The 114,878-nt window shown below is 67.2% G+C and carries 101 protein-coding genes (2 of these 101 only partly in view); 45 read left to right on the top strand and 56 right to left on the bottom strand.

Annotated features, from left to right (window positions below):
• Positions 1–1,279, top strand: the 3' portion of a protein-coding gene (locus tag HL653_RS09650; protein WP_253717815.1) for a phosphoenolpyruvate carboxykinase (GTP). 593 nt of this gene lie to the left of the window's left edge; the window shows 1,279 of its 1,872 coding nt (coding positions 594–1,872); its start codon lies beyond the left edge, outside the window; it ends in the stop codon at positions 1,277–1,279.
• 338 nt (positions 1,280–1,617) lie between these two features.
• Here HL653_RS09650 and HL653_RS09655 read toward each other — a convergent pair whose 3' ends face one another.
• The gene (locus HL653_RS09655) at positions 1,618–2,016 is read right to left on the bottom strand and encodes a hypothetical protein (RefSeq protein ID WP_171744344.1); all 399 of its coding nucleotides are present in this window, start codon (positions 2,014–2,016) and stop codon (positions 1,618–1,620) included.
• Positions 2,017–2,296: 280 nt separating this feature from the next.
• Between HL653_RS09655 and HL653_RS09660 the strand changes: the two genes are divergently transcribed.
• The gene (locus tag HL653_RS09660; protein ID WP_171744345.1) at positions 2,297–2,545 is read left to right on the top strand and encodes a hypothetical protein; all 249 of its coding nucleotides are present in this window, start codon (positions 2,297–2,299) and stop codon (positions 2,543–2,545) included.
• On the opposite strand, the gene HL653_RS09665 is transcribed toward HL653_RS09660, so the two are convergent.
• From HL653_RS09665 to HL653_RS09690, 6 genes are all read right to left on the bottom strand, one after another.
• Positions 2,487–3,584 carry a sensor histidine kinase gene (locus HL653_RS09665; protein ID WP_171744346.1) on the bottom strand — a complete coding sequence of 366 codons (1,098 nt, stop codon included), beginning with the start codon at positions 3,582–3,584 and terminating at the stop codon, positions 2,487–2,489. The two genes, HL653_RS09660 and HL653_RS09665, sit on opposite strands and share 59 nt — an antisense overlap.
• Positions 3,585–3,813: 229 nt before the next feature.
• Entirely contained in the window at positions 3,814–4,542 is a 729-nt protein-coding gene (locus HL653_RS09670) for a tetratricopeptide repeat protein (RefSeq protein WP_171744347.1), read from the bottom strand.
• A 45-nt stretch (positions 4,543–4,587) separates the two neighbouring features.
• Complete coding sequence (locus HL653_RS09675; protein ID WP_171744348.1) at positions 4,588–7,080, bottom strand: TonB-dependent siderophore receptor; 2,493 nt, start codon at positions 7,078–7,080, stop codon at positions 4,588–4,590.
• Positions 7,081–7,470: 390 nt separating this feature from the next.
• Positions 7,471–8,469, bottom strand: coding sequence for a sensor histidine kinase (locus tag HL653_RS09680; RefSeq protein WP_171744349.1), 999 nt, complete (start codon positions 8,467–8,469; stop codon positions 7,471–7,473).
• A gap of 167 nt (positions 8,470–8,636) precedes the next feature.
• The gene (locus HL653_RS09685; protein ID WP_171744350.1) at positions 8,637–9,014 is read right to left on the bottom strand and encodes a DUF1244 domain-containing protein; all 378 of its coding nucleotides are present in this window, start codon (positions 9,012–9,014) and stop codon (positions 8,637–8,639) included.
• A 259-nt stretch (positions 9,015–9,273) separates the two neighbouring features.
• A complete protein-coding gene (locus HL653_RS09690; protein WP_171744351.1) occupies positions 9,274–10,311 on the bottom strand; it encodes a glycerophosphodiester phosphodiesterase in 1,038 nt (345 codons plus the stop codon).
• A 202-nt stretch (positions 10,312–10,513) separates the two neighbouring features.
• Between HL653_RS09690 and HL653_RS09695 the strand changes: the two genes are divergently transcribed.
• Entirely contained in the window at positions 10,514–13,069 is a 2,556-nt protein-coding gene (locus tag HL653_RS09695) for a TonB-dependent receptor (RefSeq protein WP_171744352.1), read from the top strand.
• Positions 13,070–13,296: 227 nt separating this feature from the next.
• On the opposite strand, the gene HL653_RS09700 is transcribed toward HL653_RS09695, so the two are convergent.
• Positions 13,297–14,139: a PhzF family phenazine biosynthesis protein gene (locus tag HL653_RS09700; protein WP_171744353.1), complete on the bottom strand. Its 843-nt coding sequence runs from the start codon at positions 14,137–14,139 to the stop codon at positions 13,297–13,299.
• The gene (locus HL653_RS09705; RefSeq protein WP_171744354.1) at positions 14,129–14,476 is read right to left on the bottom strand and encodes a UrcA family protein; all 348 of its coding nucleotides are present in this window, start codon (positions 14,474–14,476) and stop codon (positions 14,129–14,131) included. The genes HL653_RS09700 and HL653_RS09705 overlap by 11 nt, the downstream gene beginning before the upstream one ends.
• A 103-nt stretch (positions 14,477–14,579) precedes the next feature.
• On the opposite strand from HL653_RS09705, the gene HL653_RS09710 reads away from it, so the two are divergent.
• On the top strand, positions 14,580–15,965 hold the full coding sequence (locus HL653_RS09710; RefSeq protein ID WP_171744355.1) for a PLP-dependent aminotransferase family protein: 1,386 nt from the start codon (positions 14,580–14,582) through the stop codon (positions 15,963–15,965).
• Positions 15,966–16,053: 88 nt separating this feature from the next.
• Here HL653_RS09710 and HL653_RS09715 read toward each other — a convergent pair whose 3' ends face one another.
• From HL653_RS09715 to ligK, 5 genes are all read right to left on the bottom strand, one after another.
• The gene (locus HL653_RS09715) at positions 16,054–16,338 is read right to left on the bottom strand and encodes a hypothetical protein (protein WP_171744356.1); all 285 of its coding nucleotides are present in this window, start codon (positions 16,336–16,338) and stop codon (positions 16,054–16,056) included.
• 73 nt (positions 16,339–16,411) lie between these two features.
• Positions 16,412–17,494: an NF038122 family metalloprotease gene (locus tag HL653_RS23955; protein ID WP_216599967.1), complete on the bottom strand. Its 1,083-nt coding sequence runs from the start codon at positions 17,492–17,494 to the stop codon at positions 16,412–16,414.
• Positions 17,495–17,814: 320 nt separating this feature from the next.
• A complete protein-coding gene (locus tag HL653_RS09725; RefSeq protein WP_171744357.1) occupies positions 17,815–18,711 on the bottom strand; it encodes an amidohydrolase in 897 nt (298 codons plus the stop codon).
• Entirely contained in the window at positions 18,708–19,760 is a 1,053-nt protein-coding gene (locus HL653_RS09730; protein ID WP_253717821.1) for a 4-oxalomesaconate tautomerase, read from the bottom strand. The genes HL653_RS09725 and HL653_RS09730 overlap by 4 nt, the downstream gene beginning before the upstream one ends.
• 138 nt (positions 19,761–19,898) lie before the next feature.
• A complete protein-coding gene (ligK, locus tag HL653_RS09735) occupies positions 19,899–20,573 on the bottom strand; it encodes a 4-carboxy-4-hydroxy-2-oxoadipate aldolase/oxaloacetate decarboxylase (protein WP_171744358.1) in 675 nt (224 codons plus the stop codon).
• A gap of 114 nt (positions 20,574–20,687) precedes the next feature.
• Here ligK and HL653_RS09740 point away from each other — a divergent pair, with 114 nt between their 5' ends.
• The 9 genes from HL653_RS09740 (at position 20,688) to HL653_RS09780 (ending at position 29,803) form a co-directional block, all read left to right on the top strand.
• Positions 20,688–21,902, top strand: coding sequence for a LysR family transcriptional regulator (locus HL653_RS09740; RefSeq protein ID WP_171744359.1), 1,215 nt, complete (start codon positions 20,688–20,690; stop codon positions 21,900–21,902).
• Between the two features lie 54 nt (positions 21,903–21,956).
• Positions 21,957–22,832 carry an NAD(P)-dependent oxidoreductase gene (locus HL653_RS09745; protein ID WP_171744360.1) on the top strand — a complete coding sequence of 292 codons (876 nt, stop codon included), beginning with the start codon at positions 21,957–21,959 and terminating at the stop codon, positions 22,830–22,832.
• Entirely contained in the window at positions 22,829–23,854 is a 1,026-nt protein-coding gene (locus HL653_RS09750; RefSeq protein WP_171744361.1) for an amidohydrolase family protein, read from the top strand. The genes HL653_RS09745 and HL653_RS09750 overlap by 4 nt, the downstream gene beginning before the upstream one ends.
• A gap of 29 nt (positions 23,855–23,883) precedes the next feature.
• Positions 23,884–24,939, top strand: coding sequence for an aromatic ring-hydroxylating dioxygenase subunit alpha (locus HL653_RS09755; protein WP_171744362.1), 1,056 nt, complete (start codon positions 23,884–23,886; stop codon positions 24,937–24,939).
• Positions 24,936–25,361: a protocatechuate 4,5-dioxygenase subunit alpha gene (gene ligA / locus HL653_RS09760; protein WP_171744363.1), complete on the top strand. Its 426-nt coding sequence runs from the start codon at positions 24,936–24,938 to the stop codon at positions 25,359–25,361. The genes HL653_RS09755 and ligA overlap by 4 nt, the downstream gene beginning before the upstream one ends.
• 2 nt (positions 25,362–25,363) lie before the next feature.
• Positions 25,364–26,269 (top strand): class III extradiol dioxygenase subunit beta, encoded by a 906-nt coding sequence (locus HL653_RS09765; RefSeq protein ID WP_171744364.1) that lies wholly within the window; start codon positions 25,364–25,366, stop codon positions 26,267–26,269.
• A 145-nt stretch (positions 26,270–26,414) separates the two neighbouring features.
• Positions 26,415–27,356, top strand: a complete 942-nt coding sequence (locus HL653_RS09770) for a Gfo/Idh/MocA family oxidoreductase (protein ID WP_171746879.1) — start codon at positions 26,415–26,417, stop codon at positions 27,354–27,356.
• A gap of 131 nt (positions 27,357–27,487) precedes the next feature.
• Positions 27,488–28,657 carry a 4-hydroxybenzoate 3-monooxygenase gene (pobA, locus tag HL653_RS09775; protein WP_171746880.1) on the top strand — a complete coding sequence of 390 codons (1,170 nt, stop codon included), beginning with the start codon at positions 27,488–27,490 and terminating at the stop codon, positions 28,655–28,657.
• 138 nt (positions 28,658–28,795) lie between these two features.
• Positions 28,796–29,803 carry an aldo/keto reductase gene (locus HL653_RS09780; RefSeq protein ID WP_171744365.1) on the top strand — a complete coding sequence of 336 codons (1,008 nt, stop codon included), beginning with the start codon at positions 28,796–28,798 and terminating at the stop codon, positions 29,801–29,803.
• 143 nt (positions 29,804–29,946) lie between these two features.
• Here HL653_RS09780 and HL653_RS09785 read toward each other — a convergent pair whose 3' ends face one another.
• The 12 genes from HL653_RS09785 to HL653_RS09840 form a co-directional block, all read right to left on the bottom strand.
• A complete protein-coding gene (locus HL653_RS09785) occupies positions 29,947–32,061 on the bottom strand; it encodes an acetate--CoA ligase family protein (RefSeq protein WP_171744366.1) in 2,115 nt (704 codons plus the stop codon).
• A 10-nt stretch (positions 32,062–32,071) separates the two neighbouring features.
• Complete coding sequence (locus HL653_RS09790) at positions 32,072–32,908, bottom strand: p-hydroxycinnamoyl CoA hydratase/lyase (RefSeq protein WP_171744367.1); 837 nt, start codon at positions 32,906–32,908, stop codon at positions 32,072–32,074.
• Positions 32,909–32,930: 22 nt separating this feature from the next.
• A complete protein-coding gene (locus tag HL653_RS09795) occupies positions 32,931–33,449 on the bottom strand; it encodes a DUF3237 domain-containing protein (protein ID WP_171744368.1) in 519 nt (172 codons plus the stop codon).
• Positions 33,450–33,470: 21 nt separating this feature from the next.
• Complete coding sequence (locus HL653_RS09800) at positions 33,471–34,913, bottom strand: aldehyde dehydrogenase (protein WP_253717823.1); 1,443 nt, start codon at positions 34,911–34,913, stop codon at positions 33,471–33,473.
• Positions 34,914–34,980: 67 nt separating this feature from the next.
• On the bottom strand, positions 34,981–35,454 hold the full coding sequence (locus HL653_RS09805) for a MarR family winged helix-turn-helix transcriptional regulator (RefSeq protein ID WP_171744369.1): 474 nt from the start codon (positions 35,452–35,454) through the stop codon (positions 34,981–34,983).
• A gap of 28 nt (positions 35,455–35,482) precedes the next feature.
• Positions 35,483–36,799, bottom strand: coding sequence for an MFS transporter (locus HL653_RS09810; protein ID WP_171744370.1), 1,317 nt, complete (start codon positions 36,797–36,799; stop codon positions 35,483–35,485).
• 218 nt (positions 36,800–37,017) lie between these two features.
• A complete protein-coding gene (locus tag HL653_RS09815) occupies positions 37,018–38,424 on the bottom strand; it encodes a CpsD/CapB family tyrosine-protein kinase (RefSeq protein WP_171744371.1) in 1,407 nt (468 codons plus the stop codon).
• 170 nt (positions 38,425–38,594) lie between these two features.
• On the bottom strand, positions 38,595–38,849 hold the full coding sequence (locus HL653_RS09820) for a hypothetical protein (RefSeq protein ID WP_171744372.1): 255 nt from the start codon (positions 38,847–38,849) through the stop codon (positions 38,595–38,597).
• Positions 38,850–38,901: 52 nt separating this feature from the next.
• Positions 38,902–43,053 carry a translocation/assembly module TamB domain-containing protein gene (locus tag HL653_RS09825; protein ID WP_171744373.1) on the bottom strand — a complete coding sequence of 1,384 codons (4,152 nt, stop codon included), beginning with the start codon at positions 43,051–43,053 and terminating at the stop codon, positions 38,902–38,904.
• Positions 43,053–45,089 carry an autotransporter assembly complex family protein gene (locus HL653_RS09830; protein ID WP_253717825.1) on the bottom strand — a complete coding sequence of 679 codons (2,037 nt, stop codon included), beginning with the start codon at positions 45,087–45,089 and terminating at the stop codon, positions 43,053–43,055. Before HL653_RS09830 ends, HL653_RS09825 begins: the two co-directional genes overlap by 1 nt.
• A gap of 113 nt (positions 45,090–45,202) precedes the next feature.
• Positions 45,203–45,970, bottom strand: a complete 768-nt coding sequence (locus tag HL653_RS09835; RefSeq protein WP_253717827.1) for a sulfite exporter TauE/SafE family protein — start codon at positions 45,968–45,970, stop codon at positions 45,203–45,205.
• Positions 45,971–46,154: 184 nt separating this feature from the next.
• Positions 46,155–46,625, bottom strand: a complete 471-nt coding sequence (locus HL653_RS09840; RefSeq protein ID WP_171744376.1) for a YaiI/YqxD family protein — start codon at positions 46,623–46,625, stop codon at positions 46,155–46,157.
• 143 nt (positions 46,626–46,768) lie between these two features.
• On the opposite strand from HL653_RS09840, the gene HL653_RS09845 reads away from it, so the two are divergent.
• From HL653_RS09845 to bla, 3 genes are all read left to right on the top strand, one after another.
• Positions 46,769–47,266 carry an NUDIX domain-containing protein gene (locus HL653_RS09845; RefSeq protein ID WP_171744377.1) on the top strand — a complete coding sequence of 166 codons (498 nt, stop codon included), beginning with the start codon at positions 46,769–46,771 and terminating at the stop codon, positions 47,264–47,266.
• Between the two features lie 80 nt (positions 47,267–47,346).
• Positions 47,347–48,882: a M20/M25/M40 family metallo-hydrolase gene (locus HL653_RS09850; RefSeq protein ID WP_216599968.1), complete on the top strand. Its 1,536-nt coding sequence runs from the start codon at positions 47,347–47,349 to the stop codon at positions 48,880–48,882.
• A 58-nt stretch (positions 48,883–48,940) separates the two neighbouring features.
• Positions 48,941–49,801 (top strand): subclass B3 metallo-beta-lactamase, encoded by an 861-nt coding sequence (bla, locus tag HL653_RS09855; protein ID WP_171744378.1) that lies wholly within the window; start codon positions 48,941–48,943, stop codon positions 49,799–49,801.
• A 36-nt stretch (positions 49,802–49,837) separates the two neighbouring features.
• On the opposite strand, the gene HL653_RS09860 is transcribed toward bla, so the two are convergent.
• The 8 genes from HL653_RS09860 to HL653_RS09895 form a co-directional block, all read right to left on the bottom strand.
• Complete coding sequence (locus HL653_RS09860) at positions 49,838–50,500, bottom strand: tetratricopeptide repeat protein (RefSeq protein WP_171744379.1); 663 nt, start codon at positions 50,498–50,500, stop codon at positions 49,838–49,840.
• Positions 50,501–50,655: 155 nt separating this feature from the next.
• Positions 50,656–51,123, bottom strand: coding sequence for an Hsp20 family protein (locus HL653_RS09865; protein WP_171744380.1), 468 nt, complete (start codon positions 51,121–51,123; stop codon positions 50,656–50,658).
• 303 nt (positions 51,124–51,426) lie between these two features.
• Positions 51,427–53,265 carry a DUF885 family protein gene (locus HL653_RS09870; protein WP_253717830.1) on the bottom strand — a complete coding sequence of 613 codons (1,839 nt, stop codon included), beginning with the start codon at positions 53,263–53,265 and terminating at the stop codon, positions 51,427–51,429.
• A gap of 31 nt (positions 53,266–53,296) precedes the next feature.
• Entirely contained in the window at positions 53,297–54,625 is a 1,329-nt protein-coding gene (locus tag HL653_RS09875; protein ID WP_171744381.1) for an APC family permease, read from the bottom strand.
• Between the two features lie 154 nt (positions 54,626–54,779).
• Positions 54,780–55,175, bottom strand: a complete 396-nt coding sequence (locus HL653_RS09880) for a MerR family DNA-binding transcriptional regulator (RefSeq protein WP_171744382.1) — start codon at positions 55,173–55,175, stop codon at positions 54,780–54,782.
• On the bottom strand, positions 55,172–56,833 hold the full coding sequence (locus tag HL653_RS09885) for a long-chain fatty acid--CoA ligase (RefSeq protein ID WP_253718025.1): 1,662 nt from the start codon (positions 56,831–56,833) through the stop codon (positions 55,172–55,174). Before HL653_RS09885 ends, HL653_RS09880 begins: the two co-directional genes overlap by 4 nt.
• Before the next feature lie 26 nt (positions 56,834–56,859).
• A complete protein-coding gene (locus HL653_RS09890) occupies positions 56,860–58,161 on the bottom strand; it encodes an OmpP1/FadL family transporter (protein WP_253717832.1) in 1,302 nt (433 codons plus the stop codon).
• A 29-nt stretch (positions 58,162–58,190) separates the two neighbouring features.
• Positions 58,191–58,595: a DUF2147 domain-containing protein gene (locus tag HL653_RS09895; protein ID WP_171744385.1), complete on the bottom strand. Its 405-nt coding sequence runs from the start codon at positions 58,593–58,595 to the stop codon at positions 58,191–58,193.
• 175 nt (positions 58,596–58,770) lie between these two features.
• On the opposite strand from HL653_RS09895, the gene HL653_RS09900 reads away from it, so the two are divergent.
• From HL653_RS09900 to fsa, 5 genes are all read left to right on the top strand, one after another.
• Positions 58,771–59,907: a thiolase family protein gene (locus HL653_RS09900; protein ID WP_171744386.1), complete on the top strand. Its 1,137-nt coding sequence runs from the start codon at positions 58,771–58,773 to the stop codon at positions 59,905–59,907.
• Positions 59,904–62,207 (top strand): 3-hydroxyacyl-CoA dehydrogenase/enoyl-CoA hydratase family protein, encoded by a 2,304-nt coding sequence (locus HL653_RS09905; RefSeq protein ID WP_171744387.1) that lies wholly within the window; start codon positions 59,904–59,906, stop codon positions 62,205–62,207. Before HL653_RS09900 ends, HL653_RS09905 begins: the two co-directional genes overlap by 4 nt.
• Positions 62,208–62,320: 113 nt before the next feature.
• A complete protein-coding gene (locus tag HL653_RS09910; RefSeq protein WP_171744388.1) occupies positions 62,321–64,114 on the top strand; it encodes an acyl-CoA dehydrogenase C-terminal domain-containing protein in 1,794 nt (597 codons plus the stop codon).
• Positions 64,115–64,356: 242 nt separating this feature from the next.
• Positions 64,357–65,703 (top strand): glutathione-disulfide reductase, encoded by a 1,347-nt coding sequence (gene gorA, locus HL653_RS09915; protein WP_171744389.1) that lies wholly within the window; start codon positions 64,357–64,359, stop codon positions 65,701–65,703.
• A gap of 71 nt (positions 65,704–65,774) precedes the next feature.
• Complete coding sequence (fsa, locus tag HL653_RS09920) at positions 65,775–66,428, top strand: fructose-6-phosphate aldolase (RefSeq protein ID WP_171744390.1); 654 nt, start codon at positions 65,775–65,777, stop codon at positions 66,426–66,428.
• A gap of 112 nt (positions 66,429–66,540) precedes the next feature.
• Here the strand turns inward: fsa and dcd are convergent, their stop codons facing one another.
• Genes dcd through HL653_RS09935 form a run of 4 tightly spaced genes read right to left on the bottom strand, consistent with a single transcriptional unit; the run spans position 66,541 to position 69,193 of the window.
• Positions 66,541–67,044 (bottom strand): dCTP deaminase, encoded by a 504-nt coding sequence (gene dcd / locus HL653_RS09925; RefSeq protein WP_253717834.1) that lies wholly within the window; start codon positions 67,042–67,044, stop codon positions 66,541–66,543.
• Positions 66,971–68,200 carry a hypothetical protein gene (locus HL653_RS24160; RefSeq protein ID WP_253717836.1) on the bottom strand — a complete coding sequence of 410 codons (1,230 nt, stop codon included), beginning with the start codon at positions 68,198–68,200 and terminating at the stop codon, positions 66,971–66,973. The genes dcd and HL653_RS24160 overlap by 74 nt, the downstream gene beginning before the upstream one ends.
• 26 nt (positions 68,201–68,226) lie before the next feature.
• Complete coding sequence (locus HL653_RS09930) at positions 68,227–68,703, bottom strand: cytidine deaminase (RefSeq protein WP_171744392.1); 477 nt, start codon at positions 68,701–68,703, stop codon at positions 68,227–68,229.
• 7 nt (positions 68,704–68,710) lie between these two features.
• Entirely contained in the window at positions 68,711–69,193 is a 483-nt protein-coding gene (locus tag HL653_RS09935) for a UPF0262 family protein (protein WP_171744393.1), read from the bottom strand.
• 143 nt (positions 69,194–69,336) lie between these two features.
• Here HL653_RS09935 and HL653_RS09940 point away from each other — a divergent pair, with 143 nt between their 5' ends.
• Positions 69,337–70,857, top strand: a complete 1,521-nt coding sequence (locus HL653_RS09940) for a replicative DNA helicase (protein ID WP_171744394.1) — start codon at positions 69,337–69,339, stop codon at positions 70,855–70,857.
• 194 nt (positions 70,858–71,051) lie between these two features.
• Here HL653_RS09940 and HL653_RS09945 read toward each other — a convergent pair whose 3' ends face one another.
• The 7 genes from HL653_RS09945 to HL653_RS09975 form a co-directional block, all read right to left on the bottom strand.
• Positions 71,052–71,360: a hypothetical protein gene (locus tag HL653_RS09945; RefSeq protein ID WP_171744395.1), complete on the bottom strand. Its 309-nt coding sequence runs from the start codon at positions 71,358–71,360 to the stop codon at positions 71,052–71,054.
• Between the two features lie 165 nt (positions 71,361–71,525).
• A complete protein-coding gene (locus HL653_RS09950; RefSeq protein WP_171744396.1) occupies positions 71,526–72,332 on the bottom strand; it encodes a phosphoadenylyl-sulfate reductase in 807 nt (268 codons plus the stop codon).
• Positions 72,325–72,747, bottom strand: coding sequence for a DUF934 domain-containing protein (locus tag HL653_RS09955; RefSeq protein ID WP_253717838.1), 423 nt, complete (start codon positions 72,745–72,747; stop codon positions 72,325–72,327). The genes HL653_RS09950 and HL653_RS09955 overlap by 8 nt, the downstream gene beginning before the upstream one ends.
• A 132-nt stretch (positions 72,748–72,879) precedes the next feature.
• Positions 72,880–74,514, bottom strand: coding sequence for a nitrite/sulfite reductase (locus HL653_RS09960; protein ID WP_171744397.1), 1,635 nt, complete (start codon positions 74,512–74,514; stop codon positions 72,880–72,882).
• On the bottom strand, positions 74,515–74,799 hold the full coding sequence (locus HL653_RS09965; RefSeq protein WP_171744398.1) for a DUF2849 domain-containing protein: 285 nt from the start codon (positions 74,797–74,799) through the stop codon (positions 74,515–74,517). It abuts the gene before it with no gap.
• Positions 74,796–75,587 (bottom strand): uroporphyrinogen-III C-methyltransferase, encoded by a 792-nt coding sequence (cobA, locus tag HL653_RS09970; protein ID WP_171744399.1) that lies wholly within the window; start codon positions 75,585–75,587, stop codon positions 74,796–74,798. The genes HL653_RS09965 and cobA overlap by 4 nt, the downstream gene beginning before the upstream one ends.
• Positions 75,588–75,867: 280 nt before the next feature.
• A complete protein-coding gene (locus HL653_RS09975) occupies positions 75,868–78,483 on the bottom strand; it encodes an EAL domain-containing protein (RefSeq protein ID WP_253717839.1) in 2,616 nt (871 codons plus the stop codon).
• 44 nt (positions 78,484–78,527) lie between these two features.
• Here HL653_RS09975 and HL653_RS09980 point away from each other — a divergent pair, with 44 nt between their 5' ends.
• Entirely contained in the window at positions 78,528–78,809 is a 282-nt protein-coding gene (locus tag HL653_RS09980) for a hypothetical protein (protein WP_171744400.1), read from the top strand.
• Between the two features lie 95 nt (positions 78,810–78,904).
• On the opposite strand, the gene HL653_RS09985 is transcribed toward HL653_RS09980, so the two are convergent.
• Positions 78,905–80,311 (bottom strand): protein adenylyltransferase SelO family protein, encoded by a 1,407-nt coding sequence (locus HL653_RS09985; RefSeq protein WP_171746886.1) that lies wholly within the window; start codon positions 80,309–80,311, stop codon positions 78,905–78,907.
• Positions 80,312–80,383: 72 nt separating this feature from the next.
• On the opposite strand from HL653_RS09985, the gene HL653_RS09990 reads away from it, so the two are divergent.
• The 3 genes from HL653_RS09990 to HL653_RS10000 all read left to right on the top strand — a co-directional run bounded on the left by HL653_RS09990 (position 80,384) and on the right by HL653_RS10000 (position 83,677).
• Complete coding sequence (locus HL653_RS09990; protein WP_171746887.1) at positions 80,384–81,247, top strand: alpha/beta fold hydrolase; 864 nt, start codon at positions 80,384–80,386, stop codon at positions 81,245–81,247.
• 147 nt (positions 81,248–81,394) lie between these two features.
• On the top strand, positions 81,395–82,798 hold the full coding sequence (locus tag HL653_RS09995) for a nitronate monooxygenase family protein (RefSeq protein ID WP_171744401.1): 1,404 nt from the start codon (positions 81,395–81,397) through the stop codon (positions 82,796–82,798).
• Positions 82,799–82,984: 186 nt separating this feature from the next.
• Positions 82,985–83,677, top strand: a complete 693-nt coding sequence (locus HL653_RS10000) for a glutamine amidotransferase (protein WP_171744402.1) — start codon at positions 82,985–82,987, stop codon at positions 83,675–83,677.
• Positions 83,678–84,144: 467 nt separating this feature from the next.
• On the opposite strand, the gene HL653_RS10005 is transcribed toward HL653_RS10000, so the two are convergent.
• Both HL653_RS10005 and HL653_RS10010 read right to left on the bottom strand, forming a co-directional pair.
• A complete protein-coding gene (locus HL653_RS10005) occupies positions 84,145–85,155 on the bottom strand; it encodes a D-glycerate dehydrogenase (RefSeq protein WP_171744403.1) in 1,011 nt (336 codons plus the stop codon).
• A gap of 32 nt (positions 85,156–85,187) precedes the next feature.
• The gene (locus HL653_RS10010) at positions 85,188–86,444 is read right to left on the bottom strand and encodes an MFS transporter (protein ID WP_171744404.1); all 1,257 of its coding nucleotides are present in this window, start codon (positions 86,442–86,444) and stop codon (positions 85,188–85,190) included.
• Positions 86,445–86,781: 337 nt separating this feature from the next.
• Between HL653_RS10010 and HL653_RS10015 the strand changes: the two genes are divergently transcribed.
• The 5 genes from HL653_RS10015 to HL653_RS10035 all read left to right on the top strand — a co-directional run bounded on the left by HL653_RS10015 (position 86,782) and on the right by HL653_RS10035 (position 92,363).
• The gene (locus HL653_RS10015) at positions 86,782–87,597 is read left to right on the top strand and encodes a ferredoxin--NADP reductase (RefSeq protein WP_171744405.1); all 816 of its coding nucleotides are present in this window, start codon (positions 86,782–86,784) and stop codon (positions 87,595–87,597) included.
• Between the two features lie 220 nt (positions 87,598–87,817).
• Complete coding sequence (locus HL653_RS10020; protein ID WP_253717840.1) at positions 87,818–88,861, top strand: GDSL-type esterase/lipase family protein; 1,044 nt, start codon at positions 87,818–87,820, stop codon at positions 88,859–88,861.
• A gap of 5 nt (positions 88,862–88,866) precedes the next feature.
• A complete protein-coding gene (locus HL653_RS10025; RefSeq protein WP_171746888.1) occupies positions 88,867–90,315 on the top strand; it encodes an SGNH/GDSL hydrolase family protein in 1,449 nt (482 codons plus the stop codon).
• 146 nt (positions 90,316–90,461) lie between these two features.
• On the top strand, positions 90,462–91,901 hold the full coding sequence (locus HL653_RS10030) for an MBOAT family protein (protein WP_171744407.1): 1,440 nt from the start codon (positions 90,462–90,464) through the stop codon (positions 91,899–91,901).
• Between the two features lie 138 nt (positions 91,902–92,039).
• Positions 92,040–92,363 (top strand): hypothetical protein, encoded by a 324-nt coding sequence (locus tag HL653_RS10035; protein WP_171744408.1) that lies wholly within the window; start codon positions 92,040–92,042, stop codon positions 92,361–92,363.
• Positions 92,364–92,365: 2 nt separating this feature from the next.
• Here HL653_RS10035 and HL653_RS10040 read toward each other — a convergent pair whose 3' ends face one another.
• Positions 92,366–92,989 carry a LysE family translocator gene (locus HL653_RS10040; protein ID WP_171744409.1) on the bottom strand — a complete coding sequence of 208 codons (624 nt, stop codon included), beginning with the start codon at positions 92,987–92,989 and terminating at the stop codon, positions 92,366–92,368.
• A gap of 203 nt (positions 92,990–93,192) precedes the next feature.
• Between HL653_RS10040 and nadA the strand changes: the two genes are divergently transcribed.
• From nadA to HL653_RS10070, 6 genes are all read left to right on the top strand, one after another.
• The gene (gene nadA / locus HL653_RS10045) at positions 93,193–94,197 is read left to right on the top strand and encodes a quinolinate synthase NadA (protein WP_253717841.1); all 1,005 of its coding nucleotides are present in this window, start codon (positions 93,193–93,195) and stop codon (positions 94,195–94,197) included.
• 7 nt (positions 94,198–94,204) lie between these two features.
• Positions 94,205–95,563 carry a S9 family peptidase gene (locus HL653_RS10050; protein WP_171744411.1) on the top strand — a complete coding sequence of 453 codons (1,359 nt, stop codon included), beginning with the start codon at positions 94,205–94,207 and terminating at the stop codon, positions 95,561–95,563.
• Positions 95,564–95,613: 50 nt separating this feature from the next.
• Positions 95,614–96,396 (top strand): carboxylating nicotinate-nucleotide diphosphorylase, encoded by a 783-nt coding sequence (gene nadC / locus HL653_RS10055; RefSeq protein ID WP_253718026.1) that lies wholly within the window; start codon positions 95,614–95,616, stop codon positions 96,394–96,396.
• Between the two features lie 212 nt (positions 96,397–96,608).
• The gene (locus HL653_RS10060) at positions 96,609–97,031 is read left to right on the top strand and encodes a hypothetical protein (protein ID WP_171744413.1); all 423 of its coding nucleotides are present in this window, start codon (positions 96,609–96,611) and stop codon (positions 97,029–97,031) included.
• 13 nt (positions 97,032–97,044) lie between these two features.
• A complete protein-coding gene (locus HL653_RS10065; RefSeq protein ID WP_171744414.1) occupies positions 97,045–97,755 on the top strand; it encodes a ribonuclease T in 711 nt (236 codons plus the stop codon).
• 70 nt (positions 97,756–97,825) lie between these two features.
• Positions 97,826–98,839: a CorA family divalent cation transporter gene (locus HL653_RS10070; protein WP_171744415.1), complete on the top strand. Its 1,014-nt coding sequence runs from the start codon at positions 97,826–97,828 to the stop codon at positions 98,837–98,839.
• A gap of 186 nt (positions 98,840–99,025) precedes the next feature.
• Here the strand turns inward: HL653_RS10070 and HL653_RS10075 are convergent, their stop codons facing one another.
• The 3 genes from HL653_RS10075 to HL653_RS10085 are packed head-to-tail and all read right to left on the bottom strand — an operon-like array spanning position 99,026 to position 100,398.
• Positions 99,026–99,403 (bottom strand): hypothetical protein, encoded by a 378-nt coding sequence (locus HL653_RS10075; RefSeq protein WP_171744416.1) that lies wholly within the window; start codon positions 99,401–99,403, stop codon positions 99,026–99,028.
• Positions 99,400–100,176 (bottom strand): phosphoribosylaminoimidazolesuccinocarboxamide synthase, encoded by a 777-nt coding sequence (gene purC, locus HL653_RS10080; protein ID WP_171744417.1) that lies wholly within the window; start codon positions 100,174–100,176, stop codon positions 99,400–99,402. Before purC ends, HL653_RS10075 begins: the two co-directional genes overlap by 4 nt.
• Complete coding sequence (locus HL653_RS10085) at positions 100,177–100,398, bottom strand: hypothetical protein (protein ID WP_171742667.1); 222 nt, start codon at positions 100,396–100,398, stop codon at positions 100,177–100,179.
• Between HL653_RS10085 and HL653_RS10090 the strand changes: the two genes are divergently transcribed.
• Positions 100,388–102,010: a M28 family metallopeptidase gene (locus HL653_RS10090; RefSeq protein WP_253717842.1), complete on the top strand. Its 1,623-nt coding sequence runs from the start codon at positions 100,388–100,390 to the stop codon at positions 102,008–102,010. The two genes, HL653_RS10085 and HL653_RS10090, sit on opposite strands and share 11 nt — an antisense overlap.
• 130 nt (positions 102,011–102,140) lie before the next feature.
• Here the strand turns inward: HL653_RS10090 and HL653_RS10095 are convergent, their stop codons facing one another.
• Together HL653_RS10095 and HL653_RS10100 are read right to left on the bottom strand one after the other, a co-directional pair.
• The gene (locus HL653_RS10095) at positions 102,141–104,210 is read right to left on the bottom strand and encodes a S46 family peptidase (protein ID WP_171744418.1); all 2,070 of its coding nucleotides are present in this window, start codon (positions 104,208–104,210) and stop codon (positions 102,141–102,143) included.
• Between the two features lie 68 nt (positions 104,211–104,278).
• Positions 104,279–104,443, bottom strand: coding sequence for a hypothetical protein (locus tag HL653_RS10100; protein ID WP_171744419.1), 165 nt, complete (start codon positions 104,441–104,443; stop codon positions 104,279–104,281).
• 272 nt (positions 104,444–104,715) lie between these two features.
• On the opposite strand from HL653_RS10100, the gene HL653_RS10105 reads away from it, so the two are divergent.
• Positions 104,716–105,645: a LysR substrate-binding domain-containing protein gene (locus HL653_RS10105; RefSeq protein WP_171744420.1), complete on the top strand. Its 930-nt coding sequence runs from the start codon at positions 104,716–104,718 to the stop codon at positions 105,643–105,645.
• Here the strand turns inward: HL653_RS10105 and HL653_RS10110 are convergent.
• On the bottom strand, positions 105,642–106,472 hold the full coding sequence (locus tag HL653_RS10110; protein WP_171744421.1) for a hypothetical protein: 831 nt from the start codon (positions 106,470–106,472) through the stop codon (positions 105,642–105,644). The two genes, HL653_RS10105 and HL653_RS10110, sit on opposite strands and share 4 nt — an antisense overlap.
• Positions 106,473–106,522: 50 nt before the next feature.
• Positions 106,523–108,289 (bottom strand): retroviral-like aspartic protease family protein, encoded by a 1,767-nt coding sequence (locus HL653_RS10115; RefSeq protein ID WP_253717843.1) that lies wholly within the window; start codon positions 108,287–108,289, stop codon positions 106,523–106,525.
• Between the two features lie 130 nt (positions 108,290–108,419).
• Between HL653_RS10115 and HL653_RS24165 the strand changes: the two genes are divergently transcribed.
• The 6 genes from HL653_RS24165 to HL653_RS10140 all read left to right on the top strand — a co-directional run.
• Positions 108,420–108,887 carry a hypothetical protein gene (locus HL653_RS24165; protein WP_253717844.1) on the top strand — a complete coding sequence of 156 codons (468 nt, stop codon included), beginning with the start codon at positions 108,420–108,422 and terminating at the stop codon, positions 108,885–108,887.
• A 92-nt stretch (positions 108,888–108,979) separates the two neighbouring features.
• Positions 108,980–109,117 (top strand): hypothetical protein, encoded by a 138-nt coding sequence (locus HL653_RS24170; protein WP_253717845.1) that lies wholly within the window; start codon positions 108,980–108,982, stop codon positions 109,115–109,117.
• Positions 109,118–109,160: 43 nt separating this feature from the next.
• Positions 109,161–109,760 (top strand): TIGR02466 family protein, encoded by a 600-nt coding sequence (locus HL653_RS10125; RefSeq protein ID WP_171744422.1) that lies wholly within the window; start codon positions 109,161–109,163, stop codon positions 109,758–109,760.
• Between the two features lie 6 nt (positions 109,761–109,766).
• Positions 109,767–110,912: an MFS transporter gene (locus tag HL653_RS10130; RefSeq protein WP_171744423.1), complete on the top strand. Its 1,146-nt coding sequence runs from the start codon at positions 109,767–109,769 to the stop codon at positions 110,910–110,912.
• 283 nt (positions 110,913–111,195) lie between these two features.
• Entirely contained in the window at positions 111,196–113,502 is a 2,307-nt protein-coding gene (gene parC / locus HL653_RS10135) for a DNA topoisomerase IV subunit A (RefSeq protein ID WP_171744424.1), read from the top strand.
• A 41-nt stretch (positions 113,503–113,543) separates the two neighbouring features.
• A protein-coding gene (locus HL653_RS10140; protein WP_253717853.1) for a bifunctional diguanylate cyclase/phosphodiesterase crosses the window boundary here: on the top strand, positions 113,544–114,878 show its 5' portion. 387 nt of this gene lie beyond the right edge of the window; the window shows 1,335 of its 1,722 coding nt (coding positions 1–1,335); the start codon lies at positions 113,544–113,546; the stop codon falls past the right edge of the window.

Genomic DNA, 114,878 nt, shown 5'->3' on the forward strand with positions numbered 1-114,878 from the left:
CGCCTGGCCGTCCAACGACGAGAAGTGGATCGTCCATTATCCGGAGACGCGCGAAATCTGGTCCTACGGATCGGGCTATGGCGGCAATGCCCTGCTCGGCAAGAAATGCGTCGCGCTCCGCATCGCGAGTGCGATGGCGCGCGACGACGGCTGGCTCGCCGAACACATGCTGATCCTGAAGCTGACCAGCCCGGAAGGCCTCAGCCACTATATTGCAGCTGCGTTCCCCAGCGCCTGTGGCAAGACCAATCTGGCCATGCTGGAGCCCACCATCCCCGGCTGGAAGGCCGAGACGGTGGGCGACGATATCGCTTGGATGCGCTTCGGCAAGGATGGTCGCCTCTATGCGATCAACCCGGAAGCGGGCTTCTTCGGCGTGGCGCCGGGCACCGGCCCGTCCACGAACAAGAATGCGATCGATACGCTCCACGGCAATTGCATCTTCACGAACACCGCGCTGACGGCGGATGGCGACGTGTGGTGGGAAGGCCTCACCAAGACGCCGCCCGAAGGCCTGACCGACTGGACCGGCCAGCCTTATGATCCGGCCAGCGGCAAGCCGGCGGCGCATCCCAATGCGCGCTTCGCCGTGCCTGCCGCGCAATGCCCGGCCATTGCCAGCGAGTGGGATTCGCCCGAAGGCGTGCCGATCTCGGCGATCCTGTTCGGTGGGCGTCGCGCGAGCGCGGTGCCGCTGGTGACGGAAGCGCTCGATTGGGATCATGGCGTGTACATGGCCGCGAACATCGCCTCTGAAGGCACGGCGGCGGCCGAGAACAAGGTGGGAGAACTGCGCCGCGATCCCTTCGCGATGCTGCCTTTCTGCGGCTATCACATGGCCGATTATTTCAGCCATTGGGTGCGGATCGGCGCCTCGGCCGCGTCCGATCCGGGCGCGCTGCCCAAGCTGTTCCTCGTGAACTGGTTCCGCAAGGACAAGGACGGCAAGTTCGTGTGGCCGGGCTTCGGCGACAATGCGCGCGTGCTGAAATGGATCGCCGAGCGGATCGAGGGCAAGGCGGATGCCGAGGCCACGCCGATCGGCCTGCTGCCCACCGAAGGCTCGCTGGATCTGTCGGGTCTGTCGCTCACGGACGATCAGCTGGCGACCCTGCTGTCGGTGGATACCGAGATCTGGGCGGACGAGGCCGCGCGCAACCGCGCCTATTTCGACAGCTTCGGCGATCGGCTGCCGCCTGCGCTGCGACGCCAGCAGGCGGCGCTGGAGGAGCGGATCGCGGAAGCCGCCGATGCGGGCAAGGTGGCGGAGCCGGCCTGAGAGCGAAGCGGTGGAGCCGGTCTGAGAATCGGGACCGGCCCCGACCCGTCCGTGCTGAATCTGTCGAAGCGTTGGCGAGCGGTGTCGTATTCGCGACACGTCCTTCGACAGGCTCGGAGCGAACGGAAAATGGGAGGCACCTGGGGCCCCTTAGGTCAGCCTTTCAGCTGAAGAGGTCCCCCGGGTGGTATTCCGGCTCGAACGGAGAAGGGCTCGGCGCCGATGGTGCCGGGCCCTTTCGCGCGGGGGCGTGGCGAGGCGCAGGGCAGGCCGTTCGTCAGGGCCGCATGCGGAACGCGCGCTGGGGGAGGCGGGCGACGAGGCCCGCGATCCGCGCGTCAGCCCAGTGCCAGCGTGATCGCTTCGTGCAAGGCGGCGGCGCTCAGGCCACCGGCGCGCAGCTCTTCGCCCAGATCGTGGACGCGGCGATCGTCACGGCGCATCATCGCAGCGAACAGGCGGAGCTTTTCCAGCCGGTCGTCCGCCAGCGGCATCACCCCTCTGATGCCCACGAAGCCGGCCAGCGCGGCCATCAGCCTGCGCCCGGCGCGCCCGCCCACCAGGCCCGCGTCCCAGCCGAAGCGGAAAGCGTCGTCGCGGCCGATCTCGACCGCCTGACGCTCGGCCGTCGTCAGCCCGGCTTCGTGCGCGACCAATCGCAGATGCGCGCGCGTCGTCCCTGCGGACTGCGGATCATTGGCGGGAAGACGCGACGGGACGGGAGCTGGAACGGCCATGATGTCATTGCTCGTTGCGCCGATTCCGGCATGGAATCAACGGGGCGCCTCTACAGTTCGCCGCATCGCAGCGCGCGTCATGCTCTGCCAACGTGCCGTCTCCTGCGACGAACATGTCGCGCGCGACCAACGATGCGCATCCGGGGACGAGCCCGTGCCGCTCGGGTTCGCCGCTCGGGAGGCCGCGCTTGCAGCATGATGCGCGCGCTGCGCCGCCGCCCGGGCGATCACCGCCGGGCAATGCCGGGGTGGGGCCGTGGCAGGCGGTGAAGGAGGTGGAATGGACCCGACGAGACGTGCCGGCGGCAGGAAGCGGATGCAGAACTGGAGCCGGAACCAGCAGGCGATCACGCCGGAGCGGCGGACGATGATCGCGACGATGATGTTCGCGGCGCCGCTTGCGGGCCTGCTGGCGGCGGTGGCCGCGCTCTATGCGGACAGCGGCCTGCTCGGCATCCTCGTCGCCGCGCTCAGCTTCGTGCTGCTCTCGGTCGTGATGGTGCCGCCACCGGGGGGAGCGGCAGGCTGACCGTGGCGACATAGCCGTCCGGACCGCGCTCCGTGGTGAGCGAGGCGGCATCGCCATAGCGCGCGGCAAGGCGCTGGCCGATATTCTCCGCGCCGATGCCGAAACCGGGCGGGGTGGCGGCCAGCGGATCCGCGCGCGCATCGTCGCACACGCATATGCACAGCCGATCCTCCACCGCCTCCGCGATCACGCGCACCATGACCGGCCGGATCGATCGCGCCACGCCATATTTGACCGCATTCTCCACCAGCGGCTGAAGGATGTAATTGGGCACGGCGATGCGCGCGAGCGGGGCCGGGCAATGCAGATCGACGGCCATGCGATCGCCGAAGCGCACCGCCTCGATATCCAGGTAGGTTTCGGCGGTGGCGAATTCCTCTTCCAGCGGAACGAGGCCGCTGGGATCGGCTTCCAGCGACTGGCGCAGGAATTCGGCGAGCCGCTCGATCATCTCCTCCGCATCGTCATAGCGGCGCGTGACGATCAGGCTCGAGATGGAATTGAGCGTGTTGAACACGAAATGGGGATTGAGCTGGAGGCGCAGCGCCACCGTCCTCGCCTCCGCCATCGCCGCCTCCGCACGGGCGAGATCGAGCCTCTGTTCGGACGAGCGGCGCGCCTCCACCACGAACACCAGCAGTGCCGCATTCGCCATGCTGAGATAGACGTGGTTGAGGAAATTGGAGGCGAAGCGCGTCCGCATCAGATCGACATAAGCGAGATCGAGCGCGGGGATCACGCCCAGCATCCGGTTCTCGACGAGGTTGATCAGCGACTGGACGAAGGCGACCACCAGCACGCAGGCGGCCAGAACGGCCGAGCGCCGCACGACCGGCCAGCCCGCCGTGGCCAGCGCCAGCGGATAGAGCGTCTGCGCGACGAGCGCGATCAGCAGGATGGCGAGCAGGTCGAGGGGAAGATCGTCGATGAAGCCGGTGCGGCCGGCGATCAGCTCCGACACGCAATAGCTGCCGTAGACGAACAGGAACCAGATGGCGAAGGTCAGCACCAGCGCCTGCCGGAAACCCGTCCCTGTCATTGGCCCCTCCTTCCCCAAGACCTCATTGACCAGCCCGGGGATGCAGGCAAGCGGGGTGTGCGGTTTGGGAGGTTCCGGGATCGATCGAGAGCGGATTCTCATCCTCCCCCGCTAGGGGAGGTGGCGCCGAAGGCGACGGAGGGGGAGGTCAGCGGACGGCCCGCTTCCGCCCCCTCCGTCAGGCTAAAGCCTGACACCTCCCCCTGGCGGGGGAGGATGAGAGGGGTCGTCAGACGAAGCTATTCCGCACGAGCGCGCAGGAAAGGCCGGGCTGGTTTGTGCGCAGCCAGTCGCGCGCCTTGGCCATGAAGGCGGGGGTGGCGGTTTCGGGGATGCGGTCGAGCCACAGGACCGCGCCTGCGATATCGCCCCGATCGAGCAGCATGCGGGCATGGTTGAACATGCCGCGGAAATCGCCGGCCTCGGCCGAGCGGACATAGTGATCGGCGGCCAGGCCCATGTCGCGATCGACCACCCAGCCGTCCTCGTAATAATTGCCGATGATGTTGATCGATTTGGCGTGGCCCATCGCCGCCGCCTTGCGGAACAGATCGAGCGCTCCGGCACGATCCTCCGGCACGCCATTGCCCAGCGCCATCAGGCTGGCGAGATTGTACAGGCCCCAGTCCAGCCCGCGATCGGCGGCCGCCTTGTACCAGAGCGCGGCCGCCGCCTTGTCGATCGCGACGCCCTTGCCATGCTCGCAGCAGCGGCCGATCATGTTCATGGCCATGGCATCGCCGCCTTGCGCGGCCTTGTGGAACCACTCCAGCGCCTCGCGCGGATCGGCGGCCATGCCCTTGCCGTCCAGCGCGGCCTCGCCCAGCATCAGTTGCGCCTCGACCGATCCGGCCTCTGCGGCCACGCGCAGCACCGCCACCAGTCGTTCGGGCGAACCGGACACGGCCTGGCGCAGCGCGTCCGGATCCATCGCGTTGAGTTCGTCGAGCGTCATCATGTCTTCCCGTGCCGGGCCACCCCGAAAGGACGGCCCGGTTCCGGATCAGTAGCGCAGGTTGACCGTGCCGAGCACGGTGCGGCCCGCCGCCTGATTGGCGTAATGGGCGGCATAGGCCTTGTCGTAATAGCGCTTGTCGGTGAGGTTGTTCACGTTCAGCTGCAGGCCGATCCGGTCGGTCAGCTGATAGCTGGCGTTGGCATCGAAGCGCCAATAGGCCTGCACCATGCGGGCGAGCGGCTTGGTGATCGACAGCACGCCGGTATTCGACAGGACGCGCGTGTCCGAATAGCCGCCATAGACCTTCGCCATATAGATCGCACCGCCGCCCAGCGTGAACTTGGGCGTGATCTTGTAGTTGGTGAAGGTCGTGAAGCTGTGCTTCGGGGTGTTCGGGAACTGCTTGCCGGTGTTCACCGAGGGCGCGAAGGCGACGGCGCCGGTGGTGGTGTTCGTGGTGGTGGTGATGCCGCCATCCGCGATCTTCGAGTCCATGTAGGTGTAGCCGCCGAAGATGTTCCACTCGGGCGTGATGTTGCCGTTGAAGCCGATCTCGACGCCCTTGATCTTGCGCTTGCCGATATAGGCGACGAGGCCGTTCTCGACGGTGGTGCGGGCGTTGCTGGTGTCGGTCTTGAACAGGGCGCCGGTCAGCGAGAGATTGCCGTCGAACAGATTGGCCTTGGCGCCGACCTCATAGGACTTGGTCTTCTCCACCTTCAGCGCATCGGTCGCGGCCTGCGTGGTGGTGGCGATCGCGTTGCCGTCCTGGCCCTGCGCGAGGAACGAACCCGGCGGCGTGGCGGAGCTGGAGGTCGAGACATAGACGCTCGTATCGGGCGTCGGCTTTACGATCAGGCCGGCCTGATAGGTCCACAGATCGTCCTCGCGGCCGAACGTGGTGCGTGCCGTGCTGGGCGCTGCCGTCACCGCGATGCCGGGGCTCACGCTCGTCTTGTAGTGATCGTAGCGGCCGCCGATGTTCAGCAGCAGCCAATCGGTGAAGGTCACCGTGTCGAAGAAGGACGCGGCCTTCGTGCTGGTGTCGGTGATCGTCCAGGTTTGCGGCAGGCTGCGCTGGATCGAGGCGAGGCCGGTGGTCGTGTCCGTGGCGTAGCTGACCCACGGATCGGACGGATTGGGCGTATCGATCGTGGTGCAATTGTAGCGCGCGATCATCGCCGGGGTGCAGCGCGGGGTGCTCGTGGAGCCGCTGGCGATCACGGCGCCGGTGCCGGCGTCCGCCACATAGGTGCCGTTCTGCGCCTTTTCGTAGCTGATCTCGGCCGATGCGGTGAAGCTGTGCTTGATGCCGGCCGTCTCGAACGTGCCATAGACGTCGCTCTGGTTGATCAGGCCTTCGGCCTCGCTCCAGCGCGTGTTCGTGCGGCGCCACACATAGCCGCCCGCCGTCGCCGGCGATGCCGCATTGGTGCCATAGACGTTGCCCTGCTGGTCGTCCGGCTGGGTCCAGACATAGCCCTGCGTGCTGCGGCCGTAGCGCGAGGTGTTGCGGATCTTGATGTTGTTGCCGAAGTCATGCTCGAACCGCAGCGTCGCGTTGTTCACGTTGGTCTTGCGGAAATCGCGATCCTTCAGGCCGTAAAAGGCGCCCTGCGGCACGCTCACCTGGCGGCCGCCGATCGTGGTGAAGTTCCGTGCCGGGCTCGTTTCGGTGATCCCGTTCGGAACGTTGGCGGCGGTGAAGAGATAGGGGATGCCGGAGTCCGGCAGTTCGTTCGTCTCGAGATGATAGAAAGAGAGGGTCGCGCTGGTCGGCCCGTTCAGGCCCAGCTTCACCGAAGGCTCGACGCCCCAGCGCTTCTGCCAGATGGCGTCGCGGCCGGCGACGTCCTGATCATGCCACATGCCCGCGATGCGGACGCCGACGAAATCGTTGAGCGGCTGGTTCACGTCGACCGTGATGCGCTTGTAATTGGCATTGCCGCCGGTGAGCGAGGCGCTCGCGGAGCGCGTCGCGGTCGGCATCTTGCTGACGAGGTTCAGCGAGCCGCCGGCGCTGCCGCGCCCGCCGACCACGCTGTCCGCGCCCTTCACCACCTCGATCTGCTCGACCGCGAACACTTCGCGGGTCTGCGCGCCGATGTCGCGCACGCCATCCAGATAGGTGCTGGCCTGGCTGTCAAAGCCACGGATGAACGGGCGGTCACCCAGCGGATTGCCGCCTTCGCCCGCGCCCATCGTGATGCCGGGCACGGTGCGGAGCGCTTCCTGCAGCGTGGCCGAGGCGGTGTCATGGATCACCTGCGCGGGGATCACGGTGACGGTGCGCGGCGTGTTGATCAGCGGCGCGGTATATTTGGGGTTGCTGGCGCTCTCCGTCTTGTAGCTGCCCTCGGTGATCGCCGTATCGGTGACGGTCACGCCCTCCAGTTCCGTGCCCTTCTCCGGCGTCGCGGGGGGCGCCGCCTGCGCCAGCAAAGGCGCCGCGAGGCCGATGCTGCCCACGCAGGAGAGGGCGAGGAAGCCCTGCGTCTGGCGCGATGCGCTGGAGCGGCGGCGGTCGGAGATGGTCATTCGCAAACCCCTTTATGTGATTTGGCGGCGCTAATGCGAATGACTCGCATGAATGGCAAGGGGTAATGCGACGCGCTCGCAAAAAAGATGGGAGTCCGCAGTGGAGATGAGGCTTGTCGGCCACAGAAATTACGGGATCGAATTATATTGCAATGTTGCAACTGTTGGTGGGCGATGAAGCCCGCTAAGCCAGCATGGGCAGCGCCCATGACTCTCTCGTCATGCGCTGTTATCGCGTGATGATCGCGCTATTCGGCAAATATATCGCAAGAGTGCGATGCGCCCATCCAGTAACCGTGACAGATGTGTGGCAGTTGTCGTGCGATTTCTGCCCGTTCATTTCGAAATGGTGGCTGACCCTTATCTGCAGGGTTTCGGCCAGGGCGATGTTCAGCCGGTGGTCGCCTCGTAAAGATCCACGCGCGCACGGCAGCCGGGGGCCAGATCCTCACGCGTGAGCGAGCCGCCTTTCTGCTGGGCGAGCATGCGGACGAGCCGCGATCCGAGGCCGGGGGAGGAATCGGGCGGACAACCGATCCCGTCATCCTCGACATCGATGACGAGTCGCTGGCCGGCCTCCGCCGTGATCGAGACGCGTACCGTGCCGGCCGCCCCGCCGGGAAAGGCATATTTGAGGGAATTGGTGACGAGTTCGTTGACGATCAGGCCGACGGTGATCGCGGTGGAACTGGCGACCATCATCGTCGCGCACTCCACCTCCACCTCGATCAGCCGCACGCCGCGCAGCAACTCGCCCAGGCCCGCGCACAGCTGTTCGACATAGCCGGCCAGCTCCAGCCGCACGCCGTCGGCGAAATTGCCCCGCAGCCGATCCTGCGCCGACGCCACCAGCATCACGCGCGCATGCGCCTGATCCAGCGCCTCCTTCACGGCATTTTCGGAGGCGGCGTTCCGCTGCAGCACGATCGCCGCGCCGATGATCGCCAGATCGTTCTTCGTGCGATGCGCCAGTTCCTCAAGCAGCAGGCTCTTGGCGCGTTCGGCCTGATCGAGGCGGCGCACGGTGCGGCGCAGCGCCTCCGTCACGGCGGACATGGTGATGCCGATGATCAGGAAGATCAGCACGGGGAGCCATGGCACCCCGCCGCCGAGGATCGAGCGGCCCGGCACCATGAAGAAATTCCAGGCGATCAGCGCGCTGGCGATCGTGGCGACATAGCCCGCGCCGCGATCGAACAGCAGCGCGCAGACGAACACCGCCGGCACGAACAGCAGCACCGGATAGCCGACGAGCGCTGCGCCCAGCAGATAGCGGATGAGGGCTGCCGCGGCGACGATCACGGCCACGCCCGCATAACTGGCAATGATCGGCAGGCGGCGACGGGGAAGCACGCGAAGCACGATCGCTTCGGTCAGGTTTCCCGGCATCAAGTTCCTTTCACCCCGCGCGTCGGCGGATCATCGCCTCATTCGATACGGGGGCGCAACCCATCCGGGGTATGGCCGCGACGGCCCGGTCCAAATTCGCCTCCAATATGGGGGCTGGTGGAGGACCGGCGTCCGATCGCCGCGTCGGGCGATCGGGGCGAATGTGTTCAGCGGCGGCCGCCCGGTTCGCTATAGGACGGCGGATCGCTGGCGGGGAAACTTTCGTCGAGCGCTTCGTCCAGAGCCTCGTCCAGCCGGTTGCGCGCGACGCTTTCTTCCATGCGTGCGAGTTGCTCCGGGGTCGCCTCGGTCTGATGCCGCGCCTTCCACTCGGCCTGCGGCATGCCGTAAACCGCCTCGCGTGCATCGTCCTTGGCCACGGCACCGCCGCTCGCCTCGGTGATCCAGTCGGCCAGGCAATTGCGGCAGAAGCCGCCCGTTCCCATCAGATCGACATTCTGAACGTCGGTCCGCTGGCGAAGGTGGCGCACCAGCCTGCGAAAGGCGGTGGCGGCGACCTCATCGGAAATATCTTCGATCCGCATGGCAATCTCCCGATCCCCGATGTGGCGATGGCGTGCGGCCAAGTCCAGTCGGGTTGGTGGGGAAGGAGCGTGGGATGCGCCGCGATAGTCCGCTCCGTCGCGCCTGACCCGTTCGTTCTGAGCTTGTCGAAGCACGGGCTTCAGACTCCACGCTTGCAGCACGTTCTTCGACAAGCTCAGAACGAACGGGAGTTGGGGGTCTCAAAACTGTCCCGTCGGGATCTCCGGATCGGCGGATGTCCCGCGCCCGGCGCGGGCCTCAGCGCGGGAGCGCCGCCACCGCCTCGGCCGGGAATTCGCTGAACAGGCCGTCGACGCCGAGATCGTAGAACATCTTATATTCGGCGGCCGCATCGCCATGATCGGCGGGGGACGCGCCCTTGCGCAGTTCGAGCGGCAGGAAGTAATTTTCGGAGCGGAAGGTCCAGGCATGGACGATCAGCCCGGCCGCATGGGCATCGGCGATCAGCGTCGTCGGCGGCAGCGAGCGGCCCTCGGCATCGCGCGGCACGATCAGCGGCTTTTCGGCGCCGACCGCCTGCGCATAGGTGGCGATCGTCTTGAGCCCGGCGGGCGTCACCATCTGGGCGTAAGTGAGGCCGGGCACATCGGGCGGGCCTTCCGCGCTGGCGACGAGCTGGACGAGCTTCAGCTTCGTCATCCCATGCAGCGCCTTCAGATTGTTCACCTCGAAGGACTGGATGATGATCGGATCGGTGCGCTTGGTGTAGCCCGCCTTGGCGAGCGCGGCGATCAGCGGGCGCTCCATCGCCAGGTGCAGCGACTGGAAATAGGTGCCGTGCTTGATCTCGGGATAGATGCCGACGCGGCGGCCCGTCGCCTTGTCCTGCGCGGCCACGAAGGCGAGGATCTCGTCCAGCGTGGGGATTTCGAACTTGCCGTCATAGGCGGCGGCATTGGCCGGGCGCAGCTGCGGCATCCGCGCGCGCGCGCGCAGCGTCTTGATCTCGGCCAGCGTGAAATCCTCGGTGAACCAGCCAGTGATCGGGTGGCCGTCGATCGTCTTGGTCGTCTTGCGCGCGGCGAATTCGAGGTGCGAGGCGACGTCGGTGGTGCCCGAAATCTCATTTTCGTGGCGGGCGACCATATGGCCGTCCTTCGTCATCACCAGATCGGGTTCGATAAAGTCGGCGCCCTCGGAAATGGCGACGCGATAGGCCTCCAACGTATGCTCGGGCCGCTCGCCTGATGCGCCGCGGTGCGCGATCACCACCGGGCGCTCATGCGTCAGGGTCGGGGCCGGGGTCGCGGCCAGCAGCAGGGCGAGGGTGATCACATCGGGTCTCCGTTACTTCTTTGTCACAACCGCCCGGCCGGACGGCCCATCGGCTAGAGTGTGTCCGCGACGCTTCAGTGACAGCGAATTAGAACGAATTCGGCCATTTCATGAAACTGTAACAAATGAGTCGCCGAAGCTCCATCAGCCCGATCCTATCCGCCCCGAGCAACGTCCGCTGCGGACATAAAAGGGGTAGGCCATGTCGATCGTTCGAACTTCGCTTTTCGCGTTGATGGTAGGGTGCGCCGCGGGCGCCCATGCGGCAACCCCGGCGGATGCGCCTGCGGCCGATGTGGCGGCTCCGGCCGCCGAAGAAGGCGATGCGGGCGCGATCCTCGTCACCGCCAAGGCGACCCGCTCCGCGACCGCGATCCCGTCGGCCGAGATCCAGAAGATCCTGCCCGGCATCTCGCCGCTGAAAGCGATCCAGACGCTGCCGGGCGTGCTCTACATCACGGCCGATCCGTGGGGCTATAACGAGCAGAACGCGCAGATCTTCATCCATGGTTTCGCCGCCAACCAGCTCGGCTACACGATGGACGGCATTCCGCTGGGCGACCAGAGCTACGGCAATTATAACGGCCTCTCGCCGCAGCGCGCCGTGATCTCGGAAAATGTCGGCCGCGTCGTGGTGGCGACGGGCGCGGGCGATCTGGCGACCGCCTCGAACAGCAATCTGGGTGGTACGGTCGAAACCTTCTCGTCCAACCCGCAGGACGAATTCGGCGTGCAGGCCGCGCAGACGCTGGGCAGCTACAGCACGTCCCGCACCTATGCCCGCATCGACAGCGGCAATTTCGGCGGCGGCAACAAGGCCTATATCTCGGCCTCGCGCCAGCATGCCCGTGCGTGGGACTTCAACGGCAAGCAGGGCGGCTATCAGGCCAACGCAAAGTTCGTCCACGACGACAGCTGGGGCAAGCTGACGGCCTATTTCGACTATAACGACATGACCCAGCCGAACGAGGACGCGACCGTCTTCTTCAAGCCTTCGGCCGGCGGCACGGCGACGGCGGTTCAGCTCTACACGCCCTACAGCAAGCCCTTCTTCTACCCGAATTTCGCAGCCTATCAGTCGCCTTATCTGAGCGCGGCGGGCAATTCGCCCGCAGCGGAAGGCAGCAATTACCGCAACTATTATTCGGACGCGCAGCGCACCGATTATCTCGGTTACGTCCGCCTCGACACCAAGCTGGCCGACAATATCAGCTGGTCCACCACCGGCTACTATCACCACAATGATGGCGCCGGCGTCGTCGCGGGGCCGCTCGGCCAGTCGATCACGACCGCCCAGCCCTATCTCGATCCGGCCTATGCGACGCTGCCGAGCAATTGCCGCTTCGCGGCCAATGCGAACGGCGTGCGCCCGGCCGCCTGCACCGCGCTCACGGCGGCCCAGGCGACGGCGGCGGGCGCCGCGCTGGTCGCTGCGACCGGCGGATCGGGCCTGATCACGCGCACCACCGAATATCGCATCGATCGCGAGGGCGTGATCTCCGCGATGAATGTCGATCTGGGGCGGCACAAGATCGAGTTCGGCGGCTGGTTCGAGCATAACAGCACGACCCAGTGGCGCCGTTGGTATGCCGTGCCCGTCAACAATCTGAGCCTGAGCACGCCCTACGTCCGCCCGCGCGACGTGATGACGCCGCTGTTCACGCAATATCAGGGCGATGCCAGCATCAACCAGCTGCAGCTCCACCTGCAGGACAGCTGGCAGGTGTTCGACAAGCTGCTGTTCCAAGCGGGCTTCAAGACCAGCGCGCAGTGGGCGGACGGCAAATATCCGGTCCAGCCCGTGGTCGGCTCGCTCGGCGGCACGACCGCGCTGCCGCAGGGCAAGATCAACACGCTGAAGTGGTTCCTGCCCGCCGTCGGCGCGAGCTACGACTTCAACGGGCATGAGCAGCTCTATTTCAACGTCCAGAAGAATCTGCGCCAGTACTCGGCCTATCTGGCGGGTGGTGGCGGCCCCTGGTTCACGGGCAGCCAGGCGGCGTTCGATGCGTTTGCCGATCAGGGCAAGCCGGAGAGCAGCTGGACCTATGAAGTGGGCGTCCGCACCAACCGCACGTTCGACAACGGCATCTCGCTGAACGCGCAGGTCAATTACTATCATGTCGACTTCAGCAACCGCCTGCTCGCCATTCCGACCAATCCGGGCGGCATTGCCGGCAGCGGCATCACCGGCGGCACTTCGACGCTGGTGAACGTGGGCGACGTGAAGACGGACGGCGTGGATGCGGCCTTCACGGTGCGCGTCGGCAGCCACTTCTCGCTGTACAATGCGGTCTCGTACAATCTCTCCAAATATCAGAGCGATTATACGTCGACGGCGAGCGGCATCGGCGCGGCCAGCGACACCTGCATCGGCGGCTTCCTCGTCACGGGCGGCATCGTGCCGACCTGCGGCAAGCAGCTTCCGGGCACGCCGAAGTGGATGAACAAGACGGTCGCGACCGTCTCGGCCGGCATCTTCGAGCTGCAAGGCATCGGCGATTTCGTGGGCCGCCGCTTCAGCACCTATTCGAACGATGCGAGCGTGCCGTCCTACTTCATGATCTCGGGCCGGATCGGCGCGCGCCTGCCGGAGGGCACGCTGCCGCTGAAGAAGATGGAGCTGTCGCTCAACGTGACGAACCTGACGAAGAAGAAGGGCTGGTCGACCGTGTCGGTCGGTTCGGCCACGAACAGCTGGTCGGCCTATCCGATCGCACCGCGCCAGTGGTTCGTGACGCTCTCGGCTGCCTACTGAGATCGTCGAGTTGCAGCGCGGTGCCCCGGGGGCGCCGCGCCGCAGCGAACGAAAAAGCCGGGGGATGGAGCGATCCGTCCCTCGGCTTTTTCGTTCAGTCCCGTTTGCTTTTACTTCCTTCGTTCGCACTGAGCTTGTCGAAGTGCCGTTCTGCCTTTGCTTCGCGTCCGAAGAAAGCAGGACGGTGCTTCGACAAGCTCAGCACGAACGGGTTTGAGGGAGCGAGTTCAGATCGCGATGGCGCCGCTGGCCATCGTGACGGTGTTGCCGCCGATCCAGACCTGTCCGTCCGCATCCCGCGAGGCATGGATGCGCGCGCTGCGGCCGAGGCGGGTGCCTTGTGCCGCGATGTAAGCGCCCGATGCCCGGCCGCTGGTGAACAGCCATTGGGCGAGGGAGGCGTTGAGGCTCCCCGTCGCGGGATCCTCGATCAGCCCGCCCTGCGCATCGCTGAAGAGGGCGCGCACCTCGAACGCCGCATCCCGGCCGGGCGCGTGCGGGCCCACGAGCCCGATCGCGACGGGTTTGTCGCTGTGGCGCACCGGCTCCACCGCCAGCACCTCCTCCGCCGAGCCGAGCAGGAGGGCGATCCAGCCGGGTCCGTTATCGACCCAGTTGGCATCGACCACCGCATCGCGCGCGATCCCCATCTGCGCGCAGGCGGCGTCCAGGTCCTCCGTCGTGGGCGTCCCGCTCCGGCGGAGCGGCGGTGCCGCGAAAGCGAGCCTGTCGCCCGCGCGCGCGATCCGCACCAGCCCCGCGCCGCACTCCTGCACCACGGCATCCGCCGCTCGCGGCTGTCCGCCGGCCTCCAGCCACGCATGGCAACTGCCCAGCGTAGGATGGCCGGCGAAGGGCAGTTCATGCGCGAGCGTGAAGATCCGCACGCGATAGTCGGCCTCCGCCGCGATCGGCGGGAGCAGGAAGGCCGTCTCGGAGAGATTCAGCCAGCGGGTGATGCGCTGCATCTCCTCGGTCGAGAGGTCGGCGGCGGCGGTGATCACCGCGAGCGGATTGCCGCTCCACGGCCCACTGCCGAAGACGTCGACCAGCCGGAACTTACAGCGCATGCTTCGCATCCCCCGCCGCTCTTTCGGCATAGACCTGATGCAGCAGCGGGCTGTCCACCTGCGACACGGCATCGGCCATCGTCTCGCGCCAGCAGGCGGAATCGCGGGTCGCCTGCTTCACTTCGCGCAGGCTGAAGCCCGATGCGCCGCACGCCTCCGTCACCGCGCGATCGATGCGCGAGAGCGTCCGCCGCGCGGCGGCGGGGGTGGCGGGGTGACGGTCGATATGATCGAGCCGGATCGCCACGCGATCCGCGCCCGTGACGGGCGTCTGGGTCGCGGCGGGGGCGGCGAGCAGCGTCAGCAGCGAGGTGGCGATCAGCGTCCGGTGAGTCATGGTCTTTCTCCTTGCGACGGGGCCCATGCGCCGAAGGGGCTGGTGCGAACAGGGACGGAGCAGTACGATTGGAAAGAACTGTACTGGCGGATGAACAGGTACAATGGCGACGATCGAGGGCGCGGACACGCGGACGGGCAGGGTGATGGAGGCGATCCGCGACCGAATCGAGCGGCGCTCGCTCACGCCCGGCGCGCGCCTGCCCTCGGTGCGGGCGATGGCCGATTCGAGCGGTTTCTCGAAATCGACCGTGGTGGAGGCCTATGCCCGGCTGGCGGCCGAAGGCGTGATCCGGCCGCGCTCGGGATCGGGCTTCTATGTGGCGGCGCCGCTCGCGCCGCTCGCGCTCGACCGGCTGGGGGCGGAGGTGGATCGCGAGGTCGATCCGCTGTGGATGTTGCGCCAGTCGCTGGCGACACGGCCGGGCGCGATCATGGCCGGATGCGGCTGGCTGCCGGACGACTGGCTGCCGGGCGAGGCGCTGCGCCGGGCGATGCGCGCCGCCGCCCGCGCGGACGAGCCGATCACCGCTTACGCCTCGGCCAAGGGGCCGGAGCCGCTGCGCGCCCTGCTTGCGCGGCGGCTGGCGGATCAGGGCGTGGAAGCCTCGCCCGACCAGATCCTGCTCACCGACAGCGGATCGCATGCGGTGGACCTTGTCTGTCGTTTCCTGCTCTCACCGGGCGATACGGTGCTGGTCGACGATCCCTGCTATTTCAACTTCCTCGCGTTGCTGCGCGCGCACCGGGCCAAGGTGATCGGCGTGCCGATGACGCCACACGGGCCCGACATGGCGGCCTTCGCGGCGGCGGTGGCCGAGCACGGCCCGCGCCTCTACCTCACCAATTCGGCCGTCCATAACCCGACCGGCGCGATCCTCTCCGCGCCGACCGCGCACCGCCTGCTGAAACTGGCCGAGGCGAACGACCTCGTCATCATCGAGGACGATATCTTCGCGGATTTCGAACATGAGACGGCCCCGCGCCTCGCCGCCTTCGACGGACTGGAGCGCGTGATCCGCGTGGGCAGCTTCTCCAAATCGGTGTCGGCGGCGGTGCGCTGCGGGCATATCGCGGCCAGGCCCGAATGGATCGAGGGGCTGGCGGATCTGCGCATCGCCACCTCCATGTCGGGCAATCCGCTCTCGGCCAATCTGCTGCACGCGGTGCTGACCGACAGTAGCCACCGCCGCCACATGGAAAGCGTGCGCGCGCGCCTCGCCCGCGTGACCGCGCAGACGCTGACGCAGTTACGCCGGGTAGGGATCGAGCCGTGGCACGATCCGGCGGCGGGTCTGTTCGTCTGGGCGCGCCTGCCCGAGGGGATGGATGCCACCGCGCTCGCGCGAAAGGCGCTGGCCGAGAATATCGTGCTGGCCCCCGGCAACGTCTTTTCAGCGGAAGGACGCTGGGGCGATCATCTGCGCTTCAACGTGGCGATGAGCGAGGATCCGCGCATCTTCGATTTCCTGGCGCGGGCCTGCCGCTGATCGTGCGGCGGCGGGAGGCCGCGGTGGCCGGCGAAAGGCAAGGATCCCGCCTGGGCGAAATCGGCCGGGCGGGTGACTGACGGAAGCGTCAGCTCTCCGGGAAGGTATGAATCAGGGCATCGCCCTGCGCGCTGCATTTCCGGGCATGGAGCAACGTGTCGCGATAGGCCATGCGCTCGCCGGCGTGGGAGCCGGGGCGGAAGCGGCCATACAGTTCGTAGAAGGAGCGGGCGCTCCGGATGCGGGCCTGATCGTCCGGCAGGCGTTCGGGGCAGACGATCGCGGCGGCAAGCTCCCGCTTCTGCGCCGGGGCGAGGCCTGTTCCGGGCGCGGCGGCCGCAACCAGCGCGGCGGATATGACGAAGGCGATCATGGTCTTCTCCGCAAGGCAGCGACGATTATGGAAGAAGGAGGCTGCGGGCCGAAGTCCGCAGCCTCCCTTGTTGTCAGGCGAACCGAACCTTCGTGCGAACCTTGGCATCGCGGCGGCGCAGGCCGGCGCCGACGAAGCCGAAGCCGACGATCATCATCGCCCAGGTCGACGATTCCGGAACCGCGCTCTGCGCGTTCAGGTAATTGGTCAGGATCTGCGAGGTCGTCATCTTGTAGTCGAGATTCTGCAGGATATCGAGATTGAGGTTCCAGCCCATCGCATCCATGATCGCGAGATCCTGCGCGGTGACGATGCCTTCCTGGCAGATGCCGCCGGTCGGATCGAGAATGCCGACCTGCGGCTCGGTCAGGATCGTGCAGCTCACGCCGTCATGGATACGGCCGCCCTCGCGCCAGTGCGAGGTCTGGAAGCCGTCCGGGCCGGCCGAGAAACCGGCATTGCCCATGAATTCGGTCGCACCGCCGTCGATCGAGAAATAGGGATCGCCGCCCCAGGTGGTGTCCCACACGCCGTTCTTGTAGCGGAACATGTCCGTATTGCTCGGGGTCGAATTGTTGGTCGTATTCTGGCCGACCGCGCTGGTGAAGCCGAGCGCATGGCCCATTTCATGCACCGCGACACTGATGAAGTCCGACGACGCCGTCTGGAAACCATCGCGCGTATCGAAGTCGAACGCGCGGGCGCTGTTGAACGTGATCGTCGCGTCATTGGCGGTGGCCGACCCGGTGTAGAGGCCCAGCGCCTTTTGCAGCGAGGTGTTCAACCGGACATTGGCGGTCGTGATGTTCGGAAGATTGGCGACCACCGATGCATCGAGCGCCGTGGTGGCATCGTTGGTCAGAGCCGTCTTCCACGAAGAGGTCGACTTGGTGCCGGAGGAGCTGGACGCCTGGCCGAGCGTGGTCGGCGCAAATCCAACGGAGGTAAATCCGACACGGAAATTCAGGGTCACATCATCGGTCAGGACCGATTCCCAGTAATCGGCGGCCGCCCGGAAGCCGATATAAGCCGCGGTGCCTTGTTCGACGCCGCCAGTATTGACGAGATTGATCGTCAATGCATCCGCGTTGGTCGCAACAGCCGTACTCACCAGCGCAGCCGACATCATGCCGAGAAAACGGCTCATCTTCTTCATGGTTGGACCTTCCCTGTTCGAGCCGAGCGGCTCCCCCGACTCGAAGGGGTAATGGTTACAATTTTATTCATCAAGTATTAACTTATCTGACGAATTGCCGGCCATCCCGCCTGGAAACATTCCAGACATGGGGCATGCGTGATTCCGGCGCAGGCGCGAGGAGATTTGCGGATATCTGCCGATTCATCGCCCTGTCGGGCGGATTGTCGCGCCGCTATTGGGCGGAATTGGCTGGGTCAGCGTTGCAAAAAAATGACAAAACCGGGGAGCCGGGAGCGCGTCATTCAGGAAGTGGGCGGAACCGCAGGCCCCGCCGGACCTCAATCGGCCCAGTAAAGACGCATGGGATTGTCGACGAGCAGCTTGCGCTGCAATTCGTCCGTCACGGCGATGCGCGGGATGATGTCGACGAGGCCGCCATCGTCGGGAATGCGCGTCTCCATATTGGGGTGCGGCCAGTCCGTGCCCCACAGGATCCGATCGGGATAGGTTTCCACCAGCGGGCGCACGGCGGCGACGAAATCGTCATAGGGCTCGCCCGCCGGATCGAGCCGGTCGGGGCAGGTGACCTTCACCCAGATATCGTCGCGGCTGTCGAGCAGCGCGCGGAACGCCGTCATGTCCGCGCCGTCGGGGCCCTGCGTCACGTCCGGCCGGCCCATATGATCGATCACGACGGGCACCGGGATGGCGGCGATGAAGGGCTTCATCTCTTCGAGGATGTCCGCCTCGAAATAGATGACGACGTGCCAGTCGAGCCGCTGGATGCGCTGCGCGACGGCGAGGAACTTGTCCTTGGGCGCGTCGTCGACGAGGCGCTTCAGGAAATTGAAGCGGATGCCGCGAATGCCGCCGGCGTGGAGCGCGTCCAGATCCTCGTCCGAGATGGCGGGATCGACCACGGCGACGCCGCGCGCGAGGCCGCCCGATTTCGCGATCCCGTTCAGCGTCGCCGCATTGTCCGTGCCGTGGCAGCTGGCCTGCACGATCACGTTGCGCGAAAAACCCAGCCGATCGCGCAGCGCGAACAGCATGTCGGGCGTCGCATCCTGCGGCTGATATTTGGCCTTGGGGCTGAACGGGAAATCGGCGGCGGGGCCGAAGACGTGGCAATGCGCGTCCACCGCGCCGGCGGGCGGCACGTAAGCGGGCTTCGAGGGCGTGAGCGTCCAGCTGCGGACGCGGCCTGCGGAATCCACGACGTCGTCGGTGTTCATGCGAAGATCACTCCGTCCATCAGTTTGCGCGCGGTGCGGAGGAGGGCGGCGGTCGCCACCTGCCCCTGATCGTCCAGCGTGAGGACGCAACTCATCTCGCCGGTGGGATGCTCGACCGACAAGGTATTGGTGGTGCCTTCGGGGATCGCGGCGACCTCGGCGGCGGGCGAGCCCTCGACCAGGCAGGCGGTGGCGACGCTGACCGCGCCCAGCACGCCGATCGTGGCGTGGGCACGGTGCGGGATGAAGCTGCGCACCGTCACCGCGCCACCGTTTGCGGGCGGGGCGACCAGCATCATCTTGGGCACGGACTTGTCCTTCACGTCGCCCAGATTCATCATCGGGCCGGCCTTCAGCCGGATCGCCTCGATCCGCGTCTTCAGCGCGGTCCAGCTGTCCAGCGTGTCGCGATCCTCATAGCCGGTCGCGCCGACCGCCTCGGCCTTGAACACGACGCACGGCATGCCGTTGTCGATCAGGGTGCAGGCGACGCCCTCGATCATGTCCACCGCATTGCCGGTGGGGAGCAGGGCGCCGCAGGAAGAACCGGCGGTGTCGCGAAATTCGAGCGGGATGGGCGCGTGCGTGCCGGGCACGCCGTCGATCGCGGCCGTGCCCTCATAGGTGGGGATGCCGCCCGGCGTCCGGCAGGTGGCGACGGCGACCTGGCCGGTATTGACCATGAAGATCGCCACCCTGGTTTCGTCACCCGTCGCGGGAACCAGCCCGCGCTCAATCGCGAAAGGGCCGACGCCCGCCAGCATGTTCCCGCAATTCTGCGCATCGGTGACGATCGCCTGATCGACGAACACCTGCAGGAACAGATACTCGACATCGACGCCGTCGCGATCGGACTGGGAGACGACCGCGACCTTGGAGGTCAGCGGATCGGCGCCGCCCATCCCGTCGATCTGGCGCGGATCGGGCGAGCCCATCGCGGCAAGCAGGAAGGCGTCACGCGCGGCGATGTCGGCGGGGAGGTCGGAGGCGAGGAAGAAGCCGCCCTTCGAGGTGCCGCCCCGCATCCACATGCAGGGAATGCCGGTCATCGAAATTCCTCCCCATCGTAGATGGGGAGGGGGGGCGCTCGCAGAGCGGTGGAGGGGCAATGCGCGATGGTCGGGATTTTCCCCTCCACCATGCTGCGCATGGTCCCCCTCCCCATGCTGTGCATGGGGAGGAAAGGCTTATTCATAGACCAGCCCCATCTCTTCCAGCTTCGGGCGCATATTGTAGATATCGAGGCCCAGTTCGCCCGCCGCGAGGCGCACGCGCTTGGCCTCTTCCAGCGCCTCGCGCGCCTGCGCCTTCTTCAGCACCTCGGCCGCGTCGGCGCGCTTCACCACGCACACGCCGTCATCGTCGGCCACGATCACGTCGCCCGCCTCGATCGCGGCATTGGCGCACACGATCGGCACGTTGACCGAGCCCAGCACCGCCTTGACCGTGCCCTGCGCGTAGACCGCGCGCGACCAGACCGGGAAGTTCATCTGCGTGAGATCGCGCACGTCGCGCACGCCCGCATCGATGATGAGGCCGCGACAGCCGCGCGCCTGTGCCGAGGTGGCGAGCAGATCGCCGAAATAGCCGTCGAAGCAGGGCGAGGTAGGGGCGAGGACGAGGATGTCGGACGGCTTCAGCTGCTCGATCGCGACATGCACCATCCAATTGTCGCCGGGGGGCGCCGAGATGGTGACGGCGGACCCCGCGATGCGCGCGCCGGGATAGATGGGGCGCATATAGGGAGCGAGCAGGCCGATGCGCCCCTGCGCCTCGTGGACGGTGGCGACGCCGGCATGGGCGAGGCCGTCGATCACGTCGGCGTCGGCGCGCTGGATGTTCTGGACGACACGTCCCGCCATTCTCACTCTCCTCGAGATGCGGCTTTCAAGCTTTGGCGTGGGGCTTGGCGCGCGAGGCTCGCAGGCTCCAATCACAATTGGACCAGCCTCATAAGATTTTGCTAAGTCAGGATCGTGTCGCTCGCGCCCTTCGATCTCAATCTGCGCCATCTGCGCGCGCTGGCGGCGATCGTCGCGCAGGGCAGCATGAGCGCGGCGGCGCAGGCGGTGAGCCTGTCGCAACCGGCGCTGACGCAGGGGCTCGCCAAGATCGAGCGGCAATTGGGCACGCCCCTGTTCGATCGCCGGGCCGATGGCGTGCGGCCGACCGAGGCGGGGCTGCTGATGGCGGAGCGGGCGAGCGCGGCACTCGATCATCTGGCGGAGGCGACGCGGAGCGGCCTGCGCGGGGGCGGGCGGGGTTTCGCGCGGCCGGACCTGCTGATGACGGCGACGCAGCTTCACGCCTTTCTCAGCCTGGTGGAGGCGGGCAGCTTCGCGGGCGCGGCGGTGCGCACCGGCATCACCCAGCCCGCTTTGCACCGGGCGGTGCGCGATCTGGAGCAATTGGGCGGCGTGCCTCTGGCCGAGCGGTCGGGGCGGGGACTGGTGGTGACGGCGGCGGGGCGCAAGCTGGCGCGCGGCGTGCGCCTCGCGGCCACCGAGATCGCGGCGGCGATCGGCGAGATTTCGCCCGATCCGGGGGTCGGCAGCCGGATCACGATCGGCGCGATGCCGCTCTCGCGCGCCCTGCTGCTGCCGCGCGTGATCGCGGCCTTGGTGCGCGTGGAGCCGCGCGCGGCGATCGACATACGCGAAGGATCGTGGCGCGAACTGGTCGATCCGCTGCGCGACGGCGCGATCGATCTGATGGTGGGCGCGCTCCGCGATCCGCCGCCGGCCGGGTTGGATCAGGAGGCCCTGTTCGAGGATCGGCTGGTCGTGGTCGGGCGCGCGGGGCATCCACTGGGGGAAATGCGGCAGCCCACTCTGGCCGATTATGCGCGCTATGGCTGGATCATCGGCCATGCCGAAACGCCGCTGCGCCAGCATTGGCATGATCTGTTCGCGGGCCATCCCGCGCCACCCGCGCCGATCGAGTGCGGATCGGTGATGGTGATCCGGGGCGTACTGCGCGAGAGCGATCTGCTCACCTTGCTGTCGCCCGAGCAGGTGGCGATGGAGGTGGAGAGCGGCGTGCTGGCCCAGATCGGCCCGCCTCTGCCGCGCGGACAGCGCGCGATCGGCATCACGACGCGCACGGGGTGGCGGCCCACCCTCGTCCAGCAGCGCTTTCTCGCTCTGCTGCGGGAGGCTGGCGACGTGACCAGACTTCAGGAAAGCGAATAGCTCGACCGCTTTCCGATTGGCGGCGCGCGCGGCCTGTGCCTAGCCCTTGGCCTCATGGAGAGAGCAGACCTGCATTTCGTCGGGTTCGGCGAGGCGGCGCAGGCGTTCGCGCAGACTATGCCCGTCACGTTCGGCGCCTATGATCGCAAGACCGACGGCCCGGCAACGCGCACGGCCAAGCGCGCCGATTATGCGCGGCTCGGCGCGATCCCGCGTGACACCAATGCCGATGCGGTTGGCGCGACGCCCTTGATCCTCTCGCTGGTGACGGCCGATCAGGCGCTGCCCGCCGCGCGGGAAAGCGCGGACTGGATCGCGCCGGGCACGCTCTATTGCGACATGAATTCGGTCGCGCCCGATACCAAGCGCGCCGCCGCCGCGCTGATCGAGGCGGCGGGCGGGCGCTATGTGGATGTCGCGGTGATGGCGCCGGTTTACCCGGCGCAGCGCGCCGTGCCCCTGCTGGTGAGCGGCCCCCATGCGGAGGCGGGCGATGCGGCGCTGCGCGCGGCCGGCTTCACGAAGACGCGCATCCTGCCCGGCGGGATCGGCGCCGCCTCCGCCACCAAGATGATCCGATCGGTGATGGTGAAGGGGCTGGAGGCGCTCACCGCCGAATGCGTGCTGGCCGCGCACCGCGCCGACCTGACGGACGAGGTGTTCGCCGCGCTCAATGCGAGCTGGCCCGGCACGGACTGGCTGGAGAAGGCCGATTACAATCTCGAACGGATGATGGTCCACGGCATCCGCCGCGCCGAGGAGATGGAGGAGGTCGTCAAGACGCTCGACGGCCTCGGCACCGGCTCCGCGATGACGCGCGGCACGGTGGAGCGCCAGCGCGCGATCGGCGCGATGGGTTTGACGGGAGAGGGATCGCTCGACGCGAAGATCGCGGCGATCCTGCAGGAAAAACAGGAAAAAGCCGCATGACTCTGATCATCGACTGCCACGGCCATTACACCGTCCTGCCCAAGGGGCACGATGCCTGGCGCGAGGAGCAGAAGGCGGCGTTCAAGGCCGGCACCACCCCGCCGCCTTATCCGGATATTTCGGACGACGAGATCCGCCAGACGATCGAGGCCAACCAGCTGCGCCTGATCCAGGAGCGCGGCGCCGATCTGACGATCTTCTCGCCCCGCGCCTCGGCCATGGCGCCGCATGTGGGCGACGAGGCGGTCGCCAAGGAATGGGCGATCCGCTGCAACGATCTGATCGCGCGCGTGGTGGGGCTTTTCCCGGAAACGTTCGTGGGCGTCTGCATGCTGCCGCAGAGCCCCAAGGCGGACATGACCCATTCGATCGCGGAGCTGGAGCGCTGCGTGACCGAGCTCGGCTTCATCGGCTGCAATCTCAATCCCGATCCGGGCGGCGGCCATTTCACCCATCCGCCGCTGACGGACCGTTACTGGTATCCCTTCTACGAGAAGATGGTCGAGCTGGACGTGCCGGCGATGATCCACGTCTCGGGCAGCTGCAATCCCGCGATGCACGCCACGGGCGGTTATTATATCGCCGCCGACACGATCGCCTTCATGCAATTGCTGGAGGGCGATCTGTTCAAGGATTTCCCGACTTTGCGCTTCATCATCCCGCATGGCGGCGGCGCCGTGCCCTATCATTGGGGCCGCTATCGCGGGCTGGCGGACATGCTGAAGAAGCCGGATCTGGCCACGCACCTGATGAACAACGTGTTCTTCGATACCTGCGTCTATCATCAGCCGGGGATCGATCTGCTGGCCGACGTGATCGAAAACAAGAATATCCTGTTCGGATCGGAGATGGTGGGCGCGGTGCGCGGCATCGATCCCACCACCGGCTTCTATTTCGACGACACCAAGCGGTACGTCGATGCGCTGGATGTGAGCGCCGAGGAGAAGCACGCCATCTTCGAGGGCAATGCGCGGCGCGTCTTCCCCCGCCTCGACGCGAAGCTGAAGGCACGGGGTCTTTAAAGCGCCGGCGAGTGAGGAGAAAAAACACCATGTCGAGTTGGATGACCAACCGCTGGTATGTCGCGGCCTGGGATGCCGAGGTGGATCGCACGCCGCTCGCGCGCACGATCTGCGGCGTGCCGATCGTGCTGTATCGCACGCTGGACCGCCGCGTGATCGCGATGCGCGATGCTTGCCCGCACCGGCTGCTGCCGCTCTCGATGGGGATCCGCGAAGGCGACAGCCTGCGCTGCCGTTATCACGGCCTGAAGCTGGGGCCGGACGGCGTGGCGGATGAGATGCCGCTCAAGACTGAAAAGCTCAACAAGGCGATCTGCGTGGAGACCTATGCGGTCGCCGAGAAGCATCGCTTCGTATGGCTGTGGGTGGGCGAGAAAACCAACGCCGATCCGGCCTTGATCCCCGATTTCTGGCCCTGCTCCACCGAAGGCTGGACCTTCGACGGCGGCTATGACCGCGTCGGCTGCGACTATCGCCTGCTGATCGACAATCTGATGGACCTGACGCACGAAACGCACGTCCATTCGGGCTCGATCGGCCAGCCCGAACTGATGCACGCCCCGATCGAGACGGCCAGCGACGGCGAGGCGGTGACGGTCAGTCGCTGGATGCCGGGCGTCGATGCGCCACCCTTCTGGCGCGGGGCGCTGAAGAAGGACGGGCCGGTCGATCGCTGGCAGGTGTGTCATTTCGTGGCGCCTTCATCGGTGATCATCGATGTCGGCGTGGCGCCGGTCGGCGCGGGCGCGACGCTCGCGGATCATGACGTGCAGGGCGTGCGCGGCTTCGTGATCGACAGCATGACGCCGGAGAGCGAGACGAGCTGCCACTATTTCTGGGGCATGGCCCGCAATTTCGATGTGGCCGACATGGGCTTCACCGCGCGCTTCAAGCGCCAGCAATCGGGCGTGTTCAACGAGGATATCGAGATCCTCGAAGCGCAGCAGCGCTCGATCCTCGCCAATCCCGATCTGAAGCTGCGTGCTTATGCGATCGACAGTGGCGGCGTGCGTGCGCGCCGCGTGATCGAGAAGGATATCAGGGGCGGCCCCGGCGCGCCCTCCAGGGAGAGCATCGCCGCATGACACAGGATTGTAAGCCACCGGAGATCGACATCCACGCCTATCTGGCGGAGTTTGACGACATACCGGGCACGCGCGTCTTCACGGCGAAGCGCGCGCGGGCGGGCTATCATCTCAACCAGTTCGCGATGAGCCTGATGAAGGCCGAAAATCGCGAGCGCTGGAAGGCGGACGAGCGCGCCTATCTCGACGAATGGAAGCTTACACCCGAGCAGAAGCAGGCCGTGCTGGACCGCGATTATACGCGGCTGCTGGATCTGGGCGGGAACATCTATTTCCTGTCCAAGATCTTCTCGACCGACGGCAAGAGCTTTCTGCAGGCCGTCAGCACGATGAGCGGCATGAGCCTGGAAGATTATGCGGCGATGATGATCGCCGGTGGCCGCTCGCCCGAGGGCGTGCGCTCGATCAAGGGGAAATATTGATCATGGCCCGCATCACCGCAGGGGTCGCCTCCAGCCATATTCCCGCGCTGGGGGTCGCCTCCGATCTCGACAAGACCGCCGAGGACTATTGGCGCCCCGCCTTCGCCGGATACGAATGGACGAAGGAATGGGAGAAGCAGGCCAGGCCCGACGTGATCGTGCTGGTCTATAACGACCATGCCTCCGCCTTCGACATGAAGATCATCCCGACCTTCGCGATCGGCTGCGCGGAGGAATTCCAGCCTGCCGACGAAGGCTGGGGGCCGCGCGCCGTGCCGGTGGTGAAGGGGCATCCCGATCTCGCCTGGCATATCGCGCAGAGCTGCATCCTCGACGAATTCGACATGACGATCATCAACGAGATGGACGTGGATCACGGGCTGACCGTGCCGCTCTCCATGATGTTCGGGAAGCCTGCGGAATGGCCGTGCCGGGTGATCCCGCTCGCCGTGAACGTCGTCACCTATCCGCCGCCGTCGGGCAATCGCTGCTGGGCGCTGGGCGAGGCGATCGCGCGCGCGGTGGCGAGCTATGACGAGGATCTGAACGTGCAGATCTGGGGCACGGGCGGCATGAGCCACCAGCTTCAGGGCGAGCGCGCGGGGCTGATCAACAAGGAGTGGGACAATCGCTTTCTCGACGGCATGGTCGGGTCGAGCGATGCGCTCCGCCGCATCCCGCACATCGAATATCTGCGCGAGACCGGATCCGAGGGGATCGAGATGGTCATGTGGCTCATCATGCGCGGCGCATTGGGCAAGGAGACCCGGATGCTCCACCGCCATTATCATGTGCCCGCCAGCAATACGGCGGTGGGCCATATCGTGCTGGAGCCGGTGGACGGCAGCGTGCCGCCGAGCGACGCGATCGAGGCCAATAGCGCGGCGGCGCAACAGCTGATCGCGTGACGTATTTCTCCCCTCCCGCATGCGGGAGGGGGCGGGGGTGGGCAGTCCACCTCCACTGCAAGACTGTCGGCCGGGGCGCTCGCCTCGCCCGGCACAGGCCCACCCGCAGCCCCTCCCGCACGCGGGAGGGGAGGAGAACATGACGATGAAAATTGCCCTCGCCGGTGCCGGCGCTTTTGGTGAAAAGCATCTCGATGCGCTGAAGCTGATCGACGATGTCGAGGTGATCTCGGTCGTCGGTCGCGAGATCGAGCCGACCAAAGCGGTCGCCGCCAAATATGGCATCGGCCATGCCTGCACCGATCTGGCCGAGGCGCTGGCGCAGCCCGGTCTCGACGCCGTGATCCTCGCGACCCCCACGCAGATGCACGCCGCCCAGGCGATCCAGTGCATGGAAGCGGGCAAGCATGTCGAGGTCGAGATCCCGCTCTGCGACAATCTGGCGGATGGCGAGCGCGTGCTGGAGCTGCAGAAGCGGACCGGCCTCGTCTGCATGGTCGGCCATACGCGCCGCTTCAATCCCAGCCACCAATATATCCACAACAAGATCGTGGCGGGCGACATCGCCGTCCAGCAGATGGACGTGCAGACCTATTTCTTTCGCCGGAAGAACATCAACGCCAAGGGCGAGGCGCGCAGCTGGACCGATCATCTGCTGTGGCATCACGCCGCGCACACGGTCGATCTGTTCGCCTATCAGGCGGGCCCGATCGTGGAGGCGCATGCGCTGCAGGGTCCGATCCATCCCGAACTCGGCATCGCGATGGACATGTCGATCCAGCTCAAGGCCGAAAGCGGCGCGATCTGCACGCTCTCGCTGTCGTTCAACAACGATGGCCCGCTGGGCACCTTCTTCCGTTACATCTGCGACAACGGCACCTGGATCGCGCGCTACGACGATCTGGTGACGGGCAAGGAAGAGCCGGTCGACCTGACCGGCGTGACCGTCTCCAACAACGGCATCGAATTGCAGGACCGCGAATTCATTGCAGCGATCCGCGAAGGGCGCGAGCCGAACAGCAGCGTCGCCAAGGTGATGCCTTGCTATCGCGTGCTGGCCGATCTGGAAAAGCAGCTGACGAAATAAGGGGTTCGGCCCGCCAGCGGGCGTGAGAAAAGGCCCATCGCCTCAGCCGGGGCGATGGGCTTTTTCATGCGGGCTCCATTGCAGGGCAGTCGGATTATGTTATGAAGAATAACATAATAGAGGAGAGAATGGTGACCCGTCAGGTTGCGATCATCGGGGCCGGTCCGTCCGGCCTGCTGCTCGGTCATTTGCTCAAGGCGGCCGGGATCGACGTCGTCATCATCGAGCGTCAGGCGCAGGCTTATGTCGAGGCGCGCATCCGCGCGGGCGTGCTGGAGACCGTGACCACCGATCTGATGCGCCGGCTCGGCATCGATGCGCGCATGAACGCCGATGGCCTGATCGAGGACGGCTTCAACCTCGCCAGCGGCGACCAGCTGATCCGCATCGACATCAAGCGGCTGACCGGCCGCCACGTGACCGTTTACGGCCAGACCGAGCTGACGCGCGACCTGTTCGCCGCCGCGCAGGAGCGCGGGCTGGAAGCGATCTGCGAGGCCAGCGATCTGGCGATCCACGATGCCGAGGGTGCGCCCTTCGTGACCTTCGTGCGGGGCGGCGCGATCCAGCGGATCGACGCGCAGTTCGTGATCGGCTGCGATGGCTTCCACGGTCCCTCGCGCCGCCTGATCGCGGACGCCGGCGGGGCGAAATCGTTCGAGCGGGAATATCCGTTCGGCTGGCTCGGCATCCTCGCCGATGTGCCGCCCTGCCACCCGGAGCTGATCTACGCGAACACGGACGACGGCTTCGCGCTCGCCTCGATGCGCTCGCCCACGCGCAGCCGCTATTATGTGCAGGTGCCCCTCACCGAGACATTGGAGAACTGGCCCGAGGACCGGCTGTGGGATGAGCTGGCGAGGCGCTTCGATCCGATCTGCGATTTCGGCGTGACGCGCGGGCCCGCGCTGGAAATGTCGATCGCGCCGCTGCGTTCGTTCGTGTTCGAGACGATGCGACACGGGCGGCTGTTTCTGGCGGGTGACGCGGCGCATATCGTGCCGCCGACGGGCGCCAAGGGGCTGAACCTTGCCGCGTCCGATGTCGCCTATCTCTCCGATGCCTTGGTCGATTATTTCCGCTCGGGCAGCGAGGAAGGGCTGATCGGCTATGAGAGAAAGGCGCTTTCGCGCATCTGGAAGGCGGAGCGCTTCAGCTGGTATCTCACCAAGCTGATGCACCGGTTCCCCGAGGATGGCCCGTTCGAGCATCGCATGCAGGCGGCCGAACTGGATTATGTCGCCCAGTCCGAAACGATGCAGACCGTGATCGCGGAGAATTATGTCGGCCTGCCGCTTTAGGCTGGCCGCCCATCTGAATCCGTTTGCTTCGAGCGAAGGTTCGAGCCTGTCGAGAACCGACGTCGAGAAGGGTTCTCGACAAGCTCGAACCAAACGGGGTGATTTCGTGTCGCCCTTACCTGCTCTAAAGGCCACGGCATGACTCTCCCCTCCCGCAACATCGGCCCGTTCGAGGTCTCCGCCGTCAGCCTCGGCTGCATGAATCTCAGCCACGCTTATGGCGGCTATCCGACCGAGGAGGAGGCGGTGCGCCTGCTCAATCGCGCGCTCGATCTGGGCGTGACGATGCTGGATACCGCCGCGCTCTATGGCGATGGCGAGAATGAGAAGCTCGTCGGCCGGGCGGTGATGCACCGCCGCTCCGAATTCACGCTCGCCAGCAAATGCGTGCTGGGCATGTTCGATGGCAAGCGCGGGCTGGACGGCCGGCCCGAGGCGATCGCGGCCACGCTGGAGGGCGCGCTCCAGCGGCTCGGCACCGATCATATCGATCTCTATTATCTCCACCGTCTCGACGCGAACGTGCCGATCGAGGAGTCGGTCGGCGCGCTGGTTCGCGCGAAGGACGCGGGCAAGATCGGCGCGATCGGCATCAGCGAGATGTCGGCGGCCACCTTGCGCCGCGCGCATGCGGTGCATCCGATCGCGGCGATCCAGAATGAATATTCGCCCGCCGTCCGCAACGTGGAGATGGGGGTGCTGGCGGCGTGCCGCGAACTGGGCACGGCGATGGTCGCCTTCTCGCCCGTCGTGCGCGGGCTGCTGGCCGGCGCGGTCCGATCGGCCGATTACGGGCCGGGCGATATACGGCGCGCGATGCCGCGCTTCGTGGAGCCGCAGCTGTCCGAAAATCTGAAGCTGGTCGATGCGTTCGATCGGATCGCGGCCGAGGCGGGGCTGACTCCGGCGCAACTCGCGATCGGCTGGGTGATCGCGCAGGACCCGACTGTGATCGCGCTGCCGGGCACGAAGAATATCGCGCATCTGGAAGAGGATGTGGCGACGCTGACGAAGCCGATCCCGCAGGATGCGATCGAGGTGGTGACGGCTCTGTTCCCGTACAATGCGATGAAGGGGCCGCGTTATGCGGCGCTGATGCAGTCGCAGGTGGATACGGAAACGTTGCCGGACGAAGAGCTGGCCTGAGCTTTTCTCAATCCCCACCCGTCATGCTGAACTTGGTTCAGCATCCATGACCCGACGATAGCGACCGGCCGTTGGCCGAGAGGGCGGGCGATGGACCCTGAAACGAGTTCAGGGTGACGGGTAGTGGGAGTGAGGCGGGGGCTTCACTCCGCCAAAATCAGCGCATCCAGCGCAACCGCGCCCTGGCCCTTGGGATAGACCACCACCGGGTTGAGATCGATCTCGCGGATGCCGGGCGTGCCCTCCAGCAGGCGGCCGAGATTGGCGATCAGATCGGCCACGGCGTCCACATCCAGCGCTGGGGAACCGCGCCAGCCGTCGAGCAGCGCGCCGCTCTTCAGCGCGCGCAGCTCCGCCACGATCTCGTCGTGCGAGAGACCGGGTGGCAGCAGGCGCACGTCCTGCAGGATCTCCGCCTGCACGCCGCCGAAGCCGACGAGGATCACAGGCCCCCAATCGGGATCGTTGCGCGCACCCACGATCAGTTCCAGCCCACGCGCGCCCATCGCCTCGATCAGCCCGCCGTCGAGCAGGATGGCCGCATCATAGGCCTTCACATTGGCGAACAGGCGTTCCCACGCCGCCTCCAGCGCATCATCGTCGGCGATGTTGAGGATCACGCCGCCCGCGTCGCTCTTGTGGCTCAATGCCTGCGCCTGCGCCTTGAGCACGACGGGATAGCCGAGCCCGGCCGCCACGCGCCTGGCCTCCGCCACGTCGGCCGCGAAACCACCGCGCGGGAAGGGGATGCCGATCGGGGCGAGCAGGTCCTTCGCGCGATATTCGGGGATCACGCCGCCGTGGGGCAGCGTGGCTGCGATCGGCGCGGCGGTCGCGGCATCCGAAGCCGCCTTCGCCGACGACAATTTCGCGATCGCGCGGAAGGCACGGTCGGGCGAGGGAAAGTAAGCGACATCCATCTCGCGCAGCGCCGCCAGATAAGCGGGCGGCACGGGTGCGCCATCGTCCAGCCCGGCGAAGATGATCGGCTTGTCCGCATCCAGCGCGCGCAGCGTTTCGATGATCGGCTCGAACTTCAGGCGGGCCGTCATCTCGTCGGTCTGGATAATGGCCAGCACCACGCTGCCATAAGCGGGATCGGCCAGCAGCGGAATCAAGGTCCGGCGATAGAGATCGGGATCGACCAGAGACTGCGCGGTCAGGTCCATCGGATTGCTGATGCCGATGAAGTCGGGCACCGCCGCGCGCAGCGCCGCCGCCGTTTCGTCAGCAGGGGCGGGGAGGGGCAGAGCGAGGTTCTCGCACAGATCCAGCGTCAGCGCCTTGAACGCGCCGGATTCGGCCAGCACGGCGGTACCGGACGCCATCCGCCCCGCGCGGATCGCGAGATCCAGCACGTCGCCCAGTTCCTCGATACTGTCGACCAGCACGACGCCCGCGCGCGTCACCAAAGTCTTCATCACCTGCCAGTCGCCGGCCATCGCGCCGGTATGCGTGGCGGCGGATTCGCGCGCGGCGCTGGATTTTCCGGGATGGAGCAGCACGATCTGTTTGCCCGCCGCGCCCGCCCGCTCGGCCAGCGCGAGGAAGCGTTTCGGGCTGCGGAACTGCTCGACGATCATGCCGATCGCCCGCGTCTGCGGCTCGTCCAGCAGATAAGCGAGATAATCCTCGACCCCGCTCGCCGCCTCGTTGCCGGTGGAAACGGAGATGGAGATGCCCAGATCCTTGGCCATCAGCACCGTGCCCAGCACCACCGCCATCGCGCCCGATTGGGAGACGATGCCGACGCCGGGGCCGGCGAGCCTTTGCGCGGGCGTCTCGACGAAGGTGAGCGGCACACCGTCGAGATAATTGACGAGGCCCAGGCAGTTCGGCCCCAGCACGACCATGCCATGCGCGGCGGCGATGCGGGCCACTTCGGCCTGCGCCGCCATGCCTTCCTCGCCACCCTCGGCGAAACCGGCCGAGAAGATCACGGCCGCGCCCACGCCGCGCGCCGCCAGCTCCCGGATCGCGCCGAGGACGGCCGCGCCGGGGATGGCCAGCACGGCCGCGTCCACGCCTTCGGGCAGTTCCGCGATCGCGCCCAGCGCCTGCCGGCTGCCGATCACCGGCCGCTTGGGATTGATCAGGTGGATGTCCCCGGCGAAGCCGTGCCGCTCCAGATTGCGCAGCACGCTGTTGCCGAGCGCGCCCGGCTTTTCGGACGCCCCGACGATGACGACGGAGCGGGCCTTCAGCAGGCGATCGAGCGAGCGCGCCTGCGGCGGCGCGAGAGTGTCGGCGGCGGCCATGATCGCGTCCTCAGGCCTTCTGCTTGGAGAGATCATAGGCGCCAAGACCCGGCTTGTAGGTCTTGTCGTCGATGAACTGCTTGATGCCTTCCTTGCGGCCCTCATTGTCGTAGCTGTTGGCCGCTTCCTGCGCGCGGATCAGATAATCCTCGGCATTGTCGTAGCTCATCTCGCGGACGCGCCGGATGGCGTCCTTGGTGGCCTTCAGCGCGACCGGATTCTTGGTGAGCAGCTTCTGCGCGACCGCGCTCACGCGATCCTTCAGCTCCGCCAGCGGCACGGCTTCGTTGACGAAGCCCCATTCCACCGCCGTCTTGCCGTCGATATTCTCGCCCATCAGCGAATGATACATGGCGCGGCGGAACGAGGTGAGTTCGGTCGCCACCTTGGCGGCGCCGCCGCCGGGCAGGATGCCCCAGTTGATTTCGGACAGGCCGAACTGGGCATCCTCCGCCGCGAAGGCGAGGTCGCAGGCGAAGAGCGGGCCATAGCCGCCGCCGAAGCACCAGCCATTGACCATCGCGATCGTCGGCTTCTGATACCAGCGCAGGCGCCGCCACCAGCCATAGCTTTCGCGCTGGGCGCCGCGCGTCCCGCCCAGCCCCTTGGCCTCGGTCTCGCGGAAATATTCCTTCAGATCCATCCCCGCCGTCCAGGCCGAGCCTTCGCCGGTGAGGACGAGGACGCCGACGTCGTCGCGAAACTCCAGCTCGTCCAGCACCTGCATCATGCGGCGGTTGAGGCGCGGGCTCATCGCGTTGCGCTTGTCGGGACGGTTGAGCTTCACCCACGCCACGCGATCGATGACCTCGAAGGCGACGGTATCGAGTTCGGTCTGGTCGGTCATGCGGGACTCCTTCGGAAGTAGGTCAGTCGACGGAGAAGACGTCGATCTGGACGGTGTCGGGATTGCGGATGCCGCGCGCGACGAACACGGTGCGGCGCAGCCAGTCATGGGGTCCGTCCGCCACGCTCATGCGTGGGGTGGTGCGGAAATAATAAGCGTCGGGGCCGACCGGCTCGCCGCGCGCCAGCTTCGCGGACACGTCGGGCGAGGCGACGCGGACGCCGGGATTGAGGATGTCGATCACGGTGCCGTCGCGGGCCTTCAGCGTGTAGCGCGTGTCGATGATCGTGAGGCCGTCGGCGCCGATCGTCTGCCAGTCGCCGCCGCCGGGCAGAACGATGCCTTCCAGCTTCGGTCCGCTGACAGTGCCGCCCGTGATCGGCACGAAACGCTTGCGGCGTCCGTCGACGATTCCCTGCTCGATCGGGTCCGCCAGCGTCACTGCGATCGTGAACGCATAATGGAGGCCGGGCGCGGGGGGCGCAGGCAAAGCCGTGGCGCCCGCGGCGACAGCCGCGGTGATTATGGCCAGTGTCAGCATGGGCTGATCCTTGGGTTGTGGTCAGATCGGGTAGTGGCCCGGCTGCGTCTCGATCGTGATCCAGCGCAGTTCGGTGAAGCTCTCGATCCCGGCCTTGCCGCCGAAGCGGCCATAGCCGGAGGCCTTCACGCCGCCGAAGGGCATCTGCGCCTCGTCATGCACGGTCGGGCCATTGACGTGGCAGATGCCGGACTTGATCTGGCGGGCCACACGGAGGCCGCGCGCCGTATCCCTCGTGAAGACGGCGGCGGAGAGGCCATAGTCTGTGTCGTTGGCGAGCGTGATCGCCTCGGCCTCGTCCTTCGCGCGGATGATGCCGACGACCGGGCCGAAGCTCTCGTCGCGAAACAGCTTCATCGCGGGCGTGACCCGGTCCACCACATGCGCGGGCATCAGCACGCCCTTCGCCTCACCCCCCACCAGCAGGGAAGCGCCAGCGGCGAGCGCATCGTCGATCAGGCCCTTCACATGATCGACCGTCTTCTGATCGACCACGGCGCCCAGCGGCGTCTTGCCCTCGCGCGGATCGCCGACGGGCATGGAGGCGACCTTCGCCTTGAACTTCTCAGCAAAGGCATCGGCCACGGCATCGACGACGATGATCCGCTCGGTCGACATGCAGATCTGGCCACTGTTCATGAAGGCCCCGAAGGCGGCGGCCTTCACCGCCTCATCGAGATCGGCATCGTCCAGCACGATCAGGGGAGCCTTGCCGCCCAGTTCCAGCAGCACCGGCTTCAGATGCTCGGCCGCGCGCTTGGCGATGATCTTGCCCACATGGGTCGAGCCGGTGAAGTTGATGCGGCGCACTTCGGGGTGATCGATCAGCGCGCCGACAATCTCGGCCGCATCGACCGGGGCGTTGGTGACGATGTTGACCGTGCCTTCGGGGAAGCCCGCCTCCGCGAATGCCTCGATGATCAGGCTGTGCGTGCGCGGGCATTGCTCGGAGGCCTTGAGCACTACCGTATTGCCACAGGCGAGCGGCACGGCGATCGCGCGCACGCCGAGGATGATCGGCGCGTTCCACGGCGCGATGCCGAGAATCACGCCGACGGGCTCACGCAGCGCCATCGCGATGCAGCCGGGCTTGTCGGAGGGGATCACTTCGCCGCTGATCTGGGTGGTGAGGGCGGCGGCCTCGCGCACCATGCCGACGGCCAGCATCAGGTTGAAGCGGACCCAGCCCTCGGTCGCGCCGATCTCGCCCATCATGGCATCGACGAAGGCATCGGCCTTGGCGGCGAGCGCGTCGGCGGCCTTGGTCAGGATCGCGCGGCGGGCATTGGGGCCGAGTGCGGACCAGGTGGGGAAGGCGGCGGCTGCGGCATCGGCGGCGGCATGGGCGTCCGCCACGGTGGCGGAGGTGACGGTGGTCGCGACTTCGCCGGTAACGGGATTCAATCGCTGGAACAGGGCTGGGCCATCCGCTTTCCGGGGCGCTGCCTCGCTGATCGTCGCCACGCTGCTCTCCTTCGTCTTATTGTTATGAGGGATAACCAATGTCCGGGAGTCGTGCAAGCCCTTTCGATCAGTCGGTGGGCGCCTGTTCGCGCGCCTCGATCCGGCGGATCAGATCGATCAGGGTGCGGCGTTCCGCGCCGGAGAAATCGGCCAGCAGCTCATTCTCATGCGCGATCAGGCGCGCGGTGGCCTCCTCCAGCGTGGCCTGTCCCTTCGTCGTCAGCGCGAGTGCGATCGCGCGGCGATCATCCTCGGCCGGGGTGCGTTCGACGAGACCGCCTTCCGCCAGTTCGTTGATCAGCACGACCATGTTGGCACGCTTGATGCCCAGCGCTTCCCCGGCCGCGCCCTGGCGGATGCCGGGATTGGCCGCGATCACGGAGAGGATCGCGAACGGCACCTGCCGCAGCCCCTCGCCGCCGACGGTGCGCGTGAAATCGCTGCCGAAGACGGCGGAGGCGCGGCGCAGATGATAGCCGACCAGGCTGTCCAGCACGCCCAGCGCCTCATTCTGTCCAGCATCCGATACCGCGCCGCTCATGAAGTCTCCGATCTCATGGGCGGAAACATCAGCCCGCCCGCGCCTGATCTAGCGTTTCGCCACGCGCGAGCAACAGGATGGCGCAGGCCGCCACCAGCGAGCCCAGCGCCATCAGCACCGCCACGGAGGGCAGCGCATAGCCCGCGGCGAACAACAGGCCCGCCAGCGCGGGCGCCAGCGCCGATCCGCCCCGGCCCACGCCGATGATGAACCCGGTCGCGCTCGCCCGCACGCCGACCGGGAAGGCGCGCGCCACCAGCGCGTAGATCGCGACCACGCCGGCATTGGTGCAGAAACCCGCGACGGCGGCGATGGCGGACAGTTCGCCGATGCCGTCCGTCATCCGGCCGAACAGCGTGACCATCACCACGGAGGCCAGCATCGCCGCGATCGCCAGCCGGCTGAGGCGCACGCGCGCCGTCATCAGCCCCAGCAGGATCGATCCGCTGGCCCCGCCCACATTGGCCCAGACCAGCACGCCCGCCGCCGCCGAGGGCGCGAAGCCGAGGTCGACCACGATCTTCGGGATCCATTTCAGCGTGAAGTAGAAGGTCATGATGTGCGCGAGATAAGCGATCGTGAGCAGGATGGTCGGCCGGGCGAGCGTGCCCTGGAACAGCTCGGTCAGCGGAACGCTTGCGCGCGCCGGGGGAGGCGGGGGAAGCGCGTCGACCGTTCCATGCCCCATTCGCCGCAGCGTGGCGTTCACGCGGTGCAGCGCGCGTGCGTCCGGCCGCTGGATCAGGAAGGCGATCGATTCGGGCGCGCGCCACAGGACGAGCGGGATGAAGCAGAGCGTGGCGACCGCGCCGAACTGGAACACCACCGGCCAGTCATGCCGCGCGAGCAGGGCGGCGGAGATCGAGCCGCCGACGATCGCGCCGACCGGATAGCCGCCCGCCATCAGCACGACGGCGAGGTTGCGATGCTTCGCGTTCGAGGCCTCGGCGACGGCCGCGTTGGTCGCGGCGAGCATCCCGCCAATGCCGAAGCCCGTCACCACACGCCACACGGACAGGATGACGATCCCGCCCGAGGAGGAAGCACCGAACATCCCGATCGCCATCACGACGAGGCAGCCGAGGATCGTGCGGCGGCGGCCGATCATGTCGGCCAGGCTTCCCAGCAGGAAGGAGCCCGCCGCCATGCCGATCAATTCCATCGAGAGGACGAAGCCGAGCGCGGCGCGATCGACGCCCCAGGCTTTCGAGATGCCGGGCGAGGCGAAGCTGATCGAGAGCACGTCGAACCCGTCGAGCGCGTTCAGCCCGATCATGATCGCGACCACGATCCACTGGAAACGCGACATCGGCTCCCGATCGATGATCGCACGCGGATCCTGCATCCTGCACCCCTCTCTTCCGTCTTTTATCGGGAGTGGGTCTAGCAATCGCTATGTTTCAGAACAATCGATTTGAGGGGGGCTTTCGTCCTCCCCGCCAGGGGGAGGTGGCGCCGAAGGCGACGGAGGGGGCGGTCAGCGAGCGGCTCGCTTCCTCCCCCTCCGTCAGGCTGACGCCTGACACCTCCCCCTGGCGGGGGAGGATGAGAAGGTGAACCGCGCTACAACCCAGCCAGCGCAGGCCCTGTGCGCCCACGCCGTCGCGCCATCGGCACGATCGGCGCGCGATCCGGCTCGGCCAGCCGGACGAAGCTCAGCACCAGCGACGCGCGGGTGCCTTTTTCCGCCAGCATGGATCGGGCGTGGCGCAGCGCGCCGAGCGGCGTCGCGCGCCAGCGGGCGACGACCAGAGCCTCGTCCGCAACGCTCGCAATATCCCGCGCCTCGACCAAGGCGAGGAGCGGGGGCGTGTCGATCACGACCAGATCGAAGGCGCGCGACAGGGCGCCGGTCACGGCCAGCAGGCCCGCCATGCTGTCCTTGGCCCAGAAGCTGCGGATCGCCGCATCCTGGCTGTGCGGCAGGATCCGCAGGCTGGTGCGCGTGTCCGCGACGAGCGCATCGTCCAGCGTGACCGCGCCGTCCATCACCTGCACGAGGCCGGGGCGGCCGACGACGTCCAGCGCGATGCTGGCCGCGCGCACGCGCCCGTCGCCATCGACCAGCGCCACGCGCCGCCCCGCCAGCGCCGCCGTGCGCGCGAGCGAGATGGCGAAGGTGGACTTGCCCTCGCCCGCCAGCGCCGAGCAGACCGCGATCACGCGCCCGCCGGGTTGCCCCGAGGCGAGCAGGCGGCGGAAGGCGCGCGCATAATCGGATTGCTGCGCGGTCACCGGCATGTCCGTGAGCGTCGCCCGATCGCCGGGGGCGAGGCCCGTGACGGCGGGGATCATCGCGATCACGGGCAGGCCCAGCGCGGCTTCGGCCGAGCGGGCCGAGCGCGGCCCTTCCTGCCGCCGCTCGCGCACGATCAGCGTGATCGAGGCCGCCAGCGCGGCGCTCAGCAGCGCCGCCGCGATCGGCAGGATCAGCATGCCATCCGGCGCGACCGGATCGGTGGCGGGGCTGATGATGCGGACGTGCACGTTCGACCGGGGCGAATCCGCGCGGACAAACGTATCCGCCAGGGCATTGGCGACTGGTGCCACCTTCCGCCGCGCGCCGCCCGACGTGCGGAGCAGGAAGACGTTGGTGAGATCGCTCTGCTCGATTTCGATCCCCTGCCACAGCCGGGCCATCGCCCGCAGCCGCGCCGCATCCCCCTCGGTCGGCTGCGCGAGGGCGAGCCGGTCGACCGTGGCGCCCAGCCGGGCGGGGGTGGAGAGATAGGCTTCGAGCCGCTCGACCGGGATCGTGCGCCCGCCGGCATCGAAGGCGATCTGGACGGTTGCCGAAAAGCGCGTGGCGACGGCGAGATACAGGCCCATGACGAGCAGCGCCGCCGCCAGCGCCATGCCGATCATCCAGGGCAGGTGAACGCGCACGGGCGAAACCAGCGCGGGCATGCGCAGAGGTATGCCGGGGCCGGCGCGGTGGCGTCCGCCATCTCCGTGGGTCGTCGTCGTCATCGAAAGCCTCTGGCCCGATCGGTGGCGGAAAGAGCGTGCGGATCACGCCGCTTTCCGGCGCGGCTCAGGCGTCGAAATAGGTCCAGTCGGGCCCGATCCTAACATATCGTAAGCTGGATGCCACGGCGGTTGGTCGCACGCCTGCGGCGGCCGCTCTCGCCGAACCGCGCTTATGCGGGCGGGTGCGGGCTCCGGATCGCGACCGCGTCGCTGAACGGCACGACGGCGACGATCGCCCCGTCATCCGCCACGATCTCGATCCGGCCGCACAGATCGATCGCGCCGGTCAGGGCTTCCTCGCTCAGCATCGATCGGATCCCGGCAATGGCCTGTTCGTGCGCGGCCGCCTGATCGGGAAAGTCACGCCCCTCGGCATCGGGCGTGTCGCCGTGGCCGTTGTAAATGTTCAGATGGTAATGGGGCATGGGGCCATAATGCCCGACGGCTCCGGGAGTTGCCCGGCGCATCGAATATCGATCAATAGGTCTTCTTGTAGCGCAGGCTCACGTTCGATCCGCCGAAGGATCCGGTCTGGCTGAGGACGCTCAGCGCGCGCGAGAGCGACACTTCCAGCTGCGTGGCGGTGAAGCCGCGCGCATCGGTGACGATCTCCACATAGATGTTGTTGCTGATATATTTGCCCGCCGCCAGCGCGGTGCCGCGCCCGGCGCTTTCGTCGGCGCCCAGCACGCGCAGGCGATCGATCCCGGCCACGCCGCGCAATTTGCCGAGCGGATTGAGCCCGCCGCCCGAGCCCCGCAGCGAATTGAGCGCCGCCGCCAGCTGGATCGCCTGCGTCGGCGAGAGCGAGGTGACCGAACTGCCGAACAGCAGGCGCGACAGCACCTCGTCCTGCGGCAGGGTGGGCGTGGAGGTGAAGGTGATCTGCGGCGCCTGCGCATAGCCGCCGATCGCGATCGTGGCGCTCACGCTGTCGACGGTGGTGCTGGCGGCGATGTCGAGCGCCGGGTTCAGCATCCCGCCCTGGAAGGTGATGATGCCGTGATCGATGTCGAAGCGGCGCCCGGCGAAGCTGTACGTGCCGCGCACCACTTCCAGCTTGCCCTCGATGTTCGGATTGGTGGCATTGCCGGTGACGTGCATGTTCGTGCGCCACTCGGCCTCCAGCCCCATGCCGCCGACGAAGATCTGGTTGTCCGCGCGGATGCGGATGTCGAGCTTCCAGTTGCTGGGCAGGGCCGAGGCCTGCTGCGCCTCGGCGGGCGGGGCGCCCTTGCGGCGCAGGCCGGTCAGCTCGGGCACGGTCGAGGCGTCCTGCCGCACGATCTGGTAGCGCGCCTCGGGAATATTGATCACGCCCTTGATCAGGCCGCCCGCCTCCTTGCTGTTCGTGATCTGGAGCGTGCCGGAGGCGCGCGCGTCGATCGCGTCTCCGCGCGCGAGATGGGCATTGTCGAGCTTGGCGGTGATGTCGATCGGGAAGCCGCTCGCCGCATCCAGCCCCACCCGGCCGCTCGCCTGCACGCTGCCTTCGCCGGCCTTCGCCGTCAGAGTGTTGAGCAGGAACTGGGATTGGGTGAAGCGGCCGTCGATCGCCATGTTCGACAGCACCGTGCCGTAGGTCTCGTTCTCGTAGCGCAGCGCATTGGCGCGGATCAGGCCGGTGATGGTCGGCTGGTCCAGCCGGCCGCCGAGATCGGCGCCGATCGCGATATTGCCCGTCACCGCCTGATGCGCGACGCCGGTGAGCGTCCAGAGCAATTCGGCCGGGCCGTTATAGCGGATGCCGCCCGAAAGCGGGGCCGCGAACAGGCGCTCGCTGAGGGTTGCGCCCGCGCCCAGCGGGGCGAGCCGCGCCTGCATCCGGCCGACCACAGCCCCGCCGCGCTTGATCAGCGCGCGCGCATCGCCGCCGGTCTCGTCCAGCGTGCCGAGGAAGGCGATGTCGGCCGCCTGCGAGACGACCAGCGAGGCTGTACGCGTGAAGCGGAGGATGTCGATCCGCGCGCGCAGATGCGGCACGGTGCCCTCGGCGGCGTAATCGATCGTGCCGCTCGCCTTTCCGCCCAGGCCGAGGTCCGGGGTGAAGGCGTTGACGATCGAGAGGTCCATCGCGCGCAATTTCGCCTGGAAGGCGGTGCGCGTGCCATAGGTGCCGCTGAGATCGACCTGCCCCTGCGGCAGCACGAGCGTGGCCGGGGCGAGCGTCCAGCCGTTCGGTCCCTTGGTGAGGACGGCGGGATGGGAGAAGCTGACGGCGATCCCGTTCAGCGTGCCGCGCAGATTGGCGAGGACGCGATCGGGCGAGAGCGTCGCCTGCGCGGCGATGTCGAACGGCGCGCCGGACTGCCCGCCCTTGGCGATCAGCGCGACCCTGCCCTGATTGTTGCGATAATCGACCTTGCCCTGCGCGCGGGCGATCAGAAGCTGGCCGTTGCGGATATCGGCGAAGGCGAAATTGCCGGTCACGCTGGGGGAGCCGGGCGTCATCAGCGCGGTGGCGTGGAGCGTGCCGTTGCCGATCGTGATCGGGGCAGGGCCGGGAATGCGGGCGTTGAAGGCGCGCGCGTCGATGTCGGCGCGTTGCACCGATCCTTCGGCGGCGAGGCGGACATGGCCGTTGAGGCCCGCGCCGTTCATCGTCAGCATGCCCGCGAACGGCCCGGCGGCGGTCTGCGCGACATGGCCGGCGAAGCGGATGCTCGCGAATTCGGCGACGGTGATGTCGACGCTCATCGGCCCACGGCCCATGTTCAGCATCACGTCGGCCGAGAAGGGGCCGTAATCGGACTGGCCGCCCGCGCGGATGCGATAGCCGCGCCCGGTGCCGGTGAGTGTCGCTTCCAGATCGGTGATGTTCGCGCCGAGGCCGGGGCGGGGCGCGCGCAGCCGCGCGACGGGCTTGGCGACGGTGCCCGACACCTCGACCGTGGCGGGACCATAAGCCTGCGACAGCGCCGCGCCCTTGAAGCCGATCCGCCCGTCGAGCCGATAAAAGCCGTCGCCGCGCGTGATGTTCAGCTTGGGCGCGGTCATCCGCAGGTTGCGGATCGTGGCGCCGCCGGCGAGATCATAGCCCACGTCAGCCGTGATCAGCGCATTGCCGCCCAGCTGATCGCGCAGGCTGGCGTTGGTCAGGCTGCGCGTCTGGATCCGCACCTTGCCCTTGATCGCGAAGCCGCCCTTCAGGCCGGGCACCAGCTTCGCATCGGTGACGAGGTTGATCCGGCCGAGGCCGTCCACGTTATAATCGTTGACGCGGCCCTTGAGCGCGCCGGTGTAGGTGCCCTTGGCGAGATCGGCGAGGAGGATCGCGGTCGCGTCGATCCGGTCCGATCGGACGCGCAGATTGTCGGTCGCGACCTTGCCGTCCTGATAGGCGATGTCGCCGTCGAGGCGCAGATTCCGGAGCAGGCCGCCCGCCGCCGCGTTCAGCCCGGTGACGGCGCGCGCGGTCGCGTGGACGGGGGCGAGGATCCGCTCGGTGCTGATCACTGCCTTGCCGCTGGCGTTCAGGCCCTGCACCATCGTCGTGCCGAAGCCGATCGCGGTGGCGGTGACGCGATAGTCGATCGTGGGCGTGGCGAAGGGGCCGTCCAGCGTGGCGGCGAGGCGCAGGTCGCGCGCGGCGACGTTGGGCGCCACCGCGCCGGGCTGGAGCAGGGTGGCGTTGAGGCGGAGATTGCCGAGCCGGTTTTCGCCCAGATCGATCAGGCCCGCCGCATCCGCCGCCAGCGCGGCCGAGCGCGCGGCGAGGCGTACGTCCACCTTGCGCTTGGCGATGGCGGTGGTGAGGTCGAGATCGATCGCGGGATCGGTGAGGCGCGCGGCCGGGCCGGTGAGGATCAGGCCGGGGCGGAGCTTGCCTGTGGTGTGGAACGTGCCGTTGCGACCGGTGACGTCGAGCGCGGCGAGCGGCTGGCCATCCAGCGCGCCCGTCAGGCGGCCCTTCCAGTCGGCCCAGTCGCCCTGTCCGTCCGCCTTCAGCATCAGCGGCTTGCCGAGTTTGGCATAGCTGTCGACGAGGCCGCCCTTGGGCGCCATCAGCTGCGCGTCCAGCCCGAAGCGATTGGCGTCGGGCCGCGCGTCGAGCGCGAGATGGAGCCGGTCGCCGCCGGCAATGCCTGCCGCCTTCAGCGCACCCGCATCCACGTTCAGCTGCGCGCGCCCGTCCGCGATCTCGGCGGATCCGGCGAGCTTCACGACATGGCGCTGGCCCGTCACGGGCGGCTGGATGATGAGGCGGCCGATGCGGAGCTTGCGGAGCGACAGATCGATATCCGGCAGGATCGGCGCGTTGGGATCGCTCGGCACCGCCTTCAGCGCGGGATTGCGCGCGAGGATCATCAGCGGCGCATCGAATTCGCGCACGTCGATCTTGGAATGGGCATAAGCGAAGGGCCGCCATTCGACCGTCAGCTCGGGCACGGTCAGGAAGGCGCCCTTCGTGTCGCGCACCTCGACACCGCGCAGCACCATCCGGCTGTAGATCGATCCCGTGATGCGGGCGACGCGGAAGTTGAGGCCCGACGCGGTCTCGAAGCCGGCCAGCTGGTTGGCGATCAGGCGCTTGCCCGGCCCGGTATCCAGCCCGAGCAGCAGGAGCCCGACCAGCACGACGATTCCGCCGAGCCCGAGCGCCACCCATTTCGCGATCTTGCGCGCCATCAGAAGGCCTGCCCGATCGAGATGTAGACGCCGATCTTGGACTCGCCCTTCTGGCGGTTGAGCGGGGTGGCGACGTCGATGCGGAACGGCCCGAAATTCGTATAGTAACGCGCGCCGATGCCGACGCCGTAGCGCATGCCGCTGATCGAGGGCGTGGATTTCTCGCCCACGCGGCCGCCGTCGAAGAAGGGCACGATCCCGTAATTGCCGAAGCGGTAGCGCGCCTCGACCGCGAATTCGGTGAGCGAGCGGCCGCCGATCGGATCGCCATTCACGTCCTTGGGGCCGAGCTGCTGATAGCCGAATCCGCGCACCGATCCGCCGCCGCCCGAATAAAGGCGGCGGGAGGGCGCGATCGAATCGCGCGACGCACCGACGATCGATCCCACGCGCACGCGCCCGGCCAGCACCAGCGCGCGGGTCAACCGCCGGTAGGTGCTCGTCTCGGCCAGCATGCGCAGATAGGTGTCGAAGCCGCCGCCGCTCGTGGTCGTCTTCTGCGCCTCGGGGCTCAGCTTCAGGTTCACGCGCAGCCCGCGCGTGGGATCGAGCAGGCTGTTCGACGTGTCATAGCCGCCCTGAAGCGGCAGGGCCGCGATCAGATAGGTGTCCTTCGGGCGCGTCGCGAGCAAAGCGTCGAACGGCGTTTCGCGCGTGGCGGTCAGCTCGGTCCCGATCGAATAGGTCCAGCGCTTCTGCCAGATCGGGGTGGACTGGCGGGCGATGCTGGCGCCCAGCGTCACCGATTGCGCGTCATAGGCGTCGAAGCGCTGGCGGCTGACGGTGAGGCCGCCTTCGAACGTCCGGTCGCGCTGGCCCGCATCCGAGCGGCGGAAGGTGGTGGACAAGGATTGCTGCTGCGTGCCCGCCAGCGCCGTCACGATCAGCGCGCCTTCGGGTGGGAAGAAGTTGCGATGTTCCCAGCTGCCGGTGAGCTTGACGCCCTCGCCCGTACCGTAGCCGCCCGTGGCCGACAGCGTGCGCGCGGGGCCGCGCTTCTGCCGCACCAGCAGATCGACCAGTTCGGTGCCGTCCGGCTGGACCTCGCCCGTCGCGATCGGCTCGACCGAGACGGTGGAGAGCAGGCTGGTGCCGATCAGCGCCTGCCGCAGATCGTCCACCTTGCGGGAATCGTAGATCTCGCCCGGATCGAAACGCGGGAAGACGTTGAGGTGGCGCAGCGTGAAGACCGGATCGCCTTCGGTGCGGAGCTTGCCGTAGCGCGCCTTGCGGCCGGATTCGATCGGCAGCGTATAGTCGCCGGTGGCGGTCGCCCCGTCGATCAGGATGTCGCGCTGGCCCACCTTGGCGAAGGGATAACCCTGCTCGGGCAGGCGCAGCGCCACGCGCGCCTCCGAATCCTCGATCGCGGCGGCGGCGATGGGGTCGCCCGTCTTCAGGCGCAGCGCACGGCGGGCGAACCGGGTCGGTTCGGGCTCGGCGCCCGTCACCGTGATCGCACCCAGCTTGTAGCGTGTGCCCGGCGTCGCGGTGATCGTCACCGGCACCGTGGCGACCGGATCGGTCGCGGCGGGAATGGTGACGATGGCGGTGCCGTCGAGATAGCCTTCGGAGCGCATCAGCCGCTCGGCCAGGCCCTTATCCTCCTGCGCGCGCGCGCCGATCTGGGTGGCGTTGGCGGCCTTCTTGCCGTCATGCAGCAGCGCCGAGAGCGTTTTGAAATCGTCGTCCAGCTCCAGCGGCTTCAGCCCCTCGACCTTCACCGTATAGGGGATCTGGCGCGCCGCATCGCCCTGCTCGGCACCGATCGTGGGCGCGGGCGTGGACTCGAACGTGGCGAGCGGGGGCAAAGGCTGCTGCAGCTCCGGCGCGACGAGGGGCGGAGGCGGCTCCGTCGTCGGCGCGGGCGTCGCGGGCGCGGTCTGCTCCAGCGGCGGCAGGGCCTTGTCGAACTCGGCATCGTCGAGAGCGGGTGTCGGCGGTGCGGGCGTCTGGGCGGCGGGATCGGGCGTGGCGGGCTGCTGCGCGTCGAGCGCGCCCGTCCACAGGCCGCCCGCAAGCAAAAGCGCGCTCAAACCCCGCCCGCGGCTCCGCCGCTCCCGTATCGCCCCTGTAATCACCATCCCTTGCGGGGGAGAAACCCCGACTCCGCAATCGGTTCCTGCCGGTCCGATGTTTTGTTCCGAAATCAACGCAGGGCCGAAATGATGCCATAGGCGCTGGTGAGCGTCAGCACCGTGCCGACGAGAATCATCAGCGGGCGCGCGGGCACGCGCTTGGCGATCAGCGCGCCGAAGGGCGATGCGGCGAGGCCACCGATCAGCAGACCGATCGTGGCATGGGTGAAGGCCGAAAAGCCGAGCGCCGCGATGAAGGTGGCGGACACCGTCACCGTCAGGAAGAATTCGGACGTGTTGACCGTGCCGATCACCTTGCGGGGGCTGCCGCCCTGCACCAGCAGGTTGCTCGTGACGACGGGGCCATAGCCTCCGCCGCCCGCCGCATCGAGGAAGCCGCCCACCAGCCCCAGCGGCTCGATGATCCTCGGCGTGCGCTCACGCGGGGGCGAGACCCAGCCGCGCCAGATCAGATAGGTGCCGATGCAGAGCAGATAGGCCAGGATCAGCGGCCGTGCGGTGGCGGCGCTGACCGAACTCAGCACATAGGCGCCCAGCGCGCCGCCGATCACGGCCGGGATCGCCAGACGGACGAACATCCGCCAATCGACATTGCGATGCGCGACATGGCTGATGCTGGACGCCGCCGTCGTGAACGTCTCCACGACATGGACGCTGGCGGAGGCGGCCGCCGGCGGCAGGCCGAGGCTCATCAGCAGGGTGCTGGAAATCACCCCGAACGCCATGCCCAGCGCGCCATCCACGAGCTGAGCGGCAAATCCGACGGCGATGAAGGGCAGGACCTGGGAAAGTTCGAGAGAAGAAAGAAATTCCTGCACTTTTTGCCCTGTCCTTGGCCCCACCTGTCCTTCGCCAACGCGCGGATCGGGCTGGGGATGCGCTGACATCCGGGGGCAATCTTATCCCCGTTCGTACTGAGCCTGTCGAAGCACCGTTCTTCTTATCCCGGCGCAGGAAAGGAAGGGCAGCACTTCGACAAGCTCAGTGCAAACGGGTTGGAGATTAACGGGTCGGCGGCCGTCGCTTGAGGCGCACGAGCGCCTCATCCAGCGCGGAGAGGAAGCGCGAGCGATCCGTCTTGGAGAAAGGCGCGGGGCCGCCGAGCTGCTCGCCGCCCGCGCGCAGATCGGCCATGATCGCGCGCACCGCGATCGCATTGCCGATCGAGGCGGCGGTGAAAGGCTTGCCCGTCGGCGCGATCACGGTGGCGCCCGCCTTGATGCTGCGATCGGCGAGCAGGATGTCGGCCGTCACCACGATCGTATCCGGCCCGGCCGCCTCCGCGATCCAGTCGTCGGCGGCATCGAACGCGTCGCTCACGATCTGGCGGTGGAGCAAGGGATGCGCGGGCACGCGCAGGTGGCTGTTGCTCACGATCGTCACCGGCGCCTCGTGGCGGAAGGCGGTCTTGTAGATCTCCTCCTTCACCGGGCAGGCATCGGCATCGACGAGAATGGAGACGGGCGCTGGCATGAGGCCGCCTTACCGGCCCGATGGCACGCTTGGAATGGCCTGTGGCCGATGTGCAACGCGAGGGCCGGTCCATTCGTAGCTAAACTTGCGGAAACGCTCGGCTTGTCGCAGCGTTATGGAATGGGACGGGGCCGGAGCGATGTATGAGCCAACCCCGTAGCGCGGGCATCCTGCTGTATCGCCACGGAGCCCGCGGCATCGATGTGCTGCTGATCCTGCCCGGCGGCCCCTATTGGCGTCGCCGCAACGAAGGCGCGTGGCAGATCCCCAAAGGCGCGATCGAGCCCGGCGAGGAGCCGATCCAGGCCGCCGTGCGCGAACTGCAGGAGGAACTGGGCGTGGTACTGGAGGGCAAGGCGCCGCGCCGGCTCTGCACGGTGCGCCAGGCGGGCGGCAAGCGCGTCGAGGCCTTCGCGACCGAGCGCGACTGGGATGTCGCGGACCTCGTCAGCGCCGAGATCAGCATCGAATGGCCGCCACGGTCGGGCCGGATCGTGACCGTGCCCGAGGTGGGCGAGGCGCGCTGGTTTCCGCTGGACGAGGCCGATGCCGCGATGCTTGCCAGTCAGCGCCCGATTCTGGATGCGCTGCGCGCGATGCTGCTGGATAACAAGCGGCGCAAGGCCGGCAGCGCATCGTAAAGCGCGGCCGTTACGCTGGACCTTCGCGGAAAACCGCTTCATCCTGTTGCCCATGCGCCGTCCTGGCGCGGGGGCAAGAGATGATCCGACCGAGCCGTTTTTCCGTTTCCGCGCTGATGCTGGCGACGCTGATGGCGGTCTCGCCCGGTCAGGCGCTCACCCCCGCCGACGAGAAAGCGATCACCGCCGCCGCGCAGGCCACTCTGCCCGAGCTGGTCGATGCGGTGATGATCCCGAACGTGATGCGCGCCTCCACCGCCGACATGCGCCGCAACGCCGATTGGGTGGAGGCCGCGTTCAAGCGCCACGGTTTCGCCGCCCGGCAGCTGGCCGATGGCGAGACGCCGATGGTCTATGTCGAGGCGCCCGCCGCCGCGAAGGGCGCGAAGACGGTGTTGTTCTACGCGCATATGGACGGGCAGGCGGTGAACCCGGCCGAATGGAACCAGCCGGGCCCGTTCGTGCCGACACTGAAGAAAAAGAAGCCGGACGGCACGTGGGAGGTGCTGCCGATCGACGCGTTGGCCAAGGGCGCGCCCGATCCGGAGTGGCGCCTGTTCGGTCGATCGGCGGCGGACGACAAGGCGCCGATCCTGATGCTGATGGCGGCGATGGATGCGCTGAAGGCGGCCGGGAAAACGCCCGCCATCCGCATCAAGATCCTGATCGACAGCCACGAGGAAGGCGGCCCGCCGACGCTGGAAAATGTGGTCGAGCAGAATGCCGCTCTGCTGAAGGCCGATGCGGTGGTGATGCTCGACGGGCCGATGCACGAGAGCAACAAGCCCACTTTGGTGTTCGGTCATCGCGGCGGCGGCGGCTTCTCGCTCACCGTGTGGGGCGCGCGGACCGAGTTGCACAGCGGACATTACGGGAATTACGCATCCAATCCCGCCTTCGCGCTCGCGCAGTTGCTGGCGACGATGAAGGATGCGGACGGGCGCGTGCTGATCCCCGGTTTCTACGAGGGCGTGGCGCTGGATCCCGCCGCCAAGGCCGCGCGCGCCGCCGTGCCCGATGACGAGGTGGCGCTGCGCAAGCGGCTCGGCATCAAGGCGAACGAGAAAGTGGGGACGAGCTATCAGGAAGCGCTCGCTTATCCCTCGCTCAACATCACCTCGATGAAGGCGGGCTCGCCCGAGGCCTCGCGCACGATCATCCCGGCCTTCGCCATCGCCACCTTCGATGCGCGCACCGTGCCGGGCACGCCCGCGCCGCGCCAGGTCGCGCTCGTCCGCGCGTGGGTGGAAAAGCAGGGCTATCATCTGGTGCAGGGCCCGCCGACCGATGAGGAGCGCGCCACCTATGCGAAGCTCGCGACCATCGCCGGCGGCGAGGGGCAGGGGCAGGCGCTGCAGACTCCGCTGGACGCGGCGGTGGGCGGCTGGGCGCACAAGGCGTTCGTCGGCGCGTGGAAGGCGGAGCCGGTCCGTATCCCGATCATGGGCGGCAGCGTGCCGACGCGCCCGCTGGTGGATGGCGTGAGGGCGCCGATCCTGCTCGTGCCGCTCGTCAACAACGACAATAACCAGCATGCCGCGAACGAAAATCTGCGCATCGGCAATTACGTCATGGGCGTGAAGAGCCTCTATGCCTTGTTCAGCCAGCCGCTCTGACATCGGGGCGGCGACGAATGCATTTGGGGCGGGCGCGGCGGCGGGCTAGCACAGTGCGATGACTCGCCTCGCTTTGTTCGCCGCCGGCCTGCTCGCGCTGGCGGCCCCGCTCGCTCCCGCGCTTGCGCAATCGGCGGAGACGCGCGTGGGGTGGAACCGGCCGTTCGAGCCGTTCCGCATCCGGGGCAATCTCTATTATGTCGGCACGGCGGGGCTCTCTTCCTATCTGCTGACGGGCAAGGCGGGCCATGTGCTGATCGACGGCGCGCTGCCCGAAAGCGCGCCGCAGATCGCGGCCAACATCCAGAAGCTCGGCTTCCGCCTGCGCGATGTGCGCATCATCCTGATCAACCACAGCCATGTCGATCATGCCGGGGGCCTCGCGAAGCTCAAGGCGCTGACGGGCGCGAAGCTCTATGCCAGCGCGGGCGACATGCCCGATCTGGAGGCGGGGCGGACGCTGGGCCGCACCGATCTGTCCGATTTCCCGCCAGTGCATGTCGATCGCCTCGTCCGCGATGGTCAGGTCGTGGCACTCGGCCCGATCCGGCTGACCGCCCTGCTGACCCCGGGCCATACGAAGGGCGCGACGAGCTGGCTCACCACTCTGGCCGGCAAGCGCGTGATCTTCGCCTCCAGCATTTCGGTGGCGGGACAGAAGCTGGTCGGCAATGAGGAGTATCCGAGCGCGGCCGCCGATTTCGAAGCGACCTTCCGCAAGCTGAAGAGCGTGAAGGCGGATATCTTCCTCAACTATCACGCCGAGGGTTTCGGGCTGAACGAGAAGCGCGCGGTGCTGAATGCCGGCAAGGCGGACGCGTTCGTCGATCCGGGCGAACTGGGCCGCGTGGTCGCGGCGTCCGAGAAGAGCTTCACGAAGGAACTGGCCAGCCAGAAAGCGGGCAACCCGCCGAGCTAGGCGGCTGGAAGTGGGGGCCGCTTCGCCCGGAGCGACCTAATGGGGGCGATGCTCGTCAATATAGCGTAATTCATGCTGAGCGATTTCATTTTTGGGCTCGTATTTAAGGCTGTTGCGATATGCCTTTGTGGCGTCGTCCCAGCGTTCTAGATCCGTGTATGAATATCCTTGCCCACGAAGTGCGACTGCCCGCCAGTGCGCGATGCTTGCCCGATCCGGAAGTTTCGATGAGGCGGTTTCCGCTCTCTTATAGACGGAGAGCGCACGTTCGGGATCGCCGTTCACCCGAACCGCATATGCATATTCGGTCAAATATTGAGCATTATTGGGGGCGTGGCCGACGAGAATTTCGAGTGTCTGCGCCGCCTCTGTCGGTCGCTTTAGCTCGTTAAGCGCATAACCCTTGAGGAGCAGGGCATCACACCAGTCATTCTCGATGGAAATCTTGAATCCGCCTTTCATGAAACCCTGCAGAACGGCAACGGCTTCACTTGGGCAAATTGCCGCTGGATCCTTTGCTTCCTCGCTCATTGCCCGGCTGATGATCGGATCGATCAATGCCAGCGACTGATCCGCATGCCCCTCTCTCAGCAATTGCTTCGCTTGTTCGAGATCGCTTTGGTGAGCTTGGCCACAAACAGGTGAGCTCATAAAGACCAAGCTGGCGAACAAGATAGGGTAACTGTTCCGGACGTGCATTCGGCCTCTCTGCGAGCGTAGATCAGGTTTGTAGGTGAGCCCTGTTCTGTCCGCCAGCTGCATTAGCGGAACCTAATGCCGTTCTTTCCCCGATACAAAAAACGCCCCCGCCCGCGAGGGGCAGGGGCGCCTTTTCGCCGCGAGGGCGCCGGGGCTCAGGCCGCCTGGCGCGCGTCGTTCACGGCCTCGATCGTGGGCGACTGCCCGTCGATCGCGATCGTGCGCGGCTTCTTGTGCTCGGGCACTTCACGGACCAGCTCGATATTGAGCAGGCCGTCCGTATAGGACGCGCCGGTCACGCGGATCGTGTCGGCCAGCTGGAAGCGGCGCTCGAACGCGCGCTTGCCGATGCCGCGATGGAGGAATTCGCGCTTGTCACCATCGGTCGGCTCTGTGGCGCGGCCGGTGATGGTCAGCACATTGTCCTGCGCGGTGATGTCCAGCTCGTCGCGGGTGAAGCCGGCGGTCGCCATCGAGATGCGGTACGTGTCCTCGGACACCTTCTCGATATTGTAGGGCGGATAGGCATCACCCTCGCCGCGGGTGGCGAGATCGACGAGGCGGTTCAGATTCTCGAAGCCGATCGAGCTGCGGAGCAGGGGGGCGAAATCAAAGGTACGCATCGGTTCAATCCTTCACAAGCGATTGAAAGATAAGGCCATGGCGACGCCACTGGCCCGCCGCGACCGCCCCGTGAGGCGACGGTCCCGACGCGCAACGAGATATGGTGGGGGTGTTTGATTTCAAGCGGTGAGCGGGGGGCACCGCGCGCCTCTTTCCCCTTCGTGCTGAGCCTGTCGAAGCACCGTCCTTCTTTTCCTGAAGCGGAAGAAAGAAGGGCAGCACCCTTCGACTGCCTGCCAAGGCAGGCGCTCAGGACAGGCTTCGACAGGCTCAGTGCGAACGGGACGGGAAGAGAGGCCGAATTACCCCTTGCGCGAGGCGATCCATTCGTCGACGCGGCGCTCCAGGATCGGCAGCGGGAGCGAGCCCGATCCGATGATCAGATCGTGGAAGGCGCGGATGTCGAACTTCGCACCCAATTCCTTCTCCGCCTTGTGGCGGACTTCCATGATCTTGAGCATGCCGATCTTGTAGCCCGTGGCCTGACCCGGCAGCGTGATGTAGCGCCGCACTTCGGACTGGGCCTGCGCGGGCGAGGCGCGGCCGGTTTCGACCATGTATTTGATCGCCTGATCCTCGGTCCAGCCCTGGGCGTGGATACCCGTGTCGGTCACGAGGCGCGCCGCGCGGAACAGCTCCGCCTCCAGCCGCATGAAATCGTTGGCGATATCGGGGAAGGCGCCCATTTCCTTGCACAGCGCCTCCGAATAGAGGCCCCAGCCCTCGCTGAACGCCACGTAGCGCGCGGTCTGGCGGAACTTGGGCCCGCCGCTCTGGCGCACCTGGATGTCGCCCTGCATCACGTGGCCGGGCACGCCTTCGTGGCACATCAGATCGATCATCGCGTCGGGCGCGGGATCGTCGGTCGTGCCGAGCAGGTGGACATAGACATGGCCGGGGCGGACGCCGTCGCGGCTGGGACCGGAGGCATGGGCGGCGCCACCCGCCACTTCGCTGAACGAAGGCTCGCGCACCACCTCCATCTGGAATTCGGGCAGCATGCCGAAATATTTGGGCAGCAAAGTGCGGTTGCGTGCCAGCGTGGCGTTCGCATCCTTCAGATATTGCGCGCGCAATTCGTCCGTCCACGGCACCGGCGGGTGCTTCTTCTCGCGATCGGCATAATAAGCGATCCGATCCTTGAAGCCGGCCTTGCGGGCAAGCGCATCCTGCTCGCCTTCGATGCGGGCGACTTCGCTGAGGCCAATCTTGTGGATCTGGTCGGCAGTGAGATCGGTGGTGGTGTTCAGCTTCAGCGCGGCGGCGTAATATTCGGCGCCGCCCGGCAGCGAGATCGCGCCGACGCGGCCGCTGGGCGCATTTGGCAGATCGGCCTGAGCCCAGGCGATCACGCGCTCATAAGCAGGCTTGATCGCGAGCAAAGCCGTCTTCGTCTCGGCCAGCAGCGCGTCTGCCTCGGCATCCGTCACCTTGCCCGCCGCCTTGAGCTTGGCGACCTTCGCCTGCGCGTCGGCCCAGAGCGGGGAGGGCGCCCCATTGTCGAACGGCGCGCCGGTGATGATCGCCTTGCTGCCGGTGATCACGCGTTCGATCTGGAAGCGCGGCGCGCGAATGCCCGCCGCATCGGACTCGCGGCTCTGCTTGATGCCTTCGTCCAGCACGGTGGGGAAACCGCGCAGGCGGCTCGCATAGGCATGCATGTCCGACGCGTCCTGCACGGTGTGGTTGCTGATCATGAAGTTGGGGAGCTGCGAATGGGCGGAATAGAGGAAGGAATAGAAAGGCGGCGCGTATTTGTTGAAGCGATAGGCGAGTTCGGCGCGGTCCAGCTCGAACGCCCAGATGTCGTAATTGGCCTGCGCTTCCTGCGAGAGATGGGCGCGATCGAACTGCGCCTTCATCTTCGCGACGCTCGCGCGGCGCCATTCCAGCCGCTTGAGATCGGCGGCGTCGCTGGTGTCGTCCAGCTTGTCCTTGCCGTCCTTCAGACCGATCTGCGTCGCCAGCTGCGGCTGGCTGGCCAGCTGCTCGGTGAACTGCTGATCGAGGAACGCGTACAACCGCTGATCCTCGCTCGCGGCCGACGCGACAGGCGCCTGTGCGATGGCGGGGGAGAGGACGGGAGCAGCCAGCGCGAGCAGCGAGACGGCGATCAGGCGCGAAGCCCGGCGGTTGTTCATGGTCATCATATCCGTTGGTTAGCGGGAGAGATCAGGCGTGAGAAGACCGGCGGGCGATGCGTGCCGCCCACGAGGCGATCAGGGTCAGCACCGCCAGCAACGCGAAGGCCCAGCCCGACGTGCGCGGCTCCTCATAGACGAACGCCGCGAACAGAGCGGTGTTGACGAGCATCGAGAAGAGGGCGGGCAGCGGGAAGAGCGGCATCCGCCACGGCCGCTCCAGATCGGGCTCGCGCACGCGCATCACGATCGCGGCCACGTTCATGCCGATGCTCATCGCCGTGATCAGCGAGAGGCTGAACGACAGCAGCAGATCGTAGATGCCGACGGTGGCGAGCAGCGCCCCCAGCCCGGCCGTCAGCAGCACGGCCGCCTTCGGCGATCCGTTGGCGGCGACGGTGGAGAGGAGCGGGACCTTCGCATCGGCCGTGATCGCGTAGAGCACGCGCGGGAATTGCATCACCATCACGTTGCCGAGCGTGGCGACGGAAATGAGCGAGACGGCGGTGACGAGCAGGCTGGCCGTGCCCGAGGCGGAGCCGAAGATGCGCGCGGCCGCCTCCGCCGCCACCAGATTGCTGCCCGCCATTTCGGCCGGCGTCAGCGTGCGGAGGATCGCGATGTTCATCAGCACATAGACGGCGAGGATCGCGGCGATGCCGGAGAAGGTGGCACGCACGATCGCACGGCGCGGATCCTTCATCTCCTCGGTGAAATAGACCGCGCTGTTCCACCCGGCATAGGCACCGACGACCGCGCGGACCGCGCCGATCGTGCCGGCCAGCGTCAGGGCGACGGGGTGGTGATCGGTCATCACCGGCGCGCCGTGCGGGGCGAGCAGCAGCGCCAGGATCAAGGCGGCATAGACCGCGGCTTTCACCGCGCTGCCAATCTCCTGCGAGGCGCCGCCCACGCGCGTGCCGAACAGATGGATGATGCAGGTGGCGAGCGGCAGCGTCATCGCCAGCAGGCCGGTGGGCACGCCCGTCGCCAGCCCCAGCCGGTGCAGATATTCGGCGAAGACCACGCCGATATAGGCGATCGCGGCGACATTCCCGAGCCAGTCGGTCAGCCCCACCGCCAGCCCGATCGAGGGGCCGAAGGCGCGTGCGGCGAACACATAGGGGCCGCCGCTCCGCCGGATCGAGGCGGCCAGCTCCACCGAGGACATGGCATCGATCAGCGCGATGATTCCGCCCGCGATCCACAGCAGCACCATGATCGTGGCATCGGGCACGCCCTGCGCGACGAGGCCCGGCGTCCGCATGATGCCCTGACCGATCGTGCCGCCCACCACCACCGCGACGCCGAAGGCCGTGCTGAGGACGCGCAGCAGGTGCGTGGAATGCGCGTCCGTCATGTGTCGATCCCCCGCCCCACCGGGCGCTTGTGGGCGAAGCGGCATGGCGGGTGCAAGACGTTTCGATCCGGGGCTCGCAATGACGAATGTTTCCGTCAGAGGCGATCTGATCCCATCCGTCATCCCGGCTCAAGGCCGGGCTGACGGAAGACCTCTATCCCTCGACCTGCCGGATCCGGTCCAGCGCCTGTCGCTCGATCAGGCGCAGTTCGGCGAGCGTCTGCACGATCGCGCTCTGCTGCACCTCCAGCTCCGCGATCCGGTCGGAGACGCGCGTGGCCAGCAAATGCGTCTGCTCGATATGCGCGGGATCGTGATCGTAGAGGTCGAGAAAGTCGCCGATGTCGCGCAGCGAGAAGCCCAGGCTCTTGCCGCGCAGGATCAGCTGCATCCGCGCGAATTCGCGCCGCGTATAGACGCGCGTCGTGCCCGCGCGCTGCGGCTCGATCAGGCCCTTATCCTCGTAGAAGCGGATCGTGCGCTGGGTGATGCCCAGTTCCTCCGCCATCTGCTGGATACCGCGCAGATCGGTGGAGTCGAGCGTCGTCATGCGGACGCGGTCTTGGCCGCCTCTTCCGCGACCAGCTCCTTGCGGGACAATTTCCCGATGAGCGTTTTGGGAAGACTCGTGCGGATCTCGATCTCTCTCGGCATCTCGATCTTGTTGATGCGCTGCCGGAGGAAATCGCACAACTCCTCATTCGTGGCGGACATCTCGTCGCGGAAGACGAGGAAGAGCTTCGGCGCCTGCCCGCGATAGCGATCCGGCACGCCGATCGCGATCGCCTCCTTCACGGCGGGATGCTGGTAGATCGCATCCTCGATCACGCGCGGATAGACGTTGTAGCCGCCGCACAGGATCACGTCCTTGATGCGATCGACGAGGAACAGATAGCCCTCCTCGTCGACATAGCCGACATCGCCGGTGCGCAGCGCGCCATCGACGAAGACGGCGTCGGTCGCGTCCGGATTCTGCCAATAGCCTTTCATCACCTGCGGCCCGCGCGCGCAGACCTCGCCCTTTTCGCCCAGGCCCAGCACGCGGTGCGGATCGTCCAGATCGCGGATTTCCAGCACGGTGGAGGCGAAGGCCGGGCCGGTGCTGTTGTCCTTGATCGGCCCGTCGAGCGGATTGCAGGCGAGGATGGGTGAGGCCTCGGACAGGCCATAGCCTTCCACCACCATCACGCCGGTGCGCCGCTCAAACTGTTCGCGCACGTCCAGCGGCAGCGGCGCCCCGCCCGAGATGCAGCAGCGGATCGACTTGAAGCCGGCGAGATCGGCCTCGGGCGCGGCGTTGATCGCGACATAGATGGTCGGCACGCCGAAAAACTGGGTGGGATGCGTGCGCGCGATCGTCTGCAGCATCTGCTTCAGATCGAAGCGGGGCAGCAGGATCATCTCCGCGCCCGTATCCACCGAATAATTGAGCACGGTCGTCAGCGCGAAGACGTGGAACATGGGCAGCACGCCGAGCGTGCGCTCCTGCACGTCGGGATGGTCGCCGACGTGGATCGCCATCTGCGCGCTGTTCGCGGCGAGATTGGCGTGGGTCAGCATCGCGCCCTTGGGCACGCCGGTGGTGCCGCCCGTATATTGGAGGACGGCGATATCGTCCGGATGGCGCTCGACCGGATCATGCGGCCGGTGCGACGCGATCAGCGCCGACCACAGAACATGGCGCGCGTCATGCGGCACGCGCGCATGATCCTTGCGTTTCAGGAAGCGGAAGCCAAGCCCCATCGCCATCGGCAGGATGCCCGTCATCGGGCAGACGATGATGCGGTCGAGCTGAGTGGCGTCGGCGACGTTCAGCACCTTGCCGTGGATCGCGGCGAGATCGGGCACGGCCATCATCCGCGTGCCGCTGTCGCGGATCTGATGCTCCAGCTCGCGCTCCACATAGAGCGGGTTGAAGTTCACCACGATGCCGCCGATCCGCAGCACCGCGAAATAGAGGATCACGAAATAAGGCGAGTTGGGCAGGCAGAGGCCGAAGCGGTCGCCCGGCCTCAGCCCCTGATCCTGCAGGCCGCGTGCGGCGCGCTCCACGAGCGCGCCGATCTCGCCATAGGTCCATGTGCGACCCAGGAAGTCGATCGCCGTCCAGTCCGGATGCCGCGCGACCGTGGCATCCAGCAGATCGGTGAGCAGCCGGGGCCGGAGAAGCTGAGCCTCTCCGGCTGCACCGCCGACCGGGCCGACCATCGGGGTGGAAGCGACCGACGCCTGCATCAGAAGCGCAGCCGACCACCGAGCGCGAAGACGAGCACGCTCGCCTTGCGCAGCTCGCCATTCACCAGGATCGGCGTCTGCACGGCGGTGCCGGCATAAGCTGCGGTGGTGCGGTCGATGCTGGCATTCTTCACCGTCAGATAATTGGCGGCGGCGTCGATCGTGAAGCCGGGCGTCAGATTATAGCTGGTGCCCGCCGCGAAGTTCCAGCGATTGCCGTCGGGCACGCGCGCGTCGCGATTGCCGTCGCGCGTCGGCGTCTGATCATATTGGATGCCGCTGCGGAGGGTCCATTTCTCGTTGACGGCATAATCGAGGCCGCCCGCGAAGCTCCACGTATTCTTGTAATTCTCCGGCAGCGCGGCGTTGATCGGCGCGCCGAGGCGGATCGCGTCGAACTTGTTCCAGCCGAAGCGCACGATCTGGCCGTTCAGCGTCAGCTTGTCGGTCGCCTTGAAGCGCGCGCCGAAGGTGGCCTGCCAGGGCGTGCGGAACGTCGCCGTGGTGCTGATCGTGCCGTTCTGCGCGGCGAGCGGGCCGAGCAGGCCGGCGGTGATCACGTCGCCGTTCAGCACATGCTTCACGCTGGACTTGTAGCTGCCGCCGATCGTGATCGGGCCGGAGCGGAATTGCGCGCCGGCGGTCCAGCCGAAGTCCCAGCCATTGCCCTTCAGCGTCTGGTGCCCGTCCGGCTGCAGCGCGGAGAGGTTGGGCAGGAAGTTGGAGAGGCTCGCCTTCGAATGCTCGGCATTCAGCGCGACGCCCAGGCTGATATTCTCGGTCGGCGCGAACGCGATCGAGGGCTGGATGTCGAAGGTGCGGAGCATGGTCTTGTCCGCCGTGTAGCGCACCCAGCTCGTGGAATCGTAATTGGTGGTGAAGCTGTAGGGCGAGGAGATGGCCAGGCCGAGTGCGATCTTCGGCGTGATGCCGTAGGCGATCGAGCCCGAGGGCAGATAGCCGTTGTTGATCGGATCCTTCGAGACCTGATCGCCGCCCACCGCGACGGGCGCCGCATTGGTCGGACGCCGGATCAGCGTGTTGGTGTTGGTCACCTTGCCCTTGGGCAGGATCGCGCTGATGCCGAAGGAACTGTCGCCGCCGGTCATCCCGCCGATCGCGGCCGGATTCCACCAGAGCGAGGCCGCGCCGGTATCGGCGACTTCGCCGGAAAAGGCGCGGCCCGCGGCGCGCACCGATTGTTCCTGCAGGTAGAAGGCGCCCGCATGCGCGGCGCTGGCCGCCATCAAGGCCGTCGGTGCGACTGCCAGCATCGCTCCCCGAAACACGATGGTCTTCATTGTCATTCTCTCCTGATCCGTTGTTTTTATTAGCGAATACGCGTCCACGTCTGCGTCTTGCAGAGCGGCCAGACGATGCAGCCCTTCAGTCGCAGATGATCGTTGTCGGGAAGGGTGAGGGTGGCCTTGTAGGTGCCGCCATCCTCGGGATTGTAGACGGTGCCGCCGGTCCAGCTGCCGTCGCTCCAGGTGAAGGGGCCGCCGATCATCTCAAGGCCCATCACGTGGCGCGCGCGCTGCTTGGGATCCTTGTTCTTGGTGTCCAGCATGCCGGGGTTGGCGCGAAGCCCGTCCGATCCGGTGAGCTTGCCGCAGATCGAGCTGCCGCAGCGCGTGATCTCGATAACGGCATTCTTGCTCTCGGCGTGCCACTTGCCGAGCACCGAGTCGGCGCCTCCACCGGCCAAGGCGGCCGCAGCCATCAGGATGATCATCCGCTCTCCATTTCTGCCGGTCCGTTGATCGGGCCGTGCGTCCTGTCCGGGATGCCGGAGCGGCACCCTCGAATCACGTTCTGCCTCAAAAATCAGTTGACGTATAGGGAAATCAACGCACCTATAGGGAGAACGCCGCACCCCGTGTCGGGGCGGCAACGGAGAGGCCGATTCGATGCGTGACGTTGTTATCGCGGGCTATGCCCGTTCTCCCTTCCATCTGGCGGGCAAGGGCGCGCTGGCGCGGGTCCGCCCCGATGATCTGGCGGCGCAGGTGGTGCGCGGCCTGATCGCCAAGACCGGCGTCGACGCCTCCGATATCGAGGACATCATCGTCGGCTGCGCCTTCCCGGAAGGAGAGCAGGGACTCAACGTCGCACGGCTGATCGGGTTGCTTGCGGACCTTCCGCTTTCGGTCGCGGGCATGACGGTGAACCGCTTCTGCGGCTCTTCGATGAGTGCGGTCCACATCGCGATGGGCCAGATCCAGATCGGCGCGGGCGAGGTGTTCGTCGCCGCCGGTGTCGAATCGATGAGCCGCGTGCCGATGTCGGGCTTCAATCCGCTGCCCAATCCCGCGCTCGCCGCGAAGAGCCCGGCCTATATCGGCATGGGCGACACGGCCGAGAATGTGGCGACCAAGTATCAGATCACGCGTGGCGAGCAGGAGGCGTTCGCCGTCTCCAGCCAGCAGAAGGCCGCCGCCGCGCGCGAGGCGGGCAAGCTGAAGGACGAGATCGTCCCGATCACGACCAAGGCGGGCGAGGTGGATACGGACGGCACGCTCCGCCCCGACACCACCGCCGAGGGTCTGGCGGGCCTGAAGCCCGCTTTCGACCAGCAGGGTTCGGTGACGGCGGGCACCTCCTCTCCGCTGACGGACGGCGCGAGTGCGGTTCTCGTCTGCTCGGAGGACTATGCCCGCGCGCACAATCTGCCGATCATGGCGCGGATCAAGGCGGTCGCGGTGGCGGGCTGCGCGCCGGAGATCATGGGCATCGGCCCGGTGGAGGCGAGCCGCAAGGCGCTGTCCCGCGCCGGGATCGAGGGCGGCCAGCTCGACGTGATCGAACTGAACGAGGCGTTCGCCAGCCAGGCGCTGGCCTGCGTCAAGGATCTGGGGCTCGACCCCGCCAAGGTGAATATCGATGGCGGCGCGATCGCGATCGGCCATCCGCTGGGCGCCACCGGCGCGCGCATCGTCGGCAAGGCGGCGTCGCTGTTGAAGCGCGAGGGCGGCAAATATGCGCTCGCCACCCAGTGCATCGGCGGCGGCCAGGGCATCGCAACCCTGCTGGAGGCAGCGGAATGAGCGAGGTCGCCCCTATCAAGAAAGTCTGCGTGATCGGCGCGGGCGTCATGGGTGCGGGCATTGCGGCGCAGGTCGCCAATGCCGGCGTGCCGGTGCTGCTCTTGGATATCGTGCGCGATCCCAATGATCGCGATGCGGTCGCCAAGGGCGCGGTCGCCAAGATGCTGAAGACCGATCCCGCGCCCTTCATGTCCAATGCGGCGGCCAAGCTGGTCGAGACCGGCAATATCGAGGATCATCTGGGCCGGATCACCGAGTGCGACTGGGTGGTCGAGGCGATCATCGAGCGGCTGGATCTGAAGCAGGATCTCTATGCCAGGATCGAGGCGGTGCGCCGCCCCGGCACGGCGGTGTCCTCCAACACCTCGACCATCCCGCTCGACAAGTTGACCGAAGGCCGCTCGGCCGAGTTCACGCGCGATTTCCTCATCACGCATTTCTTCAATCCGCCGCGCTACATGCGCCTGATCGAGATCGTGACCGGGCCGAAGAGCGATCCCGCTCTGGTCGGCAAGGTCGAGGCGTTCGTCGATCGCGCGATGGGCAAGACGATCGTGCGCGCCAAGGACACGCCCGGTTTCATCGCCAATCGCATCGGCACCTTCTGGATCCAGTCGGGCCTGAACGCGGCGTTCGACCTGGGCGTGACCGTGGAAGAGGCCGACGCGATCGCGGGCAAGCCGATGGGCGTGCCCAAGACGGGCATCTTCGGCCTCGTCGATCTGGTCGGCATCGATCTGATGCCGAACCTGCAGAAGAGCCTGACCTCCACGCTCGCCAAGGACGATCCCTATCAGGCGATCGCCAAGACCAGCCCGCTGATCGAGACAATGATCGCGGACGGCTATACCGGGCGCAAGGGCAAGGGCGGCTTCTATCGCCTGAACCGCGACGGCGGCGGCAAGCGCAAGGAAACGATCGACCTCGCCACCGGCGCCTATCGCGAGACGGCCAAGGCCTCCGCTCCCCGCGCCGATCTCGGCACGCTCGTCGCCACCAACGCTTATGCCTGGGCGGTGCTGGGGCCGACGCTGGCCTATGCCGCCAGCCTCGTGCCCGAGGCGGCCGACGACATCGTCGCGATCGATGATGCGATGAAGCTCGGCTACAATTGGAAATGGGGTCCGTTCGAGCTGATCGACAAGATCGGCGCGGCGAAGCTGGCCGCGTTGCTGACCGAGAAGGGCATTGCGGTGCCGCCGCTGCTGGCGACGGCGGGCGAGCGCGGTTTCTACCGGATCGAGGGCACGCGGAAGCAGTATCTCGGCCTCGACGGTGCCTATCATGACGTGGTCGTGCCCGAGGGCGTGATCCGCTTCGAGGATCTGAAGCGCGGGCGCGAGCCCGTGCTGAAAAGCGCCTCCGCCGCCCTCTGGGATATTGGCGACGGCGTCGCCGCGCTGGAATTCACCGGCAAGATGAACGCGCTCGACGGCGAGGTGATGAAGCTGATCGGCAAGGCGATCCCGCTCATCCAGAAAAGCTACAAGGCGCTGGTCATCTATAATGACGGTTCGCATTTCTCGGCCGGCGCCAATCTCGGCCTCGCGCTCTTCGCGCTGAACATCGCCGCGTGGAGCGAGGTGGAGAAGCTCGTCGCGGGCGGGCAGCAGGCCTACAAGGCGCTCAAATATGCGCCCTTCCCGGTGGTCGCGGCGCCGTTCGGCATGGCGCTGGGCGGCGGCTGCGAAATCCTGCTCCACGCCGATGCGATTCAGGCGCATGCCGAGACCTATACCGGCCTCGTCGAATGCGGCGTCGGGCTCATCCCCGGCTGGGGCGGCTGCGGCGAGATGATCGATCGCTGGGCGCACAATCCGGCGATGCCGAAGGGCCCGATGCCGGCGGCCGCCAAGGTGTTCGAGATCGTTTCGACCGCCACCGTCTCGCGTTCGGCCGCGCAGGCGAAGGAATATGGTTTCCTGCGCCCCGGCGACGGCATCACGATGAACCGCGATCGCCTGCTGGCCGATGCGAAGGCGAAGGCGCTCTCGCTGGTCGACGGCTATCAGCCGCCCAAGCCGCCCGAATTCCGCCTGCCGGGCGAAAGCGGCCGCACCGGCATGGGCATGGCGGCGGCGAGCTTCCACAAGCGCGGCCTCGCCACCGATTATGATCTCGTCGTCTCGGATGCGCTGGCCGGCGTGCTGACCGGCGGGCCCGCCGATCTGGTCGACGTGGTGAGCGAGCAGGACCTGCTGAAGCTGGAGCGCCAGGCCTTCATGCTCCGCGTCCGCGACCCGCGCACGATCGCGCGGATCGAGACGATGCTGGAAACGGGCAAGCCGCTGCGGAACTGATGCACACCGTCATCCCGGCCTTGAGCCGGGATCCCGCGTCTTCTGTTTGACCCGGAAGAAAGCGGGACCCCGGATCAAGTCCGGGGTGACGAAGAAAAAAGTGGAGAAGAGAGATGCAAGTATATCAGGCCCCGCTCCGCGACATGCGCTTCGCGCTGCGCGAACTGCATGGCGATGACGGCTTCGGCGATGTCGCCGCGCTGACCGAATTCGATGACGAGACGGTGGATGCCGTGCTGGAGGAGGCCGCGCGCCTCAACAGCGAGATCCTCCTGCCGCTCAACCGCAGCGGTGACGAGGAAGGCTGCCGGATCGAGAATGGCGTCGTCCGCACGCCCGAAGGCTTCAAGGCGGCCTACGATCAGTTCCGCGAAGGTGGCTGGTGCGCGCTCGCGTCCGATCCGCAATGGGGCGGGCAGGGCCTGCCGGAGCAGGTCAACAAACTGATCGAGGAGATGATCTGCGCGGCGAACGTCTCGTTCAGCCTCTATCCCGGCCTCACCCACGGCGCCACGACGGCGCTGGAAGGCCATGGCTCGGAAGACCTGAAGCAGGCCTATATGCCCAAGCTCGTCTCGGGCGAATGGTCGGGCACGATGTGCCTGACGGAGGCGCATTGCGGCACCGATCTCGGCCTGCTCCGCACCAAGGCGGTGCCGGAACCGGACGGCAGTTACCGGATCAGCGGCTCGAAGATCTTCATCTCGGCCGGCGAGCATGATCTGACCGACAACATCATCCACCTCGTCCTCGCGCGCCTGCCCGATGCGCCGAAGGGGGTGAAGGGGATCAGCCTGTTCCTCGTGCCCAAATATGTGCCCAATGCGGATGGCTCGCTCGGCAATCTGAACGGCGTCACCTGCGCGAATATCGAGCACAAGATGGGCATGAAGGCCTCGGCCACCTGCCAGCTCAATTTCGACGGTTCGGTCGGCTGGCTCGTCGGCACGCCCCACAAGGGCATGGAGGCCATGTTCACGATGATGAACACCGAGCGCGTTTCGGTCGGCATCCAGGGGCTCGGCGTGGGCGAGGCGGCCTATCAGTCGGCCGTCTATTACGCGAAGGATCGCGTGCAGGGCCGCTCGCTCTCGGGCGTGAAGGCGCCGGACAAGCCCGCCGATCCGATCATCGTCCACCCGGACGTGCGCCGCATGCTGATGACGATGCGCGCCTATCTGGAGGGCTGCCGCGCCGTGGGCGTGTGGGTCAGCCGCGCGCTGGATGCGGAGAAGCACAGCACGGATCCGGAGGCGAAGAAGCGCGCGGGCGATTTCGTCGCGTTGATGACGCCGGTGGTGAAGGCACTGTTCACGGACCTCGGCTATGACGCCGCCAATCTCGCGGTGCAGGTCTATGGCGGCCACGGCTACATTCGCGAGAGCGGCGTCGAGCAATATGTCCGCGATGCGCGGATCGCGATGATCTACGAGGGCACGAACGGCATCCAGGCGCTGGATCTGGTCGGCCGCAAGCTGCCGGCCGGGATGGGGCGCAATCTGCGCGCCTTCTTCCACCCCGTCTCGCAGTTCATCGAGGATCATGGCGCAGAGACGGGCGCGCTCGCGCCGATGATCCCGGCGCTGGCGCAGGCCTTCGGCGCGCTTCAGCTGGCGACCGGCCATATCGCGCAGAAGGGGCTGGCCGATCCGGAGGAAGCGGGCGCCGCCGCGACCGACTATCTCCGCCTGCTCGGCCTCGTCGCCATGGCCTATTGCTTCGCCAAGGCGGTGAGGGTGGCGGAGGCGCGGCTGGCCGAGGGCACCGGCGAGGCGGCCTTCTACAAGGCGAAGATCGCGACGGCGGCCTTCTTCTTCGATCGCATCCTGCCCGACGCCAGCGCGCGCTTCCTCGCGATCAAGGCCGGCAAGAAGAGCATGATGGCGCTCGACGAAGCGGCGTTCTGATCTCCCATTCCTCCCTGCGCGAAGCGCGGGGAGGGGGACCGCCGGCGCAGCCGGTGGTGGAGGGGCATGACCCCCAACGTCGCGCATTGCCCCTCCACCATGCTCCGCATGGTCCCCCTCCCCATCGTTGATGGGGAGGAACGGAGGGTCATTCACGCCCTCGATCACCGCCATCGCCCTATCCCATTTGCGCCGCGCGGCCGGGCTCCCTAGATGCGCCTCGCAACTGGAGTTCCCCCGCAATGGCTGATTATGACTTCGACCTGTTCGTCATCGGGGCGGGATCGGGGGGCGTGCGGGCATCGCGCGTGGCGGCGGCGCATGGCGCGCGGGTCGCGGTGGCGGAGGAATATCGGGTCGGCGGCACCTGCGTGATCCGCGGCTGCGTGCCCAAGAAATTGCTCGTCTACGGTGCCCACTTCGCCGAGGATCTGGCGGACGCCCGCCGCTTCGGCTGGAAGGTGCCGACCTGCGATTTCGACTGGACGACGCTGCGCGACAATGTGCTGGCCGAGGTGAAGCGCATCGAGGGCGCCTATGGCACCACGCTGGCGAGCAACAATGTCGAGACGATCCTCGGCCGCGCGATCGTCACCGGGCCGAACAGCGTGCGCGTGGGCGAGACGGATTATACCGCCGCCAAGATCCTGATCGCCACCGGCGCCACGCCGGACGTGCCCGCCATTCCCGGCGCGGAACTGGGCATCACCTCGAACGAGGTGTTCGATCTGCCGAGCCTGCCCAAGCGCATCCTGATCGCGGGCGCGGGCTATATCGCCAACGAATTCGCCGGCATCTTCCAGCAATTCGGCGCCCATGTGACGCTGGTGAACCGCACCGACGTGATCCTGCGCCAGTATGAGCGCCAGATCGTCGAGCGCCTGCTGGCGATCAGCATGGCCAAGGGCATCGAATTCAAGTTCAACACCACCATGGAGAAGATCGAGCGGCTGGAAAGCGGCGCGCTGAAGGTGGTCTTCGCGGGCGGCGCCGAGCCGGTCGAGACGGACATGGTGCTGTTCGCCACCGGCCGCCGCCCCAACACGAAGGGGCTGGGGCTGGAGGCGGCGGGCATCCAGCTCGACGATCATGGCGCGATCCCGGTGGATGCCGACAGCAAGACCGTGGCCGACAGCGTCTATGCCGTGGGCGACGTCACCAATCGCGTGCAGCTCACCCCCGTCGCGATCCGCGAGGGCCATGCGTTTGCGGACAGCGTGTTCGGCAACAAGCCGTGGCGCGTCGATTATGGCTGCATCCCCAGCGCCGTCTTCAGCCATCCTCCGCTGGCGGGCGTGGGCCTCACCGAGGAGCAGGCGCGCCTGTCGCTCGGCAGCTGCAAGACCTACACCGCCGATTTCCGCGCGATGAAGAATGTGCTGGCCGGCCGCAACGAGCGCGCGCTCTACAAGATGGTCGTCCATCCGGAGACGGACGTGGTGCTGGGCATCCACATGATCGGCCCGGATTCGCCCGAAATCCTGCAGGCCGCCGCCGTGGCGGTGAAGGCGAAGCTCACCAAGCAGCAGTTCGACGAAACCGTCGCGCTTCATCCCAGCATGGCAGAAGAACTGGTTCTCATGCGTTAGAGGGCGCGAACGGGCGGTTTCCTCCGCCTGCCAAGCGTCTATATGGCCCCGAAACGATCAGGAGCGTTCCCATGAAATTCTTTGCCGACACCGCCGAAGTCGCGGACATCAAGGAGCTGCAGGACGCCGGCCTGCTCGACGGGGTCACCACCAATCCCTCGCTGATCAGCAAGTCGGGCCGCGACTTCAAGGAAGTCGTGAAGGAAATCTGCGGCATCACCTCGGGCCCGGTTTCGGCCGAGGTCGTCTCGATGGAGCATGAGCAGATGATGAAGGAGGCCGAGGTCCTCCGGAAGATCGCCGACAATGTCTGCATCAAGGTGCCGCTCACGATCGACGGCCTGAAGACCTGCCGCAAGCTGCGCGCGGACGGCACGATGGTGAACGTCACGCTCTGCTTCTCGGCCAATCAGGCCCTGCTGGCGGCCAAGGCCGGCGCGAGCTTCATCTCGCCCTTCGTCGGCCGTCTCGACGATATCGGCCATTCGGGCATGGAGCTGATCGCCGATATCCGCCTGATCTACGACAATTATGATTTCGCGACCGAGATCCTCGTCGCCAGCGTGCGCTCGCCCATGCACGTGCTGGACGCCGCCAAGATCGGCGCGGACGTGATGACCTCGCCACCGTCCGTCATCAAGCAGCTCGCCAAGCACACGCTGACCGACAAGGGCCTCGAGAGCTTCGCGGCCGACTGGGCCAAGACGGGCCAGTCGATCCTGTAATCTGACGCTCCCCTCCCTGGAAGGGAGGGGCTGGGGGTGGGTGGAACCTCGCGCAGCGGCTCGCAAGCAGCGACCCACCCCCGACCCCTCCCTTACAGGGAGGGGAGAAGGTTCACAGACGCGGCAGCGTCACGCCCTGCTGGCCCATATATTTGCCGGCCCGGTCCGCATAGGTCACCTCGCACGGCTCGTTCCCCTTCAGGAACAGGAACTGGCAGGCGCCCTCATTGGCGTAGATCTTGGCAGGCAGCGGCGTGGTGTTGGAAAATTCCAGTGTCACGTGGCCTTCCCATCCCGGCTCCAGCGGGGTCACGTTCACGATGATGCCGCAGCGCGCATAGGTGGATTTGCCGAGGCAGATCACCAGCACGTCCTTGGGCACGCGGAAATATTCCACCGTGCGGGCGAGCGCGAAGCTGTTGGGCGGGATGATGCACACGTCCGTCTTGCGATCGACGAAGCTGTTCTGCGCGAAATCCTTGGGGTCGACCACGGCGCTGTCGACATTCGTGAAGATCTTGAACTCGTCCGCCACGCGCGCGTCATAGCCGTAGCTGGAAAGCCCGTAGGAAATGCAGCCGTCGCGGCGCTGGGCCTCCACGAACGGTTCGATCATGCCCTGCGTCTGGGCCTGTTCGCGGATCCAGCGATCGGATTGAATGGACATCGGCGCTCGCGCTTGGGGAGGAATGTGCGCCCGTTTCGCCGGAAAGCCGGCGAAGGGCAAGGGGAGCGGCCGAGCAGGCGAGGTCGCGCAATGCGGCGGGCGCCAGCGCGAGCCCGATCGGCAGCAGAGGCGCGAGCAGGAAGCCCCAATAGCCATTGTCCGGCCGCCCCACGAACAGGAACGCGCTCAGCCACACCGAGAGCATCAGCGTGACGCGCAGCGCATAGCCGCTCCGCCACCCGGCCCAGCCGAGCATCGCCAGCGGCAGAGCGACGGCGGCGCCGCGCGGGGGCAGGAAGACGAGCAGGGCGGATTGCCGCGCCAGCGTCAAATCGAACCGCCACCCGCCCAGCACCAGCCAGCCCGGGGAAACGCCGTCGTCCGGCTGCACGACCGACGCCACCAAAGCGGCATGCCATGCCAGCGCCCCGATCGCACAGACGGCCGCCGCCACCCAGGCCACCGCCTCGGTCCGGCGTCGATCGTGCCACGCCATGAGCGCCATGATCGGCAGAACGGGAAAGGCCAGTTCGCGGATCAGCGCCGCGATCAGCCCGAGCACCACCGCCGGCCACCAGAGCCGCTCGCTCCGCACGGCCAGCGCCAGCGCGATCAGCAGCCCGGCCCATGCCTCATGCCACACCCACATGCCCGGCTGGAGCAGCAGCCCGCTCGCAGTCGCCGCCAGCAGGATCGCCACCTCGCGGACAGGGCTTCGCAAACCAGCGCCCAGCCGCATCACCCCCGCCACGGAGGCGGCCACGCCCAGCAGGCAGAGAGCGAGGTCCGCGCCCTTCGGGCCCAGCGTCGCGCCGATCTCGGCCAGCAAAGGCTGTCGCATCGCGCTGAACGGGTGCAGCGGATAGCCGCCGCCGCGCTGTTCTTCGGCTGCCGCCTGATGATAAGGCTGGCCGTGCGCCACGCGCTCCGCCACCAGCCGATAGAGCGCCGCATCGCCGCCACCGGGTTGCCCCGTGGGATCGCGCAGAGGCGGATGCGCCAGCCCCCAGACGATCGACAGTGCCAGCGCCGCCAGCAGCAGCCGCGCCGGCCACACGGGCCAGCCCGCAAAGCGCGTGGGCGAAGGAGAAAGCCGGCGGGGCATCGCCCGCCGCCATGCCCCGGCTCCCGTTAAGGGCGCGTTTCGATCCCCAGATCGGCCGGACCGAACGCGTGGGGCAGCAATTCGGACAGGCGATGCACGCGCAGTTCGCGTCCGTCTCCGCTCGCGCAATAGACGGCGATGTCGCGCCCGCCCATCTGCGCCGCCTCGTTCAAGATCTGGCGGCAGCGGCCGCACGGATAGATGGGCTCGTCGCCCGCCATTCCGCCGCCCGGCTTCATCATCCCGCCGACGATGCCCACCGCCACCACGTCGCGCAGCCGCCCGGCCACGTTCGCCGCCGCGATCGCCACCGTCTCCGCACACAGCGACAGGCCGTAGCTCGCATTCTCGAAATTGGTGCCGGGCACGATCGATCCGTCGGTGAGCAGCAAGGCCGCGCCGACCGCGAATTTCGAGTAGGGCGCATGCGCGTTGCGCGCGGCCTCCTGCGCCGCCTCGATCAGCACGCCGGCGGCGGCATGTTCCATCGTCACTTCGGCCATCTTGTCCTCATTGCCGGATATGCAGCACGCAGATCAGCGTGAAGAGCCTGCGCGCCGTATCGAAATCGACGCGGATCTTGCCCTCCAGCCGCTCGATCAGTAGATCGGCCGCCTCGTTGTGGATGCCGCGCCGCGCCATGTCGACCGTTTCGATCTGCTGCGGCGTCGCCTTGGCCACGGCCTGATAATAGCTGTCGCAGATCGCGAAATAATCCTTGATCGGTCGCCGGAAGCGGCCGAGCCCGAGGATGATCGTCTCCAGCAATTGCCCGTCTGCGGCCGAAATCGCCAGCGCGAGGCGCCCTTCCTCCACCGACAGGGTCAGCTTGTAGGGCCCCGCATAGCCGTGCGGATATTCGCGCTGCGGCTCGAACACATTCTCCTCGAGCAGATCGAAGATCGCGATGCGGCGCTCCTGCTCGATATCGGCATTGCGCCACAGGATCGTCTGCTCGTCGAGCAGGATGTCGATGAGGCGCGGATCGGCCATGCCGTCGCTTAATGGAGTCCCGCGATCTTGGGAATGGCCGCCTTGGGCCGAAACGGGGTGGCGGCGAAGTTACCCACAGAAGCATGAACCGATCTTTTTGAGCCCGGCCTTGAGGCGGAGGCCCCGCGCGCGCAAATGGTCGGATGGCAGAGCCCCTCCGATTCCCTCTCGAAGCAGATCCCAGCGGCGCGCCCGTATTGCCCCACAATGTCGAGGCCGAGGCCGCCCTGCTCGGCGCGCTGATGATCGACAACCGGCTGGTCGAGGACGTGCAACTGAAGCTGCGCCCCGATCATTTTCATGAGCCCGCGCACGGCCGCATCTACGAATCGATCCTGAAGCTCGCCGAGCGCAACATGATCGCCAATCCGGTCACGCTGCGCCCGATGTTCGAGGGCGATCAGGCGCTGAAGGATCTCGGCGGCCCGGCCTATCTCGCCCAGCTCACCGGCTCGGGCGCCGCGCTGATCGGCGCGCGCGATTTCGCTGCCCAGATCTACGATCTCGCTTTGCTGCGCGCGCTGATCGGCGTGGGGCGCGAGATGGTGGAGAAAGCGGTCGACACCTCCGAGTCGGTCGATCCCAAGGGCCAGATCGAGGCGGCGGAAGTCGCGCTCTACAGGGTGGCCGAAGAGGGCGGCGAGCAGGGCTCGGTCAAGTCGTTCGGCCAGGCCACGCGCATGGCGGTCGAGGCGGCGGAGAAGGCGCTGAACTCGGGTGGCCACGTCTCGGGCGTCACCACCGGGCTCGACAGCGTGAACGCCAAGATGGGCGGCCTCCACAATTCGGATCTTCTGATCCTCGCCGGCCGCCCCGGCATGGGCAAGACATCGCTCGCCACCAACATGGCCTACAATGCCGCCCGCCGCCTGGTCCGCGATCAGGAGGACGGCATTCCGCCGGAAAAGTCGATCGGCGCCGCCGTCGCCTTCTTCAGCCTCGAAATGTCGGCGGATCAGCTCGCCACGCGTATTCTGGCCGAGCAGTCGGGCATCAGCTCCGAAAATCTCCGCATGGGCAAGATCAGCCAGGCGGATTTCCGCAACCTCGCCCGCGCGGCGCAGGATCTGGAACACCTCCCGCTCTACATCGATGATACGCCCGGTCTCACGATCGCGGCGCTGCGCACGCGCGCGCGCCGCCTGAAGCGCCAGCGCGGCATCGGCCTGATCATCGTCGACTATCTCCAGCTGCTGACCGGCTCGGCCAAGGCGGCGGGCGAGAATCGCGTGCAGGAAATTTCGGAGATCAGCCGCGGCCTGAAGACGCTGGCGAAGGAGCTGGCGGTGCCGGTGATGGCGCTCTCCCAGCTCAGCCGTCAGGTGGAAAGCCGCGAGGACAAGCGCCCCCAGCTTTCGGATTTGCGCGAATCCGGCTCGATCGAGCAGGACGCCGATATCGTGCTGTTCGTGTTCCGTGAGGAATATTATGTCGCCGCGCGCGAGCCGAAGAAGCCGGTCGACGGCGACGACGCGAAGGTGTGGGAGCAGCACGATCAATGGTCGCGCGACATGGAGCGCGTGTTCGGCACCTGCGAACTGCTCGTGGCCAAGCAGCGCCACGGCGCCACCGGCCGCGTGCGCCTGAAGTTCGAAGCCAAGATCACCAAGTTCAGCGATCTGGCGGAAGATAATTATTCCAGCATTCCGGGCGTGGACGACTGAGGCCGATCGACGATCAGCGCCGTCTGCAGTTTCGGACTATCGTCACCCTGAACTTGTTTCAGGGCCCATGACCCGCCCGTGAAGCTAGGCCAATCCGTCAGGTCATGGATGCTGAAACGAGTTCAGCATGACAGTCTGGAATGATGCCCAGCGCACTCTTTCAGGCCATCCGAACGTCGATCCGTTCGATCCCCTCAGATTGAGGGGATCGGCATCGTCATCTTCACCTTGTTGAGCTTCCAGCGGAAGCGGATGCCGTCCGCGTCCGCCGTCGGGCTGTCGGTTCGGGGAAGCAGGTAGCGCGATCGGCGATGGGGCACGCTCTCCGCGGCGATCTGGCCCGCCACGACGCTGGGTGACAGGCGAAGCTTCGTGGCGGTCGCGCGCACTGGCGTCGCCGTCATCGTCGCCTGTGCCGCCGTCACCAGAAGAAGAGCCGCGATCACCATCCCGTTGTCCCACTGCCGGAGTGCCGATGCGAGATAGAAAGCGGGGCACGACATCGGGTTCCGTCCGTTCCGGACCCGAATTGTTTGGGCTGGGATTGTGCCAACTCCGTTCGTGCTGAGCGAAGTCGAAGCACGTGCTGCAAGTGATGCGCTCGAAGCCCGTGCTTCGACTTCGCTCAGCCCGAACGGGAATAGATGGTCGACCGGATTTCGGCCGCCTCAGAAAACCGGATCGTCCGCCTGCGGCGTGGTGGGAATGGGCGAGTGGATGCCGCATTCCACCTTGTCCCACCCGCGCCAGCGGCCCGAGCGGGGATCCTCGCCCGGCAGCACCTTGCTGGTGCAGGGCGAGCAGCCGATCGAGAGATAGCCTTCCGCCTCCAGCGGATGGCGCGGCAGATCGTTCGCCTCGAAATAGGCGTTGAGCGCGTCCTTGTCCCAGCCGGCCAGCGGATTGATCTTCAGCTTGGGGCCGGACACCGCCGCATCCGCCTCGTCCAGTTCGAACAAGGGCAGCGCGGTGCGCGTGCCCGCCTGAAAGCCCTTGCGACCCGAAATCCAGGCGTCGAAGCTCTTCAGCGCGCGCTTCAGCGGCTCCACCTTGCGGATCTCGCAGCAGCCGTCCGGATCATAGGACCAGCGCAGGCCGGTGCGGTCCTTCTCCGCCAGAATCTTCGGATCGGGGCGATAGACGCGCAGATCGGTGAAGCCCAGCCGCTCCGAAAGCTCGTCGCGATAGGCCAAAGTCTCGCCGAACATCTTCTGCGTGTTCGTGAAGATCAGCGGAATATCCGTGTCGATCTGGCTGACGAGATGCAGCAGCACCGCGCTCTCGGTGCCGAAGGAGGAGACGAGCGCGGTGCGCCCCGCCAGCTCGCCCGTCAGCAGTTCGCGCAGCATCTGCGCGGTCGGCACGCCGGTATAGCGCGCGTTGAGCGCGTCCACGTCCGCCTGCGTGAACGCCGGGCGCACGTCGATCAGATCGACATCGTGCCCGATCTGGTTGGCGAGGGCGGTCTTAGCCATGACGCAGCGCCCACACCGGCGGTTTGGAGTCCGCCGCTTTCTGATAGACTGCCGGGAAGCGGGCCAAGGCCTCGTCCACCTTGGCGCGGTCCAGCATATGGTCGCTCGCCAGTACGTCGAAGCCGCAGCGGCGCAGGATCACCACCTGATCCAGCAGCACGTCGCCCGCCGCGCGCAGTTCGCCGGTAAAGCCCGCCTCGCGCAGGATGCGCGCGGAGGAATAACCCCGCCCGTCGCGGAATTTGGGGAAGGCGATCTCGATCAACTGGAGGCGATCGAGGAACGGCAGCAGCTTGCGCGCATCCTCGCCCGGCTCGATGCGAACGGCGGTCGCGTTCGACTGGCCGAGGAACGCGTCGAGCGTGACGGCGGGCTCTTCATGCGCCTCGTCGGTGCGGAAGCGGATCAGGGTCACGAGGCGAACACTCCAAAAACACCGTTCGTGCTGAGCGCAGTCGAAGCACGGGCTGCACGCGATCCGCCCGGAACACGTCCTTCGACTTCGCTCAGGACGAACGGAGGGCGGAGAGCGGGGGTGGTATGAAACTCACCCATAGATCGCGGCCTTGAAGGGCTCGGCCCCCACGCGCCGATAGGTGTCGAGGAAGCGCTCGCCCTCCTCGCGAATATCGCGATACGTCTCCAGCGCCTTCTCCACCGCATCGACCACGCCGTCCTCGGAGAAACCGGGGCCGATGATCTTGCCGACGCTGGCATCTTCCGCGCCCGAACCGCCGAAGGAGAGCTGGTAATTCTCCTCGCCTTTCCGATCGACGCCGAGAATGCCGATATGCCCGGCATGGTGGTGGCCGCAGGCGTTGATGCAGCCGGAAATCTTCAGCTTCACCTCGCCCAGATCGCGCTGGCGATCGAGATTGGCGAAGCGCTCCGAAATCTTCTGCGCCAGCGGGATCGAGCGCGCATTGGCGAGCGCGCAATAATCCAGGCCGGGGCAGGCGATGATGTCGCTGACCAGATCCAGGTTCGGCGTCGCGAGGCCGATCTCCTCCAGCCGCGTCCACACGGCATACAGATCGGCCTTGCGGACGTGCGGCAACACCACATTCTGCGAATGGGTGATGCGCAACTCGTCATGGCTGAACACCTGCGCGAGCTTGGCCATCGCGTCGATCTGGTCGGCGGACGCGTCGCCGGGAATGCCGCCGGTGGGCTTTAGGCTGATCGTGACGATCGCATGGCCGGGCACCTTGTGATCCACCACCTGCTGGTCGAGCCACAAGGCGAAATCGGGATCGCTGCGATCGACCTCGGCGGGCGCATCCGGGTCGAGCGGCGGCAAAGCGAACATCGCCGCGATCCGCTCCAGCTCGGCCGCCGGCGGATCGATGCCCAGCGTCTTCACATGGGCATATTCTTCCTCGACCTCGCGGCGATACGCGTCCGCCCCGATCTCGTGGACGAGGATCTTGATCCGCGCTTTGTACAGATTGTCGCGGCGGCCATAGCGATTGTAGACGCGCAGGCAGGCTTCCAGATAGCCGACCAGCTCGCTCGCCGGCAGGAATTCGCGGATCAGGGGCGCCACCATCGGCGTGCGGCCCTGACCGCCGCCGACATAGACCTCGAAGCCGATCGTGCCGGCCGCGTCCTTCACCAGCTTCAGGCCGATATCGTGCAGCTTCATCGCCGCGCGATCCTCGTCCGCGCCGATCACCGCGATCTTGAACTTGCGCGGCAGCAGCAGAAATTCGGGGTGGAAGGTGCTCCACTGGCGCAGCAGCTCGGCATAGGGGCGGGGATCCGCCAGCTCGTCCGCCGCGGCGCCCGCATATTGATCGGACGAGATGTTGCGGATGCAATTCCCGCTCGTCTGGATCGCATGCATCTCGACGGTGGCGAGTTCGGCGAGGATGTCCGCCGCATCGTCCAGCTTGATCCAGTTGTACTGGAGGTTCTGGCGCGTCGTGAAATGGCCGTAGCCTCGATCATATTTGCGCGCGATGTGCGCCAGCATGTGCATCTGCCGACTGTCGAGCGTGCCATAGGGGATGGCGACGCGCAGCATGTAAGCGTGCAGCTGCAGATAGAGACCGTTCATCAGCCGCAAGGGCTTGAACTGGTCCTCGGTCATCTCGCCCGAAAGGCGGCGATTGCACTGGTCGCGAAATTCCTCGACCCGCGCATCGACGATCGCCTGATCATATTCGTCATATTTGTACATTCAGGCGACACCCTGCTTTTCTGCCTGCACACCCAGATCCAGCCGCACACTGGGGCCGGCCGCGCGGATGCGCTCCTTCGCATTGCCGACGATGGGGCCGTCCGGGCCTTCCTTCGCCTCGATCAGATAGGGGCCGTTCACGCGGCGCGCGGCTTCCTCGCGCGCGGCAATCGCCTCGCCCTCCTCGCCCGCATCCACCGCGTCGGCGATATGGCGCGACCAGCCGCTGCCGGCCCACCAGATGACGTCGCCCGAGACGAGATCATTTCCTGTCACGAGTTTCACGACGTCATCACCTGTGCCTGTTGTGCGAAACGCTGCATCCGGTCCTCGGCGTCCGAAAGCAACACCACTTCCCCGACGACGATGATCGCCGGGCTGATCACCTTCTCGCGGTCGAGCATGCCGCCGAGATCGGCCAGCACCGTCCGCATCGCGCGGCTGCCGGGGAGCGTGCCCCGCTCCAGCACCGCGACGGGCAGGTCGGGCGCGAGCCCGTCCATCATCAATTTGTCGGCGATGCAGCTGCCCGAGGCCACGCCCATGTAGATGACGAGCGTGCGGCCCTTGCCGGCGAGGCCGGACCAGTCCTGCTCGCTCAGCCCCTTGCACTGGCCCGCCACGAAGCTGACCGCGCTGGACCAGTCGCGATGCGTGAGCGGCAGCATCGCCTCCGCCGCGCAGCCGAGTGCCGCCGAAACGCCGGGGATCACCTCCACCGCAAGGCCGGCGGCGCGCACCGCCTCCACTTCCTCGCCACCGCGCCCGAACACGAAGGGGTCGCCGCCCTTCAGGCGCACGACGATCGATCCGGCGCGGACATGCGCCACGATCAGGGCGTTGATCGCCTCCTGCGGCAAGGTGTGGCGCGCGCGGCTCTTGGCGACGGAGATGCGTTGGGCGTCGGCGGGTGCGTAATCCAGCACACGCGCATCGATCAGCCCGTCATGCACGACCACGTCGGCCTGGCGCAGCGCGTCGACGGCGCGCACCGTCAGCAGGCCCGGGTCGCCCGGACCGGCACCGACGAGAATCACGCGACCGCGCGCATCAGGATCGAGCAGGGATGTCATCACGCTGCCAGATGCGATTCCCCGGCCGCGCGCGCAATGCAAGCTATCTTGGCGCGGCCGAAGCAGAAGTTTTTCCCGTCCGCGCGGGCAGTTGGGGAGGGTGTGCCGGTCGACCCGTCCCGCAAAGAAGCCGCCGGCGCTTGGTCAAAATTAATCCGTTCGTGCTGAGCGAAGTCGAAGCACGGGCTTCACGCGCCACGCTTGCAGCACGTTCTTCGACTGCGCTCAGAACGAACGGTGGATTGGAGTAACGCGTGGGCGTGCCGACCGGGCTCGCCGCTCAGGCCGCCGCGTCCCGCAACGACGCTCGATAGGATCGTGCCTTCTCGTCCATCCGCTCGGGGTGGCCGAACAGGAAGCCCTGTGCCTGCGCGCAGCCCTCCTCGGTGATCATCCGGCGCTGGGCCGGCGTCTCCACGCCTTCGGCCACCACCGGCAACGACAGGCTGCGGCCGATGCCGACGATCGCGCGGATGATCGATCGCGCGGCATTGTCGTCCTCCATCGCCGCGACGAAGCTCTTGTCGATCTTGATCTTGTCGAACGGGAAGCTCTGGAGATTGCTGAGCGAGCTGTAGCCGGTGCCGAAATCGTCCATCACGATCCGCAGCCCCAGCGCCTTCAGGCGCGTGAGCAGGGCGAGGGCCGCATTGCGGTCCTTCATCAGCACGTTCTCGGTGATCTCCAGCTCCAGCCGCTCGGCGGGAAAGCCGGTTTCGGCCAGCACGGTGGCGATCGTATCCGGCAGCGTGCTGAGCTGGATCTGGATGGGCGAGACGTTGATCGCCAGCGTCAGATGCGGTTCCCACGTCGCGGCGGTCGCGCAGGCCTCGCGCAGGATCCATTCGCCCAGCTGGACGATCGATCCGCTTTCCTCGGCGATCGGGATGAAATCCTCGGGCGAGATCGATCCGCGCTGCGGATGCGACCAGCGCAGCAGCGCCTCGTATCCCGAAATGCAACCGTCGGCGGTGGAGATCAGCGGCTGATAGGCGACATGGAGCTGGCGGCGCAGCACGGCGTGGCGCAGATCATGCTCCAGCGCGCGGCGCTCGCGCACGGCCCGGTCCATGTCCTGATCGAAGAAGCAGGCGACGCCGCGCCCGGTCTCCTTGGCGCGATACAGCGCGATGTCCGCGCCGTGGCGCAGATTTTCGGGCGAGACCGCGTCGTCGGGGTAGACGGCCACGCCGATGCTGACGCCCACGGCGGTCGGATCCCGCGCCATGTCCATCTGGTCCGAAAAGGCGGCCAGGATACGTTCGCTGAGCGCGCGGGCGCCCTCGGGCTGGCGCGCGCCGACCTGCAGGATCGTGAATTCGTCGCCGCCGATGCGGGCGATCGTGTCGGTCGCGCGCACCGAGTCGCGCAGGATGGCGGCGACGCGGCACAGCACCTGATCGCCCGCGGCATGGCCGAAAATGTCGTTCACGGCCTTGAAGCGGTCCAGGTCCAGCGCCAGCAAGGCCAGCGGCTGCTTCTCCCGGTTGGCCAGCGCGATCGCATGCTGCAGCCGCTCGTCCAGCAGGGCGCGGTTCGGCAGATCGGTGAGCGGATCGTGGCGCGCCATATGCTCGATCTGGCGTTGCGCGGCGCGCTCCTCGGTCAGGTCGCGCAGCGCCAGCACCAGGCAGTCGCGTCCGCGATATTCGATATGATGGGTCATCGCCTCGAAGATGCGCTGGTCGCCCGCCACGGTTTCGCGGCTCGGCATGAGCGCGACTTCCACCGGCATGGCGCGCTGGGTCAGCAGGGGCATGCCATCGGCCGCGACGAGATAGGCGTCGGGCGACATGCCGAGAAGCTGGCGCTGCTCCACGCCGGTCAGCGTCACGAAGCGCGCATTCGCCTCGATGATGGTGGTGCCGTGGATGATGGCCAGCCCTTCGAGCGTGGCATCCGCCAGACCCTTGAGATCGGAGAGATAGCGATCGATCATGAAGGCGGTGCCGGTGGCGGCGAGGACGCCGGCCACGGCGACGACGATCGCGGTGACCAGCCACAGCCGGTCGCCTTCGCCATGCACGTCATGGCCGGGAATCATCGTCATGGTGGTGGCGGCCATGGCCGAGAAATGCACCGCGCACACCGCGACGATCGCGAGCAATGCCGGTATCGCCACCTGCTTCCAGCCGCGAAGGCGGCCGAATGCGACGAAGGCGCCGATGAAGGCGAGGCTGGACACGATCGTCGCGCCCACGATCGGGCCGGGCCGATACGTCAAGGACACGTCGGTCACGGCGGCCATGCCGATGAAGTGCATCAGCCCGACGCCGGCGGTCGAGATCAGGCCCGCCTGCACCGCCGTCAGCGTGTCGCGGCGCTCGCCGAGCGGACGCAGCGCGATCCAGAACAGGGCGATGATGATCGCGACCGAAATGGCGGTCAGGCCGATGTCGTAATGCATCGGCATGCCGTCGCGGTGGCCGAGCATGGCCACGAAATGCGTGGCCCATACGCCGATGCCGCCGGTGCACGCGCTGATCGCCGACCATTGGTGGCGGCGATGCTTCGTGAATTCCAGCGAGCGTTGCAGGATCAGGAAGAGGCAGAGGCTCCCGACGGTCCAGATCGCGGCGGCAAGCAGCAGCAACATGTGATCATGCTGTTGCCAGGTGTAACGCAAGATACTCAACATCGGTTTTGGCCCCGGCGGACAATCGAAAGCGATGATCGCGCTGGTTAATTCTGCGCTCGACTCCCTTAAAAAACTGTTTGAAATCAGATTATTGTCGCGGATTTGAGATTTACCGGACTTTGTTCCGATCCTTGGCGGATTACCGGGAATTTTCTGCTTGGAATGATGGCGGGGCGGCCTGGAAACTTGTTCGGAAATCGATCGATCCACCGATTTTATTGTGACGGATGCGAAAGGCTTGCGAGATTCGCGGCGCATGCCAAGCAGGCCGGCGAAGGCTGGTTCGGTGAGGTTCGGGTGCGATGGCGAATGGTTATGATGGCGGCGGCGCGATCGGCGGCAAATGGGGCTGCGCGCTCTCGGCCGCGCTGGGCGTGCCGCTGATTGCGGGCGCGGTCGTGCTGAGCGCCTATGGCGAGTGTGCCGAGGGCGTCGCCTGCCATCAGGGGCTCAACTGGCGGTTGCTGGCCGGCGGGGCGCTGGCGGCGATCGGTCTCGGCTTCGGCACGCTCCTCCTCGTCAACGTCACCTTCCGCCGCCTGCGCATGCTGGCCGCACAGGAGAAGCGGGACGGAGAAAACTAAAACCGCTCGTGCCGAGCCTGTCGAAGCACAGTCCTTACTTTCGTCAAAGAGAAGAACCGCACTTCGACGGGCTCAGTGCAAACGGGAAAGGGACTTCAGCCCCGCAGACGCGCCAGCGCTTCGCCCATCCGCCGGATCGCCGCCACCTTGGCGTTGAGCTGACCCCAATCGTCGTCGCGATCGATGTGCGACCAGATCTCCTCCACCTCCTCGATATGCATCGAGCACGGATTGGCGTCGGTCCAATGGGGATGGTCCAGCGGGCCGGACGGCGTGCGGCCTTCCAGCAGGCCGGCCAGTTCCACGAACGCCGGCGCATCATAGGCCGCATCCGCCGGGGAGGCGCCGCGCCGCCGTCCGCCCGCCCAGTCGAAAAAGAAGCGATCGATCGTCACTTCGCCGGGGGTGAGCGCCGCCTCGATCGCCTGCACCAGCGCGAGATCGGCCTGCTCGTCCGCTGTCGTCACGCCCAGCCGCGCGAGCATCGCGTCGCTGATCGCGCGCTCATAGAGAGCGGGGAAGGTGTCGAGGATCGGCGCCAGCGCCTCCACCGGCTGCACCTTCGACAAGGCGATGGCCAGCTGCACCACGTTCCAGTGGATCGCATGCGCCTGCCGCCCGAAGGCGTAGAGCCCCTGATGATCGAAGTAGGCGGCGGTGAAGCCCATGTCCCAGTGGGGCGTGAAGCGCCACGGGCCATAGTCGAAGCTCTCGGCGGTGACGTTGATATTGTCCGTGTTCAGCACGCCGTGCACGAAGCCCGCCGCCATGTAGCTGGCCGCCAGCCGCGCGGTGCCCGCCACCACAAGTTCCAGCAGGCGCAACTCGGGCGTGTCGCCCGGCTTTTCCCCGAACAGATGGCGCAGCGCATAGCGCGCGAGCCGTGTGATCTCGTCGGTCAGGCCCAGGGTCGCCAGCCGCTGGACGCTGCCGATGCGGACATGGCTGTGGCTCATCCGCACGAGGACGGAGGAGCGGGTGGGGGAGGGTTCGTCGCCCCGGTGCAGCGCCTCGCCCGTCTCGATCAGCGAGAAGGTGCGCGAGGTCCGTACGCCCAGAGCCTCCAGCATCTCGGTCGCGAGTATCTCGCGCATGCCGCCCTTCAGCGTCAGCCGCCCGTCGCCGAAGCGGCTATAGGGCGTCTGGCCCGATCCCTTGGTGCCGAGATCGAGCAGGCGATCCCGATCGTCGATCATCTGCGCGAACAGGAAACCGCGCCCGTCGCCGATATCGGGATTGTACGCGCGGAACTGGTGGCCGTGATAGCGCAGCGCCAGCGGCCGGTGCAGGCTGCCCTCCAGCGGGAGGAAGCGCCCGAAATGCGCTGTCCACGCCGCGTCCGTCAGGTCCGCCAGCCCCACCTGCGTCGCCGCTCTGTCGTTGCGGAAGCGCAGGATCGTGCGCGGGAAATCGGCCGCCTCCACCGGATCGGCGAGGAAATCCGCCACTTCGTCGATGGCGGTGGAGGGGCGGAACGGGGTGGGTTGCGGATCGCCGGTCATCCCGACGATATGGTGCTGCCCTGCCGTCGGGCGCAACCGTGCCGTCAGGCGCAACCGGAGTGTCGCGTGTCTATGTCGTTCGAGGATCGCACCTGGCTCTCGCCCGACGGGCTGGCGCTCCATTATCGCGATTATCCCGGTAGCGCCGCCGCCACGCCCGTTCTCTGCATTCCCGGCCTCACCCGCAATGCGCGCGATTTCGAGGGCGTGGCGGAGCGGCTTTCGGGCGCGCGCCGCGTGATCGTGGTGGAACTGCGCGGGCGCGGGCAGAGCCACTATGCGCCCGATCCGATGACCTATGTGCCGCCCGTCTATGTGGGCGACATCCTCGCCCTGATCCAGCAGGCGGGGCTCGGCCCGGTCGCATTGTTCGGCACGTCGCTGGGCGGGATCGTCGCGATGCTGCTCTCCGCGATGCAGCCCGATGCGCTGGCGGGCGTCCTGCTCAACGATGTCGGCCCGGTGATCGATCCGGCCGGCCTCGCGCGCATCGCCGCTTATACCGGCAGGGATGTGGGCTGGCCCGATTGGGACACCGCCGCCGCCGCGCAGGCCGCCACGCACGCGCATGCCTTCCCCGATTACGGGCCGGCCGAATGGCTGGCGATGGCGCATCGCGTCGCGCGGGACCGCGATGGCCTGATCGTCACCGATTATGATCCGGCGATCGCGGTGCCTTTCTCGGCGCCGCCGCCCGATCCGGCGCCCGATCCCTGGCCGTTCCTGAACGGGCTGGTCGGCAAACCGGCGCTGCTGGTGCGCGGTGCGCTCTCCGATATCCTGAGCGCGGAGACGGCCGCGCGCATGATCGATCGCCTGCCGCAGATGGAACTGCTCACGCTGCCGCGCATCGGTCACGCGCCCATGCTGGACGAGCCCGAATGCGTGGCGGCGATCGATCGTCTGCTTGCGCGGATCGATGCCGCGCGGGAGTGACGGGGCCCTCGCGAACGCCGCGTGCGCGGGCATGGAATGCGCCCGTCCGCGCATTGCCGAACGCGCACCGGGCGGAAACAACTTTCACCGCGCAATCGCCGGGCCTTTCCCTTATAGGCCAGCACTTCGAAACACCGGAGAGACATTTTGTTCAAGGGTCTGCGTCCTATCCTGTATGGCGGTCGAGAAGTCTGGCCGATCATCGAGGGCGGAAAGGGCGTCGCTGTCTCGAACCATGCCAGTGCGGGCGCGTGGGCAGCCGCCGGTGGCATCGGTACGATCTCGGCGGTCAATGCCGACAGCTATGATGCGGATGGCAAGATCATCCCGCAAATCTATCGCGCGCTCACGCGCCGCGACCGGCACGAAGAGCTGATCCAATATGCGATCGACGGCGCCGTCGAGCAGGTGAAGCGCGCGTTCGAGATCGCTGGCGGCAAGGGCGCGATCAACATCAACGTGCTGTGGGAAATGGGCGGCGCGCAGCGCGTGCTGCACGGCGTGCTGGAGCGGACGCGCGGCATGGTCGCGGGTGTCACCTGCGGCGCCGGCATGCCCTACAAGCTGTCCGAGATCGCCGCCTCCTACGGCGTGAACTATCTGCCGATCGTCAGCTCCGGCCGCGCGTTCAACGCGCTGTGGAAGCGCGCTTATTCCAAGGCGTCGGAATGGCTGGCGGGCGTGGTCTATGAGGATCCGTGGCTCGCGGGCGGGCATAACGGCTTGTCCAATGCGGAAGATCCGCGCGCGCCGCAGGATCCCTATCCGCGCGTGAAGGCGCTGCGCGAGACGATGCGCGCCGGCGGCGTGTCCGAAGACGTGCCGATCATCATGGCGGGCGGCGTCTGGTTCCTGCGCGACTGGAACGACTGGATCGACAATCCCGAGCTGGGCAGCATCGCCTTCCAGTTCGGCACGCGGCCTCTGCTGACGCAGGAGAGCCCGATCAGCCAGGAGTGGAAGGATCGGCTGACGACGCTCGACGAGGGCGACATCCTGCTCCACCGCTTCAGCCCCACCGGCTTCTATTCCTCGGCCGTCCGCAACGATTTCCTGCGCAATCTGGAAGCGCGGTCGGAGCGCCAGATCGCGTTCTCGATGGAAGCGGCGGGCGACCACCAGTTCCAGCTGGACGTGGGCGTGAAGGGCAAGAGCTTCTGGGTCACGCTCGGCGATCTGCACCGTGCGCGCGAATGGGACGGGCGCGGCTTCACCACCGCGCTGAAGACGCCGGACAATACGCTCGTCTTCGTCACGCCGGAGGAGATGAAGATCATCCGCAAGGATCAGGCGGATTGCATGGGCTGCCTCAGCCAGTGCAGCTTCTCCGCCTGGGCCGATACGGAAGGCAATTCCACCGGGCGCCTCGCCGATCCGCGCAGCTTCTGCATCCAGAAGACGCTGCAGGAGATCGGCCATGGCGGGCCGGTGGATCAAAACCTGATGTTCGCGGGCCACGCGGCCTACAAGTTCAAGCAGGATCCCTTCTATTCGAACGGCTTCGTGCCGTCGGTGAAGCAGCTCGTCGATCGCATCCTGACCGGCGATTGATCGCGGGTAACGTCATGCCGGCGCAGGCCGGCATCGCGTGACGCGGGGGATCGCTCCTTCATCGGGCGATCCCGGCCTGCTCCGGGATGACGCGGAAGGATGAGCGGGCGTGCGCCGCTCTCCCTTTCCCCCGCCCAAGATAAATTCGTGACACTTTCGCGATCGCGCCTCTAAGCTCGTTCGTCCATGAAGCGCGCGTTGATCATCCGTCATGTCCCGCACGAAGGCGTCGCGGGTTATCGCCTGCCGATCGAGCGGGCCGGCTACGACCTCTCCCGCGTCGATGTCGGCGATCCCGCTTTCTCCTCGGTCGATCTGGTCGAGCCCGATCTGGTCATCATGATGGGCGGCCCGATGGGCGTGTACGAGCGCGAGCAATATCCCTGGATCGGCTGCCAGCTGCGCCGGCTCGCGAGGCGGCTGGAAGCGGACCGGCCGACGCTCGGCGTCTGCTTCGGCAGCCAGATGATGGCGGCGGCACTCGGCGCGCCCGTCTTCGCCGGGCCGGTGAAGGAAGTGGGTTTCGCGCCGATCGCGCTAACGGACGTGGGCGCTGCCTCGCCGCTGCGCCATCTCGAGGGCACGTCGGTGCTGCACTGGCATGGCGACACGTTCGATCTGCCGGACAATGTCGAGCGGCTCGCCGAGACGCCGGCTTATGCCAATCAGGCGTTCCGGCGCGGCCCGCGCCTGCTCGCGCTGCAATTCCATGCCGAGATGGGCGAGGATCCGCGCATCGACGCCTGGCTGCAGGATACGCCCTATATCGCCTCCGCCGGCACCGATCCCGCCACCGTCCGCGCCGATCATGACGCGCTCGGTCCGCAGGCCGTGTCCGCCGGCCGCGCGATGATCGCGGAGTGGCTGGCAGGGCTGTAAGCTTCATCTCGTCATGGCTTGGCTGCGCTCGCCATGACGAAGGCAAAAAAAGAGCCCCGGCATCGCTGCCGGGGCCCATCTTTCTCGATCGGGGGATGACGAGAAAAGCTTATCTGCAAATGCGATGGCCGTTCCGGGTCACGGCGAACGGCCGTTCCTTGAATTCGCGGCAACCGAACGGTGCAGAGGGGGAACGGTTCCGCCTCGTCCGGCATCGATCAGGCCCGTGCGGCAACGCCGATCGACGACCCCTCTTTCGGGCAGCGAACCGGAATCGCATCTGAACGCCTTGTTGTCGGCCGTTCAGGTGAAAAGCCCCCGTCATTCCCGCGAAGGCGGAAATCCATGGAAGCGATGCCGATGTGGAGTGTGCCCGCCTCTCTTGGGGGAGGCCATGGATTCCCGCCTTCGCGGGAATGACGTATGATTTGTCCGGGTGATTACGTGGTGCCTTAAGAAAGGCCCCCTCACACCCAGCCTTCCAGCACCTGATCGGGCGGGCGGTGGCCGTCGGCCCAGGTCTTGATGTTGGCGATCACCTTGGCGCCCTGCGCCGCGCGCGCCTCGTGCGTGGCGGAGGCGATGTGCGGCAGCAGCAGCACATTCTCCATCGCGATCAGGCGCGGATCGATCACCGGCGCATGATCGAACACGTCGAGCCCCGCGCCCGCGATCACCTTGTCCTCCAGCGCGCGGATCACGGCCTCGCCGTCCACGATCTCGCCCCGCGCGATATTCACCAGATAGCCGTCGGCGCCCAGCAGCCCCAGCCGCCGCGCATCGATCATCCCGTGCGTCTGCGCGGTGAGCGGACAGTGGATCGAGACGATATCGGCCGCCTCCATCAGCGCGTCGGCGCTCGGCAGATAGGTCGCGCCCAGCTCCGCCTCGATCGCCTCGGGCAGGCGGCGGCGATTGTGATAGACGATCTCCACGCCGAAGCCCTTCGCGCGCGCCGCCACCGCGCGGCCGATCCGCCCCATGCCGAGGATGCCGAGCGTGCGCCCGCCGATCCGATGCCCCAGCATCGCGGTCGGGCTCCAGCCCGCCCAGGTTCCCGATCGCGCTACGCGCTCGCCCTCCACGATCCGGCGTGGCAGCGCGAGGATCAGCGACATGGCGAGGTCGGCCGTATCCTCGGTCAGCGCGCCCGGCGTGTTGGTCACGACGATCCGGCGCGCGCGCGCCGCCTTCAGATCGATATGATCCACGCCGTTGCCGAAATTGGCGATCAGCGTCAGGCGCGGCCCCGCCGCCGCGATCAGGTCCGCATCGATCCGGTCGGTGATCGTCGGCACCAGCACGTCGATGTCGCGCACCGCCTCGGCCAGCGCGGCCGCGTCCAGCGGCGCGTCATCAGCGCGCAGCACCACGTCGAACAATTCGCCCATCCTTCGCTCCACGGCCTCCGGCAGCCGGCGCGTGACGAACACGCGCGGTCGCGATGGCCGGGCCGATGAGAAGGGCGCTTCGGACATGCTCCGTCGCTAGGCGCGCCGGGCGCGGATGGTCAAGCCATGGCTCGGGCGCGGGCGCGGGAAAGCGCGCGCGCCGCCAGCAGGAAATGGATCGCCGCCCACACATAGACGATCAGGTCGATCCGCAGCGCTTGCGTCAGCGCCGCGCCGGACGAGGCGCCCGCAGCCACGAAATGGTCGCTCAGCACGCCCACCGCGAGGGGCCCGAGGCCCAGCCCGATCGCGTTCATCGCCATCAGCAGGATCGCCACCGCCGTCGCCCTCTCGCGCGGTCCCACGCTGTTGGCGGTCACGCCATAGGTCGGCCCGAAATAGAGATGCGCGCCCAGCAGCGGGATCAGCCCCGTCGCCGCCAGCGCGAGCGGATCGGGCTGGGACAAGGCGAGCTGGAACAGGATCGCCGCCGCGATCGCGCCCGCCGCCGCGACCAGACCGGGCGCGCCGGGGCGGAGCCGCGCGAGCCGATCGGACAGCCAGCCGCCGCCGCCGATGCCCAGGCCGATGCCCACGCCCGCGATCAGCCCGAAGCCTGACGCCGCCACGCCCAGCGGCAGATCGAACCGGCGCAGCACCAGCGGGACCGCGAAGCTCGTCACGCCATAGCCCGCGAACGAGGCCAGGCTGGCGCCCGCCGCCATGTGCAGGAAGGCCGGGCGCTTCAGCAGGGTGGCGGCCACCGCCATCAATGGCGGCGCGTCGGCGGCCGGGCTCGTCCGTACCGGCTCGCGCAGCACCAGCGCCACGATCCCCGCCAGCGCCACGCCCGGCAGCCCCAGCGCGAGGAAGGCCGAGCGCCAGCCGAGCGATTGCGCGAGCCACCCGCCCGCCACCGCGCCGATCAGCATCCCCGCCGGAATGCCGAGCGACAGAACGGAGAGCGCGGTCGCGCGCCGCTCGGGCGGAAAGAGATCGGCGACAAGGCTTTGCGAGGGCGGAGCGCACCCCGCCTCGCCCACGCCCACGCCGATCCGCGCGGTCAGCAAAGCGGCAAAGCTGCCCGCCATCCCGCACAGCGCCGTCATCGCCGACCAGAGCGCGAGGCTGATCGCGATGATCGTCACGCGTGATCCCCGATCCGCCGCGCGCGCGATCGGCAGGCCCAGCACGGTGTAGAACAGGGCGAAGGCCACGCCCCCGAGCAGGCCGAGCTGGGTGTCGCTCAGCCCCAGCTCCAGCTTCATCGGCTGGCCGACGATGCCGATCAGCTGCCGGTCGATGAAATTGACCACATAGATCAGGGTCAGCAGCGCCAGCGTCAGGCGGGGGCGGGCGGGGGAGGCGGCGGTCATGCGCGGCCCCTTGGCGGGAGGAGAGGGTGGGGGCAAGAGGCTGTGATCCTGCTCACCTCACTCCGTTTGGTTCGAGCTTGTCGAGAACTCCCAGGGATCGAGCGTAGTCGAGAGCCCGTGCTCCGCCTCCCGGCTTCTCGACTTCGCTCGAAGCCTGACCCGGTTCTCGACAAGCTCGAACCAAACGGAAGGGAAGGGTTCGGCAAAACCCCCTCCGTCCGCCTCACCTATCCCTCCACCAAGCAATTCTTGGCCGCCCATATGCCATTGCGAGTTGCGATCCGCTCGCAGCCTGCCGTAGAGGCAACAGCTTCCCAATCTCTTCCAAGGCCTTTGAATGTCCGCCCACGCCATGCTCCAGCCCCTCGAGCCCACCGCCAGCCTCACCGTCGAGAAGGTGTTGTCGGTGCGCCATTGGAACGAGCATCTGTTCAGCTTCACGATCACGCGTCCGGCCAGCTTCCGCTTCCGCTCGGGCGAGTTCGTGATGATCGGGCTGATGGGCGATAACGGCAAGCCGCTGCTGCGCGCCTATTCGGTCGCCTCGCCGTCCTGGGCGGAGGAGCTGGAATTCCTCTCGATCAAGGTGGAGGATGGGCCGCTCACCTCGAAGCTGCAGCAGGTGAAGGAAGGCGACGACATCTATCTCGGCCGCAAGCCCACCGGCACGCTCGTCGCCGATGCTTTGCTGCCGGGCCGCCGCCTGTTCCTGTTCGGCACCGGCACGGGCCTCGCCCCGTGGATGTCGATCATCCGCGATCCGGACATCTATGATCGCTACGAGCAGGTCGTGGTCGTCCATTCCGTCCGCAAGGTGAGCGATCTCGCGTACCGCGACGATCTGGACAACAAGCTGGCGGGTGATCCGCTGGTCGAGGATTTCGCCCGCACCCAGCTGCATTACATCCCCACCGTCACGCGGGAGCCGTTCCACACGTCGGGCCGCATCGACAAGCTCATCGCGGACGGCACGATCTTCGCCGGCGATCCGTCGCGCCCGCAGGCGTTCGATCCCGATCATGATCGCGTGATGCTGTGCGGCTCGATGGCGATGATCAAGGAAACCGCCGAGCTGCTCGACGCGGCGGGCTTCACCGAGGGCTCGAACGCCAAGCCCGGCGAATATGTGATCGAACGCGCCTTCGTCGGCTGACGCGGCGCCGCCGTCCGCGTCCTCCCTTTTTTGTCATTCCCGCGAAAGCGGGAACCCAGCTTTTTCCTTAATCCGGGAAACCGGGTTCCCGCGTTCGCGGGAATGACGACAGGACGGCGGGCGATGCAATCCATCGCCCCGCCGACTCCATCCACAGCTTTCCGCCGCATCCTGCCTTGCCAAGCGGCCGCGCGCGCGGCAGTCGGATGCGGTGTCGCCCGTGCGCTTGCTTCTCGATCGAACCGCCGTCCTGTTCCTTGGCGTCGCCGCCGGGGCGGCGATCGGCTATGCGTTCGGTACGGGCAATGAAAGTCATCAGGCGGTGGAGTTGGCGCCCGATGCCGCGCCCGCACCGCCGCCGCCCTCCACGGTAGCGCCGCCTCCGCCCACCGGGCCCGAGCAGGCGCCTCCCGCGACCGACGAGCCCAAGCCCGAAAAGCCCACGCCGGCGCTCCCCGAGGCGCCCGTCGCGCTGACCGACGATCAGCCCCAGCCCGGCCTGGAAGATAGCGTGCGGCAGGGCCGCTCCGTCCGCATCGGCGTGTTCGGCGACAGTTTCGGCGACGGCGTCTGGTCGGGCCTCTACAAATTGCTGCCGGCGGGGCAGGGCTATCGCGTCGAGAAATACAGCCAGCAGTCGACCGGCTTCACCCGCTACAAGCGTCTGAATCTCGAGCAGCATGACGATGGCCGCATCGGCGATCAGCCGATGGACATCGCCGTCATCTCCTTCGGCGCGAACGACGCGCAGGGCGTGTGCGGCGACGACGGCAAGTGCGGCGCGCTGATGAGCAGTCGCTGGCAATCGATCATCGGCGCGCGCGTCGAATCCTATGTCGGAATGCTCCGCCGGCATGGCGCGTCGATCTACTGGGTCGGCCTGCCGGTGATGCGCGATCGCGGCTTCGATGCCGACGCGACCGCGATGAACGCTTTCTACCGCTCGCTGATGGGGCGGCTGGGCGTGCCCTTCGTCGATGTCCGCCCGCTCACCGTCGATGCCCAGGGCCAGTATGAAGCTTATTATCCCGACGATACGGGCGCGCCGAAGCTGCTGCGCGCGAATGACGGCGTCCACATGTCGATGAACGGCTATCTGCGGATCACGCGCCCGCTCGCCGCCCGCATCCGTGAGGCGAGCGACAGTGCGCGGCGCCAGCAAGGCGGGCAGCGCAGCGCGGCCCAGCAGGGCGACAGCCCGCCGGTCGCGGTGGCGCCGGCCGCCCCGCCGCTCACCCTGTCGCCGGATCGGCCGCAGCTGTGATCGGGATGTTGATGGCGGCCGCCGCCGCGCTGGGCGCGGGCGAGGGGCTGAGCAACGGGCAGGTGCTCAATCCCTTCTTCGCGAAGCTCGCGCGCTCGGGCTCGGCGACGCCCAACAAGGTCCGCCCGCTCCATATCCTCCAGATCGGCGACAGCCATACGGCCGGCGACATGATCTCGGGCGCCTGGCGCGAGGCGCTGCAGGCGCGCTACGGCAGCGGCGGACGCGGCGTGATGGCGCCCGGCCGCCCCTATGACGGCTATCTCACGCGCGGCATCACCGCCGCGATGTCGCCCGAGTGGAGCATCGCCGCCGATTTCGGCAAGGGCTGGAGCGAGGGACATCCGCCGCTCGGTATCTCCGCTTACACGCTCACCAGCCGCGCCGCGGGCGCGACGATGGCGCTGGATGCGGAGCCGACCGAGCGCTTCGATCGCCTCGTCCTGTGCGGCATGACCGGGCCGGGCGCGGGCGCCGTCACCGTCCGCATGGGCGACGTGAGCGATCGGCTGAGCTTTTCCTCCGCCTCGGCGCGCCCCGAATGCCGCACCGTCACCGCGCCCGCCGCGCAGACGCATGTCGATATCACCACCGATGGCGGCCCCGTCACCCTGACGAGCTGGGCCACCTTCTACGATCATGGCGGCGTGGTCGTCTCCAATCTCGGCGTGGTCGGCTCGCAGCTCGTCCATTTCAGCCGCACGGACGACAGCGTCGTCGCCGAAGAGCTGCAGACCTATGATCCCGATCTGATCGTGATCGCCTTCGGCACCAACGAGGGGTTCGCGCCGCGCGTCTCGTCGTTCGAATATGAGGCGATCCTGCGCAGCCAGATCGGCCGCATCCGCCGCATCGCGGGCAACGTGCCGATCCTGCTGCTCGGCGCGCCCGATGCGCTGACGCGGCGGAGCGAGCTGCTGGCCAACGGCCCCGGCGGGGACAGCAGCGCCTGCCGCGAAGAAAACGCGCCCTCCATTTCGCCGCCACCTCCGCCACCCACGCCGATCGGCGGCGGCAATCTCGCCGCCGCGATGGCGCGGCTCGGCACCTTCCTCGGCGTCATGCCGGGGGCGGATCCGTCGCTGCCCGCGCAGGCGGGCACCGCCCAGCCCGCCCAGCCTGCGGCGGCTCCGCAGCCACAGGCGCTCTATCCGCCCGGTGCGGTCGTCCAGAAGCTGCCCGCACGCGCGCCCGAGGGAGCGCGCACCCCGCTCTTCCCGCCGTCCGGCCTGTCGGTGGTGCGCGATGTCCAGCGGCGCGTCGCCGCCTCGCTCCATGTCGCCTTCTGGGATTGGGAGGGGCGCATGGGCGGCCGCTGCACCGCGCTGCGCTGGACCCGCGCCAATCCCCCGCTGATGCGGAGCGATTACGTCCACTACACGAAGGCCGGCGGCAAGGAGATCGCCGACCGGCTGGAAGCCGATCTGGATCGCCTGACCGGGGCGGGGCGGTGATGCCTCTTTTCCCCCGTTTGGTTCGAGCAGATTCGAGCGAAGCCGAGAAGCGACCGTCGAGAACCCTTCTCGACTGCGATCTCGACACGCTCGATCTTCGCTCGAAGCCAACGGATGGAGATCAGCCGGCGGGACAGCGTTAGCCAATGCTGTTCCCGACGCTCACCTTCGGGCTGTTCTTCCTCCTCGTCTTCTCGGTCACGTGGAGCGCCTCCGCCTCGAACGAGTGGCGCAAGATCCTGCTGCTGCTCGCCAGCTGGGTCTTCTATGGCGCGTGGGACTGGCGCTTCGTCGCTTTGCTGATCGCGTCCGCCTTCCTCAACTGGGGCATGGCGCGGCTGATCGAGCGGACCGATCCGGATACGGAAGAGCAGCCGAGCCGTACCGCCAAGACTTTGCTCCTGCTGGGCGTCGCCGCCAATCTCTCGATCCTCGGCGTCTTCAAATATTACGATTTCTTCCTGGAGCAGCTCGGCGCGATCCTCGCCGGGTTCGGCTTCGCGCGCGATATGCCGCTGATGCAGATCGTGCTGCCGGTGGGGGTGAGCTTCTTCACCTTCCAGGGCATGTCGTATCTGATCGACGTCTATAAGCGCCGGATCGCGGCCGAGAGCCTGCTGGACATCACCCTGCTGATGTCCTTCTTCCCGCATCTGGTGGCGGGGCCGATCGTGCGCGGTTCGGACCTGCTGCCCCAGTTCCGGCGGACGCCCGTGCTGACGCGCGACATGGCGGCGATGGGCCTCGTCCTGATCGTGTGGGGCCTGTTCAAGAAAGCGGTGGTCGCCTCGGAGATTTCGACCGGCCTCGTCGATCCGGTCTTCTTCGATCCCGCCTCGCATGGCAGCCTCGATCTGGTGGCGGCGGCCTATGGCTATGCGGTCCAGATCTACTGCGATTTCTCCGCCTATAGCGATATGGCGATCGGCATCGCGGCGTTGCTCGGCTACCGCTTCCCGCTCAATTTCGATCAGCCCTATCGCGCCGCCTCGCTCCAGGAATTCTGGCGCCGCTGGCATATCAGCCTGTCGAGCTGGCTGCGCGACTATCTCTATATCGATGCGCTGGGCGGCAACCGGAAGGGCTTCGCGCGCCAGTGCGTGAACCTGCTGGCGACGATGCTGCTCGGCGGGCTCTGGCACGGCGCGAAATGGACGTTCGTGATCTGGGGCGGGCTGCATGGCGGCGTGCTGGCGCTGGAGCGGATCTGGGATCGGTATCGGTATCGGCCGGAAGGCTTTCCGCGCCTGCCGCGCCTGCTGGGCATCCTGATCACCTTCCACATCGTCGTGCTCGGCTGGATCTTCTTCCGCGCCGAGAGCTTCGCGCAGGCGATCGCCTTCCTGGGCGGGCTTGTCGGCGGCGGCATGGCGGGGGCGGAGCTGGTGGTGACGCCGCTCGCGGTCGCGCTGATCCTGCTCGGCATGAGCTTCCATTTCGCGCCCGGCGATCTCGGCCAGCGCCTCGCCTTGCGCCTGCGCTGGCTGCCCGTGCCCGCGCTGGGCGCGCTGACGGCGCTGGCGATCATGATCATCGATGCGATGCGCTTCGAAGGCGTCGCCCCCTTCATCTATTACCAATTCTGATGATGGCTCGTCTCTCGTCCCACCCGTTGGCTTCGAGCGAAGGTTCGAGCCTGTCGAGAACCGAAGTCGAGAAGAGTTCTCGACGGTCGCTTCTCGGCTTCGCTCGAAGCTGCTCGAACCAAACGGTAAGGAGCTGACATGCCCCGCGAAACGCCGTCTCCAATCGATCTTCCCGACGATCCCGTCGAAGCCCCCGGCCTCGGCTGGACGGCGGGCGTGATCGCGATCGCCAGCCTGCTGCTGCTCGCGATCAATGCGGTTGCCCTGCGCGACTGGGCCAACGATCTCACGCCCAGTCCCGTGCAGGCGCAGCTGGCGGACGCGACGCAAGGCTGGCTGGATGTCACCGAGGCGGTCGGCATCGGCAAGCCCCGCGCCTGGCTCCACGATCAATGGAAGAAGGCCGAAAATGCGCGCTTCGGCGGCGCCGCGCCGGACGAGGGCGCCCCGCCCGCGCCCTGAGGCTAGCGGCTCGCCGCCAGATGCGCGCCGAGCCCGAGCAGCAGGGTTCCGCACAGGCCGTCGATCGCCCGGCGCAGGCGGAGATAGCGGCGCTGCACCGCGTCCGTCGCGAAGAAGTAGGCCAGCATCACATACCAGCCGCCCGAAATGCAGACGACCATCCCCAGCGTCACCGGCCCGAACCAGGACGGCGCGTGGGCGGGGTACATCGAACTGAACACGCTGGTCCAGAAGGCGCCGGCCTTGGGATTGGTGAGATTGGTGACGAGCCCCGCGCGATAGGCGCGCAGAGGCGTCGCCGGGATCGCCACCTGCCGCGCCACGCCGTCGCTTTTGCTCCGCGCGCTCCACAGCAATTTCAGGCCGAACCAGATCAGATAGGCGGCCCCGCAGAGCCGGATCAGGTCATACAGATGGCCCGCCCGCGCCAGCAGCGCCGCGACACCCGCCATCGCCAGCATCGCCCAGACGAGCGAACCGCTCGCGATGCCCGCCGCCACCGTCAGGCCCAGCCGGGTCCGTCCGGTCAGCGCCAGCTGGCTGATCAGCAGGAAATTCGGCCCCGGACTCGCGACCGCGATGAAATAGACGCCCGCGATCGCGGCGAGGGTGGGAAGGTGGGACATCCCCGCTGCTTACATGCCCCACCTGTCATGCTGAACCTGTTTCGGCGTCCATCGCCCATCCTTGCTGTCGCGCCCAGCGGAGAGGCCCGGCCATGGATCCTGAAACAAGTTCAGGATGACGGCGGCGCTGCGTGGCGTTTCCCACCAAGAATCTTCGACAAATGCCCGCGCCGCTCCTATCTGGCGCGGCGAGGAGATTGCCCGTGAACGCGCCCGTGACGAACCTTGCCGGCCTGGACCTTCGCGCCGAGATCGATCGGCTCCGCAAGGAGCGCAACGCCGTGATCCTCGCCCATTATTATCAGGTGCCGGAGATCCAGGATCTCGCCGATTTCGTGGGCGACAGCCTCGATCTGTCGAAGAAGGCAGCCGAGACGGATGCGGAGGTGATCGCCTTCTGCGGCGTGCGCTTCATGGCCGAGGTCGCCAAGATCCTCTCGCCGCAGAAGACGGTGGTGCTGCCGGACATGGCCGCCGGCTGCTCGCTGGAAGACAGCTGCCCGCCCGAGCAGTTCGCCGCGTTCCGCGCCGCGCACCTGGATCATCTTGCGCTCACCTACATCAATTGCTCGGCCGCGGTGAAGGCGCACAGCGACATCATCGTCACCTCGTCGTCGGTCGAGAAGATCCTGGCCCAGATCCCGCAGGACCAGAAGATCCTGTTCGCGCCGGACAAGAATATGGGCGCCTATTTCAACCGGAAGACCGGGCGGGACATGCTGCTGTGGCAGGGCGCCTGCATCGTCCACGAGGCCTTCTCGGAAACCGAGCTGCTGAAGCTCAAGATGCAATATCCCGATGCGCCGATCGCCGCGCATCCGGAATGCCCGGCCTATATCCTCGATTATGCCGATCAGGTGGGTTCGACGCGCGCCATCCTCGAATTCGCGCTGACGTCGCCCGCCGACACGATCATCGTCGCGACCGAGCCGCACATCATCCACCAGATGCAGAAGGCCGCACCCCACAAGACCTTCATCGGCGCGCCGGGCGCGGACGGGAACTGCAACTGCAACATGTGCCCGTATATGGCGATGAACAGCCTCGAAAAGCTGTACCTCGCGCTGCGCGATCTCAATCCGCGCATCGAGATGGACGAGGAAACCCGCCTCGCCGCCAAGCGCCCGCTCGACAAGATGCTGGAAATGGCGGCCGCCACGGTCGGGCAGGGGGATGTCGGCCGCCCGGCGATGGCGAAGGCGGACTGATCGGGCGATGATCCTGCTGATGCCGGCACCGGCGGCGCAGACCGCCGAGGCCGCGCCGCTGCCCTCGCTGAACGGCGAGTGGGACGGTGCGCTGCGGATCGCCGCCGGCATGGATCTCCAGCTCATCCTGCATCTGGCGGAGGCGGGGTCGACGCTCGAAAGCCCGGAGCAGTCGTCCCGCCGCATGCCGCTCACGGTCACGCGGGACGGGCCGAAGGTCGTCATCGATGTGCCGTCCATCGGCAGCCGGCTGGACGCGATGCTGTCCGCCGACGGACGTACGCTTGCCGGCGCCTTCACCCAGCGCGGCGTATCGAGCCCCGCGACCTTCACGCGCCGCGCACCCGGTGCGGCCGCGCCCGTCGCCGCGCGCCCGCAGGAGCCGAAGCCGCCTTTCCCCTATCGGGTCGAGGAGGTGAGCGTACCGGGCACGGGCGGCCTCATGCTGGGCTGCACGCTGACGAGTCCGCAAGGGCCGGGGCCGCATCCGGCCGTTCTGTTGATCGCGGGCTCCGGCCCGCAGACGCGCGACGAAACCGTCCTCGGCCATAAACCTTTCCTGCTGCTCGCCGATCGGCTCACGCGCGCGGGTGTCGCCGTGCTCCGCTGCGACAAAAGGGGCGTGGGCCAGTCGCAGGGCAGCTTTCCGAACGCTTCGATCGACGATTTCGCGGCCGATGCTGCCGCCGCCTTCGCGTGGCTGCGCGGCCAGCCGGGTATCGATCCCGCGCACACGGGACTGCTCGGGCATAGCGAGGGCGGCGAGGTCGCGCCGATGGTCGCCGCCACCGCGCATTCCTCCTTCCTTGTCCTGATCGCGCCGCCGGGGATCACCGGGGCCGAGACGCTGCTCGCACAGAAGCGCGTGATCGAGCTGGCGGACGGCGTGCCCCCCGCCACCGTGGATCAAAGCATCGCCCGTCAGCGCGGGCTGTTCGCGCTCGCCCTCTCGCAGGACGACGGCGCCACCGTCCGCACGAAGGCGCTCGCGCAAATGGCCGCGCGCGGCGCGACGGGCGCGCAGGCGCAGATGCTGGCCGATGGGCTGGCGCTCCCGTCCTTCCGCCGTTTCCTGTCCTATGATCCGATCCCGGCGCTCAGGGCGCTCCGCCAGCCGGTGCTGGTGGTGCAGGGGCTGCGCGATCTTCAGGTGACACCGGCCGATAATCTGCCGCCGATCAGGGCGGCGCTCGCCGGCAACGCAGGCGCCACCTTCGCCGAGCTGCCGGGCCTCAACCACATGCTCCAGCCCGCCACCACCGGCGCGCCCTCCGAATATCGCGGCATCGCCACCACGATCGACGAAGGCGCGCTGAAACTGATCGTGGACTGGGTAGGGCGGCAGACCAAACGGAGTGACGGGTGATCGAGAATTTTGATGTGGGTGCGTTCGTTCGCGCCACCCTGGCCGAGGATATGGGCCCCTCCGGGGATATCACCGCCGCCGCCGTGATCCCGGCCGGAGCGCGCTTTTCGGGCGTGATGGCCAGCCGTGAGGCGATTGCCGTGGCGGGTCTGCCGCTGGCCGAGGCGTTCTTCCGCGCGCTCGATCCCGATGTCGTGATCGACACGCCGATCCCGGAGGGCGATCGCGTCGCGGCAGGCACGGTGCTGATGCGGATCGAGGGCAAGGCGCGCGCGCTGCTCACGGCCGAACGCTCGGCGCTGAACACCGTCCAGCATCTCTCGGGCGTCGCCACGCTCACCGCCACCTATGTCGATGCGATCGCGGGTACGGGTGCCACCCTGCTCGATACGCGCAAGACGATCCCCGGCCTGCGCCTGATCGAGAAATATGCGGTCCGCATGGGCGGCGGGCGCAATCACCGCATGGGCCTGTGGGATGCGGCGATGATCAAGGACAATCATGTCGCGGTGGCGGGCGATATCGGCGCGGCGACCGCGCGGGCGCGCGACGCGGGCATCGCCAGCATCATCGTCGAGTGCGACCGGATCGACCAGATCGATCCCGCCATCGCCAACGGCGCCACCCATCTGCTGCTCGACAATATGGCGCCGCCGACGTTGCGGGAGGCGGTCGTGCTGGTGGCGGGACGCGTGCCGACAGAGGCCTCCGGCGGCGTGCGGCTGGATACGATCCGCGCGATCGCGGAAACGGGCGTCACCTATATCTCGGTCGGCCGGCTCACCCAGTCCGCGCCGGCGGTCGATATCGGGCTCGATTTCGAGGCCATCTGAGGGGGCGACCTCAGGTACCACTTCAAATCCGTTCGTGCTGAGCCTGTCGAAGCACCGTCCTTCTTTTTCGGCCGCCAAAGAAGAACGGCCCTTCGACAGGCTCAGGGCGAACGAGGTTTTGCCCGATCTTACTTCTCAAAATCGCTCCCTAGGGCAGCCTCCAAGGTTTTCCCGCGCGGCCGGCGGCGCTATCGTCGGCGCTTCGGGGGATTATGTCGCGGCCGGTTTCCATCGTGTTGTTCGAGCGTCTGTGGATCGCCGCGCTGATTCTCGGCGCGGTCAACATGGTCGTCGCGTGGCCGATGACGCTCGCTTTCTATCGGCAGACCGGCCTGTTCGCGGACCTCGGCGTGGCCCCGCGCTTCGGCTTGGCCTTGATCGACGCGATCAGCCTGCTGATCCCGCTCGCGGTGCTGGTCCTCGTATCGCGCGCCGCCAGCCGGATCGCGCGCTGGGTGGCGCTGCTGCTGGCGGCGTGGGCTCTGGTGGTGATCGGGCGGATGCTGGGTGAGCGCGATGTCGTGCCCGGATCGCGCGGAATGCTGGCGGTGATCTGCGTGTTTCTGCAGGTGGCGGGCGGGGCGATGCTGCTGCGCCCCGATGCCCGCGCGTGGATGAAGGGCAAGCGGGGATGAAGGGGAAACGGGAATGAAGATGCTCACCGCAGCGGCGCTCGCCGCCGCTATTCTGCCGCTGGCCCCGGCCGTCGCGGCGCCGATGTGCAACCTGCCGCAGCGTCTGTCCGCGCCCGAGGAGGAAGGCCCCAGCGCGCGCGAGCCACAGCGCGTGATGCCGATCGGCGGCTACACGCTTGCGATGATCTGGCTCGCGGAGAATTGCCGCAAGGGCGGTAGCAGCGGGGCGGGCTCGCTCGATTGCCGGGCGGGCGCGGGCAAGGGCGGCTTCGTCCTTCACGGCCTTTGGCCGGACGGCGTGGGCAAGGATTGGCCGCAATGGTGCGCGCCCGCCAGGCCGCTCGCTCCCGCCACCTTGCGCGCCCATTATTGCACCACGCCCTCCACTCAACTCGCCCAGCATGAATGGACCAAGCACGGCACCTGCATGCCCGGTTATGATGCGGAGCGTTATTTCGCCGAGGCGCGCAGCCTGTTCGCGGGCGTGCGCATGCCGAATCTGCGCGCGCTTTCCTATCGCGCGCCCAGCCGGCAGGACGTGCAGACCGCCTTCGCCGCCGCCAATCGCGGGATGACGGCCGACATGGTCCGCCTCAACGTGAACAAGCAGGGCTGGCTCGAGGAAATCTGGGTCTGCCTCGATCGCAATCGCCGCTGGACGGCCTGCCACATGCCCGCCCCGAAGCCGGACGAGCGCGTGAAGATCTGGCGCGGACGCGCCTGATCCTGCGGCCTGAGGGGGGAGGGCAGGGGGCCTGCCTTCGCGCCCGATTTGCGCTAAGAGTCTCGCCCGCATGACCCAGCCGATGGACCTTGCGGCGAGCGCCGACCACGCGATCGTTCCGGTCGCGCTCATCCAGCCCGGTATCATCTGGAGCTGCTGGAACGAGGGCGATGCGCTTGTCTTCGATCATGTCGAGCCGCCACAGGACGCGCCCTTCCGCTGGATCCACCTCGATCTGTGCGATCGGCGCAGCCAGCGTTGGGTGACGCACGAGGCGGGCCTGCCGGCGGAGGTCTCGGCGCCGTTCATCGACATCGATATTCGCGCGCAGGGCCATTGGCATCGCAATGCCCTGGTCCTGATCCTGCCCGATCTGGAGCGCGACTTCGATGAGGTGGAGACGGGACGCGTCGGCGCTCTGCGTGTCGCCTATCGCGATGGCCTGCTGCTGACGGGGCGTCACCGCCCGCTCAAGACGCCAGACACGCTGCGCGGCCGGCTCGCCGGGGCCGGGCCGATGGACGGGGTGAAGGCGCTGGAGCTGGTGTTCGCCGCGCTCGGCGATCTGGTGAGCGAGCGGACCCAGACGATCCTCAGCGAACTGCTCTCGCTGGAGGACCAGATCCTCGCCGACGAGGCGGCGCCCGACACGCGCCTGCTGGTGGCGATGCGGCGCCTGTCCGCGCGCCTTCACCGGATGACGGTGGGGATGCGATCGGCGCTGCACCGGCTGGAGGACGATCCCGGCCTGCCCGCCGATCTCGCCACCTTGGTATCGCGACAGGGCTCGCGGCTGAGCGCGCTGGATCGCGAGATCATCGCCGCGCAGGGGCAATTGCGCCTGCTGCGCGACGAGCTGGATCTGCAGGCGAACCAGCGCACGAACGAAAATGTCTATCTGCTCTCGGTGGTCACGGCGCTGTTCGTGCCCGCCACCCTCGTCACCGGCTTCTTCGGGATGAATACGGGCGGCCTGCCCGGCGAGCATGTCGCCGGCGGCACGACGATCGCCGCGATCGCCTGCGCGGCCTGCTCGGGCGCGACGTGGCTGGCACTCAGGCGGATGGGGCTGATCCGGCGGTGAGGGAGGGGGCTTCCCGGCCCGCGCTTTCTTATTCCCGTTCGTCCCGAGCGAAGTCGGGGGATCACAGCATCGAGCGTAGTCGAGATGCGTCGAACCAGGCGCCCCGATCCCGCATCTCGGCTCCGCTCGATGCTGACGGTGTCTCGACTGCGCTCGACACAAACGGGGTGGGAGCGGGCTAAGCCCTCAGACCGAATCGGCGCTCGGCACCAGCACGCACACCACGCCGCCGTCGCGCGACGGCAGCACGATCGGCTCGCCCGGCGGCAGCGCGTCGATCTCGGCCTTTTCCTTGGGCGGGAGCGGGATGTTCAGCGTGCCGCGGCCGCGATCGAACACATAGCCCTTTTTGGTCAGGATCGTCGCGACCTTGTTCAGATCGTGGACCGGCTCCAGCTCCTTCATCGTCGCGGGGTCCAGCGTCCCGCGATAGGAGATGGCGTCGCAATTGAGGTTGACCGGTTCGGGCCGGCTCTCCTCTGCGGCTTTGGGGGCGGCCTGCAACGCGCCGGCCGAAGCCAGCATCATCACCGTTGCGATCAAGAGGCCGCCTGCCCGCATCATTCGCCCCGCTTCTTGCGATGCTCCGCCATGTCCAGCACCGTATTCTCGCCTTCCGGCATGAGACCGAGGCGGCGCGCAATCTCCTGATACGCCTCCACTTCGCCGCCCAGATCCTGGCGGAACCGGTCCTTGTCCAGCTTCTCGCCCGTGGTCATGTCCCACAGGCGGCAGCCGTCCGGGCTGATCTCGTCGGCCAGGATGATCCGGCTGAAATCATTCTCCCAGATCCGGCCGAATTCCAGCTTGAAGTCGACCAGACGGATGCCGACGCCCGCGAACAGGCCGGTCATGAAATCGTTCACGCGGATCGCCATGTCGGCGATGTCGTGCATCTCGTCCTGGCTGGCCCAGCCGAAGCAGGCGATATGCTCTTCGGAGACGAGCGGATCGCCCAGCGCGTCGTCCTTGTAATAATATTCGATGATCGTGCGGGGGAGCTGATAGCCCTCCTCCAGCCCGAGGCGCTTCGAGAGCGAGCCGGCGGCCACGTTGCGGATCACCACCTCGATCGGCACGATCTCGCACTGGCGGATCAGCTGCTCGCGCATATTCAGGCGGCGGATGAAGTGCGTCGGAACGCCGATATTGCCGAGCAGGGTGAACACATGCTCGGAAATCCGGTTGTTCAGCACGCCCTTGCCGCTGATCGTGCCCTTCTTCTGGGCGTTGAACGCGGTCGCATCATCCTTGAAATACTGGATCAGCGTGCCGGGCTCGGGACCCTCATAGAGGATCTTGGCCTTGCCTTCGTAAATCTGCCGGCGGCGGGACATTCATTTCCCCAAGGTGCGTCGAAACGAAACGCCCCGCTCGCGACGTACAACGGCGCGTGCGGGGCGAGAGGCCACCATATAGTCGAGCCCGCCGATCATCGCAACGAAAGGCTGGCATGGCCGCACGGCTCGGCGCATGACGATCGCGAAACGGAGATCATGAATGCGGCGAATGGCGATCGGAACGGCTTTGGCGGGCATGATGGCGACGATGACGGCCATCGGGGCCGCCACGGCGTCAGGTGCGCAAGGCCCGCAGGTGAGCGCCGCGCGCATGACGGCGATCGTCCGCGAGATCACCACCTCGCCCTATCAGGGCCGCGCGCCGGGCACGCCGGGCGAGGAGCGCACGATCGGCTATCTCGCCCGCGAATATCGCGCGGCCGGGCTGCAGCCGGTGGGTGCGGACGGCGGCTTCACCCAGAACGTCCCCCTGATCCGTACGAAGCTGGCGCCGACCACGCAGGTCACGATCGAGACCGCCGCCGGCCCGGTCGCGCTCACCGAGGGGCAGGGCATCTATGTCAGCACGGTGCGCGATACGGATCGCGTCGCGATCGACAAGGCGCCGCTGGTGTTCGTCGGCTACGGCGTCACCGCGCCCGAACGCGGCTGGGATGATTTCAAGGGCGTCGATCTGAAGGGCAAGATCGCCGTCTTCCTCGTCAACGATCCCGATTTCCACGCGGCGGAGGGCGAGGCGGTCGCGGGCAAGTTCGGCGGCCAGCGCATGACCTATTATGGCCGCTGGACCTACAAGTTCGACGAAGCCTCCCGCCATGGGGCGATCGGCGCGCTGATCGTGCACGAGACGCCGGGCGCGGGCTATGGCTGGGAGACGGTGAAGGCCCCCGGCGGCGAGAATTACGATATCGTCCGCTCGGACTATCGCGTGGCGATGCAGGGCTGGCTGGAGGGCGCCGCCGCCACCGATCTGTTCCGCCGCTCCGGTCTCGATCTGGCGGCTTTGTCCGTCGCCGCCCGGCGCGCCGATTTCCGCCCCGTGCCGCTTACCGGCGCCACGCTCAGCATGGATGCGCCGGTCGAGATCGCGCATGTCGAGAGCCACAATGTGATCGGCATGATCAAGGGCAAGACGCATCCCGAGGAAACGATCGTCTATGGCGCGCACTGGGACGCTTATGGCGTCGGTGCGCCGGATGCGCAGGGCAAGACGATCCGGCAGGGCGCCGCCGATGACGGCACGGGCGTGGCCGGCGTGCTGGAGCTGGCGCGCCTATTCAAGGCGGCGCCCCAGCCCGATCGCACGATCGTCTTCGCTTTGTGGACGGGCGAGGAGCGGGGCCTGCTCGGCTCCGAATATTATGCGGCCCACCCGCTCTTCCCGATCGCGCAGACCGTCGCGACGCTGACGATGGACGTGCTGCAGACGGCGGGCCCTGCGAAGGACGTGGTTCTCGTCGGGGACGGCCAGAGCGAACTGGAGGACATGCTCGCCTCGGCCGCCGCCGTGCAGAAGCGCACGATCACGCCCGAGGCCCTGCCCGAGCGCGGGCTCTTCTTCCGCGCCGACCATTTTTCGCTCGCCCGGCGCGGCGTGCCCGCTCTGCTGCTGATGGGGATGAGCGGCGGCCACGATCTGGTGAAGGGCGGCCGCAAGGCGGGCGACAAGTGGCTGGCCGATTACATGAAATGCTATCACCAGCCCTGCGACGAGGTGACGCCCGGCTGGAACCTCGCCGGCGCCGCGCAGGACGTGCAGCTCTTCTACGACATCGGCGCGAGCCTCGCGAACAGCCGGACGTGGCCGGATTGGCGCGCGGGCAGCGAGTTCAAGGCGCTGAGGGCTCAGACGGCGGAAGCGCGGAAGTGAGTTCACTCCTCCCCCTGCAAAGGGGGAGGTGGCATCGCGTAGCGATGACGGAGGGGGTGGCGTGGCGCGTCCATCCCCTCCACCATGCTTTGCATGGTTCCCCTCCGCCCTGCAGGGGGAGGATCTGAGGTTACTTCCCGTGCAGTTCCGCCAACAGCCTCGGCGCCGGGTAGATCTTCGTCAGGGCCTCCTCCACCGCCACGGTCGAGACCGAGACGCTGCGGTTCAGCGCGCCGTCGAAGCCGAAATTGCCGCCCAGCGAGTGGATGTTGCCGTCGAACACCGCGCCGATCACGGCGCCCTTCGCGTCCAGGATCGGCGAGCCCGAATTGCCACCGATAATGTCGTTGTCGCTCACGAAATCGACCACCTTGGTCTTGTCGATCTTCGGCTCGGCGGCCAGCACCTTGGGCGGCAGCTTGAACGGATCGGCCCCCGTCGCGCGCTCATACATGCCGGCGAACATCGTCGTCGGCGTCACCGTCACGCCCTGATAGGTCCAGCCTTTCACCGCGCCGTAGGACAGCCGCAGCGTGAAGGTCGCGTCCGGATAGAGATCGGTGCCGTAGACCGCGAAGCGGGCCTGCGCGAGCTTCGACTGGGCGGCGATGGTCGGCGCCTCCACCTCGAAGCGGTAGCGATCCTTGATCGCGCGTGCGTCTGCGTCATGCGCCAGCACGTACTTGATCAGCGGATCGTCCGAGGCCTGCACCGCGGCCAGACCGCCCGCGAACAAGGCCGCGCGCACCTTGGGATCGGCCAGCTTCGTGCCCGTCACCAGCCGCTGCGCCACCTGCTCGGGGCTTTCCTTGCCCAGCAGCGCCTTCACCGGCGGCGCATCGGTCGTCAGCGCCTCGCGCGCCTTGGAGAGCCAATAGGCGATGCCGATCTCCTCCAGCCACGGATAGACGGGCTTGTCGTCGGTCAGCTGCTTTTCCAGCAGGGGGAGCTTGCTGTCCTGATAGTCGGGGAGCCGCTCGGCATTGGGCTTGGCGCGCTCCTGCGCGGCGCGGACGATCGTGCGCGCATCGGCATAGAGATCGGAGAAGCCCCCCGCGCGCAGCTCCAGCCAGTTATAGGGCTTGTAGATGTCGCGATAGACGGCCTGCACCTTGGCGACATCGCCCCATGGATCGCCCACCTTCCGCGCGATCGCGGGATCGGCCGCCACCTTCGCGCGCAGTTCCGCCTCGTTCCGCGCCAGCTTGCCCGCGAAATCGGGATCCAGCAGCGCCTGCCACTGGCCGTAACGCGCCTTGTAGCTGTTCTCGATGCCGAACAGCAGATCCTGCCCGGTGCGCGTCTTCTCGGGGTCGCCCGCCGTCGCGGCGATCAGCCGGCCGCGTATCTCGGCCAGATACAGTTCCAGCGCGGGCAATGAGACGTCCCGCTGAAATGCCATCTGCGATTGCGTCAGCAGGCGCTGCGTCGAGCCCGGATTGCCCGAGATGAAGACGACCTCGCCTTCCTTGGGCGGCCGCGCGGCCCAGGTCAGGTGCTGCGGCGTCGCGACCGGCTTGTCGTTCTCGTAAATGCGGAGGAAGGCCGCATCGAGATCGTAGCGCGGGAAGTTGAAATTGTCGGGATCGCCGCCGAAGAAGGCCGCATCCGCCTCTGGCGCATAGACCAGCCGCACGTCCGAATATTTGCGGTAACGATAGAGCTTGTACTGGCCGCCGCCGAACAAAGTGACGACCTGGCAGCGCTCGGTCGCGGGATCCTTGCAGCCTTCCTTTTCGATCGCGGCGACCTCGCCGTCGCGCGCCTTGGCCAGCGCCGCTCCGGTCAGGGTGCCGATCGCTTTCTGCACGCGCGCGGTCATGTCGGTGATGGCGGTGACGATCTCGGCCTGCTGCCCCGCGCATTTGCGCTCGTCGGACAGCGTCGCGGCGAGAAAGCCGCCCGCGACATAGTCGACCTTGTCGGTCGAGATCTGCTGCGCGCAATCGCGCACGCAATGATGATTGGTGAGGACCAGTCCCTGTCCCGACACGAGGCTGGACGAGCATCCGCCGGTGAGGCGGAGCGAGGACATCCGCACGCGATCGAGCCAGGCCTGATCGGGTTCGAAGCCGTAGGCGGCCTTCACCTTCGCGGAGGGGAAGGCATCGAAGGTCCACATGCCTTCGTCGGCGGAGGCGGCGGTGAGAGGAAGGGCAGCGGCGGCCAGCAAGGCGGCGGCCGAATGGGCAAGCTTCATGAGATGGCGTCCCCTGATCGTAATGGCGCCGAAGCTAGCCAGCGATCAGAGGACTGCCAAGCAGGCGCTCAGCGCTTGCGCGTGAGCTGGACGGGTTCGTTGGCAGGCCAGGCCTGATGCGCGCCCCACCAGCGCACGAAGGCGCGGGCGGCGCCGATCGGGGACGACAGGAGCGGCACGGGCGCGATGCTGCGATGCGCGGCCAGTCCGTCGAGATCCTTCATGTGATACATAAGCTAATTCTCCTTTCCGCGCCGCGTTCGATCCGGGTTGGGCGATCCGCTGGCGCGAGTCTGGAATGCGCCTGTTCGATAAGGAGCGCCAATCAATCGTTGCAGGAGTGGCATAAGTAGGGCTTATGCATCTTTGCGATCCGTTGGCTTCGAGCAGCCATCGAGCCTGCCGAGATGGCGTGTCGAGAAGAGGACCGTCGGGATGTCTCGATACGGGTTCTCGGCAAGCTCGAACCCTACTCGACCCCAACGGATTGGGAGGAAGTATCAGAATGCGCCAGATCCCGCCGCTCGCCGCCGTCCGCGTGTTCGAGGCGGCCGCGCGCCATCTCAATTTCACCGCCGCCGCCCACGAACTGGGCATGACGCAGGCGGCCGTCAGCTATCAGATCCGCCTGCTGGAGGAGCGGCTGGGCACCGCGCTGTTCACGCGTGGGGGGCGGCGCGTGGTGTTGACGGAGGCGGGGCGGCAGGCGGCGCCGCTCGTGTCGGAGGCGTTCGATACGCTGGATCATGCCTTCGGCTTCGCGCGGGCCGAAACGGATCAGGTCCTGTCGCTCACCGCGATGGTGTCCTTCGCCAGCGCGTGGCTCGCACCGCGCCTTGGCCGCTTCCAGCTCGCGCATCCCGATGTCGCGTTGCGGCTGGAAACGAGCAATTTCGTGCAGGATTTCGCCAAATCGGGCTTCGACATCGGCATTCGTACCGGGCGCGATCCGGCGGCGTGGCCCGGCATGGTCGCCCACTTCCTCCACCGCGTCCATTTCACGCCCATGTGCAGTCCGGATTTCGCGCGGCGCCTGGGCGGCCTCACCGATCCCGCCCAATTGCTCACCGCGCCGCGCTTGGCCTCGGACGCGGACTGGTGGGATCTGTGGTTCAAGGCGGCGGGCGTGCCCACCGTCGTCTCGATGGCCCCCGCCACCCGCTTCGACGCGCAGAATCTGGAGGCGCAGCTGGTGATGGCGGGGCAGGGCGTCACCTTGCTCACCCCCACCTTCTGGACCGCCGAGCTGGCCGACGGCCGCCTGATCCGCCCGTTCGAGACGGTCGCGTTCGACGGCGTCTGCATGTGGCTCGTCTATCCGGAGCCCAAGCGCCGCCTCCGCAAGATCCGCCTGTTCCGCGACTGGCTGATGGAAGAATATGCGATCCACGCGCGCACCGACACGACGGGGGCGTTCGTGGCGCCGGGTAGCTAGTCCTGAGCGCCCAGCCAGCGTCGCACGAACCGGATCCCGAATATCAATATGATCGCCGCCGCCAACCACGGAAGCAAGGTGATCGCGAGCATCACGATCACCGCGCTGCCGCTTACGATATTGGCCCAGCCATCCTTGATCGCGCCGAGAATGGGCCCGTCACTATAGCCGAGATCGATGACGCCAGAAGCGTAGTGCAGCGTCATCGGCGTGCTGCCCAGCAACAGCGCGGCATCCGCCCGGCTGGATGCCGCGGCGCGGCGCGTATCGCGAAGCTGCATCAGTCGCTGTTGAAGCGTGGTGCGCTCGGCTGAAGGCAGGCCGGGTTGGGTCAGTTGGGCAGTGATCTTGGTTTCTTCGTCGGAGGCGCTTTCGGCCGCGCGATCAGCGGCGGCCACCACGCTGCCCGCATCGGTGCTGTCGATCTCGCTGTCCGTCAGCATCCCGCCATTGGCGACGGTGGCGGCGATGCTCTGCTTGCCGAACTGCCGGGCGATCTCCGGCGCGAGCTTCACGTTGAGCGTGGCGGAGATCGTGCGGTTGCGGCCGGCATGATATTCCATGCCCGTGATCCGGCATCGTGGCGCGAGCTTCTCGCACTCGGAGGCGTGCTGCTCTTGCGTCTTGGCGACGGCCGCCACCGGCAGGCGGAAATAATAGGAATAGGTGAGCGCGACGCCGGGCACGGCGGTTACGCTGACATTCGGCCCCGCCATCTCCTGTGCGGCGGTGGGCGCGGCAGGCGTGTCCTGCTGCTCTCCGGGTTGCTCCGCCTTGCTGCAGGCCGTCAGCGCGGCCAGCACCATCACTACAACGGATTTCCGCATGAATCTCCCCCCGACGCCAGCTTAGCGGTCCGTTCGATCCCAGCAAGCGCCTAGCCGTCCAGCCCGAACCTCTTCGCCCGTTCGCCCAGCTTCGGATCGATCGCCAGCGCGGCATCGCGGTCGGCCTTGGCGCCGGCCGCGTCGCCCATCTTCGCCTTCACCAGCCCACGCGCGTAGAGCGACCAGCCCGCCTTCGGATTGGCCTTGATCGCCGCGTCATAATCCGAAAGCGCCGCGTCCCAATTGCCCTGCCGCAGTCGGATCATGGCCCGGCTGTCCAGATAAGCGGGGCTGCCCGGTCGCATCCGCAGCGCCGCGTTGCAATCGTCCAGTGCCCCGTCCAGCTCCCGATCGAGCCGCCCGCGCAGCCAGCAGCGGCCGTTCAGCGCGCCGGGCCGCGCCGCATCCTCCTTGTGGCTGTCGAGCCAGGCGCCGTAATTCGCCAGCGCCAGATCGGGCAGATCCGCCGCGTCGGCCATCTGGGCCAGCCGCAGCCGGCGTGCGGCGCCGGGCGGCAGGAGCGCGTCGATCGCCTTGATATCCTCACCCGCACCCGCCGGATCGTGCGCGCCCAGCCGCAATGCGGCGCGGATGCCGTGCGCTTCGGTGTCCTTGGGGTCGAGCTGGATCGCCATGTCGAGATCGGCGGAGGCCAGCAGCGGCTGCCCCTTGGTCAGCCGCGTGGTGGCGCGCAGGCGATAATAGCGGGCTTCCTCGGGCGCCAGGCGGATCGCTTCGTTATAATCCGCGATCGCATCGTCCGGCTTCTGGTTGGAAAGCGAAACAGAGCCACGCCGGGCGAAGCCCTCCGCATCGGTGGGCGCGGCGGACGTGTCCTTCAGGTCCACCGTGGCGCCGTCCGTCGTCACCACACCTTTCGGGTTGAGCCCGAACAGGGGGCCGCCCTCATAGGTGAGGATCATGCGGTGCAGCCTGTTCGACACGTAGATGCGGTGGGTGAGGAAGAAATCCGCGCCGATCAGCATGTCGGCGGCGCCCAGCGTGACGGCGCTGAAGCGGATCTGCGGATCGCGGATCTGCTCGCCGCCAATATCCAGCAGGCCGAACGTCGCGCGCCACGCCCGCGTGACGCCGGTGCCGAGGCCGGAGGAGGTGCCCGCGTCGCTCACGCCCGGGCTGGTGGCGGTGATCCCGGCCCGTTTCGCGCCCGCCAGCGTCAGGATCGAGGAGGGCGCCCCCGTATCGAACACGGCGCGCAGCTTCACGCCGTTCAGCGTGACGGTGCCCATCGTGTGCCGCTGGGTGGGCGTCATCAGCTCCAGATTGACGATCGAGACCGGCCGCCCCTCCGCCCAGTACGGCAATTGCTCGATCGCGCAGTCGCTCGCCTTGAACAGCCGCACCGCGCCGTGCGGCAGATCATATTCGACGTCGCCGATGCCGAGGATATTCTGGCCGAGCAGCCCCGATTGCCCCATGTCGGTGCCGCCGACGATGAAGGACACGCGCGGCAGCTTCACCCCCGCCAGCCCGAAATCGTCGACATAGGCCATCGAGGCATGGGCGGTGCCGTTCACGCCGCCCAATCGGAACGTGGGAGGCAGCGCCTGCAGCTTCAGCCCGAACTGATCGGCCGCCGCGCGCGGGATCGTGCTGTAGAAGGCTCCGCTGTCGAGGATGAACTGCGCATCCTTGCCGTTGATCTGCGTCGCGACGAGCGGCCGCGCCCCCCACATCGATACCGGCAGCTCGATATACCGGGCGAGCTGGCAGGCGGCGTCCGCCGGCGCGGCGACGGCGAGGGCTGCGAACACGGTCGCGAGAGCGAGGCGCTGCGAGGGTCGGGGGCTCATCATCGCTCCGCAATCGTGATGCCGCAGGTGTGACAGCGGCGTGAGTCCGTTTCAATACGATGGCGGCCGGCGTTCATCTTCTCGTCGATTATCGACTAACATGCATCATCAACGGGATCTGGAGGATCGATCGATGCGCGCTTCACTCGCTCTGCTGATCGCGTTCTTGCCGGGGGCGGCCATGGCCCAGACACCGCCGGAGCTTTCCGATCTGGTCGGGGCGCGGGGCGCGGGCGGCGAAACCCAGCTGGAGGCGCGCGGCTATCGCAACATCCTCACCAATGCGGTGCGGGATACCAAATACAGCTTCTGGTGGAACGAGCGCCGTCGCCAGTGCATCTCGGTGGCCACCACCGAGGGGCGCTATGCCGCGATCCAGATCGTGCCGCCGGGCAATTGCGATGCCGTCGGTGATGAGGGCGCGCCGCCGCCACCTCCACCAGGTCACGCGGATCGCATCGATCTGGTCTGCATCGGATCGGGCAGCGGGCCGGCCGCACGGAGCGACTCCGGCTATCGCTACAACAGCAAGACCCGCAATCGGAATACGGCACCACGCTCGGCCGCGAGGGCTTCTCGTCCGATCTGGAGATACGGATAGACGGCGGCCTCGGCCGCGTCCGCCCGAGCGGCAAGCTCGTCTCACCGATCCATTCGGGCGGCACCGAAGGCTGGTGGCCGATCGAGAGGCTGATGGTGACGCCCGACCGGATCACCGGTTCCTATCGGATGAACGGCCTGAACACGCCGCGCCTCGATTATGACCGCCGCACGCGCATCGTCCGCATCCGCGCCGCCACCGAATTTACCGGGCGGTGCGAAGAACAATAGCTGGGCGATTGGCAATCCGTCCCGCCCACCCTATCGGCAGGGCATGACGACGCGCAGGCTGTTCGCGACGCTCTTTTCGGAGAGCGCGCTCGATGATCCCGTCTTGCTGGACGAATTGGAGCATAGCTGCCGCACGCTGGCGGAGGATGACGGCGCGGGCCGCGCCTGGTCGAAGGCGCACGGCTATCGCGGCTACACCTCCTATGCCTCGCTGAACGATCTGCCCCAGCGCGATCCCGTCTTCGGGGATCTGGTCAAGAAGCTGAACCGCCATGTCTCCGCCTTCGCCCGGGAATGCGCGTTCGCGCTCGCCCGGCCACCCAAGCTCGACAGCCTCTGGGTCAACGTGATGAAGCGCGGCGCGGTCCATTCGGGCCATATCCACCCGCACAGCATCATTTCGGGCACGATCTACGTCGCCGTTCCGCCGGGGTCGGGCGCGCTGAAACTCGAGGATCCGCGCCTCGCGATGCTGATGGCCGCGCCTACGCGCCTGCCTGATGGCGCGCCCGATCTGCAGCCCTTCGTCTATGCCGAGCCGACGCCCGGCGCGATCTTCCTGTGGGAAAGCTGGCTGCGGCACGAAGTGATGCCGAGCGAGGCGAAGGACGAGCGCATCTCGATCAGTTTCAACTATCGCTGATCGGCCGTGGCGAGGTCCTCCTTCCTGCCGCGCCTCGGCCTGCTGCCCGCAACGCGCCTGTCCTTCACCACGTCGGGCTATGCGATCTCGGCCTGGGCGCCGCTGATCCCGCATGTGAAGGAGCAGATCGGGCTTTCGGCGGGTGAGCTTGGCCTTACCCTGCTGGCGTTCGGCGCGGGATCGATGGTGATGATGCCGCTGGCGGGCGGGCTGATCGGACGCTTCGGCTGCCGCCGCCTGATCGAGATCGGTGGCGTCGGGATCGCCGTGATCCTGCCCTGCCTGGGCCTGATGCGCTCGGCGGTTCTGCTGGGGGCGGCCCTGTTCTGTTTCGGGCTGGCGATGGGGCTGCTCAGCTCCGCGCGCAACATCCACGGCATCGCTACCGAGCGCGCGCTGGGCCGCCGCCTGATGTCGGGCTTTCACGGCTTCTACAGCGTCGGCTGCGTGCTGGGCGCGGGCACGATGAGCATCCTGATGGGCCTCGGCGTGCCGCCGCCCGCTGCGGCCGCCGTGGTGGGCGCGATCATCATTCTCGCCATCATCCTGTCGGCGCCGCAGATCACGGACGAGCGCACCGCCTCCGGCCCGGCTTATGCGCCGCCGCGCGGGGTGGTGCTGGTGATCGGCCTGCTCTGCTTCGTCGTGTTCATGGCCGAGGGATCGGTGCTGGACTGGAGTGCCCTGCTGCTGACGGGACACTTCAGGCTGGACGGCGCGCGCGCGGGCCTCGGCTATGTCGCGTTCGCCACGATGATGACGATCGGCCGCCTCACCGGCGACCGTCTCGTCCGCCGGCTGGGCGACAGGATGATGCTGACGTGGAGCCCTGCGCTGGCGGCGGTGGGCTTCGTCGTCGCGACCTTGCCGGTTCACTGGACGCTGGCGGTGGCGGGCTTCGCGATGGTGGGCGCGGGCGCGGCCAATATCGTGCCCTTGCTCTACAGCGCGGTCGGCCGCCAGACCGTGATGCCCGCCAATCTCGCGCTCACCGCCGCCGGATCGATCGGCTTTGCCGGCATCCTGATCGGCCCCGCCGCGATCGGCTTCATCGCGCAGGCGACCAGCCTCGCGGCGGCTTTTCTCGTGCTGGCGGCGATGGTGGCGGTCGTCTCGCGCATCGCGCCGACGGTGCTGAAAAGCGCGGGCTGAGGTCGCGCTTGCCAGGCGAGTGAGCGAATGACTGACGGGGTAGAGAGTGGGCGATATATCCGATCGTCATCCCGGCCTTGATCCGGGATCCCGCTTTTCTTCTTCGGGGCGATCGAAGAAGCGGGACCCCGGATCAAGTCCGGGGTGACGAGCTTCAGTGTATCTTGGCAACCGAAGTGGAAGCCGTCGCCTTATCCGGCCGTCATCAGCAACTCCGGAGCCATCGTGCATCGCGCGCGATCCACGCCTCGCTTCCCCCCGAATCGCCTGCTAGACTCGCCGGATGCAGCCCAAGGATGACCCCCTCGATCAGATCGTCGATGCGCCGTTCGATAGCGCTCTCAGCGAGCGGTATCTCGTCTATGCGCTTTCCACGATCACGGCGCGGTCGCTGCCGGATGTGCGCGACGGGCTGAAGCCGGTCCATCGCCGCCTGCTCTGGGGCATGCGCCTGCTGCGGCTCGATCCCGCTTCCGGCTACAAGAAGTGCGCGCGCGTCGTGGGCGACGTGATGGGTAAGTATCACCCGCACGGCGATGCCTCGATCTACGATGCGATGGTCCGCCTCGCCCAGCCGTTCGCGCTGCGCTATCCGCTCGTCGACGGGCAGGGCAATTTCGGCAATATCGACGGCGATAACGCCGCCGCCATGCGCTATACCGAAGCGCGGCTGACGGCCGCCGCCATCCGCCTGATGGAGGGCCTCGACGAGCAGACCGTCGATTTCCGCCCGACCTACAATGGCGAGGAGGAGGAACCGGAGGTTCTTCCCGGCCTGTTCCCCAATCTGCTCGCCAATGGCGCGGCCGGCATCGCCGTCGGCATGGCCACCTCGATCCCCCCGCACAATGCGGCCGAGCTGCTGGACGCGGCCATCTTCCTGATCGATCGCCCCGAAAGCGATCCGCACGAGCTGATGCAGTTCGTGAAGGGGCCGGATCTGCCGACCGGGGGCATCATCGCGGACAGCCCGACGGCGATCGCCGAGGCCTATGCCACCGGGCGCGGCGGCTTCCGCGTCCGTGCACGCTTCTCCACCGGGCGCGACAAGGATGGCGCGTGGGAAGGCACGGGCATCGAGAAATTGTCGGGCGGCACCTGGCAGCTCGTCATCTCCGAAATCCCTTACGGCGTGGCGAAATCGAAGCTGATCGAGCAGATCGCCCAGCTGATCGCGGACAAGAAGCTGCCGATCCTCGCCGACGTGCGCGACGAGAGCGACGAGCAGATCCGCATCGTGATCGAGCCGCGCGCGCGCACCGTCGATCCGCAGGTGCTGATCGACAGCCTTTATCGGCTGACCGAGCTGGAGACGCGCGTCTCGCTCAACCTCAACGTGCTGGACAAGGATCGCACGCCGCGCGTGATGTCCCTCAAGCAGGCGCTCGCCGCGTGGGTGGATCACCAGTTCGAGGTGCTGGTCCGCCGCTCCCAGCACCGTCTCGCCAAGATCGCCGACCGGATCGAGCTGCTCGACGGCTATCTGATCACCTATCTCAATCTCGATCGCGTGATCGCCATCATCCGTGAGGAGGACGAGCCCAAGCCCGTGCTGATGGCCGAATTCGAGCTTTCGGACCGCCAGGCCGAGGCGATCCTCAACATGCGGCTGCGTTCGTTGCGCAAGCTGGAGGAGATGGAGCTGCGCAAGGAGCGCGATGCGCTCGACCGCGAGGCGAAGGGGCTGGAGCAACTCGTCGAAAGCCCGGCGCGGCAGCGTACGCGGCTGAAGCAGGATTTCGCCAAGCTGCGCGAGGCCTATGGCCCGGAGACCGCGATCGGTCGTCGCCGCACGACGATCGAGGAACAGGGGCCCGCGCGCGAAATCCCGCTGGAGGCGATGATCGAGCGCGAGCCGATCACGGTGATCCTGTCCCAGCGCGGCTGGATCCGCGCCATGTCCGGCCACCGCGATCTCGCCGCCGCCGATACGCTGAAGTTCAAGGAAGGCGATGGCCCGGCTTATGCGTTCCACGCGCAGACGACCGACAAATTGCTGCTCTTCGCGGACAATGGCCGCGTCTACACGCTAGGGGCGGACAAGCTGCCCGGCGGGCGCGGCTTCGGCGAGCCGGTGCGTCTGATGATCGATCTGGAGGGCGACGTCGGCACCACCGCGCTGCTCGTCGCGCGGCCGGCCGACAAGCTCCTGCTCGCCGCCAGCGACGGCAAGGGCTTCGTCGCGCAGATGGCGGAGATCGTGGCGGAAACGCGCAAGGGCCGTCAGGTCGTCAATGTGCGCGACGGCGCGAAGCTGAAGGTCGTTCATCCGATTGCCGCGACCGACGATTATGTCGCCTCCATCGGCGAGAATCGGAAGCTGGTGGTCTTTCCGCTGGCCGAACTGCCGGAGATGACGCGCGGGCAGGGCGCCAGCCTCCAGCGCTACCGCGACGGGGGGCTTTCGGATGCGATCAGTTTCCGATTCGCGGACGGGCTCAGCTGGTCGATGGGAGGCGAGACGGGACGGACGCGCACGGAGGCCGATCTGGGCCCCTGGCGGGCCGCTCGCGGGGCGGCCGGACGGATGCCGCCGACCGGATTTCCGCGAAATAATCGTTTCGGACGCATCATTCCGGATGCACACTGAGATATTGTTAATGTCTCGATCGTATCGCGATATGGATGGAAATGCGGAAGATCAGTAGCGAGATCGCCGGCGCGCTGTCCGTGGACAGCGTGACTGCCGAACTGATGGCGCCTTACGCGTCCGCATCCGTGTCCGCATTGCAGCATTATCTCGATGCCCTGCCGATCGCCGCCGGGGTGGCGGTGATGGGAGAGGCGGGGCCGCGCCTGCTGGCCAGCAACGACCATATCGTCCGGATGCGCAATCGCCTGCCGGAAGAGAATCGGGTGAACTTTGGCGAGCGTGTTTCGCGTCATCTGCTGAACGATACCGATCCCGAAACCTATTATTGGGAGGAGCCCGGCGTCGGCGGCCGGCACTTTCAGGTCCACCTGACCCCGCTGGAGCCGCATCCCGTCCTCGGGCGTCGCCTGATGATCAGCCTGATCGATTGCACGGCGGCGGTGGAGACGGAGCGCTCGCTCCGCTTCGGCATGCTGCATGACAGCCTCACCGGCCTGCCGAATCGCCTCGCTTTCTCCGAAGCGATCGAGGCGATGCTGGAGAAAGACGATGACGAGGTGGGCGGTTTCGCCGTCCTCGTGCTGGATCTCACCCGCTTCAGCCGCATCAACGAGGGTATCGGCTCGCTCGCCGGCGACGAACTGATCCTCAGCGTCGCCAGCCGTCTGCGCTCGGTCCTGCGTCCGCAGGATCTGATGGCACGGATGGCGGCGGACGAATTCGCGATCCTGGTGCCGCTCAACGAAGGGCCGGGGGACGCATTGCATGTCGCGCGCCGCCTGCAGGAATCGCTCGCTTATCCGCTCCGTCTGTCGGAGCTGGAAATCAAGATCGATTGCGCGATCGGCTGTGCGCTCTGGCATGAAAATGCGCTGGGCGCGGCCGACGTGATCCGCAACGGCCAGTTCGCCCTGAAGCGGGCCAAGCGCTCGGGCCGGATCGAAATCTATCAGCCGGGCGAGGCGGGGCGCGCGCGTCGCCGCTTCAGCCTGGAAACCGAACTGCGCCGCGCGATCGAGGCGGACAAGCTGGATCTCGCCTTTCAGCCGCTCGTCGATCTGGAAACGCGCACCGTTTCCGGCTTCGAGACGCTGGCGCGCTGGAACCATCCCGAGCGCGGCGCCATCCCGCCATCGGAATTCATCACCGTCGCGGAGGAATCGGGGCTCATCATCCCGCTCGGCCGCTGGGTGATCGATCGCGCCATCGCCACGCTGGCGGACTGGGATCGGCAGGCGGGCTATGAACTGCCCATCTATTTCAGCCTGAACGTCTCGGCGGTTCAGCTGGCGCGCGACTCGGTCGCCTCCGTCGTCGCCGATGCGCTGCACCGGCACGGGATGAAGGGCAGCCGCATCACGCTGGAGCTGACC

This window comes from Sphingomonas sp. AP4-R1 (genome assembly GCF_013113735.1).
Taxonomy (GTDB): domain Bacteria; phylum Pseudomonadota; class Alphaproteobacteria; order Sphingomonadales; family Sphingomonadaceae; genus Sphingomonas_I.

What these genes read in the sequence shown, in the direction of transcription:
- HL653_RS09655 (WP_171744344.1), bottom strand. Translation starts at nt 2,016, where the DNA reads ATGGCCGTTCCAGCTCCCGTCCCGTCGCGTCTTCCCGCCAATGATCCG.
- HL653_RS09660 (WP_171744345.1), top strand. Translation starts at nt 2,297, where the DNA reads ATGGACCCGACGAGACGTGCCGGCGGCAGGAAGCGGATGCAGAACTGG.
- HL653_RS09665 (WP_171744346.1), bottom strand. Translation starts at nt 3,584, where the DNA reads ATGACAGGGACGGGTTTCCGGCAGGCGCTGGTGCTGACCTTCGCCATC.
- HL653_RS09670 (WP_171744347.1), bottom strand. Translation starts at nt 4,542, where the DNA reads ATGATGACGCTCGACGAACTCAACGCGATGGATCCGGACGCGCTGCGC.
- HL653_RS09675 (WP_171744348.1), bottom strand. Translation starts at nt 7,080, where the DNA reads ATGACCATCTCCGACCGCCGCCGCTCCAGCGCATCGCGCCAGACGCAG.
- HL653_RS09680 (WP_171744349.1), bottom strand. Translation starts at nt 8,469, where the DNA reads ATGCCGGGAAACCTGACCGAAGCGATCGTGCTTCGCGTGCTTCCCCGT.
- HL653_RS09685 (WP_171744350.1), bottom strand. Translation starts at nt 9,014, where the DNA reads ATGCGGATCGAAGATATTTCCGATGAGGTCGCCGCCACCGCCTTTCGC.
- HL653_RS09695 (WP_171744352.1), top strand. Translation starts at nt 10,514, where the DNA reads ATGTCGATCGTTCGAACTTCGCTTTTCGCGTTGATGGTAGGGTGCGCC.
- HL653_RS09700 (WP_171744353.1), bottom strand. Translation starts at nt 14,139, where the DNA reads ATGCGCTGTAAGTTCCGGCTGGTCGACGTCTTCGGCAGTGGGCCGTGG.
- HL653_RS09705 (WP_171744354.1), bottom strand. Translation starts at nt 14,476, where the DNA reads ATGACTCACCGGACGCTGATCGCCACCTCGCTGCTGACGCTGCTCGCC.
- HL653_RS09710 (WP_171744355.1), top strand. Translation starts at nt 14,580, where the DNA reads ATGGCGACGATCGAGGGCGCGGACACGCGGACGGGCAGGGTGATGGAG.
- HL653_RS09715 (WP_171744356.1), bottom strand. Translation starts at nt 16,338, where the DNA reads ATGATCGCCTTCGTCATATCCGCCGCGCTGGTTGCGGCCGCCGCGCCC.
- HL653_RS23955 (WP_216599967.1), bottom strand. Translation starts at nt 17,494, where the DNA reads ATGAAGAAGATGAGCCGTTTTCTCGGCATGATGTCGGCTGCGCTGGTG.
- HL653_RS09725 (WP_171744357.1), bottom strand. Translation starts at nt 18,711, where the DNA reads ATGAACACCGACGACGTCGTGGATTCCGCAGGCCGCGTCCGCAGCTGG.
- HL653_RS09730 (WP_253717821.1), bottom strand. Translation starts at nt 19,760, where the DNA reads ATGACCGGCATTCCCTGCATGTGGATGCGGGGCGGCACCTCGAAGGGC.
- ligK (WP_171744358.1), bottom strand. Translation starts at nt 20,573, where the DNA reads ATGGCGGGACGTGTCGTCCAGAACATCCAGCGCGCCGACGCCGACGTG.
- HL653_RS09745 (WP_171744360.1), top strand. Translation starts at nt 21,957, where the DNA reads ATGGAGAGAGCAGACCTGCATTTCGTCGGGTTCGGCGAGGCGGCGCAG.
- HL653_RS09750 (WP_171744361.1), top strand. Translation starts at nt 22,829, where the DNA reads ATGACTCTGATCATCGACTGCCACGGCCATTACACCGTCCTGCCCAAG.
- HL653_RS09755 (WP_171744362.1), top strand. Translation starts at nt 23,884, where the DNA reads ATGTCGAGTTGGATGACCAACCGCTGGTATGTCGCGGCCTGGGATGCC.
- ligA (WP_171744363.1), top strand. Translation starts at nt 24,936, where the DNA reads ATGACACAGGATTGTAAGCCACCGGAGATCGACATCCACGCCTATCTG.
- HL653_RS09765 (WP_171744364.1), top strand. Translation starts at nt 25,364, where the DNA reads ATGGCCCGCATCACCGCAGGGGTCGCCTCCAGCCATATTCCCGCGCTG.
- HL653_RS09770 (WP_171746879.1), top strand. Translation starts at nt 26,415, where the DNA reads ATGAAAATTGCCCTCGCCGGTGCCGGCGCTTTTGGTGAAAAGCATCTC.
- HL653_RS09780 (WP_171744365.1), top strand. Translation starts at nt 28,796, where the DNA reads ATGACTCTCCCCTCCCGCAACATCGGCCCGTTCGAGGTCTCCGCCGTC.
- HL653_RS09785 (WP_171744366.1), bottom strand. Translation starts at nt 32,061, where the DNA reads ATGGCCGCCGCCGACACTCTCGCGCCGCCGCAGGCGCGCTCGCTCGAT.
- HL653_RS09790 (WP_171744367.1), bottom strand. Translation starts at nt 32,908, where the DNA reads ATGACCGACCAGACCGAACTCGATACCGTCGCCTTCGAGGTCATCGAT.
- HL653_RS09795 (WP_171744368.1), bottom strand. Translation starts at nt 33,449, where the DNA reads ATGCTGACACTGGCCATAATCACCGCGGCTGTCGCCGCGGGCGCCACG.
- HL653_RS09805 (WP_171744369.1), bottom strand. Translation starts at nt 35,454, where the DNA reads ATGAGCGGCGCGGTATCGGATGCTGGACAGAATGAGGCGCTGGGCGTG.
- HL653_RS09810 (WP_171744370.1), bottom strand. Translation starts at nt 36,799, where the DNA reads ATGCAGGATCCGCGTGCGATCATCGATCGGGAGCCGATGTCGCGTTTC.
- HL653_RS09815 (WP_171744371.1), bottom strand. Translation starts at nt 38,424, where the DNA reads ATGACGACGACGACCCACGGAGATGGCGGACGCCACCGCGCCGGCCCC.
- HL653_RS09820 (WP_171744372.1), bottom strand. Translation starts at nt 38,849, where the DNA reads ATGCCCCATTACCATCTGAACATTTACAACGGCCACGGCGACACGCCC.
- HL653_RS09825 (WP_171744373.1), bottom strand. Translation starts at nt 43,053, where the DNA reads ATGGCGCGCAAGATCGCGAAATGGGTGGCGCTCGGGCTCGGCGGAATC.
- HL653_RS09840 (WP_171744376.1), bottom strand. Translation starts at nt 46,625, where the DNA reads ATGCCAGCGCCCGTCTCCATTCTCGTCGATGCCGATGCCTGCCCGGTG.
- HL653_RS09845 (WP_171744377.1), top strand. Translation starts at nt 46,769, where the DNA reads ATGAGCCAACCCCGTAGCGCGGGCATCCTGCTGTATCGCCACGGAGCC.
- HL653_RS09850 (WP_216599968.1), top strand. Translation starts at nt 47,347, where the DNA reads ATGATCCGACCGAGCCGTTTTTCCGTTTCCGCGCTGATGCTGGCGACG.
- bla (WP_171744378.1), top strand. Translation starts at nt 48,941, where the DNA reads ATGACTCGCCTCGCTTTGTTCGCCGCCGGCCTGCTCGCGCTGGCGGCC.
- HL653_RS09860 (WP_171744379.1), bottom strand. Translation starts at nt 50,500, where the DNA reads ATGCACGTCCGGAACAGTTACCCTATCTTGTTCGCCAGCTTGGTCTTT.
- HL653_RS09865 (WP_171744380.1), bottom strand. Translation starts at nt 51,123, where the DNA reads ATGCGTACCTTTGATTTCGCCCCCCTGCTCCGCAGCTCGATCGGCTTC.
- HL653_RS09870 (WP_253717830.1), bottom strand. Translation starts at nt 53,265, where the DNA reads ATGAACAACCGCCGGGCTTCGCGCCTGATCGCCGTCTCGCTGCTCGCG.
- HL653_RS09875 (WP_171744381.1), bottom strand. Translation starts at nt 54,625, where the DNA reads ATGACGGACGCGCATTCCACGCACCTGCTGCGCGTCCTCAGCACGGCC.
- HL653_RS09880 (WP_171744382.1), bottom strand. Translation starts at nt 55,175, where the DNA reads ATGACGACGCTCGACTCCACCGATCTGCGCGGTATCCAGCAGATGGCG.
- HL653_RS09885 (WP_253718025.1), bottom strand. Translation starts at nt 56,833, where the DNA reads ATGGTCGGCCCGGTCGGCGGTGCAGCCGGAGAGGCTCAGCTTCTCCGG.
- HL653_RS09890 (WP_253717832.1), bottom strand. Translation starts at nt 58,161, where the DNA reads ATGAAGACCATCGTGTTTCGGGGAGCGATGCTGGCAGTCGCACCGACG.
- HL653_RS09895 (WP_171744385.1), bottom strand. Translation starts at nt 58,595, where the DNA reads ATGATCATCCTGATGGCTGCGGCCGCCTTGGCCGGTGGAGGCGCCGAC.
- HL653_RS09900 (WP_171744386.1), top strand. Translation starts at nt 58,771, where the DNA reads ATGCGTGACGTTGTTATCGCGGGCTATGCCCGTTCTCCCTTCCATCTG.
- HL653_RS09905 (WP_171744387.1), top strand. Translation starts at nt 59,904, where the DNA reads ATGAGCGAGGTCGCCCCTATCAAGAAAGTCTGCGTGATCGGCGCGGGC.
- HL653_RS09910 (WP_171744388.1), top strand. Translation starts at nt 62,321, where the DNA reads ATGCAAGTATATCAGGCCCCGCTCCGCGACATGCGCTTCGCGCTGCGC.
- gorA (WP_171744389.1), top strand. Translation starts at nt 64,357, where the DNA reads ATGGCTGATTATGACTTCGACCTGTTCGTCATCGGGGCGGGATCGGGG.
- fsa (WP_171744390.1), top strand. Translation starts at nt 65,775, where the DNA reads ATGAAATTCTTTGCCGACACCGCCGAAGTCGCGGACATCAAGGAGCTG.
- dcd (WP_253717834.1), bottom strand. Translation starts at nt 67,044, where the DNA reads ATGATCGAACCGTTCGTGGAGGCCCAGCGCCGCGACGGCTGCATTTCC.
- HL653_RS24160 (WP_253717836.1), bottom strand. Translation starts at nt 68,200, where the DNA reads ATGCCCCGCCGGCTTTCTCCTTCGCCCACGCGCTTTGCGGGCTGGCCC.
- HL653_RS09930 (WP_171744392.1), bottom strand. Translation starts at nt 68,703, where the DNA reads ATGGCCGAAGTGACGATGGAACATGCCGCCGCCGGCGTGCTGATCGAG.
- HL653_RS09935 (WP_171744393.1), bottom strand. Translation starts at nt 69,193, where the DNA reads ATGGCCGATCCGCGCCTCATCGACATCCTGCTCGACGAGCAGACGATC.
- HL653_RS09940 (WP_171744394.1), top strand. Translation starts at nt 69,337, where the DNA reads ATGGCAGAGCCCCTCCGATTCCCTCTCGAAGCAGATCCCAGCGGCGCG.
- HL653_RS09945 (WP_171744395.1), bottom strand. Translation starts at nt 71,360, where the DNA reads ATGTCGTGCCCCGCTTTCTATCTCGCATCGGCACTCCGGCAGTGGGAC.
- HL653_RS09950 (WP_171744396.1), bottom strand. Translation starts at nt 72,332, where the DNA reads ATGGCTAAGACCGCCCTCGCCAACCAGATCGGGCACGATGTCGATCTG.
- HL653_RS09960 (WP_171744397.1), bottom strand. Translation starts at nt 74,514, where the DNA reads ATGTACAAATATGACGAATATGATCAGGCGATCGTCGATGCGCGGGTC.
- cobA (WP_171744399.1), bottom strand. Translation starts at nt 75,587, where the DNA reads ATGACATCCCTGCTCGATCCTGATGCGCGCGGTCGCGTGATTCTCGTC.
- HL653_RS09975 (WP_253717839.1), bottom strand. Translation starts at nt 78,483, where the DNA reads ATGCGCCGCGAATCTCGCAAGCCTTTCGCATCCGTCACAATAAAATCG.
- HL653_RS09980 (WP_171744400.1), top strand. Translation starts at nt 78,528, where the DNA reads ATGGCGAATGGTTATGATGGCGGCGGCGCGATCGGCGGCAAATGGGGC.
- HL653_RS09985 (WP_171746886.1), bottom strand. Translation starts at nt 80,311, where the DNA reads ATGACCGGCGATCCGCAACCCACCCCGTTCCGCCCCTCCACCGCCATC.
- HL653_RS09990 (WP_171746887.1), top strand. Translation starts at nt 80,384, where the DNA reads ATGTCGTTCGAGGATCGCACCTGGCTCTCGCCCGACGGGCTGGCGCTC.
- HL653_RS10000 (WP_171744402.1), top strand. Translation starts at nt 82,985, where the DNA reads ATGAAGCGCGCGTTGATCATCCGTCATGTCCCGCACGAAGGCGTCGCG.
- HL653_RS10005 (WP_171744403.1), bottom strand. Translation starts at nt 85,155, where the DNA reads ATGTCCGAAGCGCCCTTCTCATCGGCCCGGCCATCGCGACCGCGCGTG.
- HL653_RS10010 (WP_171744404.1), bottom strand. Translation starts at nt 86,444, where the DNA reads ATGACCGCCGCCTCCCCCGCCCGCCCCCGCCTGACGCTGGCGCTGCTG.
- HL653_RS10015 (WP_171744405.1), top strand. Translation starts at nt 86,782, where the DNA reads ATGTCCGCCCACGCCATGCTCCAGCCCCTCGAGCCCACCGCCAGCCTC.
- HL653_RS10025 (WP_171746888.1), top strand. Translation starts at nt 88,867, where the DNA reads ATGTTGATGGCGGCCGCCGCCGCGCTGGGCGCGGGCGAGGGGCTGAGC.
- HL653_RS10030 (WP_171744407.1), top strand. Translation starts at nt 90,462, where the DNA reads ATGCTGTTCCCGACGCTCACCTTCGGGCTGTTCTTCCTCCTCGTCTTC.
- HL653_RS10035 (WP_171744408.1), top strand. Translation starts at nt 92,040, where the DNA reads ATGCCCCGCGAAACGCCGTCTCCAATCGATCTTCCCGACGATCCCGTC.
- HL653_RS10040 (WP_171744409.1), bottom strand. Translation starts at nt 92,989, where the DNA reads ATGTCCCACCTTCCCACCCTCGCCGCGATCGCGGGCGTCTATTTCATC.
- HL653_RS10050 (WP_171744411.1), top strand. Translation starts at nt 94,205, where the DNA reads ATGATCCTGCTGATGCCGGCACCGGCGGCGCAGACCGCCGAGGCCGCG.
- nadC (WP_253718026.1), top strand. Translation starts at nt 95,614, where the DNA reads ATGGGCCCCTCCGGGGATATCACCGCCGCCGCCGTGATCCCGGCCGGA.
- HL653_RS10060 (WP_171744413.1), top strand. Translation starts at nt 96,609, where the DNA reads ATGTCGCGGCCGGTTTCCATCGTGTTGTTCGAGCGTCTGTGGATCGCC.
- HL653_RS10065 (WP_171744414.1), top strand. Translation starts at nt 97,045, where the DNA reads ATGAAGATGCTCACCGCAGCGGCGCTCGCCGCCGCTATTCTGCCGCTG.
- HL653_RS10070 (WP_171744415.1), top strand. Translation starts at nt 97,826, where the DNA reads ATGACCCAGCCGATGGACCTTGCGGCGAGCGCCGACCACGCGATCGTT.
- HL653_RS10075 (WP_171744416.1), bottom strand. Translation starts at nt 99,403, where the DNA reads ATGATGCGGGCAGGCGGCCTCTTGATCGCAACGGTGATGATGCTGGCT.
- purC (WP_171744417.1), bottom strand. Translation starts at nt 100,176, where the DNA reads ATGTCCCGCCGCCGGCAGATTTACGAAGGCAAGGCCAAGATCCTCTAT.
- HL653_RS10090 (WP_253717842.1), top strand. Translation starts at nt 100,388, where the DNA reads ATGACGGCCATCGGGGCCGCCACGGCGTCAGGTGCGCAAGGCCCGCAG.
- HL653_RS10085 (WP_171742667.1), bottom strand. Translation starts at nt 100,398, where the DNA reads ATGGCCGTCATCGTCGCCATCATGCCCGCCAAAGCCGTTCCGATCGCC.
- HL653_RS10095 (WP_171744418.1), bottom strand. Translation starts at nt 104,210, where the DNA reads ATGAAGCTTGCCCATTCGGCCGCCGCCTTGCTGGCCGCCGCTGCCCTT.
- HL653_RS10100 (WP_171744419.1), bottom strand. Translation starts at nt 104,443, where the DNA reads ATGTATCACATGAAGGATCTCGACGGACTGGCCGCGCATCGCAGCATC.
- HL653_RS10105 (WP_171744420.1), top strand. Translation starts at nt 104,716, where the DNA reads ATGCGCCAGATCCCGCCGCTCGCCGCCGTCCGCGTGTTCGAGGCGGCC.
- HL653_RS10110 (WP_171744421.1), bottom strand. Translation starts at nt 106,472, where the DNA reads ATGCGGAAATCCGTTGTAGTGATGGTGCTGGCCGCGCTGACGGCCTGC.
- HL653_RS10115 (WP_253717843.1), bottom strand. Translation starts at nt 108,289, where the DNA reads ATGATGAGCCCCCGACCCTCGCAGCGCCTCGCTCTCGCGACCGTGTTC.
- HL653_RS24165 (WP_253717844.1), top strand. Translation starts at nt 108,420, where the DNA reads ATGCGCGCTTCACTCGCTCTGCTGATCGCGTTCTTGCCGGGGGCGGCC.
- HL653_RS24170 (WP_253717845.1), top strand. Translation starts at nt 108,980, where the DNA reads ATGGTGACGCCCGACCGGATCACCGGTTCCTATCGGATGAACGGCCTG.
- HL653_RS10125 (WP_171744422.1), top strand. Translation starts at nt 109,161, where the DNA reads ATGACGACGCGCAGGCTGTTCGCGACGCTCTTTTCGGAGAGCGCGCTC.
- parC (WP_171744424.1), top strand. Translation starts at nt 111,196, where the DNA reads ATGCAGCCCAAGGATGACCCCCTCGATCAGATCGTCGATGCGCCGTTC.